General features: G+C 68.5%; 88 protein-coding genes and 1 tRNA gene. 55 read left to right on the plus strand and 34 right to left on the minus strand.

Translation table 11 applies throughout. The features are described from left to right. Positions 1 to 127 precede the first annotated feature (127 nt). From C5E05_RS17920 to C5E05_RS17940, 5 genes are all read right to left on the minus strand, one after another. The gene (locus C5E05_RS17920) at positions 128 to 934 is read right to left on the minus strand and encodes an ABC transporter ATP-binding protein (RefSeq protein ID WP_104243553.1); all 807 of its coding nucleotides are present in this window, start codon (positions 932 to 934) and stop codon (positions 128 to 130) included. After that, positions 931 to 1,950, minus strand: a complete 1,020-nt coding sequence (locus tag C5E05_RS17925; protein ID WP_181058078.1) for an ABC transporter ATP-binding protein — start codon at positions 1,948 to 1,950, stop codon at positions 931 to 933. The genes C5E05_RS17920 and C5E05_RS17925 overlap by 4 nt, the downstream gene beginning before the upstream one ends. After that, complete coding sequence (locus tag C5E05_RS17930) at positions 1,943 to 2,923, minus strand: branched-chain amino acid ABC transporter permease (RefSeq protein ID WP_104300418.1); 981 nt, start codon at positions 2,921 to 2,923, stop codon at positions 1,943 to 1,945. Before C5E05_RS17930 ends, C5E05_RS17925 begins: the two co-directional genes overlap by 8 nt. A 10-nt stretch (positions 2,924 to 2,933) precedes the next feature. Beyond that, on the minus strand, positions 2,934 to 4,211 hold the full coding sequence (locus C5E05_RS17935; RefSeq protein ID WP_104243549.1) for a branched-chain amino acid ABC transporter permease: 1,278 nt from the start codon (positions 4,209 to 4,211) through the stop codon (positions 2,934 to 2,936). Between the two features lie 374 nt (positions 4,212 to 4,585). After that, positions 4,586 to 5,518: a rhodanese-related sulfurtransferase gene (locus C5E05_RS17940; protein WP_104342713.1), complete on the minus strand. Its 933-nt coding sequence runs from the start codon at positions 5,516 to 5,518 to the stop codon at positions 4,586 to 4,588. 61 nt (positions 5,519 to 5,579) lie between these two features. Here C5E05_RS17940 and C5E05_RS17945 point away from each other — a divergent pair, with 61 nt between their 5' ends. Together C5E05_RS17945 and C5E05_RS17950 are read left to right on the plus strand one after the other, a co-directional pair. Then, the gene (locus tag C5E05_RS17945) at positions 5,580 to 6,512 is read left to right on the plus strand and encodes a DNA-3-methyladenine glycosylase (protein ID WP_104307599.1); all 933 of its coding nucleotides are present in this window, start codon (positions 5,580 to 5,582) and stop codon (positions 6,510 to 6,512) included. A 196-nt stretch (positions 6,513 to 6,708) separates the two neighbouring features. After that, positions 6,709 to 7,122, plus strand: a complete 414-nt coding sequence (locus C5E05_RS17950; protein ID WP_104243543.1) for an Hsp20/alpha crystallin family protein — start codon at positions 6,709 to 6,711, stop codon at positions 7,120 to 7,122. 139 nt (positions 7,123 to 7,261) lie between these two features. On the opposite strand, the gene C5E05_RS17955 is transcribed toward C5E05_RS17950, so the two are convergent. Together C5E05_RS17955 and xylA are read right to left on the minus strand one after the other, a co-directional pair. Next, positions 7,262 to 8,701, minus strand: coding sequence for a xylulokinase (locus C5E05_RS17955; RefSeq protein WP_104342714.1), 1,440 nt, complete (start codon positions 8,699 to 8,701; stop codon positions 7,262 to 7,264). Positions 8,702 to 8,856: 155 nt separating this feature from the next. Further along, positions 8,857 to 10,050, minus strand: a complete 1,194-nt coding sequence (xylA, locus tag C5E05_RS17960; protein WP_104243539.1) for a xylose isomerase — start codon at positions 10,048 to 10,050, stop codon at positions 8,857 to 8,859. Between the two features lie 221 nt (positions 10,051 to 10,271). Between xylA and chvE the strand changes: the two genes are divergently transcribed. The 4 genes from chvE to C5E05_RS17980 all read left to right on the plus strand — a co-directional run bounded on the left by chvE (position 10,272) and on the right by C5E05_RS17980 (position 15,566). Beyond that, on the plus strand, positions 10,272 to 11,393 hold the full coding sequence (chvE, locus tag C5E05_RS17965) for a multiple monosaccharide ABC transporter substrate-binding protein (protein WP_104243589.1): 1,122 nt from the start codon (positions 10,272 to 10,274) through the stop codon (positions 11,391 to 11,393). A gap of 162 nt (positions 11,394 to 11,555) precedes the next feature. Next, a complete protein-coding gene (gene mmsA, locus C5E05_RS17970; RefSeq protein WP_308471374.1) occupies positions 11,556 to 13,070 on the plus strand; it encodes a multiple monosaccharide ABC transporter ATP-binding protein in 1,515 nt (504 codons plus the stop codon). A 50-nt stretch (positions 13,071 to 13,120) separates the two neighbouring features. Continuing rightward, complete coding sequence (gene mmsB / locus C5E05_RS17975) at positions 13,121 to 14,275, plus strand: multiple monosaccharide ABC transporter permease (protein WP_104243587.1); 1,155 nt, start codon at positions 13,121 to 13,123, stop codon at positions 14,273 to 14,275. 139 nt (positions 14,276 to 14,414) lie between these two features. Next, complete coding sequence (locus C5E05_RS17980; RefSeq protein ID WP_104342715.1) at positions 14,415 to 15,566, plus strand: ROK family transcriptional regulator; 1,152 nt, start codon at positions 14,415 to 14,417, stop codon at positions 15,564 to 15,566. A 113-nt stretch (positions 15,567 to 15,679) separates the two neighbouring features. On the opposite strand, the gene C5E05_RS17985 is transcribed toward C5E05_RS17980, so the two are convergent. Then, on the minus strand, positions 15,680 to 16,660 hold the full coding sequence (locus C5E05_RS17985; RefSeq protein WP_104243585.1) for a beta-ketoacyl-ACP synthase III: 981 nt from the start codon (positions 16,658 to 16,660) through the stop codon (positions 15,680 to 15,682). 108 nt (positions 16,661 to 16,768) lie between these two features. Then, positions 16,769 to 17,161, minus strand: a complete 393-nt coding sequence (locus tag C5E05_RS17990; RefSeq protein WP_258064918.1) for an META domain-containing protein — start codon at positions 17,159 to 17,161, stop codon at positions 16,769 to 16,771. 41 nt (positions 17,162 to 17,202) lie between these two features. On the opposite strand from C5E05_RS17990, the gene C5E05_RS17995 reads away from it, so the two are divergent. The 3 genes from C5E05_RS17995 to C5E05_RS20405 all read left to right on the plus strand — a co-directional run bounded on the left by C5E05_RS17995 (position 17,203) and on the right by C5E05_RS20405 (position 19,126). Further along, entirely contained in the window at positions 17,203 to 17,580 is a 378-nt protein-coding gene (locus C5E05_RS17995; RefSeq protein ID WP_104342716.1) for an ankyrin repeat domain-containing protein, read from the plus strand. A 108-nt stretch (positions 17,581 to 17,688) separates the two neighbouring features. Further along, positions 17,689 to 18,189 carry a DUF1990 family protein gene (locus C5E05_RS18000; RefSeq protein ID WP_104307646.1) on the plus strand — a complete coding sequence of 167 codons (501 nt, stop codon included), beginning with the start codon at positions 17,689 to 17,691 and terminating at the stop codon, positions 18,187 to 18,189. Positions 18,190 to 18,229: 40 nt separating this feature from the next. Next, positions 18,230 to 19,126, plus strand: a complete 897-nt coding sequence (locus C5E05_RS20405) for an AraC family transcriptional regulator (RefSeq protein WP_219819580.1) — start codon at positions 18,230 to 18,232, stop codon at positions 19,124 to 19,126. 33 nt (positions 19,127 to 19,159) lie between these two features. Here the strand turns inward: C5E05_RS20405 and C5E05_RS18010 are convergent, their stop codons facing one another. The 3 genes from C5E05_RS18010 to C5E05_RS18020 all read right to left on the minus strand — a co-directional run bounded on the left by C5E05_RS18010 (position 19,160) and on the right by C5E05_RS18020 (position 24,176). Then, positions 19,160 to 20,374 carry an MFS transporter gene (locus tag C5E05_RS18010; protein WP_104342717.1) on the minus strand — a complete coding sequence of 405 codons (1,215 nt, stop codon included), beginning with the start codon at positions 20,372 to 20,374 and terminating at the stop codon, positions 19,160 to 19,162. Positions 20,375 to 20,466: 92 nt separating this feature from the next. After that, on the minus strand, positions 20,467 to 22,605 hold the full coding sequence (locus C5E05_RS18015) for an FUSC family protein (protein WP_104342718.1): 2,139 nt from the start codon (positions 22,603 to 22,605) through the stop codon (positions 20,467 to 20,469). A 20-nt stretch (positions 22,606 to 22,625) separates the two neighbouring features. Continuing rightward, a complete protein-coding gene (locus tag C5E05_RS18020; RefSeq protein ID WP_146081179.1) occupies positions 22,626 to 24,176 on the minus strand; it encodes a LuxR family transcriptional regulator in 1,551 nt (516 codons plus the stop codon). Between the two features lie 502 nt (positions 24,177 to 24,678). On the opposite strand from C5E05_RS18020, the gene C5E05_RS18025 reads away from it, so the two are divergent. The 9 genes from C5E05_RS18025 to C5E05_RS18065 all read left to right on the plus strand — a co-directional run bounded on the left by C5E05_RS18025 (position 24,679) and on the right by C5E05_RS18065 (position 35,997). Beyond that, positions 24,679 to 25,869 (plus strand): amidohydrolase family protein, encoded by a 1,191-nt coding sequence (locus C5E05_RS18025; protein ID WP_219819581.1) that lies wholly within the window; start codon positions 24,679 to 24,681, stop codon positions 25,867 to 25,869. Between the two features lie 39 nt (positions 25,870 to 25,908). Beyond that, complete coding sequence (locus C5E05_RS18030; RefSeq protein WP_219819582.1) at positions 25,909 to 26,679, plus strand: ATP-binding cassette domain-containing protein; 771 nt, start codon at positions 25,909 to 25,911, stop codon at positions 26,677 to 26,679. Then, positions 26,676 to 28,631 carry a YhgE/Pip domain-containing protein gene (locus tag C5E05_RS18035; protein WP_104342720.1) on the plus strand — a complete coding sequence of 652 codons (1,956 nt, stop codon included), beginning with the start codon at positions 26,676 to 26,678 and terminating at the stop codon, positions 28,629 to 28,631. Before C5E05_RS18030 ends, C5E05_RS18035 begins: the two co-directional genes overlap by 4 nt. 71 nt (positions 28,632 to 28,702) lie before the next feature. Next, positions 28,703 to 30,109 carry a glutamate decarboxylase gene (locus C5E05_RS18040; RefSeq protein WP_104307604.1) on the plus strand — a complete coding sequence of 469 codons (1,407 nt, stop codon included), beginning with the start codon at positions 28,703 to 28,705 and terminating at the stop codon, positions 30,107 to 30,109. A 78-nt stretch (positions 30,110 to 30,187) separates the two neighbouring features. After that, the gene (locus tag C5E05_RS18045; protein WP_104342721.1) at positions 30,188 to 30,913 is read left to right on the plus strand and encodes a hypothetical protein; all 726 of its coding nucleotides are present in this window, start codon (positions 30,188 to 30,190) and stop codon (positions 30,911 to 30,913) included. 3 nt (positions 30,914 to 30,916) lie between these two features. Further along, on the plus strand, positions 30,917 to 31,834 hold the full coding sequence (locus C5E05_RS18050; protein ID WP_104342722.1) for a DMT family transporter: 918 nt from the start codon (positions 30,917 to 30,919) through the stop codon (positions 31,832 to 31,834). Positions 31,835 to 31,964: 130 nt separating this feature from the next. Next, on the plus strand, positions 31,965 to 33,773 hold the full coding sequence (locus C5E05_RS18055) for an oleate hydratase (protein WP_104342723.1): 1,809 nt from the start codon (positions 31,965 to 31,967) through the stop codon (positions 33,771 to 33,773). Between the two features lie 79 nt (positions 33,774 to 33,852). Then, entirely contained in the window at positions 33,853 to 34,932 is a 1,080-nt protein-coding gene (locus C5E05_RS18060; RefSeq protein WP_104330190.1) for a linear amide C-N hydrolase, read from the plus strand. Positions 34,933 to 35,025: 93 nt separating this feature from the next. Further along, a complete protein-coding gene (locus C5E05_RS18065; RefSeq protein ID WP_104342724.1) occupies positions 35,026 to 35,997 on the plus strand; it encodes an FUSC family protein in 972 nt (323 codons plus the stop codon). Between the two features lie 15 nt (positions 35,998 to 36,012). On the opposite strand, the gene C5E05_RS18070 is transcribed toward C5E05_RS18065, so the two are convergent. Next, on the minus strand, positions 36,013 to 37,083 hold the full coding sequence (locus tag C5E05_RS18070; protein WP_104342725.1) for an AI-2E family transporter: 1,071 nt from the start codon (positions 37,081 to 37,083) through the stop codon (positions 36,013 to 36,015). Positions 37,084 to 37,292: 209 nt separating this feature from the next. Between C5E05_RS18070 and C5E05_RS18075 the strand changes: the two genes are divergently transcribed. From C5E05_RS18075 to C5E05_RS18090, 4 genes are read left to right on the plus strand one after another with little or no spacing between them, the layout of a single operon-like run. Further along, positions 37,293 to 37,973 carry a GntR family transcriptional regulator gene (locus C5E05_RS18075; protein ID WP_104342726.1) on the plus strand — a complete coding sequence of 227 codons (681 nt, stop codon included), beginning with the start codon at positions 37,293 to 37,295 and terminating at the stop codon, positions 37,971 to 37,973. Beyond that, positions 37,970 to 39,505 (plus strand): MmgE/PrpD family protein, encoded by a 1,536-nt coding sequence (locus C5E05_RS18080; RefSeq protein WP_104342727.1) that lies wholly within the window; start codon positions 37,970 to 37,972, stop codon positions 39,503 to 39,505. Before C5E05_RS18075 ends, C5E05_RS18080 begins: the two co-directional genes overlap by 4 nt. Further along, positions 39,505 to 40,404, plus strand: a complete 900-nt coding sequence (gene prpB / locus C5E05_RS18085; RefSeq protein WP_104307610.1) for a methylisocitrate lyase — start codon at positions 39,505 to 39,507, stop codon at positions 40,402 to 40,404. Before C5E05_RS18080 ends, prpB begins: the two co-directional genes overlap by 1 nt. A gap of 40 nt (positions 40,405 to 40,444) precedes the next feature. After that, positions 40,445 to 41,560 carry a bifunctional 2-methylcitrate synthase/citrate synthase gene (locus tag C5E05_RS18090; protein WP_104243497.1) on the plus strand — a complete coding sequence of 372 codons (1,116 nt, stop codon included), beginning with the start codon at positions 40,445 to 40,447 and terminating at the stop codon, positions 41,558 to 41,560. A 78-nt stretch (positions 41,561 to 41,638) separates the two neighbouring features. Here the strand turns inward: C5E05_RS18090 and C5E05_RS18095 are convergent, their stop codons facing one another. The 4 genes from C5E05_RS18095 to upp form a co-directional block, all read right to left on the minus strand. Further along, positions 41,639 to 41,971 (minus strand): helix-turn-helix transcriptional regulator, encoded by a 333-nt coding sequence (locus tag C5E05_RS18095; protein WP_181058082.1) that lies wholly within the window; start codon positions 41,969 to 41,971, stop codon positions 41,639 to 41,641. Next, positions 41,955 to 42,419 carry a MarR family winged helix-turn-helix transcriptional regulator gene (locus tag C5E05_RS18100; protein WP_104243495.1) on the minus strand — a complete coding sequence of 155 codons (465 nt, stop codon included), beginning with the start codon at positions 42,417 to 42,419 and terminating at the stop codon, positions 41,955 to 41,957. The genes C5E05_RS18095 and C5E05_RS18100 overlap by 17 nt, the downstream gene beginning before the upstream one ends. A gap of 160 nt (positions 42,420 to 42,579) precedes the next feature. Then, positions 42,580 to 43,275: a winged helix-turn-helix domain-containing protein gene (locus C5E05_RS18105; RefSeq protein WP_104342728.1), complete on the minus strand. Its 696-nt coding sequence runs from the start codon at positions 43,273 to 43,275 to the stop codon at positions 42,580 to 42,582. A 385-nt stretch (positions 43,276 to 43,660) separates the two neighbouring features. Beyond that, positions 43,661 to 44,296 (minus strand): uracil phosphoribosyltransferase, encoded by a 636-nt coding sequence (gene upp, locus C5E05_RS18115; RefSeq protein WP_104243489.1) that lies wholly within the window; start codon positions 44,294 to 44,296, stop codon positions 43,661 to 43,663. A gap of 81 nt (positions 44,297 to 44,377) precedes the next feature. On the opposite strand from upp, the gene C5E05_RS18120 reads away from it, so the two are divergent. Further along, positions 44,378 to 44,839, plus strand: a complete 462-nt coding sequence (locus C5E05_RS18120) for a nucleoside deaminase (RefSeq protein ID WP_374953455.1) — start codon at positions 44,378 to 44,380, stop codon at positions 44,837 to 44,839. Positions 44,840 to 44,860: 21 nt separating this feature from the next. Here the strand turns inward: C5E05_RS18120 and C5E05_RS18125 are convergent, their stop codons facing one another. Beyond that, positions 44,861 to 45,160 carry a hypothetical protein gene (locus C5E05_RS18125; RefSeq protein ID WP_146080122.1) on the minus strand — a complete coding sequence of 100 codons (300 nt, stop codon included), beginning with the start codon at positions 45,158 to 45,160 and terminating at the stop codon, positions 44,861 to 44,863. Between the two features lie 215 nt (positions 45,161 to 45,375). Here C5E05_RS18125 and proC point away from each other — a divergent pair, with 215 nt between their 5' ends. The 3 genes from proC to C5E05_RS18140 all read left to right on the plus strand — a co-directional run bounded on the left by proC (position 45,376) and on the right by C5E05_RS18140 (position 49,169). Continuing rightward, positions 45,376 to 46,215 carry a pyrroline-5-carboxylate reductase gene (gene proC, locus C5E05_RS18130; RefSeq protein ID WP_104342729.1) on the plus strand — a complete coding sequence of 280 codons (840 nt, stop codon included), beginning with the start codon at positions 45,376 to 45,378 and terminating at the stop codon, positions 46,213 to 46,215. A 91-nt stretch (positions 46,216 to 46,306) separates the two neighbouring features. Then, the gene (locus C5E05_RS18135) at positions 46,307 to 47,860 is read left to right on the plus strand and encodes a DnaJ domain-containing protein (RefSeq protein WP_104342730.1); all 1,554 of its coding nucleotides are present in this window, start codon (positions 46,307 to 46,309) and stop codon (positions 47,858 to 47,860) included. Positions 47,861 to 47,963: 103 nt separating this feature from the next. Then, positions 47,964 to 49,169, plus strand: coding sequence for a CPBP family intramembrane glutamic endopeptidase (locus tag C5E05_RS18140; RefSeq protein ID WP_104342731.1), 1,206 nt, complete (start codon positions 47,964 to 47,966; stop codon positions 49,167 to 49,169). Positions 49,170 to 49,280: 111 nt separating this feature from the next. On the opposite strand, the gene C5E05_RS18145 is transcribed toward C5E05_RS18140, so the two are convergent. Both C5E05_RS18145 and C5E05_RS18150 read right to left on the minus strand, forming a co-directional pair. Further along, complete coding sequence (locus C5E05_RS18145; RefSeq protein ID WP_181059727.1) at positions 49,281 to 50,492, minus strand: M20 family metallopeptidase; 1,212 nt, start codon at positions 50,490 to 50,492, stop codon at positions 49,281 to 49,283. Positions 50,493 to 50,554: 62 nt separating this feature from the next. After that, positions 50,555 to 52,126, minus strand: coding sequence for an AbgT family transporter (locus tag C5E05_RS18150; RefSeq protein WP_104243477.1), 1,572 nt, complete (start codon positions 52,124 to 52,126; stop codon positions 50,555 to 50,557). Between the two features lie 109 nt (positions 52,127 to 52,235). On the opposite strand from C5E05_RS18150, the gene C5E05_RS18155 reads away from it, so the two are divergent. Beyond that, positions 52,236 to 53,252, plus strand: coding sequence for an Lrp/AsnC family transcriptional regulator (locus C5E05_RS18155; protein WP_181059729.1), 1,017 nt, complete (start codon positions 52,236 to 52,238; stop codon positions 53,250 to 53,252). Here C5E05_RS18155 and C5E05_RS18160 read toward each other — a convergent pair. Together C5E05_RS18160 and C5E05_RS18165 are read right to left on the minus strand one after the other, a co-directional pair. Further along, complete coding sequence (locus tag C5E05_RS18160; RefSeq protein ID WP_068478414.1) at positions 53,245 to 53,913, minus strand: TrkA family potassium uptake protein; 669 nt, start codon at positions 53,911 to 53,913, stop codon at positions 53,245 to 53,247. The genes C5E05_RS18155 and C5E05_RS18160 overlap by 8 nt on opposite strands. Then, on the minus strand, positions 53,906 to 55,363 hold the full coding sequence (locus tag C5E05_RS18165) for a TrkH family potassium uptake protein (protein ID WP_104342733.1): 1,458 nt from the start codon (positions 55,361 to 55,363) through the stop codon (positions 53,906 to 53,908). Before C5E05_RS18165 ends, C5E05_RS18160 begins: the two co-directional genes overlap by 8 nt. Positions 55,364 to 55,573: 210 nt before the next feature. On the opposite strand from C5E05_RS18165, the gene C5E05_RS18170 reads away from it, so the two are divergent. The 3 genes from C5E05_RS18170 to C5E05_RS18180 all read left to right on the plus strand — a co-directional run bounded on the left by C5E05_RS18170 (position 55,574) and on the right by C5E05_RS18180 (position 56,390). After that, positions 55,574 to 55,786, plus strand: coding sequence for a helix-turn-helix domain-containing protein (locus C5E05_RS18170; protein WP_104243471.1), 213 nt, complete (start codon positions 55,574 to 55,576; stop codon positions 55,784 to 55,786). 106 nt (positions 55,787 to 55,892) lie between these two features. Then, positions 55,893 to 55,991: a 30S ribosomal protein bS22 gene (locus tag C5E05_RS18175; protein WP_082775156.1), complete on the plus strand. Its 99-nt coding sequence runs from the start codon at positions 55,893 to 55,895 to the stop codon at positions 55,989 to 55,991. Between the two features lie 135 nt (positions 55,992 to 56,126). After that, positions 56,127 to 56,390, plus strand: coding sequence for a glutaredoxin family protein (locus C5E05_RS18180; protein ID WP_104342734.1), 264 nt, complete (start codon positions 56,127 to 56,129; stop codon positions 56,388 to 56,390). Positions 56,391 to 56,415: 25 nt separating this feature from the next. On the opposite strand, the gene C5E05_RS18185 is transcribed toward C5E05_RS18180, so the two are convergent. From C5E05_RS18185 to C5E05_RS18195, 3 genes are read right to left on the minus strand one after another with little or no spacing between them, the layout of a single operon-like run. After that, positions 56,416 to 57,354 (minus strand): FHA domain-containing protein, encoded by a 939-nt coding sequence (locus C5E05_RS18185; RefSeq protein WP_181059731.1) that lies wholly within the window; start codon positions 57,352 to 57,354, stop codon positions 56,416 to 56,418. A 38-nt stretch (positions 57,355 to 57,392) separates the two neighbouring features. Beyond that, a complete protein-coding gene (locus C5E05_RS18190; protein ID WP_258064919.1) occupies positions 57,393 to 58,580 on the minus strand; it encodes a M23 family metallopeptidase in 1,188 nt (395 codons plus the stop codon). Next, the gene (locus C5E05_RS18195; RefSeq protein WP_146081180.1) at positions 58,577 to 59,107 is read right to left on the minus strand and encodes a hypothetical protein; all 531 of its coding nucleotides are present in this window, start codon (positions 59,105 to 59,107) and stop codon (positions 58,577 to 58,579) included. Before C5E05_RS18195 ends, C5E05_RS18190 begins: the two co-directional genes overlap by 4 nt. Positions 59,108 to 59,424: 317 nt before the next feature. On the opposite strand from C5E05_RS18195, the gene C5E05_RS18200 reads away from it, so the two are divergent. The 8 genes from C5E05_RS18200 to C5E05_RS18240 all read left to right on the plus strand — a co-directional run bounded on the left by C5E05_RS18200 (position 59,425) and on the right by C5E05_RS18240 (position 68,061). Next, on the plus strand, positions 59,425 to 59,718 hold the full coding sequence (locus C5E05_RS18200; RefSeq protein WP_104243463.1) for a hypothetical protein: 294 nt from the start codon (positions 59,425 to 59,427) through the stop codon (positions 59,716 to 59,718). Positions 59,719 to 59,737: 19 nt separating this feature from the next. Next, positions 59,738 to 60,556 carry a hypothetical protein gene (locus C5E05_RS18205; RefSeq protein WP_104243461.1) on the plus strand — a complete coding sequence of 273 codons (819 nt, stop codon included), beginning with the start codon at positions 59,738 to 59,740 and terminating at the stop codon, positions 60,554 to 60,556. Then, a complete protein-coding gene (locus C5E05_RS18210) occupies positions 60,556 to 62,139 on the plus strand; it encodes a hypothetical protein (protein ID WP_104342737.1) in 1,584 nt (527 codons plus the stop codon). The genes C5E05_RS18205 and C5E05_RS18210 overlap by 1 nt, the downstream gene beginning before the upstream one ends. Positions 62,140 to 62,143: 4 nt before the next feature. Then, the gene (locus C5E05_RS18215) at positions 62,144 to 63,637 is read left to right on the plus strand and encodes an SCO6880 family protein (RefSeq protein ID WP_104342751.1); all 1,494 of its coding nucleotides are present in this window, start codon (positions 62,144 to 62,146) and stop codon (positions 63,635 to 63,637) included. Continuing rightward, positions 63,634 to 65,196 carry an ATP/GTP-binding protein gene (locus tag C5E05_RS18220; protein ID WP_104342738.1) on the plus strand — a complete coding sequence of 521 codons (1,563 nt, stop codon included), beginning with the start codon at positions 63,634 to 63,636 and terminating at the stop codon, positions 65,194 to 65,196. The genes C5E05_RS18215 and C5E05_RS18220 overlap by 4 nt, the downstream gene beginning before the upstream one ends. Beyond that, a complete protein-coding gene (locus C5E05_RS18225; protein ID WP_104342739.1) occupies positions 65,193 to 66,998 on the plus strand; it encodes a type IV secretory system conjugative DNA transfer family protein in 1,806 nt (601 codons plus the stop codon). The genes C5E05_RS18220 and C5E05_RS18225 overlap by 4 nt, the downstream gene beginning before the upstream one ends. Then, positions 66,995 to 67,396: a DUF4913 domain-containing protein gene (locus tag C5E05_RS18230; protein ID WP_258064920.1), complete on the plus strand. Its 402-nt coding sequence runs from the start codon at positions 66,995 to 66,997 to the stop codon at positions 67,394 to 67,396. The genes C5E05_RS18225 and C5E05_RS18230 overlap by 4 nt, the downstream gene beginning before the upstream one ends. 269 nt (positions 67,397 to 67,665) lie before the next feature. Further along, a complete protein-coding gene (locus tag C5E05_RS18240; RefSeq protein ID WP_104243449.1) occupies positions 67,666 to 68,061 on the plus strand; it encodes a type II toxin-antitoxin system HicB family antitoxin in 396 nt (131 codons plus the stop codon). Between the two features lie 104 nt (positions 68,062 to 68,165). On the opposite strand, the gene aspS is transcribed toward C5E05_RS18240, so the two are convergent. Then, positions 68,166 to 69,476: an aspartate--tRNA(Asn) ligase gene (aspS, locus tag C5E05_RS18245; protein WP_104243447.1), complete on the minus strand. Its 1,311-nt coding sequence runs from the start codon at positions 69,474 to 69,476 to the stop codon at positions 68,166 to 68,168. 117 nt (positions 69,477 to 69,593) lie between these two features. Here aspS and C5E05_RS18250 point away from each other — a divergent pair, with 117 nt between their 5' ends. The 5 genes from C5E05_RS18250 to ccsB are packed head-to-tail and all read left to right on the plus strand — an operon-like array spanning position 69,594 to position 74,667. Then, a complete protein-coding gene (locus tag C5E05_RS18250) occupies positions 69,594 to 70,241 on the plus strand; it encodes a histidine phosphatase family protein (RefSeq protein WP_104243445.1) in 648 nt (215 codons plus the stop codon). After that, complete coding sequence (locus C5E05_RS18255) at positions 70,238 to 70,876, plus strand: TlpA disulfide reductase family protein (protein WP_258063382.1); 639 nt, start codon at positions 70,238 to 70,240, stop codon at positions 70,874 to 70,876. The genes C5E05_RS18250 and C5E05_RS18255 overlap by 4 nt, the downstream gene beginning before the upstream one ends. Positions 70,877 to 70,929: 53 nt before the next feature. Beyond that, positions 70,930 to 71,784, plus strand: a complete 855-nt coding sequence (locus tag C5E05_RS18260; RefSeq protein ID WP_104342753.1) for a cytochrome c biogenesis CcdA family protein — start codon at positions 70,930 to 70,932, stop codon at positions 71,782 to 71,784. Next, positions 71,768 to 73,579, plus strand: coding sequence for a cytochrome c biogenesis protein ResB (locus tag C5E05_RS18265; RefSeq protein WP_104300478.1), 1,812 nt, complete (start codon positions 71,768 to 71,770; stop codon positions 73,577 to 73,579). The genes C5E05_RS18260 and C5E05_RS18265 overlap by 17 nt, the downstream gene beginning before the upstream one ends. Further along, positions 73,576 to 74,667 carry a c-type cytochrome biogenesis protein CcsB gene (ccsB, locus tag C5E05_RS18270; RefSeq protein WP_104300480.1) on the plus strand — a complete coding sequence of 364 codons (1,092 nt, stop codon included), beginning with the start codon at positions 73,576 to 73,578 and terminating at the stop codon, positions 74,665 to 74,667. Before C5E05_RS18265 ends, ccsB begins: the two co-directional genes overlap by 4 nt. Here ccsB and C5E05_RS18275 read toward each other — a convergent pair. After that, a complete protein-coding gene (locus C5E05_RS18275) occupies positions 74,652 to 75,665 on the minus strand; it encodes an o-succinylbenzoate synthase (protein ID WP_104342740.1) in 1,014 nt (337 codons plus the stop codon). The two genes, ccsB and C5E05_RS18275, sit on opposite strands and share 16 nt — an antisense overlap. A 107-nt stretch (positions 75,666 to 75,772) precedes the next feature. Between C5E05_RS18275 and C5E05_RS18280 the strand changes: the two genes are divergently transcribed. From C5E05_RS18280 to C5E05_RS18290, 3 genes are all read left to right on the plus strand, one after another. Then, positions 75,773 to 76,315: a hypothetical protein gene (locus C5E05_RS18280; protein ID WP_104243437.1), complete on the plus strand. Its 543-nt coding sequence runs from the start codon at positions 75,773 to 75,775 to the stop codon at positions 76,313 to 76,315. A gap of 79 nt (positions 76,316 to 76,394) precedes the next feature. Continuing rightward, positions 76,395 to 77,306: a 1,4-dihydroxy-2-naphthoyl-CoA synthase gene (locus tag C5E05_RS18285; protein ID WP_104243435.1), complete on the plus strand. Its 912-nt coding sequence runs from the start codon at positions 76,395 to 76,397 to the stop codon at positions 77,304 to 77,306. Positions 77,307 to 77,348: 42 nt separating this feature from the next. Next, entirely contained in the window at positions 77,349 to 78,659 is a 1,311-nt protein-coding gene (locus C5E05_RS18290; RefSeq protein WP_258064921.1) for an AMP-binding protein, read from the plus strand. A 33-nt stretch (positions 78,660 to 78,692) separates the two neighbouring features. Here C5E05_RS18290 and C5E05_RS18295 read toward each other — a convergent pair whose 3' ends face one another. Next, positions 78,693 to 79,931 (minus strand): SGNH/GDSL hydrolase family protein, encoded by a 1,239-nt coding sequence (locus C5E05_RS18295; protein WP_104342741.1) that lies wholly within the window; start codon positions 79,929 to 79,931, stop codon positions 78,693 to 78,695. A 156-nt stretch (positions 79,932 to 80,087) separates the two neighbouring features. On the opposite strand from C5E05_RS18295, the gene C5E05_RS18300 reads away from it, so the two are divergent. Next, positions 80,088 to 81,068 carry a 1,4-dihydroxy-2-naphthoate polyprenyltransferase gene (locus C5E05_RS18300; RefSeq protein WP_104243431.1) on the plus strand — a complete coding sequence of 327 codons (981 nt, stop codon included), beginning with the start codon at positions 80,088 to 80,090 and terminating at the stop codon, positions 81,066 to 81,068. Here C5E05_RS18300 and C5E05_RS18305 read toward each other — a convergent pair. After that, complete coding sequence (locus tag C5E05_RS18305) at positions 81,065 to 81,493, minus strand: DUF4229 domain-containing protein (RefSeq protein ID WP_104342742.1); 429 nt, start codon at positions 81,491 to 81,493, stop codon at positions 81,065 to 81,067. The two genes, C5E05_RS18300 and C5E05_RS18305, sit on opposite strands and share 4 nt — an antisense overlap. Positions 81,494 to 81,640: 147 nt before the next feature. Between C5E05_RS18305 and C5E05_RS18310 the strand changes: the two genes are divergently transcribed. The 3 genes from C5E05_RS18310 to C5E05_RS18320 all read left to right on the plus strand — a co-directional run bounded on the left by C5E05_RS18310 (position 81,641) and on the right by C5E05_RS18320 (position 84,597). Continuing rightward, positions 81,641 to 82,210, plus strand: a complete 570-nt coding sequence (locus C5E05_RS18310; protein WP_104243427.1) for a PLDc N-terminal domain-containing protein — start codon at positions 81,641 to 81,643, stop codon at positions 82,208 to 82,210. Positions 82,211 to 82,292: 82 nt separating this feature from the next. Then, positions 82,293 to 84,053 (plus strand): 2-succinyl-5-enolpyruvyl-6-hydroxy-3-cyclohexene-1-carboxylic-acid synthase, encoded by a 1,761-nt coding sequence (gene menD / locus C5E05_RS18315; protein ID WP_104342743.1) that lies wholly within the window; start codon positions 82,293 to 82,295, stop codon positions 84,051 to 84,053. A gap of 58 nt (positions 84,054 to 84,111) precedes the next feature. Further along, on the plus strand, positions 84,112 to 84,597 hold the full coding sequence (locus C5E05_RS18320) for an acyl-CoA thioesterase (protein WP_104342744.1): 486 nt from the start codon (positions 84,112 to 84,114) through the stop codon (positions 84,595 to 84,597). Positions 84,598 to 84,636: 39 nt separating this feature from the next. Here the strand turns inward: C5E05_RS18320 and C5E05_RS18325 are convergent, their stop codons facing one another. Beyond that, complete coding sequence (locus C5E05_RS18325; protein ID WP_104243421.1) at positions 84,637 to 84,846, minus strand: Rv0909 family putative TA system antitoxin; 210 nt, start codon at positions 84,844 to 84,846, stop codon at positions 84,637 to 84,639. 95 nt (positions 84,847 to 84,941) lie between these two features. Here C5E05_RS18325 and C5E05_RS18330 point away from each other — a divergent pair, with 95 nt between their 5' ends. Continuing rightward, the gene (locus C5E05_RS18330; protein ID WP_104342745.1) at positions 84,942 to 85,793 is read left to right on the plus strand and encodes a PPK2 family polyphosphate kinase; all 852 of its coding nucleotides are present in this window, start codon (positions 84,942 to 84,944) and stop codon (positions 85,791 to 85,793) included. A gap of 1 nt (position 85,794) precedes the next feature. Here the strand turns inward: C5E05_RS18330 and C5E05_RS18335 are convergent, their stop codons facing one another. Continuing rightward, positions 85,795 to 86,328, minus strand: coding sequence for an ASCH domain-containing protein (locus C5E05_RS18335; protein ID WP_258064922.1), 534 nt, complete (start codon positions 86,326 to 86,328; stop codon positions 85,795 to 85,797). After that, on the minus strand, positions 86,325 to 87,626 hold the full coding sequence (locus tag C5E05_RS18340; RefSeq protein WP_308471908.1) for an isochorismate synthase: 1,302 nt from the start codon (positions 87,624 to 87,626) through the stop codon (positions 86,325 to 86,327). Before C5E05_RS18340 ends, C5E05_RS18335 begins: the two co-directional genes overlap by 4 nt. Positions 87,627 to 87,701: 75 nt before the next feature. On the opposite strand from C5E05_RS18340, the gene C5E05_RS18345 reads away from it, so the two are divergent. The 3 genes from C5E05_RS18345 (at position 87,702) to C5E05_RS18355 (ending at position 91,048) form a co-directional block, all read left to right on the plus strand. Next, a complete protein-coding gene (locus tag C5E05_RS18345) occupies positions 87,702 to 88,430 on the plus strand; it encodes a class I SAM-dependent methyltransferase (protein ID WP_104243417.1) in 729 nt (242 codons plus the stop codon). A gap of 104 nt (positions 88,431 to 88,534) precedes the next feature. Then, complete coding sequence (locus C5E05_RS18350; RefSeq protein ID WP_104243415.1) at positions 88,535 to 89,632, plus strand: polyprenyl synthetase family protein; 1,098 nt, start codon at positions 88,535 to 88,537, stop codon at positions 89,630 to 89,632. Positions 89,633 to 89,683: 51 nt separating this feature from the next. Further along, positions 89,684 to 91,048, plus strand: coding sequence for an FAD-dependent oxidoreductase (locus C5E05_RS18355; protein ID WP_104342746.1), 1,365 nt, complete (start codon positions 89,684 to 89,686; stop codon positions 91,046 to 91,048). A 261-nt stretch (positions 91,049 to 91,309) separates the two neighbouring features. Here the strand turns inward: C5E05_RS18355 and cls are convergent, their stop codons facing one another. Continuing rightward, positions 91,310 to 92,824, minus strand: coding sequence for a cardiolipin synthase (gene cls, locus C5E05_RS18360; protein WP_104342757.1), 1,515 nt, complete (start codon positions 92,822 to 92,824; stop codon positions 91,310 to 91,312). Between the two features lie 62 nt (positions 92,825 to 92,886). Then, positions 92,887 to 93,375, minus strand: a complete 489-nt coding sequence (locus C5E05_RS18365) for a YajQ family cyclic di-GMP-binding protein (RefSeq protein ID WP_104307651.1) — start codon at positions 93,373 to 93,375, stop codon at positions 92,887 to 92,889. A gap of 124 nt (positions 93,376 to 93,499) precedes the next feature. On the opposite strand from C5E05_RS18365, the gene C5E05_RS18370 reads away from it, so the two are divergent. Continuing rightward, a tRNA-Tyr gene (locus C5E05_RS18370) sits at positions 93,500 to 93,581 on the plus strand. The last annotated feature ends 132 nt before the right edge of the window (positions 93,582 to 93,713 follow it).

Raw genomic sequence — 93,713 nt, forward strand, 5'->3', positions numbered from 1 at the left:
AACCAAGACTGCCCGGCGTTTCGCCCCCTGCGCAGTCTGGCAGGGGGCGAAACGCCGGGCAGTGATCGGCTTCGGCTTCGCGGGGGTGCCGGGCCGGGGGCCGGGGCGACTGGGTGGATGCTCGCGGCTAGTGGGCCGCGTCGCCGTCCTTCGCCTGTTCGTCGGCCGCGAGCGTGCCGAGGTAGAGGGCGATGACCTTCGGGTCGTTGAGCAGCTCGCGTCCGGTGCCCGTGTACGCGTCCTTGCCCTGGTCGAGCACGTAGGCGCGGTCGCAGATCTGCAGGCAGCGGCGCGCGTTCTGCTCGACCATGATGACGGAGACGCCGGCACGGTTGATCTGGCGCACACGCAGGAACGTCTCGTCCTGACGGACCGGGGAGAGGCCTGCCGACGGCTCGTCGAGGAGCAGCACCGACGGGTCCATCATGAGGGCCCGCGCCATGGCGACCATCTGCCGCTCACCGCCGGAGAGGGAGCTCGCGCGCTGCTTGCGGCGCTTCCCGAGCTCGGGGAAGAGGTCGGCGACGAACTCGAACCGCTCGTTGAAGACCTTGGGCCGCAGGAAGAGCCCCATCTCGAGGTTCTCCTCGATCGTGAGCGACGGGAAGACGTTGTTGTTCTGCGGCACGAGCCCGACGCCCTTGGCGACGAGCTTGTCGGCGCGCAGGCCCGTGATGTCCTCGCCCTTCAGCATGACGCTGCCGCCGCGGATCTTGATCTGCCCGAAGATGGCCTTGAGCACCGTCGACTTGCCGGCGCCATTGGGCCCGATGATGCCGATGAGCTCGCCGGGGTAGGCGTCGATCGAGCATCCGTTGAGGATGTTCACGCCGGGCAGGTAGCCGCCGACGAGGTCGATCGTCGACAGCACAGCGTCGCTTCTGGGGGTCGTCGCTGTCGCAGAACCGGATGCGTTTGGCGTCGTCTCGCTCATTTGCTGTCACTCTCCGTCGTCTCGGTCCCGGGCTTCGTCTCGGCGATCTCCTCGGCGATCGTGGTCGTCCCGAGCACTTCGGCCTCGTACTCGGCCGCCGCTTCGACGCCCTGCTCCTCGGCGATGCGCTCGACTTCCAGCTCCTGGATGTCGAGGTCGCCGAGGTCCTGGTCGTGGTGCGCGCCGAGGTAGGCGTCGATCACGGCCTGGTCCTTCATGACCGTCTCAGGCGGGCCCTCCGCGACGATCTGGCCTTCGGCCATGACGACGACCCAGTCGGAGATGTTCGTGACCATGTGCATGTCGTGCTCGACGAACAGCACCGTGGTGCCGTCGTTCTTGAGCTCCTTGACGTGGCCGAGGAGCGACTGCACGAGGGCCGGGTTGACGCCGGCCATGGGCTCGTCGAGCATGATGAGCTTCGGGCTGCTCATGAGGGCGCGGGCCATCTCGAGGAGCTTGCGCTGTCCGCCGGAGAGGGACGCCGCGTAGTCCTCGCGCTTCGCGTCGAGTTTGAAGCGGGCGAGGAGCTCGTCGGCCTTCTCGGTGATCTCCTTCTCGCGGTCGCGCCAGAGCGGCTTGAACAGCGCGCGCAGCATGCCCTCGCCGCCCTGCTGGTCGGCGCCGAGGAGCATGTTGTCGAGCACCGTCATGCGTCCGAGGGACTTCGTGAGCTGGAAGGTGCGGACCATGCCGGAGCGGGCCACCTTGAAGGCGGGCACGTTGGCGAGGGAGGTGCCGTCGAACGACCACGTGCCCGTGTTGGGCTTATCGAAGCCCGTCAGCAGGTTGAACATGGTGGTCTTGCCGGCGCCGTTGGGGCCGATGAGCGCCGTGATCTTGCCGCGCGGGATCTCGAGGTGCTGCACATCCACGGCCGTGTTGCCGCCGAACTGGCGGGTGACGCCGTCGGCGATGACGATCGGGTCGACCTTCTTGCAGCCGGGGCCGACCTTGCCGTCGACGAACTCGTGGGTGGGGAGGATGCCCGTTGGGGGGCTCGTCTGCTCAGGCACTGAAGCTCAGCTCCTTCTTGTTTCCGAAGATGCCCTGGGGTCTGAAGACCACCAGCAGCATGAGCGCGATTCCGACGATGATGAAGCGCAGCTGGCCCGCCTGCGTCGTCGAGAGGAAGGTGATCGCGCCCGATTCGATCGCGCCGTACAGGATGCCCTGCGTGAGCGAGAGCACGACCCAGAAGATCATCGCTCCCACGATGGGCCCGAAGATCGTCGCGGCTCCTCCGAGCAGCATGATCGTCCAGATGAAGAACGTGAGACCCGTCGTGTAGTTCGCGGGTTGCACGGCTCTCGGCAGGATGAAGATGATGCCGGCGAGGGAGCCGAGGAGGCCACCCGTGATGAGGGCCTGCATCTTGTAGGCGAAGACGTTCTTGCCGAGGCTGCGCACGGCGTCCTCGTCTTCGCGGATGCCGCGGACGACGCGACCCCACGGGCTGCGCATGAGCGCCCACACGAGGAGGGTCGCGAGGATGACGAGGCCCCAGCCGACGATGCGGGTCCACCAGTCGTAGGCGTTGTAGGTGAAGGGACCGAAGCCGTAGGTGCCGTCGGGGATCGGGTTGATGGCCGCGAAGGTGCCCTTGAAGCCGTTCAGGCCGTTGGCCGCGCCCGTCACGGGGGTGAGGCCGGTCGTCGTCACGATGTACCGCAGGATCTCGGCGGAGGCGATCGTGACGATGGCCAGGTAGTCGGCGCGCAGCCGCAGCGTCGGGACGCCGAGGATGAACGAGAAGACGATCGAGACGACGATGACGCACAGCACGGCGGCCCAGATGGGCCAGCCGAGGCTGATCGTCGGGATCGCGAACGCGTACGCGCCGAGCAGCATGTACGCGGCCTGGCCGAAGTTGAGGAGGCCGGTGTAGCCGAAGTGGATGCCGAGGCCGATCGCGGCGAGCGCGTAGGCAGCGGTGGTGGGGCTGAGGAGCTCGCCGATGGCGTTGCTCAGGATGTTTGACCAGTCCATGGTTCGTCTCCTAGCCGACTCGCTCGCGGCGGCCGAGAATGCCCTGGGGCCTGACGAGCAGGACCAGGATGAGGATGAGGAGCGCCGCCGCGTACTTGAGGTCGGCGGGGATGAAGAGGGTCGAGAGCTCGACGAAGATGCCGACGACGAGCGAGCCGACGAGGGCGCCGTAGGCGGAGCCGAGGCCACCGAGGGTGACGGCGGCGAACATCAGCAGGAGCACCTGGAAGCCCATGTCCCATGAGGATTGGCGGTAGAGGGCGAGCATGACGCCGGCGAGGGCGGCGAGGCCACCTGCCGTGGTCCACACGATGCGGATGATGCGGTCGACGTTGATGCCGGATGCGCTTGCGAGCGACGGGTTGTCGGACACGGCTCGTGTGGCCTTGCCGACGCGGGTGCGCGTCAGGAACAGGGCCACGAGGAGGAGCGTGACGATCGAGATGCCCATGCTGAGGAGCGAGCCCGTCGTGATGCGCACGGGGCCGAACTCCACGGCTCCGCTGAGGCCCACCGAGCTCATCGGGAGGATCGCCCCGCCGAAGAAGAACTGGTAGAGGTAGCGGAGTGCGAGGCCGAGGCCGATGCTCACGATCATCGCCGGGACGAGGCGCACGCCGCGCTTGCGGAGCGGCTTCCAGAGGGTCGCATCCTGGAGCCAGCCGAAGGCGGCGCCGAGGATCACGACGACGATGATGGCGACGAAGATGTTGAGCCCCATGACGACAGCGAAGAGCCAGGCCATGAGTCCGCCGAAGGTGACGAGCTCGCCGTGGGAGAAGTTGTTCAGCCCGGTGGTGCCGAAGATGAGGGTGATGCCGATCGCGCCGAGCGCGATGAGGAGGCCGAAGTTGAGGCCGGCGACGAGGCGCTCGATGAGCTGCGAGCCGAAGTTGCTGCTCTGCCTCGTGTCCTCTCCGAGTGCGAAGAGGCGTCCGACGTTGGTCGTCGACCATTCGTCCTCGGTGACCTCTGCGGTGGCGCCGTCCTCGTTCCGCAGGTCGATGCCGTCTGGCAGGGTCTCCGTGTCGAGCGTGACCGTGTAGTTGCCTGGGCCTGGGACGGGCACGCGCCAGCGGCCGTCTTCACCCGACTCCACCGTCTCGGAGTAGCCGTCGCCGTCGACGGTGAGCGAGACGCCCGCGACGGGTTCTCCCTCGTAGTTGAGGATGCCGCTGATCGAGTACGGCGACTCCTCATCGACGGGGTCGGCTGCCGCGTTCGCGGGGCCGGCCATCGCGAAGACGCCGAGGAACGCAAAGAGCGACATCGCGAGTGCTGCGAGCATTCGGTGGGTTCGGGTGAGCCGGGAACGCCGGGCGGTCGCTGAGCGCGAACCGGCTGGCGTGAGCGGACTGGGGAGAAGGGGCACGGAGTACCTCCAGTGCGAGTCGGGCTGGGCACGACGACTGAACGAGATTCTGGAACTGCTATTTCTGCAAGCGAGGATTCGCCACTCTGCGAATCTACGGATGGTTTGTATCGGCAATGTTTCACTGCCGCTACACACGATAGCCGTGCGGAAGAGGCTCTGCTCGCAGCCAGGAGCCTCAGCGCGCAATTTTGTTCTACGTCACCACAAATGTGGTGCCTCAGCACGGCACAGTGTGCCGCCACATCCAAGATCTCCGATTTGTGAAGATGTCTTTCGTCTCCGGCGTGTCACCGACCGGATGGTGCCCCCGCCGCGGCACTGAGGCCCGCGGGCGTGTGCTCGGGACAGTGGAGTGCGCGCTCGCCGCAGTCCGCACAGGCGACGAAGCGTTCCCTGCAGGAGGGGTCGCTGCAGTTCTGGGTGCGGTGCGTGGGCCTCTCGCATTCGCGGCAGCGGCCGAGGACGTCGGTGTCGGGGCCGAACTCGAGGTGCTCGCGAGCGTCGAAGACCGCGAGGGAGCCCTTCCAGAGCCCCTCGTTGCCGAACTGCTCCGCGTATCGGACGATGCCGCCGTCGAGCTGGTACACCTCGTTGAAGCCGCGCTTGAGCATGAGCGCTGAGAGGACCTCGCAGCGCACGCCACCCGTGCAGTAGGTGACGACGGGCTTCGACTTGAGGTCGTCGTACTTGCCCGATTCGAGCTCGGCGATGAAGTCGCGGGTGGTTCCGGTCTCCGGAACGATGGCGCCCTCGAAGCGGCCGATCTGCGCCTCGATCGCGTTGCGGCCATCGAAGAAGACGATCTCGTCGCGCGATTCGACGAGTGCGTGCAGCTCGTCGGGTGCGAGGTGGGTCCCGCCGCCCTTGACGCCGTGCTCGTCGACCTCGAGCTCGCCCGGCGCCCCGAAGCTGACGATCTCGTCGCGCACCTTGACGCTGAGGCGTGGGAAGTCGAGGCTCTGTCCCTGCTCGTCGAGGCCGGTGCCCTCCGACCACTTGTAGTCGGCGTCCTTGAAGGCCGCGTACTCCCGGGTGGTGCGCACGTAGCGCTTGAGCGCGTTCAGCTCGCCGCCGAGGGTGCCGTTGATGCCGTCCTTGGAGATCAGGATGCGCCCACGCAGCCCCAGGGACGCCGCGAGGTCGCGCTGCCAGAGGCGGATCGCCTCCGGGTCGGCGAGGGGCGCGAAGGCGTAGTAGAGCACGATCTTGGGGACAGCCATGAGGACGATTTTAGGTGAGGGGCTCACACCGAATGTCCGTGGGTCTGCGTACCCTTGCCGCATGCCAGATCGGGTCATGTCGCTCTATCGGCCGGCGTCACCGGTCGATGTGCAGCAGACCCTGTCTCCCCTCATGCGGGGCAGGCGAGATCCGACGTGCTGGGTGCATCCGGTGTCGCGGGACGTGTGGCGCACGTCCCACACGCTGGCGGGAGGCGCGACCACGGTGTTCCGCCAAGCCCGGGAGGGGGTGCGGGTCGTGTCGTGGGGTGCGGCCGCCGAGATCGCGGTCGACGAGGCTCCCACGCTGCTGGGCCGCGACGACGACTGGAGCGAGCTCTGCCTCGACGCCCTGCCGGAGCTGGCGGATGTGCGGCGACGGAACGAGGGGCTGCGGCTCCCGAAGTCGGGCGCGGTGTTCGAGGCGCTGAGCGCGGCGATCATCGAGCAGAAGATCACGGGCCTCGAGGCGCATCGCGCTTGGGACATCCTGCACCGCGACCACGCCGACGCGGCGCCAGGGCCGGCCGGTCTCGTGCCGCGGCACCTGCGCCTGCCGCTCACGCCGGAGCAGTGGCGGCGCATCCCGAGCTGGGACTGGCACCGGGCCGGCGTCGACTACTCGAGGTCCGGCACGGTGATCCGCTCGGCGACGGTCGCGTCGGCACTCGAGCGCACGAGCGGCCTGCCGACGGGGTCGGAGGAGCCGCTCCGTCGTCTTCGCTCGATCGTGGGGGTCGGCGTGTGGACGGCCAACGAGACCGTGCAGCGCTCGCATGGCGACCCTGATGCCCCGAGCTTCAGCGATTACCACATCCCCAACATGGTCGGGTGGGCGCTCGCGGGCTGCGACGTCGACGACGACGGCATGCGGGAGCTGCTCGAGCCGTGGCGCGGACACCGCGAGCGGGTCGTGCGGCTCATCAAGCTCGCGGGCAACCCGCGCCCGAAGCACGGCCCCCGTATGACCGTGCAAGACCACCGCTCCCACTGAGCTCTGCGCCCGGCGTCGACGTGCGCTGACCTTTTCGAGAGGCGTTCGCCCACGGCTGACGGGGTTTTCAGCAAACTTTCTGGCACTCGATGGGGCAGAGTGCTAATTTTCTGCTCAAGGAAGTTGACACCAGTCGACTCAAGTTCACCGCACCGTCTCGCGCTGACGAGCGTGCGTACAAGGAAGGGAAAACGACATGGCACGCGTCTTCGATCCGTTCCAGGAGATGGAACGACTTTTCCAGGGAGCACCGAACAGCCCGCGTTCGATGCCCATCGACCTCTACCGCGAGGCCGACCACTACATCCTCACCGCCGACCTGCCCGGCATCGACCCGAGCTCGATCGACGTCGACCTCGACGGCCAGCAGCTGACGATCCGCGCCGAGCGCAGCACGGTCAACGCCGAGGGCGCCAAGTGGCTCGTCCGTGAGCGCAACGGCGGCAGCTACCTCCGCCAGTTCACGCTCGGCCAGGGGCTCGACACCGAGCGCATCGCGGCGAGCTACGAGCACGGCGTGCTGACCGTGACCGTGCCGGTCAGCGAGCGCGCGAAGCCGCGCAAGATCGAGGTCGAGAGCGGCACGAAGGTCGAGACCATCCAGGCCTGAGCGGCCCGGTGATCACCGCTTCGTGATGTGACCTCTGTGACGCAGTGAGGGGCAGCGCCGACTGGCGCTGCCCCTCACTGCGTCGGTAGGTCTGTGGGTCTGCGCTCGTCCTCGACTCGCGCTCGCGCCTTCGTTCGCGTCAGGCGGCGTGGAGTCCCGTTCCTGCCTCTTCGGTCTCGCGGGCGAGCTTCGCGGCCGCAGCGTAGCGGGTGCGGAGTGCCGCGTCGGGGGCGGGCTCGAGGCGAGCGATGGTCTCGACGGGCCAGTCCGGACGTGTCCCGGTCGCCACCCAGGCAGCCTGGCGGGCTGCACCGTCGGCGACGTACTCACCGGGTGCCGGGATCTCGACGGGCACGTCGAAGAGCGTCGGCGCGACGGCGCGGACGCCCTCGCTCAGCGCGGCGCCGCCGATGAGCATGACTCGCTTCGCCTCGACGCCGAGCGCACGGTGGGCGTCGAGTGCCTGCGCGAGGCTGCCGAGCATGCCCTCGACTGCGGCCCTGGCGAGGTTCTCGCGGGTGAACGATCCGCGGGTCATGCCGAGGAGCGACGCGGTCGCATCCGGCAGGTCGGGGGTGCGCTCGCCGTCGAGGTACGGCACGAACGCGAGACCACCAGAGCCGACGGGTGCCGATGCGGCGAGCCGACCGAACTCCTCGTGGTCGACGCCGAGGACCTCGGCGGTCGTGTCGATGACGCGAGCGGCGTTGAGCGTCGCGGACAGGGGAAGGAACGCTCCCGTCGCGTCCGCGAACCCGGCCAGCCCACCGCGGGGGTCGACCACCGGTCGGTCGGCGACGGAGAAGACGGTGCCTGAGGTGCCGATCGAGACGACGACGTCGCCCGGACGCGCGTTGAGACCGAGCGCCGCACCAGCGTTGTCGCCGGCGCCCGCGGCGACGAGTGCGCCGGCCGGTGTCTTCCCAGCGACCTCGTCCGGTCCGAGCACACGGGGCAGGATGGCGTCGTGGCCGAGCGCCGCGATGAGCAGCTCGCGGTCGTAGTCGAGCGTGAACGGCGACCAGTAGCCGGTCCCCGACGCGTCGGAGCGGTCGGTCGTGAGCTTCGTCAGGTCCGGGCCGAGGGGGCTCTCGCCTGCTGGGCCGTAGCCGAGGAGGCGCCACGTGAGCCAGTCGTGGGGGAGGGCGACGGCCGCGACGCGCGCCGCGTTCTCGGGTTCCGCATCCCGCAGCCAGCGCAGCTTCGTGATCGTGAACGAGGCGACGGGCACGAGTCCCGTGCGCTCGACGAGCGCATCCTGGCCGAACTCGGCGATGAGGTCTCGTGCTGCGCCTGCGCTGCGGGTGTCGTTCCAGAGGAGGGCGTCGCGGACGACGCGGCCCTCGGCGTCGAGGGCGACCATGCCGTGCTGCTGGCCGGCGACGGAGATCGCCGCCACATCGTCGAGCCCGCCGGCGGCCTCGGTCGCGCCCTGGACGGCAGCCCACCAGTTCGCCGGGTCGATCTCCGTGCCGGGGAGGTGAGCTGCGCGCCCCTGGCGGACGAGCGCACCCGTCTCCGCATCGCGGATGACGAGCTTGCAGCTCTGCGTACTCGAGTCGAAGCCGGCGACGAGCATGGTGGTCTGCTTTCTATAGGGCGAGTGCGGTGTTGAGGTTCAGGCGCTGGTCGAGCATGCACGACAGAGCTGGGGCGGATGCACGCGCGTGGTGAGTGCATCCGCCACAGCTCTGCGCGGGGGACGGGGGAACCCGTCAGTCGGTGGGACGTGGGCTAGCCGCGTGCACCCATGAGGTGCTCGAGCGCGAGCTGCTGCAGGCGCACGAAGCCGAAGCCCTTGCCGTTGAAGTACGCGTCGGCGTCGAAGTCCTCGAAGGCGGAGCGGTCAGCGAGGAAGTCGTCGTAGGTCTCGCCCTCGCCGAGCGTGTTCGTGGAGAGCTCGTCGACGCGGGACGCTGCGAGAGCCTCCTGCACCTCGGGGTCGGCGCGGAAGGCCGCCGCGCGTTCCTTGAGGAGGAGGTAGGTGCGCATGTTCGCGGCCGCCGACTCCCAGACGCCCGTCTCGTCCTCGGTGCGCGAGGGCTTGTAGTCGAAGTGGCGGGGGCCCGTGTAGGTCTGGCCGCCGTTGGGGCCGCCGTTCTCGAGCAGGTCGACGAGCGCGAACGCGTTCTGCAGATCGCCGTGGCCGAACACGAGGTCCTGGTCGTACTTGATGCCGCGCTGGCCGTTGAGGTCGATGTGGAAGAGCTTGCCCTGGTAGAGGGCCTGCGCGATGCCTGCCGCGAAGTTGAGGCCGGCCATCTGCTCGTGCCCGACCTCGGGGTTCACGCCGACGAGCTCCGGGCGCTCGAGGGTCTCGATGAAGGCGAGTGCGTGGCCGACCGTGGGGAGCAGGATGTCGCCGCGGGGCTCGTTCGGCTTCGGCTCGATCGCGAAGCGGATGTTGTAGCCCTTGTCGGTGACGTAGTCGCCGAGGAGGTTGACGGCCTCGCGGTAGCGCTCGAGGGCCTGGCGGATGTCCTTCGCGGAGTCGTACTCCGCACCCTCGCGGCCGCCCCACATGACGAACGTCTCGGCGCCGAGCGACGCGGCGAGGTCGAGGTTGCGGAGGACCTTGCGCAGTGCGAAGCGGCGCACGTCGCGGTCGTTGGAGGTGAAGCCGCCGTCCTTGAACACGGGAGCGGAGAAGAGGTTCGTCGTGACCATGGGAACCACGAGCCCGGTCGCATCCAGTGCGCCACGGAGGCGGGAGATCTGCGAGTCGCGGACCTCGTCACTCGAGCCGAACGGGAAGAGGTCGTCGTCGTGGAAGGTGAGGCCGTATGCGCCGGCTTCTGCGAGCTTCTCGACGACGTGCACGACGTCGAGGTCGGCGCGCGTCGGGCCGCCGAACGGGTCGGTCCCGTTGTAGCCGACGGTCCACAGACCGAATGAGAACTTGTCTGCGGGGGTGGGAGTCAGAGACATGGGAGTCCGTTCTAGGTATCGTCGTTGATAAGTTCCAGAGAGCAACATATAGCACTTCGTTGTGTCACTTCCACCACGAGTTCCGGATGAGACGGGGTTCGGATGGCGCCTGGGGCCAGTTTTGTCACGAATCTGACACGGGGTTGCACAACCTGACCCAAGTGGGTATATGTTTGGCGCGACAACTTAGGGCAACACATTTCAGAGAGGAAATGACCGTCATGTCAGCAACGAAGAAGTTGCTCGGTCTCGCAGTCGTTGGAGGCCTCGCACTCGGTCTCACCGCATGCGACGCGCCAGCAGACCCAGCAGCAACCGGCGAAGCAGGAGCAGCAGTCGAGGTCGAGAGCGTTGGCATCTCGATGCCCACCCGCGAGCTCGAGCGCTGGATCAACGACGGAGCGCAGCTCCAGAGCAAGCTCGACGAGGCCGGCTTCACGACCGACCTGCAGTACGCCGAGAACGACCCGGACACGCAGATCTCGCAGATCCAGAACCAGATCGCATCCGGAGTCGACGTGCTCGTCGTCGCCGCCATCGACGGCTCGGTGCTCGCACCGGTGCTGCAGGATGCGGCTGACGAAGGCGTCACGATCATCGCCTACGACCGCCTCATCAACGACACGGAGAACGTCGACTACTACGCGACGTTCGACAACTACGCGGTGGGCAAGCTCCAGGGCGAGTACATCGTCGACAGCCTGGACCTCGAGAACCAGCCCGGCCCGTTCTACCTCGAGCCCTTCGCCGGCAGCCCGGACGACAACAACGCCAAGTTCTTCTTCTCCGGAGCCTGGGACGTCCTCAAGCCGTACATCGACGAAGGCAAGCTCGTCGTCGGCTCCGGCAAGTCGCCGGCATCGAACGACGACTGGGCCTCGGTCGGCATCCAGGGCTGGGAGAGCGCCGGCGCTCAGGACGAGATGGAGACCCGTCTCGCCTCGAACTACGCCGACAAGAAGGTCGACGTCGTCCTCTCGCCGAACGACAGCCTCGCCCAGGGCATCGCGGAGGCGCTCGTCTCCGCCGGCTACACGCCCGGCTCCGAGTGGCCCATCCTCACGGGTCAGGACGCTGACAAGGCATCGGTCACGAACATCCTCGCCGACAAGCAGTCAATGACGGTCTGGAAGGACACCCGCCTCCTCGGCGACCAGGTCTTCGCCATGGTCGAGTCGCTCAAGGCGGGCACCGAGGTCGACGTCAACGACACCGAGAGCTACGACAACGGCGTCAAGGTCGTCCCCTCGTACCTCCTCGACCCCGAGGTCGTCACGAAGGACACCGTGCAGGAGAAGCTCATCGACAGTGGCTTCCTCCAGGCATCGGACGTCGGACTCTAACGAGTCACCGACACCACACTGAACGCGCTCGGGCTGGCTGTGCCCCCACACCAGCCCGAGCGCGCTTCTGTTGCAGCTCGCGCCCTCGAGGCGCAGCAGTGCCGAGCGGTGACGCTCGGAAAGTGAGACGGAGCAATGGTGCAAGACGACACAATCCTGAAGATGTCGAACATCGTGAAGGAATTCAGCGGTGTGCGAGCCCTCGCGGGCGTCGACATCGAAGTCCGTCGCGGCGAGGTGCACGGCATCTGCGGCGAGAACGGCGCGGGCAAGTCGACGCTCATGAAGGTCCTGAGCGGCGTCTACCCCTACGGCACCTTCGAGGGGACCATCGAGTTCGATGGCCGCGAGGTGCGGTACAAGACCATCAACGACAGCGAGCAAGACGGCATCGTCATCATCCATCAGGAGCTCGCCCTCAGCCCCTACCTGTCGATCGCGGAGAACATCTTCCTCGGCAACGAGATCCAGCGCTTCGGCGTCATCGACTGGGACGAGACCAACCGCCGTGCGGCGGAGCTGCTCAAGCGGGTTGGCCTCAACGAGAACCCCGCAACCGTCATCCGCGAGATCGGCGTCGGCAAGCAGCAGCTCGTGGAGATCGCCAAGGCGCTGTCGAAGGACGTGAAGCTGCTCATCCTCGATGAGCCCACCGCGGCCCTCAACGACGAAGACTCCGCGCACCTGCTCGGCCTCATCGAGCAGCTGCGCGAGCAGGGCATCACGTCGATCATCATCTCCCACAAGCTCAAGGAGATCCGGCGCATCGCAGACCGCGTCACGATCATCCGCGACGGGGCGACGATCGACTCGATCGACATGACCGAGCCGGATGCGACCGAGGGTCGGATCATCCGCGCCATGGTCGGCCGCGAGCTCTCCTCCATGTTCCCGCCCCGCGAGGCGGTCATCGGGGAGGAGAAGCTGCGCGTCGAGAACTGGACGGTGCACCACCCGGCCGACCCAAGCCGCAAGGTCGTCGACGACGTGTCGTTCCACGTGCGCGCCGGCGAGATCATCGGCTTCGCCGGCCTCATGGGCGCAGGCCGCACGGAGCTCGCCATGAGCATCTTCGGCCGCAGCTACGGCACGAACATCTCCGGGGAGGTGTACAAGTCGGGTCAGCTGATCTCCACGAAGACGATCAACGAATCCATCAAGAACGGCCTGGCGTACACCACCGAGGATCGCAAGCACCTCGGCCTCAACCTCATCGGCGACATCCAGGCCAACATCTCCGCGGCCGCCGCGAAGAAGGTCGCCCGTTGGGGCATCGTCGACGGCATCAAGGAGAACGGCGTCGCCGAGGGCTACCGCAAGTCCATGAACATCAAGACGGCGAGCGTCGCTACGCCCACGGGCAAGCTCTCCGGCGGCAATCAGCAGAAGGTCGTGCTCAGCAAGTGGCTGCAGACCGACCCTGACGTGCTGTTCCTCGACGAGCCCACCCGCGGCATCGACGTCGGCGCGAAGTACGAGATCTACGGGCTCATCAACAAGCTCGTCGAGCAGGGCAGGGCGGTCGTCGTGATCTCCTCCGAGCTCCCCGAGCTGCTCGGCCTCGCCGACCGCATCTACACGATCTCCGAAGGACGCCTCACGGGTGAGGTCTCCAAGGAGAACGCAACACAGGAACTGCTCATGCAGTACATGACCGCTGGAAAGGACGAGTCGTGACCACCACGAACACCGAGGCCGCGAACGAAGCAGGCACCCGGAAAGTGAGGATGTCGGTCGACGTCCGCCAGTACGGGATCCTCGGCGCACTCGCCGTCATCATCATCCTGTTCCAGATTCTCACCGGCGGGAAGCTCCTGCTGCCCGCGAACATCAACAACCTCATCCAGCAGAACGCGTACGTGCTGATCCTCGCGGTCGGCATGATCATCGTCATCATCGCTGGCCACATCGACCTGTCGGTCGGCTCGGTCGTCGCCGTCGTGGGTGCCATCACGGCCATCGCCATCACCCAATGGGGGCTGCCGTGGTTCGCGGCGGTGCTCATCGGCCTCGCGGCCGGGGCGGTGATCGGCATCTGGCAGGGATTCTGGATCGCCTACGTGGGCATACCGGCGTTCATCGTGACGCTAGCGGGCATGCTGCTCTTCCGAGGTCTCACTCTCGTGCTCCTCACGGGTGGAACGATCAACGCGCTGCCGGACGAGTTCGTCGCCATCGGCAAGGGCTCGCTGCCGCAGTCGATGGGCACGATGCTCGGCGGACACGACGTCGTCACGATGCTCATCGCGCTTGTCGTCGTCGCAGCCGTCATCGGAAGCCAGCTCCGCACCCGCGCACGCCGCAAGAAGCTCGACCTGCCCGTCGAGCCCGGGGCTGCCCTCATCGCGAAGCTCGCGATCGTCGCCATCGCAGTGCTCGCGTTCGCGTGGCTGCTCTCGGCGCACAAGGGCCTGCCGATCATCCTCATCATCCTGGCCGTGCTGATCATGCTCTACACGTTCATCCTGCAGCGCACCGTCTTCGGCCGGAACGTCTACGCCATGGGTGGCAACCTCTTCGCGGCCAAGATGAGCGGTGTGCGCACGGAGCGCGTCAACTTCCTCATCTTCGTCAACATGGGTGTGCTCGCCGCGCTCGCCGGCATCGTGACGACGGCCCGCGCAGGTGGCGCCGTCGCTTCAGCCGGCAACACCTACGAGCTCGACGCCATCGCGGCGGCGTTCATCGGTGGCGCGGCCGTGACCGGTGGTGTTGGTACGGTTATCGGCGCAGTCATCGGCGCGATGATCATGGGTGTCCTCAACATGGGACTCTCGATCCTCTCGGTCGACTCGGCCTGGCAGTCGGTCATCAAGGGCCTCGTGCTGCTGCTCGCCGTGGCGATCGACGTGCTCGGCAAGCGCCGAGGCGGACGCAGCTGATCGATCTCCGTCGCCCGCGCTGAACCCAGCGCGGGCGACGGAACGGCTCGGCCGAGCGCCAGCCTGCCCGGAAGCGGAAGCAGAAGCAGAACCAGAACCAGACACGCACTGCCGTGACAAGCGAGAGAAAGAGGACGGCATGGCCACCGATCGTGTCGCCTCTTCGAACCTCTCCCTCATCCTCGAACGCCTCCACCGCGGTGGGCAGGCGTCCAGAGCGGAGCTGACCCGCGAGACCGGCCTCAACCGTTCCACCATCGCTGCGCTCGTCTCCGAGCTCGCCGACCGCGGCATCGTCGAGGAGCACGAACCCGTCGCGACGAATCTCGTCGGCAGGCCGAGCCCCATCGTCGGCGTCTGCGACAAGATCGTCGCCGTCGCGGTCGTGCCGGAGGTGGACGCCCTGAACGTGGGTGTCGTCAGCTTCCGCGGCGAGCTGCTGAAGCGCATCCGCTTCGAAACCGAGAAGCCGCCGACCGCGAGGGAAGCCGTCGCCATCGTGAAGGCCCTCGTCGAGGGGCTCAGCGAGAGCCTCGACACGCTCTACGAGTGCGTCGGCATCGGCGTCGCCGTGCCAGGACTCGTCCGGGCCTCCGACGGATTCGTGCGCTGGGTGCCCCACTTCGAGTGGCGCGATGTGCCGCTCGCCGACCAGCTGCAGAAGGCCACGGGCCTGCCGGTGCTCGCCGCGAACGACGCCAACCTCGGCGCGGTCGCCGAGCACATCTTCGGCGCTGGCCGCGGCATCAGCAACATGCTCTACATGAACGGTGGCGCGAGCGGTATCGGCGGCGGCATCATCGCCGACGACCGACTCCTGCACGGCGTGGCCGGCTACGCGGGTGAGTTCGGGCACAACCTCGTGGCGACTCCCGCGGCGCTCGGGAACTCGGGCGACGACGAGCTCGAGCGCGTCGTCAGCAGACGTCGCCTGCTCGCCGCCCTCGGCACGAAGAGCGCCAGCGACGACGAGCTGGAGCGGATGCTGCAGCAGAACATCGACCCGGCGGTGAAGCTCGAGACGCACCGCCAGCTCGGGGTGCTCAGCGTCGGCGTGCGCAACATGATCAACATCCTGAACCCCGAGCGGGTGGTGCTCGGCGGGTTCCTCGGCGTGCTGCTTGACCTCGAGCGCGACTACTTCCTCGAGATCCTCGCCGAGCACACGCTCGCCCCGAACTACGGCGAGGTCGAGGTGGTGCGGGCCGGGCTCGGCAGCGACCTGCTGTTCATCGGCGCCGCCGAGCTGCAGTTCCAGGCGCTCATCGAGCGCGCCCACCTGCGCCGCTAACTCCCGCTGCCGACGCGGTTTCAGGATGGGAACCTCGCTTCGGGATGGTCTGTTCTCCATCCGGAAGCGGATTTCCCATCCGCAGACTGGGTCCAGCGGGCCGCGTTGGCGAGCTACGCGGGGTTGCGGACCTCGGGGAACGCGATGACCTGACCCGAGTAGCAGAAGCCGCCGCCGAAGCCGAGCAGGAGGGCGGGGCCACCGGGCTCGGCGACGCCAGCCTCGACCTGCTTGGCGAGGGCGATGGGGATGGAGGCGGCTGAGGTGTTTCCCGAGTAGACGACGTCGCGAGCGACCACGTCGTCGGCGAGGCCGAGCTGCTTGCCGAGGGCGTCGATGATGCGCAGGTTCGCCTGGTGCGGGACGAACGCGACGAGCTCGTCCGCTCGCACCCCGCCCTTCGCGAGCGCATCGATCGCGACGTGCTGCGCCTGCGTGATCGCCCAGCGGAAGACGCTGCGGCCCTCCTGCTCGAAGCGGCCGGACGGCTGCTGGATGCGCACGAGGTTGCCGAGCTCCGGCTGCGAACCCCACGCGACGGGGGCGACGCCGGGAGTCTCGCTGCGTTCGAGCACGACCGCGCCGGCGCCGTCTGCCATGAGGATGGCGGTGGTGCGGTCGGTCCAGTCCATGAAGTCGCTCATGCGCTCGGCGCCGATGATGAGGGCGCGGCTCGCGGAGCCGGCGCTGATCGCCTGGTCGGCGACGGCGAGCGCCTGCGAGAAGCCGGCGCAGGCCGCGTTGAGGTCGAAGGCGACGGGGTGCGTCGCGCCGATGCGGGTCGCGACCTGCGCGGCCGTCGACGGCGAACGGTCCATGGCCGTCATCGTCGCCACGATGACCATGTCGATGTCCGTGCCCTGCACGTCCGCGGAGAGGAGCGCCTTGACGCCGGCCGCTGCGGCCAGGTCGGTGACGCTCTGCCCGTCTGCGGCAAGTCGACGCTCGCGGATGCCGACGCGTGACGTGATCCACTCGTCGCTCGTGTCGAGAGTCTGCGAGAGCTCATCGTTCGTCACGATGCGCTCCGGCGACTCGTAGCCGACTCCGACGATGCGCGAGTGCACTGGCTGAGGCTGGGGGAAGGAAAGCATGATCAACGCAGAATCCTACCCTCCGGTCAGTGCTGGTCTCTGTGGGGGTATTCGGAGCGTGCGCGTCGCCCGGATTGCCGCATCGAACGGGGGCGCCCGGGGTGCGCGTCAGCTTCGGGGGAGCGTGCCGATCTCGTCGCCGGCGTCGTTGTAGATCAGGAGCGAGTTGCCGTCGACCGAGGCCGACGCGGCGCCGACGAGCCAGGTGTCGACACCCTCGCAGAACATCATCGTCGACGCGAGGGCTCCGAACTCGATCTTCCCGTCGGTCTCGCTCCAGTCGCCCATGAGCCGGTTGCAGCCGTCGTTGCCCGTCACCCTGCCGTCGTCGGAGAGGCGCAGGCCGGGTTCGCCCCGGCCGCTCGAGTCGGGGGTGCCCCAGGTGCCGGCCGCCGACGCGGCTGTCTGCGCGCATCCGCTGAGGAACAGGAGGGTCGCTGCCGCGACTGCGATGCTGACGCCGATGGTCTTCACGAGGGCTCCGATGCTTGGGGTGGCCACATCGTAGCGAGTCAAACCGGAGCGGCGGATACCCTGTTGCCATGCCCGAACTGACGCCAGAACAAGTCGAGACGCTGACGGAGCTCGCGATGGGCTGTGCTCGCCGCGGTGACAGCAAGACTCTGGTGGATCTCATCGACCAGGGCATGCCCGTCGACCTGCAGGATGCGGCCGGCAATACCGCGCTGATGCTCGCCGCGTACAGCGGCCACGCGGGGGCCGTTCAGGCGCTCATCCGTCACGGAGCCGACGTGGACCTGTGCAACGCGCGGAATCAGTCGCCCATCGCGGGGGCGCTCTTCAAGGGCGAGGACGAGATCGTGCGCCTGCTCCGGGACGCGGGCGCGGACCTCGACGCGGGAACGCCGACTGCGCGCGCGACCGCGGAGATGTTCGGGCAGAAGCACCTGCTGGACTGACCGTCCCGACTGGAAGCGGGAACCGGCAGCGGGCGACCTGCGGTGCAGGAACCGAGCGCTTCGGAACTCGAGCTCGCCGAGGAGTCAGCCGGATGCCAGGCTGGGGGCATGGCCACGTCCGTTCCGCAGGCGCTCACGCAACCGCACCTCGACGTGTGGCGCCCTGAGGCTGGGCGGCTCCGACGCTTCGAGAAGACGGTCGCCCTCGGCGACGGGGATGCGCTGTGGGAGCGGGCCGCGGCAGACGTGCTCGTCTGGCGAGTGAAGACGCGCAGCGGGTTCGAGGTGCACCCGGACGGGGCCCGTGCGGTTGTGGGGGCACGTCCGACGATCATCGCCGGGTGGGGTGGGGTGCGCATCCAGGAGCCCGTCGAGGTCGTGGCCGTCGTCGACGAGCCGACGAGGGTGGGGTTCGCCTACCGGACCCTGCCGGGTCATCCCGTGCAGGGCGAGGAGGCGTTCATCGTCCGCCGAGTGGATGCTCGGGTCGAGTTCACGATCCGCTCGCTGACCCGAGCGGCGCCATCGGGACCTTGGCGCACGCTGTTCCCGTTCCTCCGGGCCGCGCAGATCGTGGCGAGGCGGAGATACGAGCGCGCGCTTCGGTGAGGCGCGGAACAAGCGCCGGGTCCGTGGTGTTCGACTCAGTGTGACGACCACGATGCTGCAGGCGCCCCCGAGTGATGCGTTCGACCGCGCCCTTGCCACCCTGGAGTGGACGCTCATCGGATCGCACCGCCACCAGCTCGCTGCTGGGGAGCCGGTTGTGCGCCGCCATGCCGGTCCGGGGTTCGTGTTCGTCTTCCGCGGCGCCATCCGACTCTCGGCCTTGGGGGCACCGGTCGTCGACCTCGTGGCGGGTGACCTGGTGTTCTTCCCCAGGGGGCACGTGTCCTCGGTGCTCGCGAGCGTCGAAGCCGAGTTCATCGACGTCGGCTTCGAGGAGGCACCACAGGCGCAGACCGCGGCCGAGGCGCTGCCGGCTTCCCTGATCGTGCGTGACTTCGCCGCGCAGGAGCCCTCGATGGTGGCGCTCATCGATGGCATGGCGTGCGCCTGGAGTCTCGGGGGCGCTCACCCTCGGCCGGGTGACGCCGTGATCTGCAGCCGCATCGCGACGACGATCGTGTCGACGGCGCTCCGTGCCTGGAACGAGGCGGGATGCGCGCCTGCGGGCTGGTTGCGTGACGTCGCCGAGCCACAGCTCGCGGCCGCCCTCGAGGCCCTCCACCAGAAGCCGGGCGACCCGTGGACGCTCGACGAGCTCGCCCGCGTCGCGCGGATGTCGCGCTCGGTCTTCGCCGCGCGGTTCCAGGAGTCCGTCGGCGAGACGCCCATCGGATACCTGACACGCGTGCGCATCGAGACGGCCAAGGGACTGCTCCTGCGGAGCGAGCTGACGATCGGGGCGGTCGCGAGCGGGCTCGGCTACGAGTCGCAGGCGGGCTTCAGCCGCGCGTTCCAGCGGCACACGGGATCCACGCCCGGACGCTGGCGTGCCGAGGCGAGAGCACGGTCGGAGCGAGGGATGCGCGCCAGCTCCTGACGCGCATCCGCTCGACCTGGGCAGTCGAGCCGCTCAGCTGGTGCGGCCGGGGAAGCGCGCGCTGCCGAAGATGAGGCCGCCGACGATCGCCGATACGGACGCGACGACCAGTGCGGGTGTGACGCCGATCAGGTCGATGAGCAGGCCGCCGACACCGGCACCGAGGGTGATGGCGAGCTGGAAGCCGGCGACCGAGAGCCCGCCACCCGATTCCATACGGTCGGGGACGAGGCGACCCATCCACGTCCCCAGCGTCGTGAGCCAGCCGCCGAACCCGATGCCCCACGTGGTGACGGCGACCGCGACGAGCCAGATCTGGCCGGGTGCGAGCGCCACGATGCCGATCGAGACGCCGATGAGGAGGGGCACGGCGAAGCGGAGCACGGCGAGGTGCCGGTCGACGAGCAGGCCTACGACGAAGTTGCCGATGACACCGCCGATGCCGAAGGCGACGAGCAGGGCGGCGACCCCGACCCCGTCGAGTCCGGGCACTCGGTCGATGGCGAGGCGGATGTACGTGAAGGCCACGAAGTGGCCGAGGACGGTGAGGATGTGTCCGGTGAGTCCCACGCGGATGCCGGGGACGCGGAGCGTCTCCACGAGCGAGCGGAAGCCGCCGCTCGATGCGGTCGGAGGAACGTGCGGGAGGGCCAGTCGCAGCGCGATCGCGACGACGACGGTCACGATGGCGACGCTCGCGAAGATGAGGCGCCAGTCCATGATCGTGCCGAGGTAGCTGCCGAGCGGCACGCCGGCGACGGTCGCGACCGTGGTGCCCGTGTTGACGAGCATGATGGCCCTGCCCAGGTGCTTCGGTTGGGAGAGGCTCGCGGCGATGGCGATGGACATGGCCCAGAAGGCGCCGAGTGCCGCGCCGAGCAGGAGCCGGGCGATGAGCAGGAGCACGAACCCGGGGGCCACGGCGACGACCGCGCTCGAGAGTGCGGCGGCGCCGGCGAGCACCACGAGCAGGGTGCGGCGGTCGAGGCGTGGCACGAGGATGCCGATCGTGGGGGCCGTGAGGAACCCGACGAACGCCGTCACGGTCACGGTCTGGCCGGCCTGCCCCTCCGTGATGCCGAGGGAGGCGGCCATGGACGGCAGGAGGCTCGGTGGGAGGAACTCGGCGACGACGAGGACGAAGCTCGTCGCCATCATGGCCGCGATGGCGGCCCACGCCGTCTTTGGGGGAGTCTGCGTCTGAGGAGTCTGCGTCGCAGCGACGGTGGGGATGGTTCCTGTGGTCATGTGCCAAGCATCCTCGAACTCGGAGTCGAGCGTGTGACCGTCCGTCCGATTCGTGGCACCGATCGTCCGCCGCCGTCAAAGTCGCCGCCCCGTCACACGGGTGGCACGGACACCTTGAGCGCGGGCTTCCTCTTCCGTCCACCGCGCTCGAGAGGCAGCTCAGCCGTGCTGTCGTCGATGACCTGGGCGAGCGTCCAGTCCATCCGGAGCAGCGCGACCAGCGCTTCTCCGGATGGAGATCTGGGGTCGAAGGAGCTGGCCTGGTCCTGCAGCAGGGCGTTGACCGACTGGTGGTCGTCGGCATCCCGATCGACCGAGGGCTGGCCGCGAGCCTCGGCCAGCGCGTGGCGGGCGGCGGATGCGCGCGCGGCGACCCTCGAGATCGCTGCGGCCACCAGCGGGTCCGGCCGGGCGAGATCGCCGTCGAGCTGGACGAGACGAGCTGCGGATCTCGTGGCGATGTACATGAGGTGCACGGCGTTCCCTGTTCTCCTCGGGCCGGTGACGAGGAAGGCCGTGGACATGCCGGAGACGGCGGTGTCGACGTCGCCTTGCGCGAGCTCCAGCGCGCGAAGTTCCGTTCGGAGCGCGGTGGTCGTGACGGGGTTCACCGGGGTCGCCAGCAGTCTGCCGAGGAGCGCCTCCAACGCGTCCAGGTAGGCGTTCGCCTTCGCGTCCAGTGCCGGTTTCGAGCTGGACGAGAGGATGAGGTAGGCGCAGAGCACGCCGATGACGCCGCCCGCGATGGTCTCCTCGAGGCGAGTCTCGAGGACGTCGGCGCCGAGCTTCCCGAGCAGGCGGTACAGGGCGACGAGGATGGTCGTGGTGAAGAGCGCCGAGTAGAGGGAGTTGAGCGGCCCGAAGTAGAGCGCCCCGAAGACGCCGAGGACGCAGATCGCGCTCAGCACGTTCACGTTCCCCGAGGCGAGGGCCACCGCGGCGATGCCGACGATGATGCCGATGGCGGTGCCGAGGATCCGACGGAAGGCGCGCGTGAGGATGCCGCCTCTTGTGGTGGTTCCGGTGAAGATCAGGGAGGCGGTGATGACCGCCCAGTACCAGTGCGAGGCGGAGATAGCCTCGCCGACGATGGATGCGATCGATGCCGCGGCCATGGCCTGCACCGTCATGCGCGTCCACGGATCCTGCTTCGGGGCGAGCGAGACACGCGGCCGTGCGGAGCCTGAGCCTGAGCCCGGGCTCGGTTTCGGGTCTGGTGGCGCGCCGACGATGGTGAGCTCTCGCAGTCGGGCGTGCGCGTGCACGCTCCGGGCGATGAGGTAGCTCGCGAACGTCGCCCCGAGACGGGTGCCGCGTTGCGATGGTCGATGCGCGATGATGTCCGTCGCCCACTCGGTGGCGGAGCTGATGTCACACGCGGGAGCACGCTCGTCGAGCACCGTCCGGAGGTGCGCGAGGTCGCGGTGGAGGCGGGCGGGCAGATCGGCGGCGCTCACGGAGAGACGGGCCAGCAGGTAGCAGAGCTCTTGGATGTCGACGCGGGCGTCGAGGACCCGATCGCCGAGCGTTTTCGGATCACCGTCTGCGTGCAGCTCGGCGTCCGAGTTCCGCTGCCACGCGTCGATGGATTCGCTGGTCGCATCGATGCGCGCGAGCCTCAGGCGCAGGGTTCCGGGGTGACCGGGTCGCGAGGCGGCGTCGAGCGCCGACTCCGACGCAGCCCGCAGCTCTCGCAGCAGCAGCAGCAGCTGCCGCCTGGGTCTCTGCAGGAGGAGGGTGGCGCGCGCGACGAGCTGTGTCGTGCAGGCGAGGAGGGCGATCAGGCACAGCGCCGGCAGCTGATCGTGCGTGGGCTTCAGGAGGAGCGCGAAGAAGTACCCCATGAAGGTGACGGTGCCGAGCGAGCCGGCCCTGGCGCCGTAGCGGCGCACCCAGACGGCGGCTCCGCTGACGAGGATGAAGGCGCCGATCGCGAGGATCCGGTTCGGGGCGAGGAGTGCTGCGAGGGCGATCACGGCCACCGAGGCGGGAATGAGGAGCATCGTCGTGACGAGGCGCTCTCGTGGCGAACGATCCTTGACCGAGGCGCCGGCCATGATCGACAGGAAGATGCCGACGCTCAGGAGCGAGCGCTCGGCGTGGAGCTGCCCGATGAGCAGGTTGGTGAGGAGCGCGCTCGCGAGGACCCCGAGCGAGACGGCGGCGGCCGCGGTGAGTCGCGCCCGGGCAGGGTCGCGAGCGGCGAGGAGCAGGCGGAGGGTCTTGCGCATCAGCTCACCCGCTGCTGAACTCAGCGGTTGTCGTCGTCGACGGAGATGAGCTGCAGGGTGAGCCCCGTCTGGATCGCCTCCGCACGGTTCGAGCAGGAGAGCTTCCGGTAGACGGACCTGAGCTGGGACTTGATGGTGTTGGGGGAGACGTGCAGCTGCGCCGCGATCTCGGCGGTGGTCAGCTCTCGCTTGAGTGCAGTGAGCACGCGGAGCTCGCTGGTGGTCAGGGTGGGGCGCGTCTGCACCATCACGTGGGTGATGCCGGTCACGGAGACGTCGAATGTCGGGTGCATGGAGTCGTCGAGCTCGCACCTCACGCTCGAGAGCACCTCCTGCGGGATCTGGCTCAGGATGCGTCGGGAGTTGCCCCGCTGCACGATGTGCGCGACGCGCTGGGCGGTCGTCGGATCGATCGAGTCGGCCTTGGCGATGGAGAGCCAGGCGGAGAGGATTATGCGCTCCGTGTGCTGGGCGGGCGCGAGCGTTCGCTGCTCGGACAGACGCCGCAGGTGCGTCTCGGCGAAGTCGAGCTTGTCGTCGGCGATGGCGAGGCGGATGGCGGCGCTCGTCTCGAGGAACCCCTTCTGCTCGGTTCGGAAGGCGGCTGCTCTCGCCTGCTTCTTCGAGCCGAGTGCCCACAGCGCGTCGATGGTCGCCGCATTCATGACGTCGATGGCGAGCGAGCCGTGCTGCTCCGTGTGTGCGTCGCGGGCGAGGTGCACGCACTCGAGTGCCTCGTCCGGTCGCTTGCGGGCGAGCAGGGAACGCGTTCGGGCGAGGAGCCCGTATGGCCAGGTCACCTGCAGGCTGCCGAACGAGTCGAGCTTCGCGAGCAGGGGATCGATGTCCTCGATCATCCGCTCGACGCCGATGAGAGCAGCTGCCGTGTTCTCCGCGAAGCGCGTGGGTTCGCTATACGGTGCGCACGGTTCGGGGAGCTGGGGGAGTTCAGCGAGGACTCGCTCCGCCTCCTCGAGCGATCCCCGTTTCGCATGGGCGAGCGCGACCCGTGAGAGGGCGAGCCGCCTGGCGTCCGGGCGGCCCGCGATCTGGCCGATCTCCGCTGAGGCGGCGAGCTCGGTCAGCGCGGGACCCGTCTCTCCGGCGGCGAGCATCGTCGAGCCGATCTGCTGGTGGTAGAACCACAGAGGCCCGTCGGCCCGCTCGCGGAACCCCGTTCCCCGCGACCTGATGCGGTCGGCGAGGCGGGCAGCGTAGGCGAGTGCGGCGGTCACATCGCCGCTGTACCGGAAGGCGATCATCTGCGCGAGCGTGAGCATGTCGACCTCGTCTGTGGTCATGCTCTTGACGGTCTCCGCATTGAGGTGCGGTTTAAACGGGGTTCGTTTATGGGCGAGAACCGGATTCACCCGGTGAAGAATCCAAAGAACCGGGTAATTTTCAAGAAGTGACAGTGGGATCTTCTCTATAGCGTGGATGAGATCCAGGTAGTGCTTGTCGAACAGTGGCCAGATGTGCGCCATCGCGGCCTGCGCGATCTTGCGCGGGTTTCCCGTCTCCAATGCGGCGTCGAGCTTCTGCTTGGAGTCTGCGGCAGTGGCTGCGGTCATGAATCGCCATTCTCTGGGGGGAAGTGCGGGTCGTTTCTGATGGTGCGGCGAGAGAGTGGTTTTCTCAGGGTAAAAACGTGTTCATCGATCGACCGTCCTTCTGCTCAAGGGTCTCTTCGTCCCTCTCCAAGCGGGGAGAGGGGACGGGTGTGGTGGCTGTAATCCCCGGAAAGTCAGCTTCGATGGCGACTGTCGATACGGGTCGGGGGGTATCTTGTCCGAAGAAACCTATCCTGAAATGAACGTGCCACGCGACCCTCGAGCGTGTCACGACGAGGGGTGTCGCGAGCACCTTTGGATCGCGGGGTGAAACCCGGGGTGAAGCGTCGGGTTACATCCCAGGTTACGCACCGGGTGAAATTCGTTGGCAGTCGCGGTGCATTTTTGCTCACGGGTTACTGTGGCTTTCATGCCCCAGGATGCGGATAGCCCGTCACGAATCATTATTCGAAATGCCAGGCTTTTCGATGGGATAAGTGAACGTGTTCGCGATCATGTGGATGTGCTTATCGAGGGCTCGAGAGTGCTCGCGATCTCGGAATCTCCTCTGGCGAGCAACTCCCCGGACGGTGCGCGTGAGATCGACGCTCACGGCAGATTCCTCATGCCCGGGCTCACCGACGCCCATGTCCACCTCATGGGCAACGCCAACAGCATGAACGACTTCCTGCAGGCGGCAACGGGCGAGCTGTACGGCAACACGATCGCGGAAGCCAGGAAGATGCTGCTGCGCGGTTTCACGAGCGTGCGCGACATGGGTGGCGACACCAGTCCGATCAAGACGCTCATCGACCGCGGCGTGCTCGAAGGGCCGCGCATCTTCCCCAGCCAGGCCATGATCTCCCAGACCTCTGGCCACGCCGACTTCTCGTTCGTGTACGAGGAGCCGAGCGAGTTCGGGGGCAGGCCCGCACGCACCGAGGACATCCACTTCACGAAGGTCGCGGACGGAGTCCCCCAGGTGCTGACCGCGGTTCGGGAGCAGCTGAAGACCGGCGCGAGCCAGATCAAGCTCACGCTCGGGGGTGGTGCGGCATCGCTCTACGACCCGCTCAGCACGCTGCAGTACACGCCGGAGGAGATCCGCGCCGCGGTCCAGGCGGCTTCCGACTACGGAACCTACGTCGCCGCACACGTCTACACCTCCGCGGGAGTCGCCAGGGCGCTCGACTGCGGTGTGCGCTCGATCGAGCACGGCCACCTCATGGACGAGGCCACCGTCAAGCTCATCCGGGACGCGGGTGCCTGGCTCTCGGTGCAGCCCTTCGCGGAGGACGACCACCACTATCCCGATCGCGATCGCGCGCAGAAGAACGCCGAGATCTGCCGAGGCACGGCGCAGGTCTACGCCTGGGCCAAGCAGCATGGAGTGCAGACCGCCTGGGGCACCGACCTCCTGCTCGAGCCCGGGGCGGCCGCGAGGCAGAGCGTTATGGCAGCTCGACTCGGCGAGTTCTACAGCCCGACCGAGGCGCTCCTGATGCTGACCTCCGGGAACGCGAGCCTCTTCGAGATGGCCGGCGAGCGGAACTCGTATCGGGACGCGAAGCTCGGCGTCATCGCCGAGGGAGCCTGGGCCGATCTCATCCTGGTCGACGGCGACCCGCTCTCCGACCTCTCGCTCATCGCCGAGCCGGAGCTGAACTTCCCGCTCATCGTCAAGAACGGCCGGATCGTGAAGGACGAACGCTGATGCTGCATGTAGCCGGACCATCGAACAGGAGTGCCTGACGTGAGCGATGTGACGCAGCTGTTCGGCGATCAACCCCTTCCCTTGACCCGCGCCGAAGGCGAGGCGGCGGTCGGCGACGTCATCCTGAACGCCGGCGGCATCGAGGTGAAGGCGTCCTGGGGCCACATCTTCGGGCCGGTGAACCTCACGATCCGGTCCGGTGGAGTCACCGTGCTCGTCGGCGCGGGCGGCCGGGGCAGGACAGCGCTGCTGCTCACCCTGGCCGGGCGCATGAAGCCCTCGACGGGGCAGCTCGAGTCGTTCGGGCGGCTCAACGACGCCCACCACCTCTTCAAGCAGGCTGCCCTCGCCAACATCGACGAGGTCGATGGCATCGGCCAGACCATCCGAGTCCACGACATCATCACCGAGCAGATCCGGTGGGGAGCTCGCGGGGCTCGATGGGTGCGGCAGTCGAAGCAGGCGGACCTCGAGCGCATCTGCGCCCCGGTCTTCGGCGAGTACACCCTGCCGACCATGGACGCGATGGTCGAGGAGCTTCCGGAGCTGACCGGCGCGCTGCTGCGCATCGCCGTCGCGAACACCCGCAAGCCGCCGATCCTCGTCGTCGGGGGTATCGACAAGCTCGCGAGCATCGAGAGCTCGCACAAGCTGCTCGAGCGCCTCGTCGAGCTCGGCAGGGAGCAGACCGTCATCACCGCCGACGTCAACGGCGTCAGCCCAGATTCTGGAATCCGCGACCAGTTCCTCGTGGAGAACCTGACGAACAAGGAGTTCGCCGTGCTCGAGCGAGAGGCTGATGGGCGATGATCGCTGCGTTCTCACCAGGAAGCGACTTCAAGCGCTACTACCGCGGCCGCATGCCGCGGCTCGCGCTCGCGGTTGTCATCCTCATGCCGCTGCTCTACGGTGCGCTCTACCTGTGGGCGTTCTGGAACCCGTTCGGCAACGTCGACAAGATCCCGGTCGCGATCATCAACCTCGACCGGGGCGCCACGGTCGAGGGTGAGCCGCTCACCGCCGGCGACTCGGTCGTGCAGGGCCTCATCGACTCCAAGCAGCTGGACCTCACGGAGACGAGCGAGCAGGACGGCGTCGACGGCCTCGCCCATGGCAAGTACTACTTCACGATCACGGTGCCTGCCGACTTCAGCGAGGCCGTGGCGTCGGTGACCACCAACGAGTCACGCTCCGCGCAGCTCGAGTTCACCTACAACGACTCCAACAACTACCTCTCGACGGTCATCGGGCAGGACGCGGCCGAAGAGGTCATCGTCATGGTCAACCAGCAGGTCTCAGCGCAGATGTTCGACCAGGCGCTGGCGGCCGTCAGAGCCGAGATCCCGACGCTCAAGGAAGCGGTCAGCAGCGTCGAGGAGCTCAACTCCGGCATGCAGACGGCGAATAGCGGTGCGAAGGAGATCGCCGACAACCTGGTGACCGCGAAGGACGGGTCGGCCACACTCGCCGGTGCCATAGACACGCTCGACGAGGCCGTGCAGGGCGCCGTGACCCGAGTCGACAACGCGATCGCCACCTCCGGCATCACCGGCGCTGAGCTGCGAGACCTCTCGTCGGATGTCGTCACGAGCACGAACACCATCGCGACGGCGCTCAACGAGGCGTCTGCCGCGCAAGCGCGAGCCGACAGCGAGCTCGCAACCATAATGACCGAGCTCGCAGCAAGCGACGATCCGGTCGAGCAGGCGATCGCGGCCCGCCTCGAGAGCGTGCATACGCACATCCAGGACTCCAGACTGACGGAGGAGTTCGTCACGGTCTTCGACGCCCTGCACACCGACATGAACCTGCTTGCCGGCGAATTCAACGATCCAGGCAGCCGCGTCAACGTCATCATGACGGCCATCGAGGACGGTGCCGTGCAGCGCGACCTCGCGACCGCCTCCTCAGACGCGGAGCAGCTGCGCTCCGGAGCTGATCAGCTGGATACCGGCCTCGGTGAGCTCTCCGCCGGCGCCGCGCAGCTGTCGTCTGGCACGGACCAGCTCGCGGCTGGCACGATCGAGCTGGCTGATGCCGCCGATACTGCGCTCAACCTGTTTCCCGACTGGGACGAGGACCAGCAGTCCAACTTCGTGCAGGCACTCGCCCAGCCGGTGGAGCTGAAGGAGACGATCAACAACGAGGCCAAGACCTTCGGCTACGGCTTCGCGCCGTTCTTCCTCGGCCTCGCGCTCTTCGTCGGCGGCATCATCGCGTGGATGCTCTTCACCCCGCTGCAGGCGCGTCCGCTCGCTCAGGGCCTCGGTTCCTTCCGCGTCATCCTCGCCTCGTACGTGCCGACCGTGTTCGTCGGGTTCCTGCAGGCGACCATCCTCTACCTGGTCATCTACTTCGGCATCGGACTGCATCCCGAGCACACCTGGGGAACGTACGGGTTCCTGCTGCTGATGGTGATGATGTTCATGGCGATGATCCAGATGTTCAACGCGGTCTTCGGCCCGGCAGTCGGACGCGTGTTCACGCTCGCCTTCCTCATGATCCAGCTGACCTCCGCCGGCGGCATCTATCCCGTTCCGACGACCACCAACGTGTTCCAGTACATCAACGTCATCGACCCGATGACCTACACCAACAACGGACTGCGGCAGCTGATCCTCGGCGGCATCGACCACCGCCTGCTCACAGCGATCATCGTCATCCTCTCGATGACCGTCGCCTTCATCGCCATCTCGACCTGGGCCGCGAGAAGGAACCGGCAGTACAACATGGACCGCCTGTATCCGCCGGTGGAGGTCTGACCGTGTCAGCATCACCACGAGCGCCCAGTACGTCCACGAAGTCACCGTCCGAACGAGAAGAGAGAGTTCCCATGGAGAAAAGCACCAGCAACGGCCACCACCGAAACATCAACCCGGATCTCGACGTCAACCCCGTCTTCGTTCGACCCGGCGAGGCGACGGTCTTCGACAAGTTCAAGCTGCCGGCAGACCAGAGCCTCCCTGAGACGGCCTACCAGATCGTGCACGACGAGGCCATGCTCGACGGCAACTCGCGCCTCAACCTCGCGACGTTCGTGTCGACGTGGATGGACGACGAGGCGAAGAAGCTCTACGCCGAGGCCGCGGACAAGAACATGATCGACAAGGACGAGTACCCGGGAACGGCGGCCATCGAAGACCGCTGCTGGCGGATGCTCGCCGACCTCTGGAACGTCCCGGACGCCGCTGACACCATCGGCACCTCCACGATCGGATCGTCAGAGGCCTGCATGCTCGGCGGCCTGGCGCTCAAGCGGCTCTGGCAGGAGAAGCGGAAGGCGGAGGGCAAGTCGACCGAGAAGCCCAACCTCATCATGTCGGCCGCAGTGCAGGTCGTCTGGGAGAAGTTCTGCAACTACTGGGACATCGAGGCGCGATACGTGCCCGTGTCGCCCGACCACCTGGTGCTCGACGGCTACGATCTCGAGAAGTACGTGGACGAGAACACCATCGGCGTCGTCGCGATCCTTGGACAGACCTTCACCGGTCTCTACGACGACGTCGTGGCGATCGCCGCGAAACTCGACGAGATCCAGGCCGCGACCGGCAACGACGTGAAGATCCACGTCGACGGCGCATCCGGCGCGATGGTGGCGCCGTTCTGCCAGCCGGACCTCGGCTGGGACTTCGGGATCGACCGGGTGAACTCGATCAGCACGTCCGGCCACAAGTACGGCCTCGTCTACCCCGGCGTCGGCTGGGTGGTGTGGCGCAACACGGCGGTGCTCCCCGAGAGCATGATCTTCCACGTCAGCTACCTCGGCGGCGACATGCCGACCCTCGCCCTGAACTTCTCCCGCCCGGGCGCCCAGGTCCTGCTGCAGTACTACCAGTTCCTCCGCCTCGGTCGCGAGGGCTACCGGCTCGTCCAGCAGAACTCGATCGACGTCGCCACCTACCTCTCCTCGGAGATCGAGAAGATGGGGCCGTTTGAGCTCGTGAGCCGCGGAGATACGATCCCCGTCTTCGCCTGGGTGCTGAAAGACGGCCACACCGGCAACTGGAGTCTCTACGACCTCGCCGACCGGCTCCGCATGAAGGGCTGGCTCGTGCCCGCGTACCCCATGGCCGACAACATGGGCGACGTCATCCTCCAGCGCATCGTCGTCAAGGTCGGCCTCAGCCGCGACCTCGCGTCGTCGCTCCTCGCGGACATCCGCGGTGACGTGGAGTACCTCGACTCGCTCGAGACGCCGCTGCCGCGCGAAGCGGGCCGCGGCGTGCACTTCCACCACTGAGATCAGCGGCCGCGCGGGGGAGCCGAGCTGCTCTCCCGCCGGCCCGCCGCCCACGAGCAGGAGACGGAACCCACCGACATGACGAGCGCAGCAACCTCCCCTCGCGAACACACGGGACCCCTCGGTGCCACGGGGAAGCTCCTCGTGCCGACCGTCGTCAAGCAGTGCTGGCTCTTCATGGTGGGCTCCGCGCTCTTCGCGCTGGGCTCCGCGCCGGTGCTCAGCGAGCAGATGGGCTCGCAGCTCTCGAACCTGTTCTTCTTCGTCGGGGCATGGTTCTTCACCTCAGCCGGCCTCATCCAGCTCTTCCTCAGCGGCGTGGTGGCCGTTCCCGTCTCCTATGCCCCCGGTCGAATGGTGAGAGCCGAGTGGCTGACGGCGTCCACCCAGTCGTTCGGGACGCTGCTCTTCAACGTCAGCACGACAGCGGCGCTGCACGCCAAGTCGCTGACCAGCCAGGAGAAGCTCGTGTGGAACCCGGACGCGGGCGGGTCGGTCGCGTTCCTCGTGAGCGGATGCGTCGCCTTCATCGCGTTCGCGCACACGAACCAGACGTGGAGCGTGCGCTCGAGCGCGTCCTGGTCCGTGGTCATCAACTTCGTCGGCTGCGTGGCCTTCGGCGCCTCCGCGGTCGGTGCCTACATCCTCCCTGGCGGGGCGACGATCAACGCCTCGCTGGCGACGTGGGGCACCTTCATCGGCGCGGTCTGCTTCTTCCTCGCGTCCCTCGTCGTCCTGCCAGGGGCCATGAAGGCCGGTGCGACTCCGACTCGCGACAGCTCCAATGTCGGACGGAGCGCCTAGGCCATGCTCATCGGCATCGCGCTCGCCCTAGCGGCCGCGGCTTTCATGGCCGTTGGCAACCTGCTCCAGTCGCGCGGCGTCCACCTCGCGGAGACGAGGTCCAGCAGCCGCAAGGATGCGGCCGTCCACGTGCTGCGGAATCGGATCTGGCTCTTCGGGAGCATCGCGCTGGTCGTCGCGATGCTCGTGCAGGTCGGCAGCCTGGCGTTCGCGCCGCTGATCGTCGTGCAGCCGATCGGCGTGGCGGCGCTCGTGTTCTCCGTCGTCCTGACGAGCATCCTCCGCAAGACGCGGCCGTCGAGAGCCATCATCCGGTCGATCCTGCTGTGCGTCGTCGGCGTCGGCGGATTCGTCGTGGTCGCCGCGATCGTGAGCACGCAGCAGCCGATCGAAGACGCGCAGCTGGTCGCCGTGCTCGTGACGCTCGGCGGCGTGCTCGTCGCGACCGGCATCGTCGAAGTGCTGGGAAAGGGCCGTCCGACGCCGCCGCTGCTGTGGGTCCTGCTCGGCGGGGTCTACTCCGCGTTCGTCGCAACGCTCGGGAAGACGGTCATCCTCCGGGTGCAGGCCATTCTGAAGGCCCACGAGATGCCGTTCAACTCGACGGACATCCTCACCATCGCCAGCATCCTCGGCATCGGAATCGCCGGGGCCCTCTCCGTGATCTTCGTCCAGCGCGCGCACCTCGACAACCCACCGGAGGTCGTCGTCGCGGGGCTCACGGTCATCGACCCCACGATCGCGGTTGTCCTCGGCATCGTGATCCTGCGTGAGGCGACGAATGCCCCGCTCTGGGCGGTCGTCGCATTCCTCGTGGCAGGTGCCGTCGCTATCACCGGGGTGATTCAGCTGGCGCGGGCCGAGAATTCTCCCGTCGATGAGGTCTCGAATTCCTCATCCGCGGGTGAGAGGAAGGGTTAGTGGGCGGGTGAAATAGCGCGCATCTCTGAATGGTGCAAAAGGGTCAAACATATACTTCGATAACGTCGGACAAATCATGATGGCATATCATCCTGGCCATTTACGCGAGCCGGCGGGAAATGAGTCGACTATGCATTACAGCAGTGGAAACTACGAAGCATTCGCACGCCCGCGCAAGCCGCAGGGTGTCGATGACAAGAGCGCTTGGCTCGTCGGCGCAGGTCTCGGGAGCCTCGCTGCGGCGATCTTCCTCATCCGCGACGGGCAGATGAGCGGCGACCGCATCACCATCCTGGAAGAGCTCAACATCGCCGGCGGCGCACTCGATGGCATCAAGTACCCCGAGAAGGGATTCGTCATCCGCGGCGGCCGCGAGCTCGAGGACCACATGGAGTGCCTCTGGGACCTCCTGCGCACCGTGCCATCGCTCGAGATCGAGGACGCCAGCGTGCTCGACGAGTTCTACTGGCTCAACATCGACGACCCGAACTCGACGAAGAGGCGGGTCACGGAGAAGCAGGGCCAGGACGCCGGCACGAACTTCAAGTTCGGTCTGTCCGAGAAGGCGCAGAAGGAGATCGTCGGTGTCTTCCTCGCCACGCGTGCGCAGATGGAGGACAAGCGGATCGACGAGGTGTTCAGCGCCGAATTCCTCGACAGCAACTTCTGGCTCTACTGGCGCACGATGTTCGCCTTCGAAGAGTGGCACTCGGCCCTCGAGATGAAGCTCTACCTCCACCGCTTCGTGCACCAGCTCGGCGGGTTCCCCGACATGTCGGCCCTCAAGTTCACGAAGTACAACCAGTACGAGTCGTTTGTGCTGCCCATGCAGAAGTGGCTGCTCGAGCGCGGCGTCACTTTCCAGTACGGAACCAAGGTCACCGACGTGCAGTTCGACATCACGGGTGACAAGAAGCAGGCGACCCGGATCGAGTGGGTCCGCGACGGCGAGGAGGGCGGCGTCGACCTCAGCGAGAACGACCTGGCGTACATCACCATCGGATCGCTGACGGAGAACTCCGACCAGGGCGACCACGCCACCGCGGCCCGACTCAACACGGGCCCGGCTCCGGCATGGGACCTCTGGCGGAAGATCGCCGCGCGCGACGAGGCGTTCGGTCGCCCAGAGGTGTTCTGCGGAGACATCCAGAAGTCGAAGTGGGAATCGGCGACGGCGACGACGCTCGACGCTCGCGTGCCCGAGTACATCGAGCGCATCGCGGAGCGCGACCCGTTCTCGGGCAAGGTCGTGACCGGTGGCATCGTCACGGCACGCGACTCGCCATGGCTCATGAGCTGGACCGTCAACCGCCAGCCCCACTTCAAGGCGCAGAAGTCGACCGAGATCGTCGTCTGGATCTACGGCCTCTTCGTCGACACCCCAGGGGCCTTCGTCAAGAAGAGCATGCAGGACTGCACGGGTGAGGAGATCACCCAGGAGTGGCTCTTCCACCTGGGAGTCCCCGTCGACGAGATCCCCGAGCTCGCCGCCACCGGCGTCAAGACGGTGCCGGTCATGATGCCGTACGTGACCTCCTTCTTCATGCCGAGGAAAGCTGGCGACCGCCCGGCCGTCGTCCCGAAGGGCAGCGTGAACTTCGCCTTCATCGGCCAATTCGCCGAGACGACGCGAGACTGCATCTTCACGACGGAGTACTCCGTGCGCACCGCCATGGAGGCGACCTACGAGCTCCTCGGCGTCGAACGCGGCGTTCCGGAGGTCTTCAACTCGACGTACGACCTCCGGTTCCTCCTGCACTCGACGAACGTCCTCCGTGACGGCGAGCAGCTCGACATCCCAGGGCCGAGCTTCGCGAAGCGCCACCTCGTCAACCGCTTCGATCAGACCGAGCTCGGCCAGCTGCTGACCGACTTCAACCTGATCCCGGCCACCAAGGACGCTCGCGTCCACGACCGCAGCGACGACGCGATCGCCTGACCCGCACGCGCACCGGCCGCCGTCGCATCCGCGTCGGCGTGCAGAGCAGTTCCCCTTACGAAAGGACGTGTCAACGAACATGTGCACTCGAATTGTGTGGCCCGACGCCAACGGGTCCGTCATCGTCGGCCGCAACATGGATTTCCACATGGATCTCCTCACGAACCTCTGGAAGTACCCGCGCGGCATCGAACGGGCCGACGGGGTCGAGGGAAACCTCACCTGGACGGCCAAGTACGGCAGCATCGTGGCGACGGCCTTCGACCTCATCGCCACCGACGGGATGAACGAGGAAGGATTCGCCGGGCACATCCTGTGGCTCGCCGAGTCGGAGTACGGAAAGCCGAACGACAAGACGACTCAGCTGAGCCAGTCGGTCTGGCTGCAGTACTACCTCGACAACTTCGCGACGGTCGAGGAGGCCGTCGCGTGGACCAAGAAGTCGCAGGTGCAGATCTCGCAGCTCTTCGACCCGACAGGACACCTGGTTCCGACCCTGCACCTCGCGATCAACGACGCCACGGGAGACTCGGCCATCATCGAGTACACGAGCGGCAAGCCGACGGTCTACCACAGCCGTGACTACAAGGTCATGACGAACTCCCCGACCTACGACAAGCAGCTCGAGCTCGCCAAGAAGATCGAGGGGCTGGGCGGCGATCAGCCCTTGCCAGGGTCGACGCTGGCGAGCGACCGCTTCGCTCGTGCATCCTTCTACGTCGAGCACCAGGTGCAGCCCAAGACGCAGCTGGATGCGATCGCTGCGATGTTCAGCATGATCCGGAACGCGGCGCAGCCGTTCCGGACGCCGGAGCCCGGCAAGCCGGACGCGTCGCAGACGATCTGGCAGGTTGTGCTCGACCTCACGAACAAGCGCTACGTGTTCGAGTCGACGACCCGCCCGAACATCGTCTGGGTGGACTTCGACGAGGTGAGCTTCGCCGAGGGTTCCAAGGTGCTCAAGCTCGACCTCGTCGGCCAGCTCGCGCTCGAGGGCGGACTCGCCGGCAACGTGAGCCACAAGTTCACCGACGTCGGCCCGGAGGCGACGGAAGTGCTCGCGGACGGCGTCAAGGCGCTGGAGTTCGTGGCGAACAAGAAGGATGACTTCCTCGCCGTGAAGACGCTCGTGCAGGACCTCGTCGGCAAGAAGGGCTAGTCCGAGCGCGACGGCGGGCGCCCCTCCTCGGGGCGCCCGCCGTTGACGTCGCAGGGGTCGGAGTAGGGGAGAGCGTCATGCGGGAGGGTTCTGATGGGAGCTGACGGCGTGGTCAGCGCTGCCCTCTCGATCAAGCAGCTGCTGGTGGCGGTCGGTCTGGTCTCCGTCGCGGCGCTCATCCTCGGGGCCAGCCAGTTCCTCATCGGCCCGAACACGGCCGCATCCGGCTACCTGACGATCCTCTTCCTGCTCTCGATCATCCGCGCGGGGAGCTGGCGGGCTCGGCTCTTCTCCGTGGGCTGGTCACTCGCCATCGCAGCCCTCGGCTTCGCGGTCGGGGGTCTCGGGCTCTGGGTGACGCTCGCCGCAGTGGTCTTCGTCTGCCTCGTGCAGGCCTTCGTGACGATCGGCGAGACGGCGTTCCTCACGCGGTCTCCCGTGAACCTGCTGGCGTTCGCAGCGCTCTCGCAGTCGGGCGCCGAACTCTGGCAGGCGATGCTGGGGTCCGCGATCGGCGCGGGGGTCGTCGTCGGCTTCGCCGCGCTCGTGAAGGCGAGGTCGCACGCTCACGAGCCTGGCTCGCCGCTCGTCGACCGGATCGCCTACGGTGCGGTCACCGCGGGCGGATCCTTCCTCATCGTGTTCGCCTCGGAGCTGCTGGAGTTCCCCTACCGCGACTGGACGCTGCTCTCGTTCAGCGTGATCCTGGCCGTGGGGTCGGACCAGCGCGCGAAGCGCGGCTACCTCAGGGTGCTCGGATCGGTCGCCGGGGTGCTCCTCGCCATGCTCGCGTCGATGCTGCCGCAGCCGATTCCGCTCATCCTGGCCGGCCTCTTCCTCGTGCTGTGCGTCGCGTACGTCAATGCCGGAGAGTACGCGCTGTTCGTGCTCTTCCTGACGCCCGCCATCCTGCTGACGGCCGCCACGGAGCTCTCCACCTTCGCCCTCGGGGTCTACCGACTCGAAGCGGTCCTGTTCGCGACGCTCGTCGCGCTGCTCGGTGGGCTCGTCATGAACTTCATCACCCGACGCTCCGGCGACGGGGAGGTCGTCGAATCCGCCTGAGGCGAAGCCGTTCGACTAGCTCCGCGCCTTCTTGGGGATGACGACCTCGCGCACGAGCAGCACGATGCCGGCGGCGAGCGGGATCGCGACGAGGGCGCCCACCAGACCGAGCAGCGTTCCACCCGCGAGGGCGGCGATCAGGACGAGGGACCCGGGGATCTGCACGGCCTTCGACATGACGCGCGGCGTGAGGATGTACGCCTCGACCTGCATGTAGACGAGCATCGCGACGAGGACGATGAGTGCCGCGATGGGCGAGGCGAACAGTGCGATCACGGTCATGAAGATCGTGGTGATGATGGTTCCGATGAGCGGGATCAGCGTGATGAAGAAGCAGATGACCGCGACGATGAACGGGTACGGCGCGCCGACGATCCAGAGCAGGAGCCCGCTGAACACCGCGTTGATGAAGGCGAGCACCACCATCCCGTTGAGGTACGAGCCGACCGAGGCCATGATCCGCTCCGCGTACTCCTCGAAGCGGGGGCGGACCGAGGCGTTGATGAGCGAGTAGCCCGCCTGCTTGATGCTGCCGAGTGTCGCGATGAAGTTCAGGGTGAGGATGAAGACGAACAGTCCGGTGCTGACGCCGTTGACGATCGTCGTCCCCACCTTCAGGGCGCCGCCGCCGACGGTCGCCCAGGTGTTCGGGTCGGTCGCCGTGTTCTGCGCCCAGTCGAGGGCGTTGGTGGCGGCACCGTTCGTGGCCTTGTTGACGGTGTCGAACCAGCCCTCGTTGTTGATCCTGGTGATCTCTTGAGGAATGGTCGTCGCGAGGGAGGTGATCTGGTTGACCAGAATGGGCACGACGATCCAGATGAGCCCTGCGACGATGAGGATGAAGACGACGATCACGGAGATGATCGCCATTCCTCGCTTGAGCCCGAGGCGCTGAAGGAGACGAATCAGCGGGTCGAGTCCGAGGGTGATGAAGAATGCGATGAAGACGGAAAGGACCACCGACTGCAATTGAATGACGGTGGTTGCGAGAAGCGCAGCCAGGAGAAGGCCGATTGCCACGGAAAAGGCCCACATGACGGGATTGCGGCGAAAGAGATCAGTCGCTGTGCTGCGAATATCGGGCATCAAAAGGCCTTCTTCTGAGGGAATTTCCTCCAAGGCTAGAGCACGAGCGGCTCCGCACGACTCGACGCGGCGAGCGGTGAAGTGGCCTCGGCTGCTGCGGGCACGAACGGGGATGCATCTATGTATGCATAGCCTGGCAGTTCGGGCAGAATCGTTGCTCAATGGGCCGACTGTGCATACATTGAGGGGTGTCCAAACGAGGGGGAACCATGCTCGCCAGCGACCGGGTCTACGCGGTGCTCCGTGAGGAGATCCTCGCGGGTGCGCTCCTGCCCGGAACGGTGCTCACCGAGGTCGAGCAGGCCAGTCGCCTCGAGGTGTCTCGCACGCCGGTCCGCGGTGCATTCACGAGGCTCCTCGCCGACGGGCTCGTGCGCAGCCAGTCGCCGCGAGTGCTGCTCGTCTCCGAGATCAGCCCAGAACGCGTCGTCCAGCTCTACGAGCTGCGGGAGGCGCTCGAGACGCAGGCCGCCGCGCTCGCGGCGATGCGCCGGGACGAGGATCCGTTCGAGTCCATCCGCATCCGCCTGGTGCACGCGCCAGAGCTTCTCGAGCTCGGCGAAGCCGGCATCGCCGACTACTTCGAGCTCGTCGACGCCCTCGACCGGGCGATCGACGAGGCCGCGGCAAGCGACTACCTCAGCGTCGCGCTCGAATCCTGTCGCCTCCACTCCTCGCGAGTGCGCAGGCTCGCGAGCCACAACCCCGAACGCCTGCGGGAAGCCGCGAGCGAGCACCTCAGCGTCGTCGACGCGATCCTCGCCCGCGACCCCCGCCTCGCCTCACACGCGACCCACGTCCACCTGCACCGCAGCCTCACGACCGCGCTCTCCTCCCTGCAGTCGAGCGCTCCACGACCAACTCCTCCAGAAGGGATCCTCCACACGTGAATTTCCACGACGTCCGAGTCCACCGCAGCGACGAGAACCTCGAGCGCCGCGACCAGCTGGCGTGGAAGATCGCCGAGGTCGCCGCCGACCCCGTCCCCGTCCAGGCCGAGGTGACCGACATGGTCATCAACCGCGTCATCGACAACGCCGCCGTCGCGGCCGCCTCGCTCACCAGAGCCCCCATCGTCGCCGCCCGCGACCAGGCACTCGCGCACGGCGTCTCACGTCACGGCGCCGGCTCGACGCTCTTCGGGCTCGAAGACGCGCAGCGAACCTCACCGGAATGGGCGGCCTGGGCGAACGGCGTCGCGGTGCGTGAGCTCGACTACCACGACACGTTCCTCGCCGCCGAGTACTCGCACCCTGGCGACAACATCCCGCCCATCCTGGCAGTCGCCCAGCACCTGGCAGGCCAGCGAGCCATCTCCGGCGAGCAGCTCGTTCGCGGCATCGCGACCGGCTACGAGATCCAGATCGACCTCGCCAAGGGCATCTGCCTGCACAAGCACAAGATCGACCACGTCGCCCACCTCGGCCCATCAGCGGCGGCCGGCATCGGGACGCTCCTCGGGCTCGACGCGGAGACCATTTTCCAGGCCGTCGGGCAGGCGCTGCACACGACGACGGCAACACGTCAGTCGCGCAAGGGCGAGATCTCGACCTGGAAGGCGCACGCGCCGGCCTTCGCGGGAAAGATGGCCGTGGAGGCCGTCGACCGCGCCATGCGCGGCCAGACCAGCCCCACCCCCATCTACGAGGGCGAGGACGGCGTCATCGCCTGGCTCCTGGGAGGTGTGGACGCGCGCTACCAGGTGCCCCTCCCCGCCGCCGGAGAGTCCAAGCTCGCGATCCTCGACAGCTACACGAAGGAGCACTCCGCCGAGTACCAGGCGCAGGCCTGGATCGACCTCGCGCGCAAGCTGCACAACGAGCACCCCCAGCTCGCGACTGCGCCCGATCGCATCGAGCGCATCCTCATCCGCTCCTCCCACCACACGCACTTCGTGATCGGCTCCGGAGCGAACGACCCGCAGAAGTACGACCCGACTGCCAGCCGCGAGACCCTCGACCACTCGATCCCGTACATCTTCACCGTCGCGCTGCAGGACGGCGCCTGGCACCACGTGGGCTCCTACGCGCCGGAGCGTGCCGCCAGGCCCGACACCGTCGAGCTGTGGAAGCGCGTCGTGACCGAGGAGGACCCGGAGTGGACCCGCCGCTACTACTCGTTCGACATCGCCGAGAAGGCGTTCGGCGGGAGCGTCGAGATCCTGCTCGCCGACGGAACCGTCATCCGTGACGAGATCGCCGTCGCCGACGCGCATCCGCTCGGCGCGCGGCCGTTCGCGAGGGCCGAGTACATCCACAAGTTCCGCACCCTCGCCGCAGAGGTCGTGGAGGACCACGAGATCGAGCGCTTCCTCGACACCGTGCAGCGGCTCCCCGAGCTCGCCCCAGGTGAGCTGGGCCAGCTCGGCTTCGTCGCGTCGCCCGGCGTCATCGAGTTCAACGAAGGCGGAGGGATCTTCTGATGCTGTACGCCAAGACCAGCCCCGCCGAGAAGCGCGCGGCGTTCCGCGCGAGTCTCGCCAGCGGGGAGCTGCTGCGCTTCCCTGGCGCCTTCAACCCGCTCTCGGCTCGCCTCATCGAGCAGAAGGGCTTCGAGGGCGTCTACATCTCCGGGGCCGTGCTCTCCGCCGACCTCGGCCTGCCCGACATCGGGCTCACGACGCTCAGCGAGGTCGCAGGGCGTGGCAGGCAGATCGCCCGCATGACGGAGCTGCCGGCCATCATCGACGCCGATACGGGCTTCGGGGAGCCCATGAACGTCGCCCGCACCGTGCAGGAGCTCGAAGACGCCGGCCTCGCGGGCATGCACATCGAAGACCAGGTCAACCCGAAACGCTGCGGTCACCTCGACGGCAAGCAGGTCGTCGACGAGGAGACGGCGCTCAAGCGCATCAGGGCGGCCGTGGATGCGCGGCGAGACCCCAACTTCCTCGTCATGGCCCGCACCGACATCCGCGCCGTCGACGGGCTCGACGCATCCATCGACCGCGCCAGGAAGCTCGTCGACGCGGGCGCCGACGCCATCTTCCCCGAAGCGATGGCATCGCTCGAGGAGTTCGCGGCCATGCGCGCGGCCGTCGACGTGCCGCTGCTCGCCAACATGACCGAGTTCGGCAAGAGCGAGCTCTTCACGGTGCAGCAGCTCGCCGACGTCGGCATGAACCTCGTCATCTGGCCCGTCTCGACCCTCCGCATCTCGATGGGCGCGACGGCAGGGGCGCTCGACGAGCTCATCAGCCACGGAACGCTCACGGGAAAGCTCGACGAGATGCAGCACCGCGCGGAGCTGTACGAGCTTGTCGACTACGAGGGGTATAACCACTTCGACAGCGGAGTGTTCAATTTCACCGTCAAGCGCTGACGACAGCAGCGTTCGGCACACAAGGAAGGGCAGGTCAACGATGACTGAGCAGGAGATCTACAAGGGCCTCGCAGGAGTGCCCGTCGACTACAGCGCCATCTCGAAGGTCAACCCGGAGACCAACTCCCTGCTCTACCGCGGCTACCCGGTGCAGGAGCTCGCGGCGCAGAAGAGCTTCGAGGAGGTCGCTCTGCTGCTGTGGGGAGGCGAGCTGCCGAGCGAGGCGGAACTCGCCGAGTTCGGAGCGCAGGAGCGCTCGGGCCGGGCGCTCGCCGACAACGTGCGCTCCATCATCGATGTCCTGCCCGTCACGGCGCATCCCATGGACGTCGTGCGGACGGCCGTGAGCGTCATCGGCGCCAACGACCCGGACGCGGACGACCCGTCGCCCGAGGCGGAGCTCGCGAAGGCGAAGGCCCTCTTCGCTGCGCTCCCCGCGATCGTGGCCTACGACCAGCGCCGCAGGCACGGCCTGGAGCTCGTCGAGCCTCGCGACGACCTCGACTACTCGCAGAACTTCCTCTGGATGACGTTCGGGGAGGAGGCCGCCCCCGAGGTCGTCGATGCCTTCCGTGTCTCGATGGTGCTGTACGCCGAGCACTCCTTCAACGCCTCCACGTTCACGGCACGCGTCATCACGTCGACCACGGCAGACCTCTACTCGGCGGTCGTCGGCGCAATCGGCGCGCTCAAGGGCGCGCTGCACGGCGGCGCGAACGAAGCGGTCATGCACACGTTCGCGGAGATCGGCGACGCGGCCAACGTCGAGGCCTGGCTCGACGACGCGCTCGCGAACAAGAAGAAGATCATGGGATTCGGGCACCGCGTGTACAAGAACGGCGACTCACGCGTTCCCACCATGCACGCCGCCCTCGAGCGACTCGCCGAGCACTACGACCGACGCGACCTGCTCGAGCTCTCCGAGGCGCTCGAGCGGAGCTTCGGCGAGCGGAAGGGCATCAAGCCGAACCTCGACTATCCGGCGGGTCCGGTGTACCACCTCATGGGCTTCGATACCCCGACCTTCACGCCCCTGTTCGCCGCGGCGCGCATCACGGGATGGACGGCTCACATCATGGAGCAGGCCGGAGCCAACTCCCTCATCCGCCCGCTCGCCGTCTACAACGGCGTCGACGAGCGCCACCTCGAGGGCTGAGGCGGACAGGGCGGGGCTGTCGGCCCGTCCCGGCCTGCGTCTCGAGGCTCTCGCCTCTCGGGAGGCTCGGCGCCGGGCTCAGCGGGGACGGATGCTTGCCGAGGTCGCCTGGAGCTTCGTCGCCTCGAGGCGATACAGCCCCCATGTGCCGCTGCGCTCGTAGGTGAGATACCCGCCGTCAACGAGGATCCGCAGGTGGTGCGAGGCCGTCGACTGCGCGCATCCGAGCGCTGAGACGAGTTCCGTCACGGTCGTCGGACGGTCCGGATTCGCGGCCACGAGAGACAGGATGCGCAGTCGCGTCGGGTCGGCGAGCACCTGGAGTCCGTGGGCGAGCGTGTTGGCGGTCGCCGCATCGAGCGGTGCGGCGGAAGCAGCACCGGCCCATGCGAAATCAGGCGCCGAAGTCACGCCCGCGACCACCCGTCTGGCCGACTCGGAGCTTCGTGCAGAGGTGCTGCAGGGTGCGGAGCTCGTCCGCGTCGAGCGAGCTGGTCATCCGCTCCTGGATGTTGCGCATGTGCGTGCGCGCCGCACGAGTGAACTCGGCGCGGCCCTCCGTCGTGACCTCGATGAGCGTCGATCGCAGGTCGAGCCGGTCGTCGATCTTCACGAGGAACCCGCGCTGCACCAGCCGATCGACGAGCCTCGACACCGAGGACTGCGTGATCAGCACGTTGCGGTTCAGGTCGCGGAGCCGGATGCGTCCCTGCGGCTCCCGCACGACGTTGAAGAGCACGTCGTACTCGTTCATCGACATGGAATTGCTCGAGAACTCGCTGCGGAGCTCCCGCATTATCGAGACCTGGGCTCGGAAGAGGGACTCCCAAGCCTCCACTGGGTTGCTCGTCGTCGGCATCCGGCCTCCAGCTTCGTCGTCTCGTCAGCTTCCGTTGCAGTGTACTGGCCAGTACATCAGGCGACGGAATCCGGCGCGACCACGCGGCGCGAGAGGCCGCATCCACTCGCCGCAATGCGGCGCAGAGGCCCGGTCCCGGCTGGGGATGGGGCCAGGCCGATCAGAGGCGGTCGGGTGACTGTGCGTTCGGGTAGAGCACCTCGACGTCGGCGTGACGGTCGAAGCGGTAGCCGGTGCCGCGGACCGTGCGGACGATGTCTCCGTAGGCACCGAGCTTGGAGCGGAGGCGGCGGACGTGCACGTCGATGGTGCGCTCGTTCGGGCGCTCCTCGTCGCTGTCGCGCCACAGGATGTCGATGATCTCGGTGCGGTCGACGGTGCGTCCCTCGCGCAGCACCAGCGCCTGGAGGAGCTCGAACTCCTTGTAGGTGAGGCCCGCGTTCTCGCCGGAGACGCTCACGCGCTTGCGAGTGGTGTCGATCGTGACCCCCTCGGCGGAGTCAGGCAGGTGGTCCTCCTCGACCCCGCGGGCGGCGAGCGCCTGAGGGTCCTGCAATGCGAGGCGGACGACGTCGACATCGCGACCGCCGGCGCCCTTCGGAGCCAGCGCGACGGCTGCGTGCGTCTCGGCGTGCGGGGCGACCTCGGCGGTGACGCGCTTGAGCGCTTCGACGAGCTCGGTGAGCGTCGTCCCGTCGAGGTTGGCCTTCGCTTCGTCGAGGCCGACGTAGAGGACGAAGCCGCGCGCTTCAGGCGCGGCGGGGACCGCCTGGACGTAGGCGGGGCGAGGAGTTTCTGGGGTCTGGGTCACGGCATTCAGGGTGCGAGGGCGGCGGAAGTCGGTAGCAAGCGACATGGGAGGAAGTCCTTCGAGGTGATGATGCTCATGGCACCCACCTGCGGGCGGGTGCTGCCCGCGACGGTTCGCGGACGGTGCCGAGGGGCTGGAGCCTCGGCGGGATGCGGTCGGGTGCAGAGAGCAGCGCGACCACGCTGGCCCAAGGGGCGCAGGGCTCCTTCTCCATGGGACAGGCCGTCATGAGAGAAGGGGGCGGGAAATGCGGCGACTCGACGGAGGGTGAGTTCCGGAGTCAGCGGCACATTCGACAGCACATCACGCTGCTGGGCATCATCATGCCAGCGGTTCCCGTCGCCGAAATGGCGGTCAGGGGTCGCGAGATGTTCGTCATGCCGCCAGTATCTTTCCCCGTGACGGCACATGTCAACAGATGACGCGAAGTTTATTCCGCGACGCCGTAGAGGCGATCGCCCGCATCGCCGAGTCCCGGCACGATGAAGCCGTCCTCGTTCAGCCCCTCGTCGAGGGCTCCGACGACCACCGTGACGTTCTTGTCGGCGAACGCCTCACGCATCTTCTCGATGCCTTCCGGGGATGCGACGATGCAGATGGCCGTGACGTCGACTGCCCCCGCGTCGAACAGGAAGTCGATCGCGGCGACAAGTGAACCGCCTGTCGCCAGCATCGGGTCGAGGGCGAAGCACTGGCGGTTCGCGAGGTTCTCCGGGAGGCGCTTGGCGTAGGTCTCCGGCTGCAGCGTCTCCTCGTTGCGGCGCATGCCGAGGAAGCCGACCTCGACGTTGGGGACGAGCTTCAGGAACCCGTCGAGCATGCCGAGGCCCGCGCGGATGATCGGGACGACCAGGGGAACGGGGTCCGTCATGCGCAGGCCAGTGGTCTTCGCGACCGGGGTCTGCAGCTCGTACGACTCGGTGCGGACGTCGCGGGTCGCCTCGTAGCTGAGGAGGGTCACCAGCTCTTCGACCAGCGAGCGGAACTGCTGCGACGAGGTCTTCTCGTCCCGCAGCACCGAGAGCTTGTGGGTGATGAGCGGGTGGTCGGCTACGTGCAGGCGCATGAAATACAGAGTAACGATGCTGGAGGCGTCCCGGTGACATCCGGTCGATGAGATCGTGGCCGTGATGGGAAGATGGGCGGCGTGTCACTCCACGTCGACGAGCGCCTGCACGAGCTCATGGGAATCGCCCTCGGTGAGGCCGAGCTGGCGCTCGCGAGCGCCGACGTGCCCATCGGTGCGGTCGTCACCGACGCTGCGGGCCAGGTCATCGCCACGGCGCACAACGAGCGGGAGCTGACCGGGGACCCGACGGGGCACGCGGAGGTGCTCGCGCTCAGGCGCGCGGCCGAGCACCTCGGCAGCTGGCGGCTCGACGGATGCATGCTCGTCGTCACGCTCGAGCCCTGCGCCATGTGCGCTGGGGCGATCCTCTCCTCGAGGGTCGGCACGCTCGTCTACGGCGCCTGGGACGACAAGGCAGGCGCCGTCGGCTCGCGCTACGACCTCGTGCGCGACCGGAGGCTGCCAGAGCGTGCGGTGGTCATCGCCGGGGTACGCGAGGCGGAATGCGCGGCGCTCGTGCGCGGGTTCTTCCGCGACTGAGCGCTCCGGCGCTCGCGCTGGTCAATCGACGGAGCGGATGACGATCGACTCGGTGCTCACGTGCACGTTGTGTCGCTCGGTCACGTCGGGCTCGACGAAGATCGACTCCGCGTGCGGGGCGGCCTCGCGCACGAGCGCGCGGAGCTGAGCGAGGACGGGAGGCAGATCGAGCACCTGCGGCAGGTTCAGCACCGAGACGCGGACTCCCACGAGCGTCACGCGGTCATCGACTTCCACGCTGCGCACCTGGAGCACCTCGCCCACGTGCACGTTTTCGAGCAGCAGTTCGCGAATGTGAGCGGCGAGTTCCTGATTCGGCACGAGTTCCCCTTCGACGGTGACGAGTAACGGCCAGCATACCGAGGCCACCTTGGCGCGTCTCAGAGCAGGTGCTGCATCGCGGCGTCCTTCATGGTGCATCCGTACAGTCGCGACGCCGACGCGGCTTCGACCGACCCTGTCCTCGGGCAGCGGGGAGGCGGCGCGCGAGGGCGCACGGCGGGCGAATGTCGGTGGTGCATCCGTACAATCCCGGTATGACGGCACTCACCTATGCGTTCCTCGGCGGCGGCAACATGAACGGCGCGATCCTGCGCGGGCTGCTGGATGCGCCCCTCGGCGAAGGGGCACGGGTCCACGTCACGACGAGGTCCGCGGCATCTGCGGCGGCAGGCGAGAGCGATGACCGGGTCACGACGACGGCGCTCGAGTCCGATGCGCGTGCGAACCTCGCCGCGGTCGAAGAAGCTGACGTCGTCGTCCTCGGCGTCAAGCCCTACCTGATCGGCGAGCTGCTCGACGAGATCGCGCCGGTGCTCAAGCCGGACGCGGTTGTCATCTCCGTGGCGGCAGGCGTGCGTCTCGAGAGCTTGGCGGCACGGCTTCCCGAGGGCGCGCAGATCGTTCGCTCGATGCCGAACACGCCCGCGAGCATCGGTCTCGGCGTCACGGGCCTCGCGGCGAACGACTCGACAGGCGAGGCCGCGCTCACGGTCGCCGTCGCGCTCTTCGAGAGCGTCGGCAGGGTGGCCACCATCGACGAGGACCGCATCGATGCGCTTGCCGCGGTCTCCGGTTCGGGGCCAGCGCACGTGTTCCTGCTCATCGAGCAGTACCTCGAGGCGACCAGGCGCCTCGGCTTCGACGAGGAGCTCGCGCGGCAGCTGGTCGTCGGGACGTTCGAGGGCGCAGTCGGCATGGTCGTCCGCGATCCCGAGACCGAGCCGTCCGAGCTGCGTCGGCGGGTGACGAGCCCCAAGGGAACAACCGAGCGCTCCGTCGCGGTGCTGCAGGACGCCGACCTCGCCGGCCTCTTCGAGCGTGCGTTCGACGCCAACCGGCGCCGATCCGCTGAGCTGGCCGCAGAGAACTCCTGAGTCCACACTCGCGCTCGCCCGCACGGCGACGGGCGACGAGGCGATCACTGCGTAGGCTTGGGCACTTGAACCAGGAGCGGGAGGGACGGCCATGAGCGGTCGACGGCACGTCTTCACAGAAGACCTCTACCTCGTGCTCGGCGTCTCCAGAACGGCGTCCCTCGAAGAGGTCCGTCGCGTCGGGCGTGCGAGGCAGCGAGAGTCCCACCCCGACCTCGGCGGCAGCTCCGACGACTTCGTCAGGGTGCGACTGGCGGTCGAGGTACTGACCGACGAGACGACGCGGCGGGAGCACGATGCGTGGCTCGCCGGTGGCGGCTCGCGTCATGTCCGCACCCAGCAGCGCGCGCAATGGGCTCCGACGAGCAGGCGCTCAGCCGGTGGCGGCGGGCGATTCCGCACGCCCCCTCGCGCCAGCACGAAGCGGGACTCGGCCGCCTCCGCCCCTCGTCGCAGCGCCCACGCAGAGCCGGCGACGCGGGACGCACCGCCGCCGTCGCGCATCCCCGCGCAGGTCTTCGACGTGCGGCGCATGGCGTGGTTCCGCACGCGCTGGCCCGAGCAGCCCGCCTACTGGCCGCCTGCGGTCGCCGCGAAGCGTCCGTACACGCGCCGTGAGCTGATGGCGGTCTCGATTCACGCTGCGATCGTCGTCATCGGTGCGCTCCTGCTCCTGATCGACGCGTCGTTCGTGCGCCTCACGGTTCCCACGTTCGGGCCAGGGGAGGAGCCGACCATGTGGCCCGCGGTGCTCGCCTACGTGGCGGTCAGCGCGGCTTGGCTGACCTTGCGACTGCGTGTCCGAGCCCAGCGCTGGGCTCTCGTGCTGTGGCTCGTGACACTCGTGGTGGCCGTCGTCGCTGGCGTGCTGTCGGCGACGCTCGGTGTCATGTCCCTATTCGCGACGACTGCAGGCATGCAGAACCCGGCGTTCGCGAGCCTGCTCGTGCAGGCCGCCATCTACCTCGCAGCTGCAGTGTCCGGCTACTTCGCCTGGTCCGGCCTCACGCAGCGCCGCGTCGCGGTGACCCGCGAACGACTCCTCGTCCAGCTCGCCAACGAATCCGCACCCCCGGCGGGTGACGGCAGGCGAGTCTGGGGTGAACCAGGCCAGACGGCGATGGACGCCGGCGGAACCGCGGGCGGCACGAACCCCATGCGGGCATTCCTCGCGCAGCGCTCGGTCGGCGAACCCCTCGCCCAGCTGCTGCGCATCCCAGGCGTGCGCATCGTGCACGGCCTCCGGGTCCCGGGCCAGGGCGCCGGATCGATCGCGCACGCGGTGATCAGCGGCCGCCGCGTGGCGCTCATCAACGACGAGCTCTGGGCGCCGGGCACCTACGGCATCTCGGCAGACGGCGAGCTCACGCACAACGGCGTAGCCTTCTCCTCGCCCGCGGCGGAGTTCCCGCACGCCGTCGAGCGATTCCACGAGCTGTTCGGCGAGATGTCGGTGGTTCGGGGGTGGATGACGGTCGTCGCGGAACGTGAGGGGGCGCTCGAGGTCGACAACGCGCTCACCTGGCAGCGAGTCAGGCTCGCCACCACGGAATCGCTGCTGCGCGAGGTCGGCGACTGGCTGGCCGGCGACGGCAACCGTGTCGACCGGCTGCTCCTGCGCGACCTCGTCGCGCACAAGCGCTGACGCAGCCGCACCCCTGGGGCCTCCCTCGCGCAGCGGAGAGACCGGATGAGGAATCAATCGTGCGGCTGATCCCCGGGCATCCGCTCGTCGGTAGCGTCGAAGCATGAGCAACCACGGCATGACTCCGACCCCGACCGGCAGTGCACCGCTCACCGAGCAACCCGCGACCGGCAGCAGCAGACTCACGTACGACCATGCGCTGAGCCCGATCGGCCGCGGCAAGGGATGGTGGAGGGGGCTCCTCTTCATCGCGTTCCTCGTCGTCGGCTTCTTCATCAGCTCCATGACCATCGGCGGTCTCGGGATCCTGATCTCGACACTGACCGGGGAGATCAGCCAGCAGCAGCTCATGGACGCCGTCGAGAGCGGCATCGTCCCCATGACACCCGCGATCTTCGTGACGAACAACCTGGCGCTCGCGGCGCTCCTCCCGCTGGCGTACCTCGGTCAGCGGATGCTCTTCGGCGTCCGGCCGGGCACCATCTCGTCGGTCACGGGCCGCTTCCGGTGGGCGTGGTTCCGCAAGCTCGCCCTGGTCATCGTCCCGGTCTTCGCGGTCTACTCGGCTGGGCTGTTCCTGCTCGAGCCAGCCGAGGTCAACATCGACGGCACGGCGATGCTCATGCTCGTGTTCGTGCTGCTGACGACGCCCTTCCAGGCCGCGTCGGAAGAGTACGTGGCGCGCGGCGGCTTCCAGCGCGCGGCCGGCTCCTGGTTCGCCTCACCGCAGCTCTCCTTCATCATCGGCACCGCGGTCTCCGCGACGCTGTTCTGCCTCGCCCACGGTGCCGGCGACTGGTGGCTCATCGGGTACTACTTCTTCTTCGGCGTCATCATGTCGGTCACCGTCAAGTACACGGGTGGGCTCGAGAGCGCCGTGCTCATCCACGCGGCCAACAACGTCATGCTGTTCATCCCCTCCGTGCTCACGGGGCAGCTCAGCGAGGGCATCGACCGCTCGGAGGGTGCGGGTGGCCCGATCATGCTCCTCCCTGCTGCGTTCCTCGCGATCGTCGCGGCGTTTGTCATCTGGCGTGCCAAGAAGGAAGACGTCGAGACGACGACTGCGCCGCTCGTGACCGCCAAGCAGCGCAAGGAGGAAGCGGCGCGCGCCGCCTACGAGCTCTACGCGCAGCAGCAGGCGCAGCTCGCCCAGCAGGCCGCGCAGCAGCCGATGCAGACCTACGGCGACGCAGCCGGCCAGGCCTACGGCCAGGCTCCGGCGCAGCAGTACGGCCAGGCGCCGAACCACGGGCAGCAGCAGCGGGACTCGACGCCGCCAGCCGATACGAACCGGGGACGCGAGTAGCGCCCGCCGCTCTGCTCGAGTGGCTGGGCGCGACGAAGCCCCTCGAGATGGACCCAGTGTCCATCCGAGGGGCTTCGTCGCAGCAGCGTCCAGGAGCCGCCGCAGGATCGGTCAGCGTGCGTCGAACGCCGCTTTCGCCTCGACCGCGAGGCTCGGTTCGCGGAATACGGCGAGTGCAGTCGCGGCGAGCATGGCTGCGCCGTCCGCGATGGTCGCAGCGGCGTTCGGGCCGCCCGCGGCTGCCGCGAACTCGCGCGTGTGCGCAACTCCGTCCGGGATGAGCTGGATCATCGGGTGGATCGACGGCACGACGTGGCTGACGTTGCCCATGTCGGTGGAGCCCGTTATGGGCTCCTCGCCCACTTCACGACCCAGGCGATCGAAGGCCGAATGGGCGATGTCCGCCAGCACGGGGTTCGAGATGAGCGAGTAGTAGGCAGGCGTGTTCTCCTCGATCAGCACCGTGCACCCGGTTGCGATCGCGGCCCCCTCGAAGCAGGCGCGGACCCTCGGCACGACGTTCTCGAGCAGGTGGTCGCGCTCGGCCGCGCGGATGAAGATCCGCAGCGCCGTGCGCTCCGGGATGATGTTGGGCGCCTGGCCGCCATCCGTGACGATGGCGTGCACTCGGGCGTCGTCCGTGAGCTGCTGGCGGAGCAGCCCGATGGCGGTCAGCGACAGCGTGGAGGCGTCGAGCGCGTTGATGCCCGTCTCGGGGCTCGCTGCAGCGTGGCTGGCGCGCCCCGTGAACGTGACGTCGAGTGCCACTCGGGAGAGCGTGGAGCCGCCCACGGTGTTGGTGGCCCCCGGGTGCACCATGATCGCGAGGTCGATGCCGTCCAGCACGCCGCCCTCGATCATGGGCACCTTTCCTGCGGCACCCTCCTCGCCGGGGCTGCCGATCACGACGACGTGGGCGGGAGTGCCGGGGGCGGCGGTCAGGGCGTCCTTGAGCAGGATGCCCGCGCCGAGTCCGCTCGCCGCGATGATGTTGTGCCCGCACGCGTGCCCGATGCCCTCGAGGGCGTCGTACTCGCAGAACACGGCGATCGTCGGGGTGTCCTCACCCGCATCCGGGGTCGACCAGCGGCCCACGAAGGCCGTGTCGAGACCGGCGAAGCCGCGCTCGACGGCGAAGCCCGCCGACTCGAGCTCGGACGTGAGCCGTGCCGCGGCGTGCACCTCGGTGAAGCGGATCTCGGGGTTCGCGTGCAGGTCGGCGGCGACGTCGACGAGCAGGGGCAGTCGCGCTGGCAGCTGCGCGCTCAGCTCGTCGACGATGGCGGGGACGTTGTCCGTTCGGATGCTTGTGCTGGTGTTCATATGCGGTGTTCCTCCACTGGGTGGGATCGGGGTTCTGGGAGATCGGCTGCGGTCGGTCGGCATCAGCCGCCCATCATGAGGCTGTGTCCGGGGCCGACCGGCAGGTCGAAGATGCCCCACACGAGGAGCTGCAGGAGCCAGACGCCCCAGATCGCGATCGTGAACGGCATGACGAGGCTGAACAGCGTGCCGAGTCCACCCTTCGGCGCCCACTTCTGCATGAGGCCGAGCACCACGGGCAGCATCGGGTTCATCGGCACGAGCGGGTTCGACGCGGAGTCCGTGATGCGGAACGCAGCCTGCACGTAGGCGGGGTCGACGCCGTTGAGCATGAACATCGGCACGAAGATGGGTGCGAGGAGCGTCCACAGTGCGGAGCCGCTGGCGAGGAGCAGCGCGGGGAGGAAGACGAAGACGCTGAAGATCATCAGGCCGCCGATGCCGCCGAGCCCCGTCGCCTCCATCGCGGTGGCGCCGCCCGTCGCGATGAGGAGGCCGAGCTTCGACCAGGAGAACCATGCGATGGCCTGAGCGGCCGTGAAGATGACGACGATGAACGGGACGAGCTCCTTCACCGCGTCCGTCATCATGCTCGGCACCTGCCCCCAGGTCGTGAGTGTGCCGGAGGCGATGCCGTAGCTGACCCCGCCGATGAGGAACATGAGCAGGATGAAGATCGGGATGCTCGACATGAACGGGGAGCGGAGGATCTCGCCGCCCTCGCCCTGCAGCGCGGAGCCGGGCAGCAGCAGGAGCGTCGCCAGGATGGCCAGGTAGGTGACGATCGCGACCGCGGCGACCAGGAGCGCGCGCCGCTCCCTGGCGGTCACGGGCTGCGGGTCGGCGTCAGGCGTGAGTGCGCTCGGCAGAGCGTCGGTGTTGGGCACGAAGGTGCCGAGCTTCGGCTCGAGGAAGCGCTGGCAGACGAACGTGATGACCACGGAGAGGATGACTGTCGAGGTCGCGAAGAAGTAGTAGTTCGCGACCACGGACACCTCGGCACCAGGGTCGACGATCTGCGCGGCGCTCGTCGTGATTCCCGACATGAGCACGTCCGTGCCGGCTGGCACGATGTTGGCGCTGAACCCGGCCACGACGGCGGCGTAGGAGGTGATGAAGCCCGCGAGCGGGTGCCTGCCCGCGGCGAGGAACGCCGCCGCTGCGAGTGGGGGGAGGATCACCATGGCCGAGTCGGAGGCGAGGTTGCCCATGAGGCTCACGAACACGACGACGAAGGTCACCGACCACTTCGGGGCCGAGAGCACCGTCGCTCGCATGAAGGTGCTCAGGAGGCCGGTGCGCTCGGCGACGCCGATGCCCAGCATGACGGTGATGATGAGGCCGAACGGTGGGAACGTGACGAAGTTCTCGATCGCGCTCGAGACCGCGTACACGAGGCCATCCGGTGACAGGATGCTCTGGATCGGCACGATCTCGTCGGTGGCCGGGTCGAGCGTCGTCGCGCCGAGGCCCGCGGCGATGGCGGATGCGACGGCGACGAGGCCGGCGAGGATGAGGAAGAGGTAGAACGGATGCGGGAGGCGGTTGCCGACGCGCTCAACGCCGCGCAGCATCCTTCCGCTGAGTCCTGGCGCCTCCGCGAGCGTGAGCTCCGTGGTGTCAGTCCGAGGCATGTGCACTCCGATGTTCGAGGGGACTTCGTTGTCCTGAGTGTTGAGATTCTGCTTTACGGTCCTGTTACGACGGCTGTTCTGAGTTGGAATTGGGTCCAAGATGTTCGATATGGATCTTGAGCCGGTTGAAGTCGCACCCGCGTTGTCCGAAACGGACCTGGCGCTCATCGACGTCATGCAGGAGGACCCCCGCGCGCCGTGGGCGCAGATCGGGAAGTCCCTCGGCGTCAGCGCGCCCACGGCTCGGCGCCGTTGGGAGCGACTGCACGCAGCGGACTCCGCGTGGGTCACGACGCACGTCGGATGGAACTCCGGAGTGGTGACGGCCATCATCGCCGTGCAGTGTCGGCCGGGGACCGTCGAGACGGTCGTCGAGGCGCTCGTCTCGCATCCGCGCGTCGTCACCATCGCCGGCATCACGGGAGATCACGACCTGATGCTGACCGTGCTCGTGCCGAACGTGCAGGAGCTTCGACGCTTCCTCCGAGTGGGTCTCACCTCTCACGGCGACGTCGTGCGGATGCGCTCCATGCTCGTGACTCGCATGTTCCTCGATGGCTCGCACTGGCGCTCGGGGCTCGGCGGAGCCCCGCGAACTGTCGAGGCTCGCGATGGCGGCTCCTCGGCCCCTTCGCCGAGTCCCGCGCTTGCGACGGCGATCAGCGTCCTCGAGCGCGACGGACGAGCGCCGAGCAGCGAGCTGGCATCGGCACTCGGCGTCTCGGAAGCTCACGCCAGGAGGTTCGTGCACCGCGCCGTGCGGTCCGGACACATCGTGCAGCGCATCGACGTGCAGCTCGAGCAGCCGCGCTGGCCCTACTCGCTCGTGCTGTGGATGGTCGTGCCGGCCGGCCGCCTCTACAGCGCCGCAGCCCGCATCAGCCAGCGCCAGTCGGTGCGCGCCTGCGCGGCGCTCGCGGGGGGCAGTGCCAACCTGTACGCCATCGTCTGGCTGAGCTCACTCGCGGAGGCGCCGGACGTGGAGATGCAGATCGTGCAGGACGGTGACGTGCGTGTCGTCGAGCGCAGCATCATGCTCCACTACAGCAAGCGCATGGGGCACGTCTTCGACAGCGAGCAGCGCAGGACCGGTCACGTGCCGTGGGTCGCCGGGGCGGTTACGTGAGCGCCGCGAAGCGCTCCACATCGGAGGCCGAGCCGGACACGATCACGAGGTCGTGGTTCGAGACCACCGTGTCCGCCATCGCGTAGGTGAAGGGCTTGCCCGGGCTCTTCACCCCGACGACCGTCACCCGGTACTTCGTGCGAACGCCGGACTCCATGAGGGGGACGCCGCGGATCGCCTTCGGCGGGTAGAGCTTCACGAGCACGAAGTCGTCATCGAACTGGATGAAGTCGAGCATGCGCCCCGAGAGCAGGTGCGCGATGCGCTCGCCAGCCTCTCGCTCCGGGTAGATGACGTGGTGCGCGCCGATGCGGCCCAGGATCTTGCCGTGTGTCGCCGACATCGCCTTCGCCCAGATCTGCGGCACCTTCAGGTCGGAGAGGTTCGCCGTGACGAGCACGCTCGACTCGAGCGACGTGCCGACGGCGACGACGGCGACGGCGAACTCGTGCGCGCCGATCTGCCGCAGGGCCTCGATGTTCCGTGCATCCGCCTGCACGGCATGCGTCACCCGCTCCGCCCACTTCTGGACGAGTCCCTCGTCGGTGTCGACCGCGAGCACCTCGCGGCCCTGACGCTGCAGCTGGCCCGCGGTCGCAGCGCCGAACCGGCCGAGGCCGATGACGAGCACCGGCGCATTGTGTGGAATCGGCTCACCCAACGATGATCCTTTCTTCGGGCAGCCTGAACAGCTGCTTGTGCTCGCTGGAAGCGAGCGCGGCGGCCATGGTGACCGTGCCCACGCGGCCGAGCCACATGGTGATGGAGAGAATGTACGCGCCCTGCTCTGGCAGGTCCCCGGTGAGCCCCGTCGAGAGGCCGCAGGTGGCGAATGCGCTGATCGCCTCGAAGATCGCCTCGTCGAAGGGCACCGAGGCGAAGTGCATGAGGGAGATCGAGGAGACCGCCACGATCGTCGCCCCCCAGAGCGTCACGCTGACGGCAAGGCGCAGCACATCGTTCGGGATGCGGCGGCCAAACGCCTGGATGTCGTTGACGCCCTTCGCCTCGGCGAAGGCCGCGAGGAAGAGGATCGCGAGCGTCGTCACCTTGATGCCACCCGCCGTGGACGCGCTGCCGCCACCCACGAACATGAGCATCTGCATGGCGAGCATGGTGGCGGGGTCGGCGTTGGCGAGGTCGATCGTGGAGAAGCCGCCGGAGCGGGTCATGGCAGACATGAAGCCAGAGGTCACCGGCCGGAACCACGGGTCCTGCGCGCCGATCGTCTGGGGGTTGTCGCCCTCGAGGAAGTAGATCGCGACCGCGCCGAGCACGAACAGCAGCACGGTCGTCGAGAGGGTCAGCTTCACGTGCACCGAGATGCGCTGCTTCGTCTTCACCCAGCGAGTGAGAGCGAAGATGACGGGGAAGCCGAGGCTGCCGAGGAAGACGGCCGTCGCGAGGCACGTGAGCATCCACACATCCGTCGCGAAGGGCGCGATGCCGCTGCTCGTCGGCATGAACCCCGTGTTGGTGAACGCCGACGTCGCCCAGAAGAAGCCGTCGAGGATCGCGTCCCAGAGCGGCTCGCCCGCGATCAGGAGGCGAGGGATGATGAGCATCGCGATGATCGTCTCGATGATGACGAGCGAGATCGCGACGGTCGCGAGGATCCCGCCGATGTCGCCCAGCTTCACCGCCTGCGACTCGGAGACGGGGCCGGCGTGCGTGCGCAGCGCGTTGCTGTCGCTCGCCGCGACGAGCTTCTGCCGCAGTCCGAGGCGCCGCGTGACGATCGCGCCCATGATGCTCGCGAGCGTCAGCACTCCGATGGCCCCGACCTGCATGCCGAGCCACACCATGAAGTGGCCGAAGCCCGACCAGTGGGTGGCCATGTCGACCACGGAGAGGCCGGTGACGCAGATCGTGGAGACGGCGGTGAAGAGCGCCTCGTGGAACGGAGTCATGGTTCCGTCGGCCGAGGAGATCGGCAGCATGTAGATCGTCGTCCAGAGCAGGATGATGCTCGTGAAGATGATGACCGCGAACCGGGACGGCGTGTGGTGGGCGAAGTCGTCGATCTTCCGGCCGACGGCCGCGACGATGCGCCGCAGCAGCCCATCCGTGTCCACGGGTGCGGGGATGCTCGAGGCCCGCGGAGTGCGCATCCCATCCCCAATTCACTGCACCGTCGACGACGCCGCGCGTGCGCGAGGCGTCGGTCATGCTACTCCTCGCGGGTGGAATCGCGAATCCGTGGCACGGCATGATTCGCTCTGGACCTTGTTTCTGCAGTGCTCTGGGCCATAAGGTGTTCAATTGACACTCACTTCACTTCCGTAACGCGCGGATCATCTGTCACCTTGGAGCTGCAACACATGGCAAACGACCTGTCTGATGTGCGGTTCCTGACCGTTGCCGAGGTGGCAGAACTCATGCGGGTCTCGAAGATGACGGTGTACCGACTCGTGCACTCCGGTGAACTTCCCGCGGTGCGCTTCGGCCGCTCGTTCCGGGTGCCGGAGTCGGCGGTCTCCGAGGCCATCAAGCAGTCCGGCCGCGGAGATGAGCTCGACCAGCACACTGCCTGAGTTCCGCTGGACACAGGGTTACCGGCAGGTGACGTGTAAGCTGACGCGAGCGATGCCGCAGCCCACCGCTGCGCACACCTCGTACTTGTAGATAAAGGATGTTCCTATGGGTTCAGTAGTCAAGAAGCGCCGCAAGCGCATGGCGAAGAAGAAGCACCGCAAGCTGCTTCGCAAGACTCGCCACCAGCGTCGCAACAAGAAGTAGTCGCGACGACGCAGAGCGCCGGGCCCTCGGGTCAGGCGTTTTCTGCGTTAAGGCGCCGCATCGCCGGTCGAGTGCTCGACCGGCGGTGACCTGCGCGCCTGCCGTCTCGGGGCACTCGTCTGCGAGACTCGAGGCATGACGGATGCGCGCGTTCCGAAGGTCACCTTCCTGGGCAAGCCGGGCTGTCACCTGTGCGAGCAGGCTGAGCCGGTGGTGCGGGAGGTGGCGGCTCGTCACGGCGCCGCGCTGTCGGTGCTCAGCATCCTCGACGATGAGGCCCTGCAGCGGCAGTACGGCGAGCTCATCCCGGTCGTCCTCGTCGACGGGGTGCAGCACTCGCAGTGGTTCGTGGAGGCCCAGCGGCTGGATGTCGCGCTCGCGGCTGCGTCCCGCACGTAGGAGCTGCCGGTCGCTGCCAGGGGACTCAGCAAGCGCCGGCGGTCTCGGTGCTCACCCGGCAGCGGACGTCGCCGAGCCGCAGCTGCGCGCCGTCGGGGACGCGGTAGACGACGCCCGGCTCGAACGTCGAGGTGCGTCTCCCGCTGAGGTGCACGCCGTGTGTCGAGTGGTAGTCGGTGACGAGGATGCGGCCCGCGTGGTCGACGTCGACGAGCGCGTGAGTGCGGGAGACCGTGCTGTCTCGGCTGTCGACGCGAACCGGGATGCGGCCGTCGACGGGCGACGGGTTGCGGCCCAGCGCCGCGCTGCCCGAGAGGACCGCGCGTGAGCTGTCGTCGAACTCGATGACGAGGGCTCGGGGCGACGGCAGCGGTCGCGCAGACGCGCGACCCGCCCCCTGCTGCCTGGATCTCTCTCGGGATCTTCGGGAGAGCGTGGGCGATGGTGCGAGCGGCTGTGGCTGTGGCTGTGGCAGCGGCGCTTCTCGACGGAGCTCGCGTCTGCCGGTCCGTCGACGCTCGCCCGCACCGTCCTCCGCGGGAACCGCCCTCGCTGCTCTGGTCGAAGTCTCGGCGCTGCGACTCAGCGGTTCCAGGGCACCGCACTCCTGGCACCGCGTCTCGGCGGCGCTCGAGGTGCAGCCGCACGCGCGACACGTGCCGGTCACCACCACCGGCGCTGGCAGGTCCGGCTCGGTGCGGCCTGGCCCGTCCTCGGCGTCTCCGGGCTCAGCGGCGCCAGACGGATGCACCACCAGCGCGCGCATCCGGTCGCGCTCGTGCAGCTCGAGTCGGACGGGGCGTGCGATCGTCTGCGCGATGCGCGTGCACCGCGCGACGATGTCGGCGCGTGCCGCTTCGCGATCCGACGCGGAGATCCGGTGCACCACGGAGTTCCAGGACAGCTCCCCCTGGCCCTCGACTCCGAGCCGCGCGGTGATCCGCGGCCAGCGGGGCACCGCCATGCCGGGCTCCGCTGGGTCGGACCGTCGCCTCCTCGCCATCAGAAGCTCACCCCGCGGGACGCCAGGAACGGCAGGGGATCGACGCGACTGCCGTCGACGACCACCTCGAAGTGGAGGTGGCAGCCGGTCGACTGCCCGCTGGTGCCGGTGATGCCGATCAGCTGCCCCGCCGCGATCGTGGCTCCGACCCCGACGAGGTAGCCGTCCGCCTCCATGTGCAGGTACTTGGTGATGAGCCCCCCGCCGTGGTCGACGACGATCGTCCCGTTGCCGGAGCTGTCCGGTTCGGCCTCGATGACGGTGCCCGACTGCGCGGCCCAGATCTGGCCCCCGCAGCCGCCGGCGGCGAGGTCGATGCCGTTGTGCATCCGCCACTCGAAGTCGGTCGGATGGAACCTGTTGCCGAACGTGTCGGTGATGCCGCCCAGACCGGGAGCTGCCCAGCCGCCCGGGCTCACCGCCGTGCGGCTGCCGCCGTCAGGGGTGGCTGCTCCTGCTCCCGCCGCGCCGCATCCATCGCCATCCGAGCCGATCGCGCTGGCACCGGAAGCGAGTGCTCCGTCGCCGAGGCCCGTGCTGGACCCGCTGATCGTCTCGCTGACTGCGACGGCTGCCTGCCAGTACTTCGAGTAGTGCGCCGGATCGGCGTTGCCCTGCACGCGGTGAGCTGCCTCGGAGGGGGTGAGCGCGTCTCGCTCGGTCACCGCGAGCAGTGCTGCGAAGAAGTGGTCCGCGCTGATGCGCGGGTCCATCCTGTCGGAGTAGCTGCCCCATGCGCCGTTGTCGCGCTGCTGGAACAGGCCACGTGAATCAGGGCCAGCCTCGTCGCCGTGGTCGATGACCAGCAGTGTCGATTCGCCGATCGCGGTCATGACGCCGATGACCTGATCGCGCGTGCCGAGTCCAGCCGCGCGGCCCGCCAGCAGGATATGGGCCGCATTCGACAGCTGCGCGCCGGCGAACTCGACCTGATCTGCGCCGATCATGGTGCTCACCTCGAGCGCTGCCGCGGAATTCGGCTCGGCTTCCATGCCCACGCTCGACTTCGCCTCGGGCCCAGCGTCGGAGAAGACGCCCGGCAACGGGAAGTCGGGCGTCGCGCAGGCGGCCACACCCACGAGCGCGGTGCTCGCGATGGCCGCGACCACGAGCGCGCCGAGCAGCAGACCTGGAGTGAGCAGGACCGCGATCGCAACGCCCCACCAGAGGCCGTTCCGGGTGCTCACGAGCTCGACTCCTTGGCCGTGATCTCGGCGACGAGCCAGGGCCCGGAGCTGCCGTCGCGCACGAGCAGCAGGCGGTAGGAACCCGACTCGGTCGGTGCGGTGACGTGAGCCAGGTACCCGCTCGTGTGGCGCTCGAGGTGAGTCGCGGCGGTCAGGAAGGCTCCGGGGATGGTGGCAGGGTCGACCGAGCTCAGCGCGGCCATCGCCGACGCCGTGAGATGCGGTTCCAGCGCTTCGAGCCAGGCGCGTCGTTCGGTCTTGCGGCTGAGGTACGCCTCGATGGTGGCAGATGCGACGGCCAGAGCCTCCGCATCCGAGGCCTCGTCGTGCGTCGGAGACGGCCCAGGGAGGTGCGTGTCGACGTGCTCATCCTGCGGTCCGCGGGCGAGCTGCGTCGGCACCGATGGCGAAGCTGGAGCGGTGGCTGGAGCGTGCCTCGGTACCTCGGCGGGCGAGCAGCCGCTCACGCCTGCGCTCACACCGAGGGCCATGGCGGCAAGCCCGGCGACAGCGATTCTTCGGCGCATGGAGCACCCCCTTCTCGCCGCAGACCGGCTGCGGCGAGGACCAATCTAGGTGGCTCGGGAGGCCCCAGATCGTGGCTGTGGATAACTCCTCGCAGCCCCCTCGACCGTGCGTAGAGTCCATTCCTGTACCGAGCCGGTGCACACGCCGACGAACCGTCTGAGGTCGTCGACCTGCCGGCTCATGTCCCCGGTGGGCCCACGGCGAGCTGACTCGAGCGCTCGCGGTTCGACTGCCCGGCGACGGCTCGAGCCCGCCGTGAGCGGAGCTGCCCTTCATCGCGCGTTCCCGCGTTCATCTCGACAGGAGACCACCGACCATGACGATCGCCGCACTCACCGACCTGCTGCTCGACGCATCAGCGCACCTCACGACGCTCCCCGACCCCGACCCCGTGCAGCCTCCAGGCACCGAGGGGCTCACGACGCTGCTCGGCTGGGTGAAGTGGATCGGTCTCGCCGTGTGCGTCCTGGGCCTCATCGCGGCCGGCACGATGATGGCGATCCAGTCACGCAGAGGCGAGGGCGGCGAGCACGCGGGGAAGATCGGCATGGCGCTCGGCGGCGTCATCATCATCTCGGCGGCGACCAGCCTCGTCGGCTTCTTCGTCTGATGCGGGGAGGGCGAGCATCATGCCGAGCGGCGGATCGTTCCAACGGCGGTCAGCGCAGCGCCGGAGGGCTTCCTCCGGGAGCCGGCCAGGGTTCATCGTCGCCGCGCTGGGCGTCGCCCTGCTTGTCGTGGCCGGCGTCGTGGTCTCCATCCAGGCCGCCTTCGGTGGCGGCACATCCGGAGGCGAGATGACAGTGGGCGACGGCCAGCGGGCATCCGCTTCGGCGGGTGCCACGCCTGCGGGTCCCGAGCCCGGGCCCGGTGATGCCGGCGCGGTCGCGGCCGCCTCTCCGAGCAGCTGCGGGCTGCGCGAACCGGAGCGGACCTCATTGCCTCCCGCTGACAGGCAGCTCCTGATCGCACCGGCGACCAGCTGGCGCGACGTCGACGTCAACCTGGCACCGAGCTCACCGGAAGCGGGCCCGGCGGCACTGCACGAGGACGGCTTCGGATACTGCTTCCAACGTTCAGCCGAGGGGGCGCTGTTCGCCGCCGCGAACTTTCTCGTGCAGTCGAACACTCCCGCGCTTCGAGCGCCGCTCCTCGACTACGCACTCGCCGCAGGCCAGCATCGGGAGTCCTTGCTCGCCGATTCGGGCTCGGGAGGCTCCGGCGTGCGACTCCAGATCGTGGGCTACCGGTTGCTTGCGTTCGACGGTGGCACCGCGCGCGTCGACGTCGCCCAGCGTGTGAGCGTCGACGGGACGACCAGCTTCATCGCCGCCGTCATCGACCTCGTCTGGGTCGACGGCGACTGGCGCATTCCGAGCGATGAGCCTGCTCCGGTGCGCCTGCAGTCGCTTGGCGACGTCGGCGGCTACGTGAGATGGAGCGCCTGATGGCCGACTGCGGACTCATGGACTTCGAGTGCTACTCCAAGGAGATCGCCTCGACGGTGTGGACTCGAACACGGGAAGCCCTCCAGAACGACATCAACGAGTGGATGGCCGAGCAGCTCTCGACTCTCGGCACGATGTGGGTCGACGTCCCGACGCCCGACCTCGGCACGACCGGCGCGCCCTCTGGCACGGCGCCGGCAGCGCCGACGGGCGACATCGAGACCCACCTCGGGACCGTCCTCGGCTACGTGAGCTGGATCTCGGGCACCGTCGCGGTCATCGGACTCGTCTTCCTGGCCGTCATGGTGGGGCTGCGCATCCGCTCAGGCGACGGCGTCCCCTTCCACGGACGCTTGTTCGCGGTGCTCGCTGGCGGGGTGCTCATCGCGGGAGCTTCGTCGCTCGTGTCGGCCCTCATCCCCACGGCCCCAGCGGCGGCGACCAACACTGCGACGTTCCTGCAGTCGTCGACGTGGTGGCTGGCTGGGGTCTGCGCGATCGTGTCGGTCATGATCGGCGGTGCTCGCATGGCCTGGGAGCAGCGCGCGAGGCCAGGGCAGGAGCTGCTGAAGAGCCTCCTCACACTGGTGGTCGTCGCCAGCGTCGGCCTCACGATCGTGTGGCTGCTCGTCCGTGCCGGCGATTCGTTCTCGACCTGGATCATCGACGAGTCGCTCGAATGCGACCTCGACGGAACACCGAACTGCTTCAAGGACAACGTCGGTGTGATGCTCGGCACCTCGATCGCCGGTGTCGCCGGCGCAGCAGGCGGGACTGCCGGGCCCGCCGCGTTCTCCGGGGTCGTGAACGGCCTCTTCATCGGGGTCATCGTCGGCCTCGTTTCCGTCGTCCAGGTGCTCCTCATGATCGTGCGAGGGGGGATGCTCGTGATCCTCGCCGGAGTCCTCCCGCTGGCGGCCTCGGCGACGAACACCGAGCTCGGCCGGGGCTGGTTCCAGCGCTGCCTCGCCTGGCTCACCGCCTTCATCCTCTACAAGCCAGCCGCGGCGATCGTCTACGCCGCCGGATTTCGCATGACCGGGGCGGCCCCGAGCGCCGAGAGCGGCGCCGTGCTGACCACCTACACGGGGATCGTGATCCTCGTGCTCGCCATCGTCGCGCTCCCCGCGCTCATGCGATTCGTCACTCCCATGGTGGGCGCGATCGTCTCGAGTGGGGGCGGTGCCGCGATCGCCACCTCGGTCGCGGATCGGGTGCCAGAGGGCGCACGACCGAGGCCGGCCTCAGCACCCCAGGGGAGCAGCGTCCCGCGCGGCGGAGGGCGTGCCTCGACAGGCGGCGGCCCTGCGTCGCGCGGCTCAGGACCGAGCCCGCGGGCGGTGCCCGCTGCGGCGGGAACATCTGCGGCATCGCCGGGGAGCACACGCGCAGCCGCGTCGACGGGTACTGCCTCCGGCGGTGCGGCAGCCGCAGCGGGAGCAGGCAAGGCCCTCGCTGGGCCCTACGTCGCGGCAGCGATCGCAGGCGTTCAACCGTTGAAGAAAGCCGTCCAGTACGGCACTGACGCCGCGATCGCGGTCGCAGAACGGACAACAGGAGAGGACCCGAGCGGTGGTCGATAGCTCGATGACACGAAAGACGCGAACCTACGGGAACTGGCGGAAGCCGACGTCAGCGGGACTGCTCGGTCTCGGCTCGGTGGGGACGGCGCTCCTGCTGGGCGGACTGGTGCTCGTCGTCGTGGCCGTCATGATCTCGGGTCTCATCGCTGCGCTCATCGTCGCCTCGGGGATCGGCGTCGCGCTCCTGATGCTCGTGGTGCGCGACGCGCACGGCAAGAACGCGCTGTCGCGGCTCGGAGCCCACTCAGGCTGGGGCCTCTCGCGGGCGAGGGGCGAATCCGCGTACCGGTCCGGTCCGGTCGGTCGAGTGCCGTGGGCGACGTTCCAGCTGCCGGGCATTGCAGCGCCGACCAGGCTGAGCGAGCACGTCGACTCGCACGGCCGGCCATTCGCGCTGCTCCTGACGCCCGCGGTCGGCAGCTACACCGTCGTGTTTGGCACGGACCCGGATGGCGCGGCGCTCGTCGACCAGGAGCAGATCGACTCCTGGGTCGCCGAGTGGGGCCACTGGCTCTCCAGCCTCGGCGACGAACCGGGCATCGAGGCGGCGTCGGTGACGATCGAGACGGCCCCCGACTCCGGCTCTCGCCTCAGGCGAGAGGTCGCCATGAACATCGACCCCAACGCGCCAGCCTTCGCGCGGGCGGTGCTGGAGGAGACCGTCGCGGGGTACCCGGAGGGCTCCTCCACGGTGAAGGCCTTCGTCGCGCTCACCTTCCAGGGGGCCCTCCGAGTCGGTGCCAGAAGGAGGGCGCCGGACGAGATGGCGCGCGAGCTCGCGGCGCGGCTCCCCGGTCTCAGCGCGGGGCTCCAGGCAACCGGCGCGGGCGCGGCGCAACCGCTCACCGGGCAGGAGCTCTGCGAGATCGTCCGAGTCGCCTACGACCCGGCAGCCGCGGTGCTGATCGACGAGGCGCACGCCGGAGGGGAGATCCCGGAGCTCAGCTGGAGTGACGTCGGCCCGGCGGCGGCCCGCGCCAGCTGGGCAGGCTACCGTCACGACTCCGCCTACTCGACGACCTGGGCGATGACCGTCGCACCCAGGGGCAGCGTGCAGTCGAGCGTCCTCGCGCGGCTCCTCGCGCCCCATCGTGACATCGCGCGCAAGCGGGTGACGCTGCTCTACCGCCCCATCGACGCCGCCAGAGCAGCGGCACTCGTCGAAGCTGACCTCAGCGCGGCCCAGTTCAGGCAGACCTCCACCTCGAAACCCGCCGCGCGCGACACGCTCGCCGTCCGCGCCGCCGCCGCGACGGCAAGCGAGGAGGCATCCGGCGCTGGCCTCATCAACTTCGGAGTGCTCGTCACGGCGACAGTGCTCGACGCCGCCCACGAGCTCGACGCACGAGCGGCCGTCGACAACCTCGCCGCGACAGCACGCCTCCGCCTGCGCCCCGTCTACGGATCCCAGGACTCGGCCTTCGCCGCGGCGCTCCCGCTCGGCCTGGTCCTCAGCAAGCACCTGCGAGTGCCGAGCGAACTGAGAGAGAAGCTATGAGACGAGCACACGCCAGGTCACGCAAACAGGCGACCCAGGAACGGGCGCGCCCACCCGAGCGGCCGGGACCCAGGGGCTGGAGCGGGACCGGCCGGGGCGCATCCACCTACGTCCAGGCACCCGACGAATGGCGCGGCACCACCGTCCAGGTGTGCGGGCTCTGGCCCTTCGCCGTCGGCACGGGAACTCCCATGATCGGGGTGCCCCTCGGGCGGCACACGCAGACCGGCGCGACCCTCTGCTGCGACCCCATCTCGTGGTTCCAGCGGGCGAAGCTCATCAGCAACCCCTCCGCGTTCATCCTCGGCAAGCCCGGACTCGGGAAGTCGTCGCTCGTGCGCCGCATGGCGACAGGCCTTGCCGGCTACGGCGTCATGCCCCTCGTGCTCGGCGACCTCAAGCCCGACCACGTCGACATGATCACCGCCCTCGGCGGGCAGGTCATCTCGCTCGGGCGCGGACGCGGCTACCTCAACGTGCTCGACCCCGGAGAGGCGACGGCCGCCGCGCGGCGGCTCAGGGCGAGCGGCTTCGACGCCGAGGCTGGCCAAGTGCTCGCCGATGCGCATGGCCGCAGGCACACGATGGTGTCGGCCCTCCTCACGATTATGCGTCTCCAGCCACCGAGCGATCGCGAGGAGACGATCATCGACCGGGCACTCAAATGGCTCGACCAGCACCACGACGGCGTGCCCGTCCTCGGCGACCTCCTCGAGGTCGTGCGTGCAGGCCCCCCGGAGGTGCGCGCGGTTGCGCTCGACCGGGGAGACGACAGCAGGTACAAGGCCATCACGGAGGACCTCGAGGCCTCCCTCATCGGGCTCGTCGGCGGAGGCAGGCTCGGCGAGACGTTCTCCCGCCAGACCACCAACCCCATGCGACGCGACGCGCCCGTCGTGTACGACGTCTCCTCCATCGACGACTCCGACGTCGACCTGCAGGCGGCCGCGCTCCTCGCCTGCTGGTCGGCCGGGTTCGGCACCGTCAACGTCGCGAACGTGCTCGCGGATGCGGGGCTCGAGCCCCGCCGGCACTACTTCGTCATCCTCGACGAGCTCTGGCGCGCGCTGCGAGCAGGCAAGGGAATGGTCGACAGAGTCGACGCCCTCACTCGCCTCAATCGCCAGCGCGGAGTCGGCATGGCAATGATCTCGCACACCATGAGCGACCTGCTCGCGCTGCCCACCGAGTCAGAGCGGATGAAGGCGAAGGGCTTCGTGGAACGCGCCGGCATGGTCATCTGCGGCGGACTGCCGGGTGCCGAGATGCCGCGCCTCACCTCCGCGGTGCCCCTGTCGCTCGCAGAGCAGGAACTTCTCATCGGATGGCAGGACCCGCCAGCTTGGGACGCGACCAGCGGCAGAGAGGCCGAGCCACCGGGGCGAGGCAAGTTCCTCGTCAAGGTCGGCGGCAGGCCTGGCATCCCGGTCGACGTGCAGCTCACCGCCGCAGAGGCGAGCATCAACGACACCAACAAGCTCTGGCACGAGCCGAGCCGTGTGGCCGGGCTGGGCCCGGAACCGTCAGTTGGTCTCGACCCGGAGCGGATACGGCGATGAGCGCGCCGCGAAAGCGGGGCCCGGGCGGCATGGCTGCCGAAGCCGTACTGCTGTGGATCGGACTCACCGCCGCCGTGGTCGCCATCGGCGGGACCAACCTCTCCGTGCGGGTCGCCGCGAACGTCGAACGCCCCAGCGAGCCGCTGCCCGACGACGTGTTCGCGCTGTTCTTCGGGGTGCTGCGGGGGAGCGTCCGCTGGAGTGCCACCGCGACCGGGGTTGCGATGGCGCTCGCGCTCGGTCTGGCGCTCGCGGTCGCGGTCTCGCTGCTCCTCGCTCGCGGGCATCGCACCGGCAGTCGACGCCTCGACCGCTCTGCGGCGCTCCTCGGGCGGGGCCGGGAGATCGCAAGCATCAGCGCCCGCGGGGCGCGTGCGAGCAGCCAGCGCCTCGGCGTCGCGGGCCCCATCGGCGTGCGGCTCGGCACGAGCCTGCCGGGCGGCTCACCCGTCTTCGGCAGCTGGGAGGACATGCAGATCAACATCAGCGGCCCGCGAACCGGGAAGTCGACGGCCTTCGCCATCCCCGCAATCGTCGAGGCGCCGGGAGCCGTCATCGTCACGTCCAACAAGCGGGATGTCGTCGACGCCACCCGGGGCGTGCGCGCCGAGGCCGGGCGAGTCTGGGTGTTCGACCCGCAGGGTGTTGCAGGCGACGCCGCAGAGTGGTGGTGGGACCCGCTCAGCTACGTCACCGACGAGGTGCAGGCGGGAAAGCTCGCCGAGCACTTCGCGAGCGGATCCCGGGAGCCGGGCTCGAGGGCAGACGCGTTCTTCGACCCAGCTGCGAAGGATCTCCTCGCCGCGCTCCTCCTGGCAGGGGCCCTCGCAGGCACCCGCATCACCGAGGTGTACCGGTGGGTGACGCGGCCCGGTGACGACGATGCGGTCGGCATCCTGCGGGATGCGGGGTACCGCCTCATCGCCGACCAGCTCGAGGGGGTGATCAGCGCGCCCGAGCGCCAACGCGGCGGCATCTACGGCACCGCGCAGCAGATGGCGTCCTGCCTCACCAACGGCGCGCTCGCCCCGTGGATCACAGCGAGCGGGGAGCTCGACACGAGGCCGCAGTTCGACCCGCACGAGTTCGTCCGCGGAACCGACACGCTCTACTCGCTGTCCCGTGAAGGACAGGGGACAACAGGCCCGCTGGTCACCGCCCTCACCGTCGCCGTGGCCGAGGCAGCGGAGGAACTCGCCTCCGCCTCACTGTCCGGACGGCTCGCTCGGCCGCTGCTCGGCGTCCTCGACGAGGCCGCGAACGTCTGCCGCTGGCGAAGCCTCCCCGACCTGTACAGCCACTACGGCTCGCGGGGCATCGTGCTCATCACCATCCTGCAATCCTGGTCGCAGGGCGCCGAGGTCTGGGGCGAAGGCGGCATGCGCAAGCTCTGGTCGGCGGCCAACATCAAGATCTACGGGGGAGGCGTCAGCGAGGCGGCCTTCCTCGACGAGCTCTCCAAGCTCGTCGGCGACCACGACCGCGAGCTCTCCTCGCTGAGCTACGGACGAGGCCACCGCACCGTCTCGAAGCAGCTGCATCGAGAGCGCATCCTCGACGTCGCCGAACTCAGCGCGCTCCCACGCGGGCGCGCGCTCGTGCTCGCATCCGGCAGCCGCCCCACCCTCATCAGGACCAGGTCGTGGATGCAGGGCCCGCACGCCGCGCGCATCCGCGCGTCGATCACCGCGCACCAACGAGGAGGCGACGCCACAGGAGGAGACGGGGCGGAACGCGACGAGGCTGAACGCGACGGGGCTGAATGCGACGAGGCTGAACGCGGAGAGGAGACACTGCCGTGAATCAGGAGCAGAGCCAGGGTGGCATCTCGAGCGAACTCGCGCGGGCTCCGGGACCGCAGTTCGCGTGCCTCGCCGACTTCGTGCGCGAGTTCGTCGCTCGGAGCTGCGCGCGCAGAGTCGACGGCCGGACGCGTGTCTGGTCGGCGCGCTGGTGGGACTCCCCGGAAGCGGTGCTCCGCCTTGGTGGGCTCTGGCAGGCGTGGGAGGAGCTGAAAGGGGTGCCCGGAGGTGCGTCCCTCTGGTTCCGAGACCACGCCGACTACCACCTCGGCGTGCTCTTCAGCCCAGACGGACCCTTCGAGGCGAGCCCCGACGTCCGCGAGAGCACCAGCCGCCGCGGCGACGACCTTCCCTGCGCGCCACCACCGCCCGGCCACGAGGTCTCCCGACGACGCTGACCCATGCCCCGAACGCAGCAGAGCCGCTCGAAATTTGTCAAGAGCTATTGCCAGTATTCGTCTATACCTCTGGACAAACATGTGAAACGCTTGGACCTTCTCCGGCGACTGCGTCGACATGCAGCCGAACAGCGACTCGAGATGGTGCTCACCGAAGGCGCCAGCCACACCAAGGTCGTGATCGGGGGCGCGAGGACCGTCGTGCCGCGTCACAGTGAGATCAACGAGCGGACGGCAAGAGCCATCCTCAGACAGATGGGAATCGAACGATGAAGGTAACGGCGCGGGCGACCCGTTCCGGTTCCTGGTGGGCCGTCGAGGTGCCAGAGGTGCCAGGACTCTTCACGCAGGTGAAGCGCCTCGAGCACGTCAGGGAGCAGGTCGCGGACGCGGTCGAGCTCCTCGAAGGTGTGCCAGCGGCAGACGTGCAGATCGCGCTCATGCCAGTGTTCGACACAGCGACGGATGGCGTTGTTCACGGCGCGCAGGACGCGGCGGCGGCGGCAGCCGCTGCCCAATCTGTCGCCTCACGCCGCATGCGGTCGGCCGTGGCCCGCCTTCGCGACGAGCAGCTCACGATGCGAGACATCGCAGAAGTCCTCGGCATCAGCCACCAGCGCGTGTCGCAACTGGCGCAGGACGCCGGCGTCCGCGAAGCGGGCTAGCGCTCAGTCGACCGCGGTGCTGCGCGCCCCGAACGCAGCAGAGCCGCCCGCGATCACTCGCGGACGGCTCTGGGGAAACTCGGCAGGGCAGGCTGCCGGGTGGCTTACGGCTGCAGGCGGTTCGGGCCGCGGAACAGGTACGTGACCTCGCGCAGCGTCGTCTGGTGCAGCATCAGCATCAGGATGCGCGCGAAGCCCATGCCGAACCCACCGTGGGGCGGTGCGCCGTAGCGGAAGAAGTCGAGGTAGAAGCCGAGCTCGTCGACCTCCATGCCCTTCTGCTTCGCCTGCTCCTCGAGCACGTCGACGCGATGCTCGCGCTGAGCCCCCGTCGAGATCTCGACGCCGTTCCAGATCAGGTCGTAGCTCTTCGTGAGCGACTCGTCGCCCTCGTGGCGCATGTGGTAGAACGGCCGGATCGAAGCCGGGTAGTCCGTCAGGAACACGAACTCGTGACCGAACGTCTCCTGTACGTGCGCCGCGATCTGGCGCTCGCCCTCAGGGTCGAGGTCCAGGTCGTTGCGCTCGAGCTTGTGGCCGCGGGCCTCGACGATCTCTCGAGCCTCCAGCAGCGGGATGCGCGGGAACGGCAGCGACGGAACGACGATGTCGACGTCGAAGAGCGCCTTGATCTCCTCGCCGTGGGCGTCCTTGACCGCCTGCAGGCCGGCAACCATGAGCTGCTCCTGCATCTGCATGACGTCCTCGTGCGACTCGATCCAGCTCACCTCGGCGTCGATGCCCGTGAACTCGGTCGCGTGGCGCGACGTGAACGAAGGGTCAGCGCGGAACACCGGTCCGATCTCGAAGATCTTGCCGAGGCCCGAGCTCATCGCCATCTGCTTGAAGAACTGGGGGCTCTGCGCGAGGTACGCGCTCGTGTCGAAGTAGTCGACCTTGAACAGCTCGGCCTTCGACTCGGACGCCGAGGCCATGAGCTTCGGGGTGAACAGCTCGACGTAGCCGTTCTCCACCCAGTAGGTGCGGAACGCGTGCGCGAACGTCGTCTGGATGCGGAAGATGAGGGCGTTGCGCGGGATGCGCAGGTCCAGGAAACGCCAGTCGAGGCGCTTGTCGATCGACGTGTCCTCGGCGATGGGCGTCTCGGGGAGCGCCGCGGTCTCGACGACGATCTCGTCGACCTTGACCTCGAGGCCGCCGAGCTTCACGCGCTCGTCGGCCTTCTTCTGGCCGCGCACGGAGATGAAGCTGCCCTGGGCGAGCGCGGAGATCGTGTCGGAGATCGCCTCGCGGCCCTCGGCGCGCGGGTTCACGAGCTGGACGGCGCCGCTCTCGTCGCGGAGGACGACGAACTGCACCTTCTTCTGGTCTCGAACCGTATCGACCCACCCCTGCACAAGCACGGGGCCGTCTTCGAGCGTGGAAAGGGAGGAGATGAGGGCGCGATCAGTCACCTCGCAAGGGTACCCGAGGCGCAGACGCGTGCGAGCGGGAAGACAACAAGGCACAGCTTGGGGTGCGGATGCGCATCCTGTGCCGCAGTGTCGGTGGCGGTTCGTAGACTGGAGCGCATGGCGGCACAGCGAATCCACCTCGTCCGCCACGGCGAGGTCGAAAACCCCAACGGGCTCCTCTACGGGCGCCTCCCCGGCTTCGGCCTCTCCGAGCTCGGCGCGCGCATGGCGCGCGTCACAGCCGAGGACCTGCACGCCAGGGCCGTGCCCGCCACCCGCCTCGTCGTCTCCCCGCTGCAGCGCACCCGCGAGTCGGCGGCACCCATCGCCGAGCTGTTCGGCCTCGAGCCCGTCATCGACGAGCGCGTCATCGAGCCGACGAACGCCTTCGAGGGGCGACGGATGACGGGCAGATACGGAGCCCTGCGTCGCCCTGGCTCGTGGCCGAAGCTCGTGAACCCCCTGCGCCCGAGCTGGGGTGAGGCGTACAAGTCCATCGTCGCCCGCATGCGAGAGGCGGTGCTCGACGGGGCCGAGCTCGCAGATGGCGGCGATGTTATCGTGGTCTCTCACCAGCTGCCGATCTGGATGGTGCACCGCGCGCTCTCGAAGGAGCCGCTCGCGCACAACCCGAAGCACCGGCGGTGCTCGCTCTCGAGCATCACGACGCTGGAGTACCACCCCGCAACCGGCTTCGTGGAAGCCGACTACCGCGAACCGGCGGCGCACGAACTCGGCGCCGCCACCGATGAGGGAGCCGTGTGACCATCCGCTCAGAGAGCGTGAAGACGTCGCGCTTTCCCCGAACCCTCCGTGCAGCCCTCGCGACCGCGGGCGTCGCCACCATGCTGGCGCTCGCCGCCTGCTCCGGAGACGAGCCGCTCGCCCAGGACTACGCCGCCGGGGGAGATCAGGGCTACGTCGCGGGCGACGGCAGCTACGAGATCTTCCCAGCAGGCGAACGACAGGACCCGATCCAGTTCGGTGGCGTCACCGAGTTCGGAGACGAGCTCTCCAGTGAGGATCTCGCGGGCTCCGTCACCGTCGTCAACTTCTGGTACGCCTCCTGCCCGCCCTGCCGCCTCGAGGCCCCCGACCTGCAGGCAGCTTGGGAAGAGCACGAAGACGACGGCGTGAAGTTCGTCGGCGTCAACATCTACGACCAGGCGGCGACCGCCAAGACCTTCGCCGAGACGCAGGGCATCACGTACCCGTCGATCCTCGACGTCGACGACGCGAGTGTGCGACTCGCCTTCGCCGACAACGTGCCTCCCCAGGCCATCCCGTCCACGCTCGTGCTCGACGCCGAGGGTCGGGTCGCTTCCGTCATCCGCGGGCCGATCGACCCCTCGATCCTGAACTCGATGATCACCGACACGCTCGCAGAGAGCAGCAAGTGACGACCCCCCTGCTCGCCTCCTCCGCGCTGGCGGCGATCGCCCCCGGCAGCGCGGTGGGCGAGACGATCGTGAGCGGCCAGCTCTTCCTCGCGATCCCGCTCGCCGTCCTGGCCGGCCTCATCTCCTTCGCCTCCCCGTGCGTGCTGCCGGTCGTGCCCGGCTACCTCGGGCTCGTCGGCGCAGTGGCACAGGATGCGCCGGCCAAGGTCCCCGCTCGCCAGAGCGTCGGAGCGCACTCGGGTCCCGCAGCCGCAGCCGAGTCCTCCTCACGCGCATCGCGACCCGCCGACCAGCCCGAAGCGAAGCGGGGCCTCCTCGCCCGCCTCACGACCGGACGCGGCCGAGTCGCGTTCGGCGCGACGCTGTTCGTGCTCGGCTTCACCGTCGTCTACGTCCTCTCCGGGGCGGCCTCCGGGCTCCTCGGATTCTGGCTCATGGAGTACCAGCGCGTCATCATGCGGGTGCTCGGCGTCGTCGTCATCGTCATGGGCGTCGTGTTCATCGGCCAGGTGTCGTTTATGCAGCGCACCGCGCGCATGAAGTTCGCGCCGTCCGGCCTGCTCGGAGCGCCCCTTCTCGGCATCGTCTTCGGCGTCGGATGGGCTCCGTGCCTCGGGCCGACGCTCATCGCGATCAACTCTCTCAGCTACCAGTTCGCCTCCCCCGGCCGGGGAGCGCTCCTCGCGTTCTTCTACTGCATCGGCCTCGGCCTCCCGTTCATCCTCGTGGCGCTCGGCATCGGCCGCGTGACGACGGGCATCAACTGGGTGCGGAAGCACATCCGCACCATCAACCTCGTCGGCGGCGGCATCCTCATCCTCATCGGGTTGCTCATGGTGATCGGCGTCTGGCAGCACTTCATGTCCGCATTCGCGGCGACGATCGGCGGCTATGTCCCGGCCCTCTGACCACTTCGACGCGGGGAAGGACGGCTTCGAAGCCCGCGACCGCGAACCGAAGAAGACCGCATCAGGCGCCGCGCGCGCGAGCATGCCGAACAAGCCGGGCGACATCAAGAAGCCCGGCCGCGCATCCGCGCTCGTCGCCTGGCTTCGCACTGCCTGGCGTCAGCTCACGAGCATGCGCACCGCGCTGCTCCTCCTGCTGCTGCTCGCCATTGCCGCCGTGCCCGGCTCGCTGGTGCCGCAGCGCTCGAGCGACCCCAACGGGGTCATCGTCTACCAGGACACGTACCCGGACATCGCCCCGTTCCTCGACGACATCGGCATGTTCGACGTGTACAGCTCCCCGTGGTTCACGGCGATCTACCTGCTGCTCTTCGTCTCGCTCATCGGCTGCATCATCCCGCGCATCAAGCACCACTGGGATGCGCTGCGCTCGAAGCCGCCGAAGACTCCCGCGCGTCTCTCGCGGCTCGACGCCTACTCCACGCAGGTCCTCGACTCGTCGCTCGACCCGAAGCGCGGCGCCGTCATCGACGAGGCCGCCAAGCTGCTGCGCGACAAGAAGTACCGCACCGTCATCTTCGATGAGGGCAAGCGCGGCATCTCCGTGTCCGCGGAGCGCGGCTACCTGCGGGAGACGGGCAACCTGGTCTTCCACTCGGCCATGGTCGGCATCATCGTGGCCGTCGGCATCGGCGGTGGCTTCACCTGGTCCGGGCAGCGTGTGCTCGTCGAGGGCCAGACGTTCGTGAACGGCCTCGTCAGCTACTCGTCGTTCAACCCGGGACGATTCTTCACGCCGGACGTGCTCGCGCCGTTCTCGATGCGTCTCGACTCCTTCGACATCACGTACGAGGAGGAGAACCAGAACGCCATCGGGCAGGCCACCGACTACGCGGCGAACGTCACCGTCAACACTCCGGGCGGCGAGCCGAAGACCGAGACGGTGCGCGTCAACGACCCGCTTCGCTTCGCCGGTACCGACAGCTACCTCCTCGGCAACGGCTACGCCCCCGAGATCACGGTGCGCGACCCGGACGGCAACGAGGTCTTCTCCGACTTCGTCCCGTTCCTCCCGCAGGACGCCTTCCTGACCTCCATGGGCGTCGTGAAGGTCCCGGATGGGCTCGACGAGCAGATCGGCATGCTCGGCTTCTTCTACCCCTCAGCGGTCGAACTCGAGTCGGGTGCGCTCACCTCGAACCATCCCGACCTCCGCGACCCGATGCTGACGCTGAACGTCTACTCGGGTGACCTCGGCCTCGACGACGGGGTCCCGAGGTCCGTGTACACGCTCGACACGGATACGCTCACGCCCATCGCGGCTCGCGACCTCGACTTCAAGCCCATCGAGCTCCGGCCGGGTGAGACCGCCGAGTTGCCGAACGGCCTCGGCACGATCGAGCTCGGCGAGGTTCCTCGCTACGCGTCCTTCGACGTGCACGAGGACCCGACACAGATACCGGTGCTCATCTTCGCGATCCTCATCATCGGCGGCCTCTTCACGTCACTGCTCGTGCCGCGGCGCCGCCTCTGGGTGAAGGCCACGACCCGCTCCGACGGCACCGTGCTCGTCGAGTACGCGGGCCTCGCACGTGGAGACGACCCGCAGCTGGCCGCCTCGGTCAATGATCTCCTCGACGCCCACACGAGAAAGATCGTAGGCTTAGCGGAACCTGCGTCGCCGGCCCGCGCCGCCGGGGCACCTCAAGGCCCCGAGGCCACCCAAAGCTCACCATCTGGCGCCGGCAGCCAAGGCGCGGCGCTCGCCTCTTCTCCCACTCAGGAAGCTCCATGATCGAAACGCTGTCCAGCTGGTCGAACCTGCTCCTCTACGTCGCGATGGCGGTGTACTCGATCGCGTTCATCGCCTTCGCCATGGACCTGGCCGGTCGCAGCGCACGCGCAGCCGAACGCTCCGAACGGCAGTCGGCGGTCGGAGCGACCGCCGCGCGCCGCAATGCGCTCGTCGGCGCGGCAGCCCCGGCAGGAGCAGCCGCGCATGACGGCGTCGCGGCAGACCGCGACGTGTCCGAGCCGGCCAGCTACACGACGGAGGACCCCGCGAGCTCGGTGTCTCTCGCGTCCACGCGCACCGAGTCGGGCGACGCCTGGCGCGACACCCGCGCGACGCCGTCGCTGCGCATCGCGATGTGGCTGACCATCGCCGCGTTCGTCGTGCACCTCGCGGCGACCACCCTCCGCGGCATCGCCGCTGACCGGGTGCCGTGGTCGAACATGTTCGAATTCTCCATGACCTCGACGCTCCTCATCGTGCTCGTCTTCCTCCTCGCCCGCTTCTGGGCCGACGTGCGCTTCCTCGGCACCTTCATCACGGGCTTCACCGTCATCACGCTTGGCATCGCCACGCTCGGCTTCTACGTCGATGTCGTGCCGCTTGCGCCCGCTCTGCAGTCGGTGTGGCTCGTCATCCACGTGTTCGTCGCGTCGCTCGCGACCGGCTGCCTCGCGATCGGCGCGGGCCTCAGCGCCGCGCAGCTCCTGCAGACTCGTCGAGTTGCGCGCGTGCGTGCCGGTCTGCCCACGAAGCTCAAGCTCCTCTCGGCGCTGCCAGACGCGGTGCGCCTCGAGAACCTCGCCTACCGCATCAACATCATCGGCTTCATCCTCTGGACCTTCACCCTCATGGCGGGGGCCGTCTGGGCTGAGCGCGCCTGGGGCCGCTACTGGGGCTGGGACACCAAGGAAGTGTGGACCTTCATCATCTGGGTGGTCTACGCGGGCTACATCCACGCTCGTGCCACGCGTGGCTGGCGCGGAACGCCGTCGGCGTGGCTTGCCATCGCGGGCTTCGCGACGGTCATGTTCAACTTCGGCGTCGTCAACGTGTTCTTCAAGGGACTGCACGCCTACTCGGGAATCTGAGCAGACCCTCCGGCGAGGAGGGCATGGCAGCTGCGGAGCCGTTCCCTCCACCATTCCTGCCGTTCGGCAGGGGAGGCGAGCCGCTTGAGCGCGGCTTCGTCGACCGTGACGGGGGCGAGCGGGATGCGCCCGGCGCGCGGGCGGAGCGGCTCGGTCACGACATCCTCCGCGAGCAGCGACGCCGTTCCGAGGCCCGCGTCGTGGCGCGGCGCTGGCAGGGCTGCGGCGAGCTGTGCTCCCATCGCGATGCCGACCGAGGAATCGAGGGCGCTCGACACGGTCGCGGGAAGCCCGGCAGACGCGACGATGTCGACCGCGCGGCGGATCCCGCCGAGGGGCTGCATCTTCACGACGACCACGTCAGCCGCGCCGAGGCGCGCGACCTCCAGGGGGTCATCGGCCTTCCTGATGGACTCGTCGGCGGCGATGGGCACCTCGATGCCAGCGTCCCGCAGACGGCCCCTGAGCTCGCCGAGCTCGGCCGTCGTCGCGCACGGCTGCTCCGCGTACTCCAGGCCGAAGCGGGCCAGCGCCCGGAGAGCGGTGACGGCGTCGTCGACCGACCAGCCGCCGTTCGCGTCGACGCGCAGCCGCGCATCCGCGCCGAGGCGTTCGCGCACGCCGGCCACCCGGGCGATGTCGTCGGCGAGCGTCTGCCCTCGCTCGGCGACCTTGACCTTGGCCGTTCGGCAGCCGTCGAAGCGCGCGAGCACGCCGTCGAGCGCGGCCTCCCCGACGGCGGGCACGGTCGCGTTGACCCAGATCTCGCCCTCCGCGTGACGCTCGAGGGTCTCATCGAAGCCGAACTCGATCGCGGCGCGCAGCCAGTTCGCGGCTTCCGCGTCGCCGTACTCGAGGAACGGCGAGAACTCGCTCCACGCGACGGTGCCGCGGATGATCGCCACCTCGCGTGCATCCACCCCTCGGAATCGGGTCACGAGGGGAAGCGTCACGATGTGCGTGCGGTCGAGGAGCTCGTCGATCTCGGGCAGCTGCATGCCGCCATTGTCTCGCGCGGTCCCGGGAAGGTCTCTCCGGCTGGGGACGTTCGGCGCGGATCGCGCTAGGCTGAGGCATCGATCGGTCATGCCGGACGCAAACTCCTATGTCTACGAACCTCTCCAGCCCCGCACCTCGCTTCAGCCCTCCGCCGGCCGACGAGGACTTCGGTGACGCCCTCGTCAGCTCCGGCTCTGGAGGGCACCGCCCCCAACGGGTCGTCTCGACGGGCGGCAGTGGCAGGCTCGGGTACGGGAAGCCGCAGTATCGGCACGGCTCGCTCGTGCAGCGCACCTGGTACGAGATCGCCTTCAACCCGCGCCGCTGGTCGGCCGGCCACTGGGCGCTCCTCGGGGTGCTCATCACGGTGCTCGCCGACGTCTTCGTCTTCTTCTACGCCTCGAACCTGTTCGGCATCGACCGCAAGTTCGAGATCGAGATGTGGCTGCTCACGGCCGGCATCGCGGGCTTCCTGACGATCGCGATGGCCCTCTGGGGCATCATCTTCAACAGCGCCAGGGGTGCGGCGATCTTCGCGATCATCCTCGGACTGCCGTTCGGGGCACCCCCCGCGTGGCTGGTCGGCAACACGATCATCCAGCTGATGGCGAACGGCGGCACCCTCCCCGTCGCGCCGCCCCTCTGGTAGCGGCGCAACGCTCGGAGGCTCGGACTCGGCGGGTGCACGCCCCGCAGGACCCTGCCCGCTCGTCGGATAGCGTTATGGCATGACTGCCTTCGTCTCCGAACTCTTCGACGCCGAGCGCTGGCGCACCGTCCCGGGCTTCGAGGAGCTCACCGACCTCACCTACCACCAGGATCTGACGGGCCGCATCGCCCGCGTCGCCTTCAACCGGCCAGAGGTGCGCAACGCGTTCCGCCCGCAGACGGTCGATGAGCTCGCGCGTGCCCTCGACGATGCGCGCATGAACCCGCGCATCGGCGTGGTGCTGCTCACGGGCAACGGCCCGAGCCCGAAGGACGGCGGGTGGGCGTTCTGCTCGGGCGGCGACCAGCGCATCCGGGGTCGCGACGGCTACAAGTACGCCGACGGGGAGACGCGCGACACCATCGACTCGGCCCGCAACGGTCGGCTGCACATCCTCGAGGTGCAGCGGCTCATCCGCTTCATGCCGAAGGTGGTCATCGCGGTCGTTCCCGGGTGGGCCGCTGGGGGCGGGCATTCGCTGCACGTGGTGTGCGACCTGTCGATCGCGTCGCGCGAGCACGCGAAGTTCAAGCAGACGGACGCGGACGTCGGGTCGTTCGACGCCGGCTACGGTTCGGCGTACTTCGCGAAGCAGGTCGGGCAGAAGTTCGCGCGCGAGGTGTTCTTCCTCGCCGAGGAGTACTCGGCGGAGCGCGCCATGGAGATGGGCACCGTCAACCGGGTCGTGCCGCACGCGGAGCTCGAGGTCGAGGCTGTTCGCATGGCGGAGACGATCCTGACGAAGTCGCCCACGGCCATCCGCATGCTGAAGTTCGCCTTCAACGCGGTCGACGACGGGCTTGTCGGGCAGCAGGTGTTCGCCGGCGAGGCGACCCGCCTGGCCTACGGCACGGATGAGGCCGTCGAGGGGCGGGATTCGTTCCTCGAGAAGCGCGAACCCGACTGGTCGCCGTTCCCGTGGCAGTTCTGACGTCGCGGATCCCCGGCGCCTCGTTGGGGCGGGGGCTTCGACGTGGGTGCTGAGCTCGGGAGCGGCGGCGCGCGTCCGCTGGTCCGCGTGGATGCGCGTGACACGTCCGCGGTCACGGCTGCGCTCCGGAGCGCGCTGAGCGGTGCAGGTCCTGCCGTGCTGCCCACGCAGCCGCCCGCAGGCGCACTGGCGTCGGGTGAGCTCGGCCTGGCCGGCGAGGCGCTCGGCGCCGTGCCGGAGGGCGTCGTGCTGGTGATCGAGACGAGCGGGTCGACGGCGGAGCCCAAGCGCGTCATGCTCACCGCAGACGCGCTGCGCGCATCCGCCGCGGCGACGTACGCGCGCTTCGACCTGCTGTTCGGGAGGGCGCGCGCAGCTGAGCCCACTCGCCAGTGGCTGCTGACCCTGCCGGCCTCCTACGTGGCGGGCGCGCAGGTGCTCATGCGGTCGATCCTGGCCGGCACGGAGCCCGTCGTGCTGGGCGATGACCACTTCACGGCTGAAGGGTTCGCGCGCGCCGCCGCGGAGCTCACCGCCGACCGGCGCTACGTCTCGCTGGTGCCCGCTCAGCTGGCGCGCCTGCTCGATGCGTCTTCTGCGGTCGCGGACGTGGTTGCTCGCTTCGATGCCATTCTCGTCGGCGGGCAGTCGCTGCCGCCCGTGCTTCGCTCGCGGGCCGAGGCGCTCGGCTGGAACGTCGCGACGAGCTACGGGTCGAGCGAGACGAGCGGCGGGAGTCTCTACGACGGTGAGCCGCTCGACGGGGTGCGGATCCGCATCCGCGACGGTGAGGTGCAGCTGGCCGGTCCCGTGCTCGCGGCCGGCTACCTTGGCGACCCGCGCCGCACGGCGGAGGCCTTCATCGAGGATGGCGGCGAGCGCTGGTATCGAACGAGCGACGGCGGGCGCCTCGAGCGCGATGAGACCACGGGCCGAGAGCGGCTCGTGGTGACCGGACGCCTCGACAACGTCATCGTCTCCGGGGGTGAGAAGGTGCTCCTCGACCGGGTCGAGGGCATCGTGCGCCAGCTGCACGGCCTCACCGACGCGGTTGTCGTCCCCGCGCCGTCCGAGGAGTGGGGGCAGGTGCCCGCGCTTGTCGTGGAGGCTTCCGGCTGGGCACTTGGCGGGCCCCCGCCCGGCGCCGAGGCGACGTTGCTGGACGCACGTGCCCTCGCGGGCGACGAGCGCTGGCGCTCTGTTCGCGAGGCGACGGGGGCCGCTGGCCGCGCGGCTCGCCCGGCGCTGCTCGTGCTTGCACGGCGCATCCCGTATCTGCCCAGCGGAAAGCCCGACCGCCGATCGCTGGAGCGCCTGGTCGCGGGGCTCGCCCGCGGAGTCGGCGAGGGCTGAGCGCCGGGTTGCCGATCAACCCTGCGGGCCGTGTCAGGCCTCGGGGTCGTCCTCAGGTGGGCGTCTGGTTGCGGCCGAGCGGCGGCGCAGGATGATCGTCGTGGCGATGCCGGCTCCGACGAGGACCAGCACGCCGGCGACGACGAGTGGTGCTGCGGGTGTGGCCGTGGTCGCGGCTGTGGCCGTCGGCTGCTCGGTGGCGGTCGCTGTCGGCGTGGGCGTCGGCGTCTCGGGCGTGCCCGGCTCGAGGAGTGCCTGCAGCTCCGCCCCGACGGTTTCGGCGAGGTAGGCGACGCCCGCCTCGTTGGGGTGGAGCGCGCCGAGCTTGAGAGATGCGCCTGGCGTGGTCGACCCTCCCTCACCGGGTTCCAGCGTGATGCCGCTCATGTAGGGCTCCGTGGTCGAGCATGCGGAGTGCGCGGAAGTCGCCTTCAATGTGGAGATGAAGGTGGCGCCGCTCGCCTCGGCCGCCGTCTGTATGGCCTCGTCGAGGTGGACCTCCGTCTCGTGCAGGTACGCGGTGTCGACGTCGGTGAACGGGAAGGAGTTCTCCGGGTAGCCCGCCGAGGTGAAGGCGGGGGAGAAGCATCCACCGACCGGAGTGTTCGTGGGGTCGGGTGTGATGGCGGGGTATCCGACGACGACGATGTCGGCGTTTGGCGCCTTCTCGGCGATGAGGGCGAACGTTGAGGCCAGCGCGGGGGCGATGAGCGAGTCGATGCGGTCCTTCAGGGCGTCGACCTCGACACCCCCTCCGTCGACGACGTACTGCGATCGGCAGTTGGGGACGGTCTGGTCGGCGACGAGGGGGCCGAGGGAGCTCGCGGCGACGCAGGAAGCGGCGATATCCGAGAACTTGAGGTCGTTGCCGCCGATCGACAGGGTGACGATCTCGGTCGTTGCGGAGAGGCTCGCCGACTGCACCGGTGCGCTCGCGCCGGACGCGGTGACCTGCTCGGCATCGCGGATGTCGGCGGTGACGGCGCCGCTGCACGTGCGGTCGTCGAGGGCCAGGCCGAGCGAGTCGGCGATGCGGTGCGGGTAGTTCGCGAGTGCCTGGAAGCAGCCAGGGGCGGGCTCCTCGCTGAACGGCACGAGCCCGAAGCCCGAGGAGTACGAGTCGCCCAGCGCGACGTACGCGCGCGCCTGGGCGCCTCCGTTCACCGCCGGATCGCCGAGGGGCGTCGCGAGGGCGCCGGGAGCGGCGAGCAGCACGATGCCTGCGGCCGCAGCGCTGATGGCGGCCGCGCGCACGCGTGATCGGGCAGTCATGGTTCTCCTGTCGAGCGGATGTCGATCGGGACGGGGGTGGTGGTCTCATAGTGCCACCGTGATGCTGACCGGGGAACGGGCTGAGGAGCTCGCTTCTGGGGTGCGCCAGCCGTCGTCGCAGGGATGCGGGTCTGCACCGCCCTCTAGAATCGCTCCGTGGCGCAGAAACAGAAGAACAGACAGCGGAAGCAGCAGCAGGCGAACCCCACGCAGCGGCCACGGCCGAAGGCGAGGGAGGTGCGCAAGCTGGATGCGCGCGCCTGGATCGCGGGTGCACGTCTGCGGACGCTCCCGTTGGCGATCGCCCCGGTACTGCTCGGCACGGCCGGTGCCATCGTCGACGGCGAGCCCGGCCAGTACCACTGGGTGCGCGCCCTCGCCTGCCTTGCGGTTGCGCTGTGCCTGCAGATCGGCGTGAACTACGCCAACGACTACTCCGACGGCATCCGCGGCACCGACGCCTTCCGGGTCGGGCCCGCCAGGCTCACCGGGTCCGGCCTGGTCGAGCCGAAGCGCGTGAGGCTCGTCGCGTTCATCTTCTTCGGCCTCGGCGCCCTCGCCGGCCTCTTCCTGGTGGTGGCCTCGGGGCACTGGTGGCTGCTCGCCGTCGGCGCCGCCGCGATCGTCGCCGCCTGGTACTACACGGGCGGCAAGCGTCCGTACGGCTACGCGGGCCTCGGCGAGGTGTTCGTGTTCGTCTTCTTCGGTCTCGTGGCGACCGCGGGCACGACGTTCGTGCAGATCGGGAGCGTCTCCACGAACGTGTGGATCATGGCGACGGCGATCGGCCTCTTCGCGTGCGCGGTGCTCATGGTCAACAACATCCGCGATATCGAGCAGGACCGTCTCGCGAGCAAGCGCACGCTTGCCGTGCTCGTCGGTCCGGTCGTGTCGCGGTGGCTGTTCGGCGTCTTCACGCTTGCACCGTTTGTCCTCGCGATCTTCTTCGCCATCGCGTACCGCAACGCGGTCTTCACCTTCTTCGCCCTGCTGCTGGCGGCCCCGGCCGTGCTCATCGCGTCGACGGCCCGCAAGCCGCGCGAGCTCATCCTCGCCCTGATGCTGACGAGCTTCGCGACGCTGGCCTACGCCCTGCTGCTCGGCCTCGGCATCGTCTTCAGCGGGTACGTGCGCTAGCTGACGCTCGGTCGGGTGCTCTCGGGAGCGTCCGGCTCATCGGCGTGGGCTGAGGCGTCCGCCTGCTCGGGTGCGGTGAGCTCGTCTGCGTCTGCGTCTGCGTCTGGAGCTGCATCGACGTCTGGCTTGGCAGCGGCGGTCGAAGTGGGGCCCGCTTCGCCGTCGAGGGCCGCGTCCTCGAGCTTGTCGTCCGCGGTGCGCGCGTCCTTGCGCTCGCTGAGGCGCTGCAGGTCGTCGCCCATCTTCTGGCGGGTGCCGCGCAGGAAGATCACCGAGATGCAGGCGCTGATGATGGCACCGACAAGAGCTCCCGCGAGCCAGCTCCACTGCCAGGCAGGCAGGGCCAGCATGACAACCGCGAACGGAATCGCGAACGCGAGCAGTCTGATGACGGAGTAGACGAGCCAGGCGCGCTTCGAGTTCATCCCGCAATTCTACGAGCGAGGCGGATGCGCGCCTCACCGACTCCCTGAACGCCCGGTGTCCGCCCCGTACTCGCGCCGAGCACGGTTCGCGGAGGGCGAAGGCATCACCAGCTCGGGCGGAGGCAAGTCGCGTATCCTCGGGGGACCATGTCTCGCCTCCTCATTACTGCCGCAGTCATCGTCGTCGCGGTGACGATCTTCGCCGTGGTCGATTGCGCGATGACGGACGCAAAGCGCACGCGCGCACTCCCGAAGCCCGTCTGGGTCGTGGTCGTGCTGCTGGTCCCCGTCGTCGGTCCGCTCCTCTGGCTCTTCTTCGGCAAGGTCCGCGGCAACGCGGCAGCCGCGAAGCCGGTGCAGACCACCCCGGACGACGACGAGACGTTCCTGCGCTCGATCGGCATCGAGTCCGACAGCGATGAGCGCATCCGCAAGCTCGAGGAGGAGCTGCAGGCTCTCGACGACGTCGACTTCCCGGCCGCGGCCCCCACTGGCCCGGTCTCGGAGGGTGGCGTTGCGACGGCCCTCGAGGACGCGAACGACGAGGCGTCCTCCGGCGAGAAGTCGGACAAGTCCACGAAGCCAGAGTCTGGCGGCAAGAAGTCCCGCAAGGGCCACGAGAAGCCGGCAGCCAACGACGACGAGCCCGGCGAGCACGAAGAGCCCATCGAGCATAAAGACGACTGGACTCAGGGCGACGGGTCGCCCCGTGCCTGAGCGGCACACCCACACCGAAGCCTCCAACTCCCAGCGCCCCACAGTGGGCGCTGAGTCGCGTGCGCCTGCACCCGGGGCGAGCATGCCGCGCACCGGCAACCCGGCGGTTGACTTCAGCCTGGACTTCCTGGGCTCCCTCGTGCGCTTCGGCGTCACCGATCTGGTCGTCTGCCCCGGCTCGCGCTCGCAGGCCCTCGCCCTCGTGGCGGCCGAGCTCGAGCGAATCGGCGCCGTTCGCCTGCACGTGCGCATCGACGAGCGCTCGGCCGGCTTCTTCGCCCTCGGTCTGGCCGCTGAGACCGCCCGCACGGTGCCCGTCATCACCACCTCGGGGACCGCCGTCGCCAACCTGCTCCCCGCAATGCTCGAGGCGTTCCACGCCGGGGTCCCCCTGGTCGCAGTCACCGCAGACCGGCCGGAGGAGCTGCTCGGCATCGGGGCGAACCAGGCCACGACGCAGCCCGGGATCTTCGGGCCCAACATCGTGCACGAGGCGGTGGATGCGCCGACGGGTGCACCCGCGGAGTCGGCGGAGGCCGAGCGCCTCGCGCTGCGCGCCGCATCCACGACCGGACCGCTGCAGCTGAACCTCGCCTTCCGCGACCCGCTGAGCGTCGCCGTCCCATCGCTCGAAGCCTGGGCCGAGGGCGTCGACCCGGGCGAAGTTCCCGGCGGCGACCGCGTCGCCGAGGTCAGCCAGGCCAGCGATGCGGATGACGTCCTCGACGTCGACGCGGCCGAGTGGCAGCGCACGCTGGTCATCGCCGGGGCTGGCGCCGGCCCGGTGGCCGAGGAGGTCGCCCACGCCGGCGGCTGGCCGCTCATCGCCGAGGCGTCGAGCGGCTCGCGCTACGGCCGCAACCTCGTGCTCGCGTACCGACAGCTCCTCGGCGTGAGCTCCCCTCGGCCGGATCTCCGGGATGCTGTCACGCGGGTCCTCGTGTTCGGGCATCCGACGCTCAGCCGCGAGATTCCCCAGCTCATCGCCCGCGAGGGAGTGCACGCCGTCGTCGTCGGCTCGACGGGCGGCGAGCCATACAACCCCGGCCGCGCCGTCGCTGCGCACGTCGAGGCCGTGCGCGTGCATCCCGTCTCCGCCGGCGACGCCGAGTCCCGGGCCGAGTCGCGCTCCTGGCTGCGCGAGTGGGTGCTCGCGAGTCGGGAGATCGTCACGGCCTCAGCGGAGCAGCCGCCAGCGCCAGACATCGAGGCGTCGCGTTCGAGCGACAAGGCCGTGCGGAGCCGATTCGCCAGGCAGGAACTCGCCGTCGCGCGCATGAAGGTCGACAGGCGGATGCTGGTCGAGGCCGTCTGGAGCGCCACCTGGCCCCACGACCGGCTTGTGCTCGGCGCATCCACCCTCATCAGGGTGCTCGATGCTCATGTGCCGGGCAAGCCCGTGCGAGTGCACTCGAATCGGGGGCTCGCCGGCATCGACGGCACCGTCGCGACGACGCTCGGCGTCGCCGTTGGCAGCCAGCTCGCCGGCCCCGTCTCAGCCCAGGGTGGCGTGACACGTGCGCTCATCGGCGACCTCACTTTCCTCCACGACGCCTCTTCGCTGCTCGTCGGACAGGGTGGCGAGTGGTCGCCCCGCGTGCAGCTCATCGTCGGCAACGACGGCGGGGGCACGATCTTCGACGATCTCGAGGTGGCTCGCACGGCCGCCTCCGCCGCGCACGCACGGGTGCTGTACACGCCGACCGCGGTCGACCTCGAGTCGCTCGCGAGGGCCTACGGCTGGAGCTACCTGCGCGTCGAGACACGTGCCGAGCTGGAGCGCGCGCTCGTCTCTCGGGAGCACGAGCGCGTCCTCATTGAGGTGCCTCTGCAGCGAGGCTGAGTGAAATGTCAGGACATATGCTAGCCGTGCACTGTCCGGCCTGAGCAGCGGAGGAACGATGGCCCCTACATCCCCCAACCCCGAGACGCGCGCCGCCGCCGAGGGAGACATGAACTTCCACACCCGCAAGTGGGTGCGACCGGAGGACCTGAACGCGAACGGCACCCTCTTCGGCGGGAGCCTGCTGCGGTGGATCGACGAAGAGGCCGCGATCTACGCGATCATCCAGCTCGGCAACTACCGCTGCGTCACCAAGTACATCTCGGAGATCAACTTCGAGGCGTCCGCGCAGCAGGGCGACCTCATCGAGATGGGGCTCGTGGCGACGCACTTCGGTCGCACGTCGATGACGATGCGCGCCGTCGTGCGCAACATGATCACACGGCGCACGATCCTCTCGATCGAGAAGATCGTGTTCGTGAGCCTCGGCGATGACGGGCACCCCGTGCCGCACGGGTACTCGAGCATCACGTACGCGCGCGACCGGATGCCGACCACGCATCCGCAGACCGGCACGATCGCCGTTCCCCGCGTCGGGCAGTAGCGCCGCCGCTCCGAGCGGCGGCGGCGCTGCGGCATCGGGCTACTGGTTGCCGACCTGCTTGTCCGCCGCGTCGCGCGCACCCTTGATCTGATCGGTGAACTTGTCGCCGGTCGCCTTCTGGGCGGCGTTCGCGACGCCGTCGAGGATCTTGTCGCTGATGTCCTCGGCCTTCTCGCTCTTGAGCGCCTCGGTGACTCGCGGGTCCTTGAGGAACTCCTGCGCCTTGCCGGTGATGTTCTCGATGCCCATGTGCTTCTCCTCTGCTGGGCGCCGCTTTCGCTCCGTCGCGAAAGCTGTTCGCGCGAGCAGAGCATAGCGTCGGCGGGTGGCGTTAGCCTGTCCTCATGCCTCACTTCACCACTGAAGACGCTGCAGTGCTGCGCGTCGATGAGAACTTCGATCTGGGTGCGCTCGACCCCCGCTCGACCCCTGGATTCACCGGCAAGAAAGCCGACGCCGCAACCCTGTTCACCGAGCACGACGACGAGATCGCGGAGCTGCAGGAGCGCATGTTCGCGAACTCGCGGGCGGGTCTCGAGGCGCCGTCCGTGCTGCTGCTCCTGCAGGGCATGGACACGTCCGGCAAGGGCGGAATCGTGCGTCACGTCATCGGGGGCGTCGACCCGCAGGGCGTGCAGATCGCCTCATTCAAGGCGCCGACGGCCGAGGAACGCGAGCAGGACTTCCTCGTGCGCGTCCGCAAGCAGCTGCCCGCCGCCGGCAAGATCGGCGTCTTCGACCGCTCCCACTACGAGGACGTGCTCATCCAGCGGGTCCGCTCCTTCGCGCCGCCGGAGGAGATCGAGCGCCGCTACGGTGCCATCGTCGACTTCGAGAACGAGCTCGCCGCATCCGGAACGAAGCTCATCAAGGTCATGCTGCACATCTCGAAACAAGAGCAGGGCGCGCGCCTCGCGGAACGGCTCGAGCGCCCGGACAAGCACTGGAAGTTCAACCCGGGAGACATCGACGAGCGCCTGCTCTGGGACCAGTACCAGGAGGCCTACGAGATCGCGCTGCAGCGCACATCGACGGAGACCTCGCCCTGGTACTGCGTGCCCGCCGATCGCAAGTGGTTCTCCCGCCTCGTGGTGAAGGGCCTGCTGCTCGATGCGCTGCGCGGCTTCGACCTGCAGTGGCCCGCCGCCGATTTCGACGTCGAGGCCGAGAAGCGGCGTCTCGCCGAGAGCGCGTAGCTCAGTCTGCGAGCTCGGGCGGCCAGACTACGCCGAACCGCTCGAAGACGACCTCGTGCTGCGACGTGAACTCGCGACCGACCGCGGCCCGGGTGCGTTCCCAGTAGCGCTGGTGTTCCCGGCGCCAGCTCTCGAGGCTCCGGTCGTCTTCGCCCTCGTCGTAGGCAAAGGCCTCGTCGACGCTGTCGAAGGGGCCGACGCGCAGCTCCGTGCTGCGGATGACGACGACGGGCCTGCCTCGGCCATCGCACGCGATCCAGTGCGATCCGATGCGGGGCAGCAGCTCGCCCTCCTCGGCGAACTCCTCGACGAGCGCGGCGGTAGCGCGCTTCGGTCCGTGCGTCACCAGGGCAAGCAGCTCATCGGCGAGCTCGACGCTGTCGCCGAAGTTCTCGACCGAGTACTCGGGCGCGGCGGCGGCGGCACCGGGGTTGGCGGCGCGGTAGGCGTCCCACATCGCGGCGGCCGCGGCGCGGTCGAGTTCAGGGAGCTCCGTGCGGCCGAGGGCCGCGTTGCTGTTGGGTGCCTCTGTCATCGCGAGTCCTTCTCGTCCGGCCCGCCGGTGCTGTCGCCGCGGAGCGCTTCCACGATGGGGCGGAACTTCAGCTGCGTCTCCCGGTACTCGTCCGAGGCGTCCGAGGACGCCACGATGCCGCCGCCCGCGTACGCCGTGATCGACCCGTTCGCGTCGATCTCGGCACCGCGCAGGGCGACGGCCCACTCGCCATCCCCGCCAGCGCCCACCCAGCCCACTGGGCCGGCATAGCGCTGTCGGTCGAACGGCTCGAGGGCGAGGATCGCATCAAGGGCCGTGGGTGTCGGGGTGCCGCCGACGGCCGCCGTCGGGTGGAGCGCATCCACGAGATCGAGCACCGTCACTCCCGCAGGCAGGGTGCCGCGGATATCGCTCGCGAGATGCCACAGGTTCGGGAGCTTGAGGGTGAAGGGGACGCGGCTGCTCGTCAGGCCCGTGCCCGGGTCGTCGTGCGTGTCGAGGGTCGCGAGCGAGGTGAGCGCGCTCTCGACGGCGAAGCGGTGCTCTGCCAGGTTCTTCTCGCTGTGCCGCAGCCTCGCCTCGGCCCGCGCGTCGGCCTCCTCGTCGCTGCCGCGGGGGGCCGTGCCGGCGAGAACCCGCGCCGAGACCTGCCGCTCGAGCACACGCACGAGCGTCTCCGGGCTCGTGCCCGTGAGTCCGTCGACGGCGTAGGTCCAGCACTCCGGATACGCGGAGGCGAGCCTCGCGAGCAGGCGGCGGCGGTCGGCGCCCTCCGGCAGGGAGCCGACCTGCTCGCGCGCCAGCACGACCTTCGAGAGGTGGCCGGTGTGGATGAGGTCGAGGGCTCGGTCGATGGCGCGTCGGTGCTCGTCGCCGGACATCAGGCCGTCCGTGAGCACCGCCGCGGCGTCGATGTCGCCGACAGGTGCAGCGTCGGGGAGGCGCGGCTCCGGAGTCGAGCCGTCGGCGGTGATCGCCGTCACGAAGCACCGCGCACCTCGACGCCCCACGACGAGCTCGGGAACCTCGAGGACGCTGCGCGCCCCCGACTCGGCGGCGAACGCGAACGCGCCGAACGCGATGAGGCCAGAGCCCGTCACCTGGGCGACATCGTCGATCTCGGCCGCCCCGACGACGTCCCGCCAGGCGGCGGCGGAGTCCGGGATTCGCGTCGCACCTGTGAACTCGCCGCGCCACGCGCTCCCCGTCGCGACGACTCCATCGCCCTGACGGAGCCACACGAGGGGGGAGGTCGACGACGCGAAACGGAGGAGATCGCCCGGATCGGGGACCTCGATCGTCCGTGCGCGCAGGCGGGGGAGGATCACAGCTGGCACGACGGCAAGACTATCCCCAGCAATCCACTGGAACACGGCCAGGGCGAGACGTGCGCCGCAACGTAGGATGATCTGGTGACAAAAGCCGACCTGAACAAGCGACCCGAGCAAGTGTCGTCGATGTTCGACCGTGTTTCCAAGAAATACGACGAGACGAACGACATCTTGAGCATGGGCAACGCAGCGCGTTGGCGCGTGCAGACGCGGCACGCCATCGCCCCGCAGCCCGGCGAGAAGATCCTCGACGTCGCAGCGGGGACGGGCACGGTCAGCAAGGTCCTCGCCGACGCGGGCGCCAAGGTCACCGCCCTCGACTTCTCCGCGGGCATGATCGAGGAGGGCAAGCGCATCCACGGCGCGAACCCGAACATCGACTTCGTGCAGGGCGACGCCACCAAGCTTCCCTTCGACGACAACACCTTCGACGCGTCGACGGTGAGCTTCGGCCTGCGCAACGTGCAGCAGCCGAAGGTCGCGCTCCAGGAGATGCTGCGCGTCACGAAGCCGGGCGGGCGCCTCGTCATCGCCGAGTTCTCCACGCCGCCGCAGGCCCTCATCCGCACGGGATACCGCGCGTACATGCAGATCGCGATGCCGACCATCGTGAAGCTCGTGAGCAGCGACCCCGAGGCGTACACCTACCTGAACGAGTCGATCATCGCCTGGCCCGCACAGCGTGAGCTGGCGTCCTGGCTGCGCGAGGCGGGCTTCGAGCGGGTCAAGTACCGCAACCTCACCGCCGGTGTGGTCGCCCTGCACAAGGGATTCGTCCCGCTCGCCGACTCCGGCAGCGTCCCGAGCTAGGGAGCAGCAAGCCAGCAGGCACCGGCAGGGCGCCGGCCTGAACCCCCCAACCAAGTCCGCCCGAGGGCACCCCCTCGAGCGGAGAACCTGAACCACCAGGAGACATGAGCGTGGAGCTCCCCAAGACCGAACAGCGCCGGAAGGCGCGAAGCACTGTGGTGCCGGGCGGAACCGACGACCTCTTCGACGGTCCGAACTCCGACGTGCTGCGCGAGCGCCTCGACGCCGGATTGGCCGCGGTCGAGACCCGCCTCCGCGACGAAGTCCAGTACGCCGACGAGATCGCCGACGTCACCGCCCGATACCTCCTCAACGCCGGCGGCAAGCGCCTGCGTCCCATGCTCACCGTGCTCGCCTCGCAGTTCGGCGACACCCCCGGTTCGGACGAGGTCATCACCGCGGCTGCCGCGGTCGAGCTCACCCACCTCGCCTCGCTGTACCACGACGACGTCATGGACGAGGCGGAGCTGCGTCGAGGCGTCGCTGCCGCGCACCTGCAGTGGGGCAACTCCATCGCGATCCTCGCCGGTGACCTGCTGTTCGCCCGCTCGAGCCTCCTCTTCTCTGAGCTCGGCCTGCGCGCCGTTCGCCTGCAGGCGACGATCTTCGAGCGGCTCGTGCTCGGCCAGATGCGCGAGACGACAGGGCCGGCCGCGGATGTGGACCGTATCGACCACTACGTCGGGGTCCTCGCGGACAAGACCGGCTCCCTCATCTCCGCTGCAGCCCAGTTCGGCGCGATCGTGTCCGGCGCACCGGAGTCCGTCGTCTCGGCGCTCGCCGAGTACGGTGAGCGCGTCGGCGTCGCCTTCCAGCTCGCCGACGACGTCATCGACCTGCAGCAGAACCCGGACGCGACGGGGAAGCTGGCCGGCACGGATCTGCGAGCCGGCGTCGAGACGCTGCCTGTGCTGCTGCTCGAGCGCCAGGCCGCGACCGACGAGGCGAGCCGCGACCTGCTGGAACGCATCCGGTCCAGGGTCGCCGGCGTCAACGAGCAGCCCGAGGAGACTCGCGCGAGCGAGGAGGAGATCTCGGGCATCATCCGCGAGCTCCGCGAGCACCGCGTGACGCAGCTGACGGTCGACGAGGCCCAGAACTGGGTGACGCTCGCCGTCGAGGCGCTGCGGCCGGTCAAGGCCGGCCCCGCGAAGAACGCCCTCGAGCGCTTCGCCGCGGAGGTCGTCAGCCGCGACCGCTGACCGAGCTGTTCGCGAGACAGCTCACCCCCTGACCCCTTCTCTGGAGGACATGTGACCACGCTCCGCCTTGCCATCGTCGGCGCAGGACCAGCCGGTATCTACGCGGCAGACATCCTGCAGAAGATGGAGCGGCAGTTCGATCTCTCGATCGACCTGTTCGACAAGCTGCCGGCGCCGTACGGGCTCGTCCGGTACGGCGTGGCCCCTGACCACCCCCGCATCAAGGGGATCATCAACGCCCTCCGCGAGGTGCTCGAGTCGGGTGTCATGCGGGTCTTCGGTGGGGTCGAGTTCGGCAAGGACATCACGCTCGACGACCTCAAGCAGCACTACCACGCGGTGATCTTCTCGACCGGGGCCATCCGCGACGCCTCCCTCGACATTCCCGGCATCGACGCCCACGGCAGCTTCGGGGCAGCCGACTTCGTGAACTGGTACGACGGGCACCCCGACGTGCCGCGCACCTGGCCGCTCGAGGCGCGGGAGATCGCCGTCATCGGGAACGGCAACGTCGCGCTCGACGTGGCCCGCATGCTCGCGAAGCACCCCAAGGACCTCCTGTCCACCGAGGTGCCGCAGAACGTCGTCGACGGGCTCGAGGCGAGCCCCGTGACCGATGTGCACGTGTTCGGGCGTCGAGGACCTGCGCAGGTGAAGTTCACGCCCCTGGAGCTGCGCGAGCTCGGGGAGATCCCTGACGTCGACATCATCGTCGACGAGGACGACTTCGATCGCGACCCAGCCGCGGCCGAGCTCGCCAAGACCAACAAGCAGCTCATGGTCATCGGCCGGATCATGGGCAAGTGGCGGGGCGAGCGCGAGCTCACCGCATCGCGGCGCCTGCACCTTCACTTCTACTCGAAGCCGGATGCGGTGCTCACCGAGGATGGGCCAGATGGCGAGCGTGTGCGCGCGATCCGCATCGAGCGCACGGAGCCCGACGCCGAGGGTGGCGTGCGGGGCACTGGGGAGTTCATCGAGCACCCGGTGCAGGCCGTCTACCGGGCCATCGGGTACTTCGGCTCGCCGCTTCCCGGGGTTCCCTTCGACGAGCACCACGGCGTCATCCCGAACCATGAGGGTCAGGTGTGGGACGACGACAACCAGCAGGTCAACGGCATGTACGCGACCGGGTGGATCAAGCGCGGCCCCATCGGCCTCATCGGGCACACCAAGTCGGATGCGCTCGAGACCGTCACGCACCTCGTCGCCGACCAGGGCAACTGGTGGACTCCGGCCGACCCGAGCGAAGCCTCCGTCGTCGAGCTCCTCGAGTCACGTGATGTGCGGTTCACTGACCTCGAGGGTTGGCGTCGTCTGGATGCACACGAGCTCGCGCTCGGCGAGGCGGCTGGTCGCGAGCGGATCAAGGTCGTGGACCGCGAGGAGATGACGCGCATTTCCCGCGGTGAATAGGGGTTCCACCCCCACCTGAGGAGGAGGGGAGTTCTCCCCATAGCGGAATGACGGTTCACCTCGTACGCTCGGAGTACACGCAGAGAGCGGAAGAAATTCCCGGGCGAGAATGGTCCGGGGCACAGACTTCAGCCGGCGGTTGAGCCGCGTCGCATCGGTCGTTCTGACCGCGGCGCGAAACTGGGGGAGCTCGCCGTCGGCTGAAGGTACTTTCGATCGTCCGGGTGGCCTCGATCGAGAAACGCGACTTCGAGCGGGTTCCTATTGGATGACGCTCGTCAGGCGGGCGACGTTGTCGAGCGCGCGCGTCAGGATCGGTCGCTGCCGCCACTCCTCGAGGGTCAGCTCGTAGCTGCGCTGCCGGTACCCGTTCTCGACCTCGCGCATCCGGTTCACGAACTCCTCGCCGTGCACCATGAGCATGAGCTCGGCGTTGAGCGTGAAGGAGCGCATGTCCATGTTGCTGGAGCCGATGAGCGTGACGGAGTCGTCGAAGGTGATGTGCTTCGAGTGGAGGATGTACGGGCGCCGGTACAGCATGATCTTCACTCCGGCCCTCAGGAGCGCCTCGTAGTAGGAGCGCTGCGCGTGGAAGACGAAGAACTGGTCGGCGATCTCACCGACGAAGAGCTCGACGCTCACCCCTCGCTGCACGGCCGTCGTGATGGCGTACATGAGCGAGTCGTCCGGCACGAAGTAGGGGCTGACGATGACGATGCGCTCTCGGGCCGCGTAGAGCAGCTGGTTGAAGAGGCGGAGGTTGTTCTCGTTCTCGTAGCCTGGCCCGCTCGGCACGAGCTGGCAGGGGAAGACGTCTTCCTGGTCGCCCGCTTCGATCTCTGCTTCCGCCTCGTCGGGCTCGGGGGTGACGGGGTCGTTCTCGAAGACGTCGGTCAGCAGCTCCTCCGTCTCGGCGTACCAGTCGGAGATGAAGACGGCGTTGACCCCCGTCACCATGGGGCCCTCCATGCGGAGCATGAGGTCTTTCCATCTGAGGGCGTCGGTGCCGGGCTTGGGGCCACGGTGGTAGTCGCGGGAGATGAGGTTCTGCGAGCCGAGGTACGCGGTGCGTCCGTCGACGACGAGGAGCTTGCGGTGGTTGCGCAGGTCGACGCGCTGCATGCCGCCCTCCCACGGGTACAGCGAGAGCATGCGGTGCCAGTCGGCGCCGATCTCGGTGAGGCGCTGCTTCATCTTCTTGTAGCCCCGGTACCGCATGGAGCCGATGTGGTCGAAGAGCACCCGCACCTTCACGCCGCGTTGCACGGCGCGTTCGAGGGCATCGAAGAACGGGGCCGTGGCGTCGTCGTGGCTCATGGCGTAGAAGAGCACGTTGACGTAGCTCTCCGCCTGGTCGATCTCCCGAGCCATGCGCCTGATGGAGCGGTTGTAGCTGCCGTGGAGCTCGAGGCGGTTGCCGTCGGCGAGGGGGATCGCGGTGAGGTGCTCACCGAGCTTCGTGACCTGCTCGAACCAGGAGGGGTGCGTGATGGCGCGCTCCGCCGGGGCGATCTGGTCGGTGGCATCGCGGATGATGCCGTCGACCTGCGCCTGCATTCGCCGCCGCCTCGTCGGCAGCTGGTTGGTGCCGAACAGGAAGAACAGGATCACCCCGGCGTAGGGGATGAGGACGATCGTGATGATCCAGGCGAGCGCCGTCGTGGGCCGTCGGTTGCGGGGGATGACCACCACTGCCGTGACGATGATGAGCACGTAGATGGTGGCGACGAGCCCGAACCAGAACCCGGTCAGACCGAGTTCCGGGTACCACGGCATCAGCGCCCCGACGGCCGTGCTCGGGTCGTAGCCGGCGCGGCCGCCTGCGACCCCGGGTGGCACTAGCGGCGGTTGACGAACTGGAGGTCGACCTCGACGTCGGCGGCCTTGAGCAGTGCCATGGTGGCCTGCAGGTCGTCGCGGCTCTTCGAGGAGACGCGGAGCTCGTCGCCCTGGATCTGCGCCTTGACGCCCTTGGGGCCCTCGTCGCGGATGAGCTTGGTGAGCTTCTTCGCGCTCGGCTGGTCGATGCCCTCCTTGAGGGAGGCCTCGATGCGGTACTCCTTGCCGGAGGCGTAGGGCTCACCGACATCGAGCGTCTTCAGCGAGAAGCCGCGCTTGATGAACTTGGTCTGCAGGACATCGAGCACCGCCTTCACGCGCTCTTCACTGGAGGCCTTGAGGAGGAGCTTCTCGCCAGACCAATCGACCGAGGCGCCGACGCCCTTGAAGTCGTAGCGCGTCTCGAGCTCCTTCTGCGCTTGGTTGACGGCGTTGTCCGCCTCCATCTTGTCGACCTTGTTAACGACGTCAAACGAGGAATCTGCCATGCCGTCCATGGTAGCGAGGCCCGCCGACAATCTCGCGAGCGTGGCGGTTCGTCGGGTCGTTTCGACAAACCGGGTGGAAGTCGGTAGTCTCTAGCCTGCACGTTTGCGCTTTGCGCTGTGCACTGGCGAGTTACCCAAGCGGCCAAAGGGATCTGACTGTAAATCAGACTGCTCAGCATTCGGGGGTTCGAATCCCTCACTCGCCACGAACACCATGACGCGAGACATCTTCGAGATGTCTCGCGTCATTTGCGTCTCCGGGATCATCCCCCTCCCCATCCCCGCCCCCCCCCTCCCCTCCCCCCTCCTCCCCCCCCCCCCAACCGCCCCCCCCGCCC

It is taken from the genome of Pseudoclavibacter sp. AY1H1 (genome assembly GCF_002931055.1).
In the GTDB taxonomy this organism is placed as follows: Bacteria; Actinomycetota; Actinomycetes; order Actinomycetales; family Microbacteriaceae; genus Pseudoclavibacter.

Coding starts and splice junctions, on each gene's coding strand:
- chvE (WP_104243589.1), top strand. CDS start 10,272: ATGTCAGCAACGAAGAAGTTGCTCGGTCTCGCAGTCGTTGGAGGCCTC.
- C5E05_RS18335 (WP_258064922.1), bottom strand. CDS start 86,328: ATGACAGAGGCACCCAACAGCAACGCGGCCCTCGGCCGCACGGAGCTC.
- C5E05_RS18220 (WP_104342738.1), top strand. CDS start 63,634: ATGAGACGAGCACACGCCAGGTCACGCAAACAGGCGACCCAGGAACGG.
- C5E05_RS18075 (WP_104342726.1), top strand. CDS start 37,293: ATGCTCGCCAGCGACCGGGTCTACGCGGTGCTCCGTGAGGAGATCCTC.
- C5E05_RS17935 (WP_104243549.1), bottom strand. CDS start 4,211: ATGCTCGCAGCACTCGCGATGTCGCTCTTTGCGTTCCTCGGCGTCTTC.
- C5E05_RS18225 (WP_104342739.1), top strand. CDS start 65,193: ATGAGCGCGCCGCGAAAGCGGGGCCCGGGCGGCATGGCTGCCGAAGCC.
- C5E05_RS18155 (WP_181059729.1), top strand. CDS start 52,236: ATGGATCTTGAGCCGGTTGAAGTCGCACCCGCGTTGTCCGAAACGGAC.
- C5E05_RS18000 (WP_104307646.1), top strand. CDS start 17,689: ATGGCCACGTCCGTTCCGCAGGCGCTCACGCAACCGCACCTCGACGTG.
- C5E05_RS17950 (WP_104243543.1), top strand. CDS start 6,709: ATGGCACGCGTCTTCGATCCGTTCCAGGAGATGGAACGACTTTTCCAG.
- proC (WP_104342729.1), top strand. CDS start 45,376: ATGACGGCACTCACCTATGCGTTCCTCGGCGGCGGCAACATGAACGGC.
- C5E05_RS18045 (WP_104342721.1), top strand. CDS start 30,188: ATGACGAGCGCAGCAACCTCCCCTCGCGAACACACGGGACCCCTCGGT.
- C5E05_RS18055 (WP_104342723.1), top strand. CDS start 31,965: ATGCATTACAGCAGTGGAAACTACGAAGCATTCGCACGCCCGCGCAAG.
- C5E05_RS17930 (WP_104300418.1), bottom strand. CDS start 2,923: ATGGACTGGTCAAACATCCTGAGCAACGCCATCGGCGAGCTCCTCAGC.
- C5E05_RS18185 (WP_181059731.1), bottom strand. CDS start 57,354: ATGGCGGTGCCCCGCTGGCCGCGGATCACCGCGCGGCTCGGAGTCGAG.
- C5E05_RS18175 (WP_082775156.1), top strand. CDS start 55,893: ATGGGTTCAGTAGTCAAGAAGCGCCGCAAGCGCATGGCGAAGAAGAAG.
- C5E05_RS18060 (WP_104330190.1), top strand. CDS start 33,853: ATGTGCACTCGAATTGTGTGGCCCGACGCCAACGGGTCCGTCATCGTC.
- C5E05_RS18165 (WP_104342733.1), bottom strand. CDS start 55,363: ATGCGCACTCCGCGGGCCTCGAGCATCCCCGCACCCGTGGACACGGAT.
- C5E05_RS18040 (WP_104307604.1), top strand. CDS start 28,703: ATGGAGAAAAGCACCAGCAACGGCCACCACCGAAACATCAACCCGGAT.
- mmsA (WP_308471374.1), top strand. CDS start 11,556: ATGTCGAACATCGTGAAGGAATTCAGCGGTGTGCGAGCCCTCGCGGGC.
- C5E05_RS18250 (WP_104243445.1), top strand. CDS start 69,594: ATGGCGGCACAGCGAATCCACCTCGTCCGCCACGGCGAGGTCGAAAAC.
- C5E05_RS18265 (WP_104300478.1), top strand. CDS start 71,768: ATGTCCCGGCCCTCTGACCACTTCGACGCGGGGAAGGACGGCTTCGAA.
- C5E05_RS18035 (WP_104342720.1), top strand. CDS start 26,676: ATGATCGCTGCGTTCTCACCAGGAAGCGACTTCAAGCGCTACTACCGC.
- C5E05_RS18285 (WP_104243435.1), top strand. CDS start 76,395: ATGACTGCCTTCGTCTCCGAACTCTTCGACGCCGAGCGCTGGCGCACC.
- cls (WP_104342757.1), bottom strand. CDS start 92,824: ATGCCGTGGTACCCGGAACTCGGTCTGACCGGGTTCTGGTTCGGGCTC.
- C5E05_RS18215 (WP_104342751.1), top strand. CDS start 62,144: ATGACACGAAAGACGCGAACCTACGGGAACTGGCGGAAGCCGACGTCA.
- C5E05_RS18195 (WP_146081180.1), bottom strand. CDS start 59,107: ATGCGCCGAAGAATCGCTGTCGCCGGGCTTGCCGCCATGGCCCTCGGT.
- C5E05_RS17995 (WP_104342716.1), top strand. CDS start 17,203: ATGCCCGAACTGACGCCAGAACAAGTCGAGACGCTGACGGAGCTCGCG.
- C5E05_RS17940 (WP_104342713.1), bottom strand. CDS start 5,518: ATGGCTGTCCCCAAGATCGTGCTCTACTACGCCTTCGCGCCCCTCGCC.
- C5E05_RS18010 (WP_104342717.1), bottom strand. CDS start 20,374: ATGACCACAGGAACCATCCCCACCGTCGCTGCGACGCAGACTCCTCAG.
- C5E05_RS18105 (WP_104342728.1), bottom strand. CDS start 43,275: ATGTCGCTTGCTACCGACTTCCGCCGCCCTCGCACCCTGAATGCCGTG.
- C5E05_RS18210 (WP_104342737.1), top strand. CDS start 60,556: ATGGCCGACTGCGGACTCATGGACTTCGAGTGCTACTCCAAGGAGATC.
- C5E05_RS18090 (WP_104243497.1), top strand. CDS start 40,445: ATGACTGAGCAGGAGATCTACAAGGGCCTCGCAGGAGTGCCCGTCGAC.
- C5E05_RS18200 (WP_104243463.1), top strand. CDS start 59,425: ATGACGATCGCCGCACTCACCGACCTGCTGCTCGACGCATCAGCGCAC.
- C5E05_RS17955 (WP_104342714.1), bottom strand. CDS start 8,701: ATGCTCGTCGCCGGCTTCGACTCGAGTACGCAGAGCTGCAAGCTCGTC.
- C5E05_RS18065 (WP_104342724.1), top strand. CDS start 35,026: ATGGGAGCTGACGGCGTGGTCAGCGCTGCCCTCTCGATCAAGCAGCTG.
- C5E05_RS18350 (WP_104243415.1), top strand. CDS start 88,535: ATGAGCGTGGAGCTCCCCAAGACCGAACAGCGCCGGAAGGCGCGAAGC.
- C5E05_RS18015 (WP_104342718.1), bottom strand. CDS start 22,605: ATGCGCAAGACCCTCCGCCTGCTCCTCGCCGCTCGCGACCCTGCCCGG.
- C5E05_RS18330 (WP_104342745.1), top strand. CDS start 84,942: ATGCCTCACTTCACCACTGAAGACGCTGCAGTGCTGCGCGTCGATGAG.
- C5E05_RS17945 (WP_104307599.1), top strand. CDS start 5,580: ATGCCAGATCGGGTCATGTCGCTCTATCGGCCGGCGTCACCGGTCGAT.
- C5E05_RS18145 (WP_181059727.1), bottom strand. CDS start 50,492: ATGAACACCAGCACAAGCATCCGAACGGACAACGTCCCCGCCATCGTC.
- upp (WP_104243489.1), bottom strand. CDS start 44,296: ATGCGCCTGCACGTAGCCGACCACCCGCTCATCACCCACAAGCTCTCG.
- C5E05_RS18295 (WP_104342741.1), bottom strand. CDS start 79,931: ATGACTGCCCGATCACGCGTGCGCGCGGCCGCCATCAGCGCTGCGGCC.
- C5E05_RS18305 (WP_104342742.1), bottom strand. CDS start 81,493: ATGAACTCGAAGCGCGCCTGGCTCGTCTACTCCGTCATCAGACTGCTC.
- xylA (WP_104243539.1), bottom strand. CDS start 10,050: ATGTCTCTGACTCCCACCCCCGCAGACAAGTTCTCATTCGGTCTGTGG.
- C5E05_RS18180 (WP_104342734.1), top strand. CDS start 56,127: ATGACGGATGCGCGCGTTCCGAAGGTCACCTTCCTGGGCAAGCCGGGC.
- prpB (WP_104307610.1), top strand. CDS start 39,505: ATGCTGTACGCCAAGACCAGCCCCGCCGAGAAGCGCGCGGCGTTCCGC.
- mmsB (WP_104243587.1), top strand. CDS start 13,121: ATGTCGGTCGACGTCCGCCAGTACGGGATCCTCGGCGCACTCGCCGTC.
- C5E05_RS18020 (WP_146081179.1), bottom strand. CDS start 24,176: ATGACCGCAGCCACTGCCGCAGACTCCAAGCAGAAGCTCGACGCCGCA.
- C5E05_RS18070 (WP_104342725.1), bottom strand. CDS start 37,083: ATGCCCGATATTCGCAGCACAGCGACTGATCTCTTTCGCCGCAATCCC.
- C5E05_RS18280 (WP_104243437.1), top strand. CDS start 75,773: ATGTCTACGAACCTCTCCAGCCCCGCACCTCGCTTCAGCCCTCCGCCG.
- C5E05_RS18100 (WP_104243495.1), bottom strand. CDS start 42,419: ATGCCGACGACGAGCAACCCAGTGGAGGCTTGGGAGTCCCTCTTCCGA.
- C5E05_RS18150 (WP_104243477.1), bottom strand. CDS start 52,126: ATGCCTCGGACTGACACCACGGAGCTCACGCTCGCGGAGGCGCCAGGA.
- C5E05_RS17980 (WP_104342715.1), top strand. CDS start 14,415: ATGGCCACCGATCGTGTCGCCTCTTCGAACCTCTCCCTCATCCTCGAA.
- C5E05_RS17920 (WP_104243553.1), bottom strand. CDS start 934: ATGAGCGAGACGACGCCAAACGCATCCGGTTCTGCGACAGCGACGACC.
- C5E05_RS18310 (WP_104243427.1), top strand. CDS start 81,641: ATGTCTCGCCTCCTCATTACTGCCGCAGTCATCGTCGTCGCGGTGACG.
- C5E05_RS18240 (WP_104243449.1), top strand. CDS start 67,666: ATGAAGGTAACGGCGCGGGCGACCCGTTCCGGTTCCTGGTGGGCCGTC.
- C5E05_RS17985 (WP_104243585.1), bottom strand. CDS start 16,660: ATGCTTTCCTTCCCCCAGCCTCAGCCAGTGCACTCGCGCATCGTCGGA.
- C5E05_RS18325 (WP_104243421.1), bottom strand. CDS start 84,846: ATGGGCATCGAGAACATCACCGGCAAGGCGCAGGAGTTCCTCAAGGAC.
- C5E05_RS18135 (WP_104342730.1), top strand. CDS start 46,307: ATGAGCGGTCGACGGCACGTCTTCACAGAAGACCTCTACCTCGTGCTC.
- menD (WP_104342743.1), top strand. CDS start 82,293: ATGCCGCGCACCGGCAACCCGGCGGTTGACTTCAGCCTGGACTTCCTG.
- ccsB (WP_104300480.1), top strand. CDS start 73,576: ATGATCGAAACGCTGTCCAGCTGGTCGAACCTGCTCCTCTACGTCGCG.
- C5E05_RS18365 (WP_104307651.1), bottom strand. CDS start 93,375: ATGGCAGATTCCTCGTTTGACGTCGTTAACAAGGTCGACAAGATGGAG.
- C5E05_RS18205 (WP_104243461.1), top strand. CDS start 59,738: ATGCCGAGCGGCGGATCGTTCCAACGGCGGTCAGCGCAGCGCCGGAGG.
- C5E05_RS18140 (WP_104342731.1), top strand. CDS start 47,964: ATGAGCAACCACGGCATGACTCCGACCCCGACCGGCAGTGCACCGCTC.
- C5E05_RS18170 (WP_104243471.1), top strand. CDS start 55,574: ATGGCAAACGACCTGTCTGATGTGCGGTTCCTGACCGTTGCCGAGGTG.
- C5E05_RS18050 (WP_104342722.1), top strand. CDS start 30,917: ATGCTCATCGGCATCGCGCTCGCCCTAGCGGCCGCGGCTTTCATGGCC.
- C5E05_RS18320 (WP_104342744.1), top strand. CDS start 84,112: ATGGCCCCTACATCCCCCAACCCCGAGACGCGCGCCGCCGCCGAGGGA.
- C5E05_RS18275 (WP_104342740.1), bottom strand. CDS start 75,665: ATGCAGCTGCCCGAGATCGACGAGCTCCTCGACCGCACGCACATCGTG.